Origin of the sequence: Parahoeflea halophila, assembly GCF_900220985.1 — a bacterium.
Classification (GTDB): Bacteria; Pseudomonadota; Alphaproteobacteria; order Rhizobiales; family Rhizobiaceae; genus Hoeflea; species Hoeflea halophila.
Genome location: NZ_OCPC01000001.1, coordinates 170,827 through 282,493, shown reverse-complemented (window position 1 = coordinate 282,493; position 111,667 = coordinate 170,827). Strand labels below are relative to the sequence as shown.

Here is a 111,667-nt window from a genome sequence, read left to right as displayed (position 1 = left end):
GCGCCCATACGGCTCTGGCAGCCGTGATCGTGGTGGGAAGCGTTGTCCACGCGATCCTGATCGAGGGGACGATGGAGATTGCGTCAAAAATTGTGCTCTGCGCGCTGGTTGTGGCTGCCACCGTGGTGGTGATCGCCAGGCTGCGGATCTGGGCGGCGCGGGCGCGCTGACTTCCGCATCCCGCTTCAATCAGCGTGGGGTCAAAGCCTGACCGTGGTGGCGACGCCTTGCCCGCACCAGAGGCATCATATCAGGCCCGCTCTTCCCAGATCTTGATTAGCTCGACGATCGTCTCCACCGATTTCTCCATGTCCTGGACACTGATCCATTCCAGCGGCGAGTGGTAGGAGTGTCCGCCGGTATAGATGTTGGGGCAGGGCAGGCCCATGAAGGACAGGCGCGAGCCGTCGGTGCCCCCGCGGATGGCGTTGGTGACCGGTTCGAGACCGACGCGGCGCACGGCTTCGGTGAGGTTGGCCATGGTTTCCGGGTGGCGGTCGAGGACCTCCTTCATGTTGCGGTATTGCTCGGTGACGGTGAACGTCATGCTCGAGCCGGGATAGGCCGTCATGACCTCCTCGGCGAGGGATCTGAGCAGGGCTTCCTTCTCGGTCAGGCCCTCATTGACGAAATCGCGGATGATGAAGGTCAGTTTGGCCGCGTCCATCGAGCCGCTGATATCGGTGGGATGAATAAAGCCGGTGCGGCCGTCGGTGGTTTCGGGCGCGAGGTCTTTCGGCAACCGGGCTATGATGTCGGCGGCGATCTTGATGGCGTTTTCCATCACCCCCTTGGAGGTGCCCGGGTGCTGGGCAACGCCAACGATCTCGATCTCGACACCGTCGGCGGAGAAGGTCTCGTCGTCGACCTCGCCGATGGTGCTGCCATCGAGCGTATAGCCGAATTGAGCGCCGAGCTTGGCGATATCGACCTTGTCCGCGCCGCGGCCGATTTCCTCGTCGGTGGTGAACAGGATCCGGATGGCGCCGTGGCTGATCTCGGGATTGGCGATCAGCGTGGCTACGGCTGTCATGATCTCGGCAATGCCGGCCTTGTCGTCGGCGCCGAGCAGCGTGGTGCCGTCGGTGGTGACGATGTCGTGGCCGATCTGGTTGTTCAGCTCGGGGTGTTCGGACACCTTGATGACGCGGCTGGTATCGCCGGCAAGCCGGATGTCACCGCCCTTGTAGTCGCGCACGACATTCGGTTTGACGCCGGTGCCGGTGAAATCGGGCGCCGTGTCCATATGCGCACAGAAGCAGATGACCGGAACGTCCTTACGGGTGTTGGCGGGCAATGTCGCGTAGATGTTGCCGTGCTCATCCATGTGGGCATCCTCAAGGCCCAACACCAGCAACTCCTCGACCAGAACACGGCCCAGATCCTTCTGTTTTTCGGTCGAGGGCTGGGTGCGGCTCTCGGGGTCGGACTGGGTGTCGATGACAACATAGCGAAGCAGGCGGTCTAGGACGGTGTCGGTCATTGAAAGGATCCTCTGGCGGTGTGGTTCAGCTATAGCTGGCCAGGCGACCTACGGAAATATAAAAGGTTCCAAGCTGTAACGCGATCGCGTTCGCCGGAGCATTGGTTTGGAATGTTGAGATGTATGACTGGATAAAAGCGCTGCATGTGGTTTCCGTGCTGCTGTTTGCGGGCGGGCTGGTGGCGTTGCTGGTGGCCAGCATGGCGCTCGGCAAGCGGGACCCGGCGGCGGAGGATCAAAGCAACAAGCTGAGAGCGACGGTGCGCAAATGGGACATGTGGGTTTCGCAACCCGCATTAGCCGGGGTCTGGGTTTTCGGGTTGTGGGCGGGGTTGAGCGGCGGATGGTTCACTGAGCCCTGGCTGCAGGTCAAGCTTGTCTTCGTGCTGATCCTGTCGGGCCTGCATGGCAATCTGGCCGGCCGGCTGAGACGGCTGGACCTGACGGCGACGCAAACAAGAAGCATCGTTCCATCGTCGATCGTGACGGCAACCATTCTGGTTTCCTTCGCCATCATCGGTGTCATGGCCGTGGTGAAACCGTTTTGAAGCCGGGGTTTGCCGCCGGCGTTGACAGCCGGGCCGCGATGTACTAGAGACCCGGCCAGCGCGAGGGTTCATGCCCTCGCGTTTTCTTACGTGTCCCGTGGACGGTTTGTCACAATGCGTGCGTGAACCGTTCTGTCAGGTCTCCAAAACAGGGGCCAGAGGAGGGCGCGTTTCCTTCAACCGGTCTGGCAACAGACTGGTCCAACCTTTTGAAAGGAAATGCGATGAGCAAGCGCGAATCGTCCAAGTACAAACTCGATCGCCGCATGGGCGAAAACATCTGGGGCCGTCCGAAGTCCCCGGTCAACCGTCGCGAATATGGCCCCGGCCAGCACGGTCAGCGCCGCAAGAGCAAGCTTTCCGACTTCGGCGTGCAGCTGCGCGCCAAGCAGAAGCTGAAGGGCTACTACGGCGACATTTCGGAAAAGCAGTTCCGCAAGATCTACGACGAAGCCAACCGGATGAAGGGCGATACGCCTGAAAACCTGATCGGCCTGCTCGAGCAGCGTCTCGACGCCATCGTCTATCGCGCCAAGTTCGTGGCCACGATCTTTGCCGCACGTCAGTTCGTCAATCACGGCCACGTCACCGTCAACGGCAAGCGCGTCAATATCGGTTCCTACCGCTGCAAGCCGGGCGATGTTATTGAAGTCAGGGAAAAGTCGAAACAGCTCGCGATCGTCATGGAAGCGACGCAGCTGGCTGAACGCGACGTTCCCGAATATGTCGAAGCCGATCACAACAAGATGGCTGCGACCTTCGTGCGCATTCCCAACCTGTCCGACGTTCCTTACCCTGTGGTGATGGAACCGAACCTGGTTGTCGAATTCTATTCCCGCTGATCCCTTTCGGATCGCGCCAGTTCAAGGCCGCCCTTCGGGGCGGCTTTTTGTATTTTGAGCTATCAAAGCCGAGCTCGGGAGACCGCCGATGAGAGATCTGCAACAGGTTCTGAACGAGATTGCCGCCGAGGCTGCCGGCGACGAGGACCGCGGCGTGGTGGCGCAATACATCCCCGAACTCGCCAAGGTTGATGCGAAGCAGTTCGGTATTGCCGTGACCTTGCCGGACGGAACCGTGCTGTCCGCCGGTGATTCTGCCACCGGGTTTTCAATCCAAAGCGTTTCCAAGGTTTTTACCCTGGCGCTGGCCCTTGGCAAGCTCGGCGATTCGGTCTGGAGCCGAGTCGGGCGCGAACCGTCGGGCAACCCGTTCAACTCGATCGTCCAGCTGGAACAGGAAAAGGGCCGGCCGCGCAATCCGTTCATCAATGCGGGCGCCATTGCCGTGGTCGACCTGATCATGGCCGGACATCAACCGAAGGAAGCGATCGGCGAGATCATCCAGTTCTTCCGCCACCTGGCCGATGATGATTCGATTCTGATCGATGAACATGTGGCGCGCTCGGAAACAGCGCATGGCGACCGCAATGCGTCGCTGGCGCATTTCATGCGCTCTTTCGGCAATATCCACCACCCGGTCGATCACGTTCTCGGTGTCTATTTCCACCAGTGTGCGCTGGTGATGAATTGCCGGCAATTGTCACGGGCAGGGCTGTTCCTGGCGAGCCAGGGGCGTGACCCGGTGACCGGCGCGCAGGTGGTCTCCGAACAGCGGGCGCGCCGCATCAATGCCATCATGCTGACCTGCGGCCATTACGACGGATCCGGCGAGTTTGCCTTCCGTGTCGGCCTGCCGGGAAAGAGCGGTGTCGGCGGCGGTATCCTGGCGATTGCGCCGGGCAAAGCCTCGATTGCGGTCTGGTCTCCGGGGCTCGACAGGGTCGGCAATTCCAAACTCGGAACCGCGGCGCTTGAACAATTGGCCCGGCGGATGGATTGGACGGTGTTCGGGGCTTGACTGTTTCGGGCAAAGCCATCATCCCCGGTGCCATGAGTGATGTCATCGACAGAATGGAGACGACAGACCCCGCCGCCGGTGCGGGACCGTCGCTTTATGCAGACGCGCCATCGAGCGTATCGTTCAACAAGCTGCGCAAACGGCTGATCCGCAATGTGCGGCAGGCTATCGACGATTTTTCGATGATCCCGGCGGCGGATCCCGGCGGAAAGCGGCCGCGCTGGCTGGTGGCGCTCTCCGGCGGAAAGGATTCCTACGGGCTGCTGGCGCTTCTCATGGATCTGCAATGGCGCGGCATGCTGCCCGTCGATCTGATTGCCTGCAATCTCGATCAGGGCCAGCCGAATTTTCCGAAGCACATCCTGCCCGATTACCTGGCGGCGCATGGAGTGCCGCACCGCATTGAGTATCGCGACACCTATTCGGTGGTGACCGCCAAGGTGCCGGAAGGGGCTACCTATTGCGCGCTGTGTTCTCGTCTGCGACGCGGCAATCTCTACCGGATTGCGCGCGAAGAAGGCTGCGAGGCGCTGGTGCTCGGCCATCACCGCGACGACATTCTCGAGACGTTCTTCCTCAATTTCTTTCACGGCGGGCGGCTCGAGGCGATGCCGCCCAAGCTGCTGAACGATGATGGCGACGTCATGGTTCTCAGGCCGATGGCCTATTGCGCCGAGGAGGATCTCGCGCGCTTTGCCGAAGCGTTGGCGTTTCCGATCATCCCGTGCGATCTGTGCGGCTCGCAGGACGGGCTGCAACGCAATGCGATGAAGCTGATGATCGGGGATATCGAGCGGCGGATGCCCGGCCGCAAGGATTCGATGATCCGGGCCCTGTCCAACACGCGGCCATCACATTTGCTGGACAGATCGCTGTTCGACTTTGCAGGACTTACGACGCAGCCAGGGAAGGCAGATATATGAGCACTCTTACCGCGACCGACATGGACTGGCTGGCAGCGCTGCTTCTGGATGTGGGCGCCGCCGAGATCATGCCGCGGTTCCGCAATCTGGGCGATGGCGACGTGCAGCAGAAGACCTCCGCCGCGGACCTGGTTACCGAAGCCGATGTCAATGCCGAGCGGAAGATCACGGCCGCTTTGCTGGAGCGGTTTCCCAGCGCTCTCGTCATCGGCGAAGAGGCTGTTGCTGACGATCCGACGCTGCTCGACGGCTGGAGCAAGACCGACAGGCTCGCTTTCGTGGTCGATCCGATCGACGGAACCTTCAATTTTGCCTCTGGCGTCGCCTCCTTCGGCGTGATGCTGGCGGTGGTCAGCCGCGGCGAAACGATCGTCGGCATCATTCACGACCCGGTCGGCAAGGACTGGATCATGGCGCAGAAAGGCGCAGGCGCCATTTACCGACGGATGAATGGACGCGAGAGCGCGCTGAAGGTGGCCGAAGCGGCCGGCGCGGCGGACAAGATGATCGGATCGGCGTCGTGGCAGTACATGCCGGAGCCCGAGCGGACGCGGGTCGCGCGCAATCAGGCGCATTGCCTGGGGAGCGTCGCCTACCGGTGTGCTGCGCAGGAATACCGTCTGCTTGCGGGCGGCCACATCCACTTCGCGATGTATCACAAGCTGATGCCATGGGACCATCTGGCCGGCACGCTGATCACCGAGGAAGCTGGCGGCCATGTTCGCCGTTTCGACGGCAGCGTCTATCGTCCGGAGCATCTTGATGGCGGCGTGCTGTCGGCGACCGACCCGGACAGCTGGAATATGGTGCGCGAAGCCCTGTGGCGCGCCTGACCTCTTTGGGTCAGTTGGGCGTACCAATGCCGAACAGCCGGCCTTTTTCTGCAATCAGGACCATTATTAGCGATATCGCCGATACAATGGCATAGCCGGCCGCGAGCGGGAAAACCGTGCCGTCAAATGTTTGTCCGATCACCGCACCTACGACGCCGCCACCAACGGTCTGGGCAAAGCCCAGCGTGGATGAGGCGGTGCCGGCGATGGCGCCAAGCGGCTCCATGGCGATTGAATTGAAGTTCGATCCAACAAAGCCGAACAATGGCATCATGAGCATGGAAATACCGAAGAAAAGCCAGAACGGAATTGGCCCCATGGCGGTCAGGCCAGCCAGCACCAGGGCAAGGGTGAAATAGGCTATCAGTGCACCGTGAGACAGGCGGCGCTGGCCGAATCTTCCGACAAGCCGCGAATTGACGAAGGAGGATCCGGCCATGACGACGGCCACCGCGGCGAATGCCACCGGGAAATAGGTGCCCAGGCCATAGAGATCGACATAGATCGGCTGTGCGACGTTGAGAAAGGCGAACAGGGAACCGAAATAGAAGCTTGTAGCCAATGTGTAAAACAGCGCGATGCGATTGGTCAGCACGATTGCGAAGGCTTCGCGGATGCTCTTGGTGGTCAGCGGACGGCGGTTCTCGTTGTCGAGCGTTTCGGGCAGACGCAACATCGCCCAGAGCCCGACTGCCAGTGAGACCAGTGCCATGAAGACGAAGATGAGATGCCAGTCACCGCCCAGGATGATGACTTGACCAATCATCGGTGCAAACACCGGCACCACCATGAAGACCATCATCACCAGCGACATGGTGGCCGCCATGGCGCGACCCGAATGGGTGTCGCGCACAACCGAGATGGCGATAACACGTGTCGCAGCAGCGCCAACGCCCTGCAGGAAGCGAGCGATCAGAAGAAACTCAAAGCTTGGCGCAAGGGCACCCGAAATCGCACAGATTGCATAGAGCGCGATGCCGAAAAACAGCGGTGCACGTCGGCCGAAGCGGTCGGACACCGGGCCGAAAAACAGCTGCGCCCCGCCGAATCCGATAATGTAGGACAGCAGGATATACTGCACACTGTTGCCATCCGCGATGCCAAGGTCGCCCTGGATGTTGGGGAATGCCGGTAGCATGATATCGATTGCCAGGGCATTGAGCGCCATGAGCGAGGCGATTATAGCGATAAATTGCGCGCGGCCGAGACCCTTGACGGTCGCAGGGGGGGGCGCGACAGCAGCCGTGTTTACGTCCATTGAAATGAATTCCACCTAATCGAAACAGGATGCGCTTGCGCAGCCGTTTATTGCAATGCTCGATCCCAGTTGCGTCAATCGGGCAATCGTGCCGGAAATATCGGGAATACGGGACTCAAAAGGCGGGCCGTCGTAACCGGTGCCAGCATCGTACATAGACCCGGCACAGTTTTCGGGCAAGCCTGTGAATTACAGGGGAATGTATTGCATCAAATTGTGATCAGGTCAGCCGCCGGGTACTCGTCTGTCAGGCAATGGAGAGGTGAGGCGGACCGAGGAGCAGAATTCTTCCGGCGCGCAATCGGATGGTTTGGGACCTGCTGCGAAGCAGCTACATTCCGCGGTGATCAGGGGAGCTGCTGCTTTAGAGATGCAGGGTGTGCAGACAATATCGGTGAAAATTGGGGAGTGTAGATGCCAGACATCAAACCGCTTCGGCTTGCGCTTATCGGGCTCGGCATGGCGACCAAGCCACATCGGGAAGCATTGCGGGATCCCTCCTGTCCCGCCGGACTGGCTGGGGTCTACAACCGCACCCGCGCCAGGGCCGAGGACGTGGCCGGTCAGGAAGGCTGCCGGGTTTTTGACAGTCTTGAACAGATAGCAGGCGATTCAAGCGTCGACGGGGTGCTAGTTACGACGCCGCCGGACCAGCGGCTGGAAATCGTCGAGATGATGGCGCAAGCAGGCAAGCACATTTTGATGGAAAAGCCGGTCGAACGAACGCTTCCGGCGGCCGAAAACCTCGTCGCAATCTGCGAACGCCACAAGGTGCAGTTGGGGATCGTGCTGCAACACCGGTTCCGGGCTGGGGCGATGCGGTTGAAAGCCCTGGTTCAAGCCGGAGAGCTCGGAGATATCGCGCTGGTGCGCGTCGAAGTTCCGTGGTGGCGGGATCAGGCCTATTACGATCAGCCGGAGCGGGGCACCTACGCGCGAGACGGTGGCGGGGTGCTTATCAGTCAGGCAATCCACGTGCTGGACCTGATGCTGAGCCTGACGGGGCCTGCGAAGATGGTACAGGCGCTGACTGCCACGACGGCGGTGCACAGCATGGAAACGGAAAATTTCGCCACCGCAGGCATTCGCTTCGCATCCGGGGCCGTGGGCTCGATCGTGGCAACGACGGCAACCTATCCCGGCGGCACCGAGAGCATTGTGCTTGATGGCACGCTGGCAACAGCGACATTGCGCGGCGGGCGGCTCGATGTCGTCTGGCGCGACGGACGCACCGAGCAGACAGACGAACCCGCAGGCACCGGCGGCGGCGCCGACCCGATGGAGTTTCCCTGTGACTGGCACAGGGCCCTGATCGCTGATTTCGCGATGGCGATCCACGAGCAACGCGCCCCTCTGGTTACCGGCCGGGAAGCATTGAAGGTGCACTTGCTCATCGAGGCTATCTCCAGATCAGCGACGGCCGGAGCTGCGGTCGAAGTCGTGCCAGTTGCAACCGGTTAGACTCGAGGTTGCAGCAAGCCGCCGCTGTCCAGAGGCATCGACATTTCTTTCCTATTTACTGGCTTCTTCGCGGGCAGCGCGAACCGGGTCGATGACACGCCAGCCGAAATTGAGGAAGGGCTGCGCGGCTTCGGCGAGCTCGGTCAGATCATCGAGCAGGGCGGTGCCGTCAAGCCGGTCCTTCGTAAAGCGGCGCGACAGGGTCAGGTGTCTGAGTCTCAGCAGCTCTAGCAGGGCAGGGTCGGTGATGGCCTCAAACCCACGTGGGGTCCGCTTGAGGCTGTTTTCGAGATCAAAGGCGAAACCGAGCGCGAGCAAGGGCTCAAGGGTTGCGTCGAATTGCGGCTTGCGCGCAACGATGGCTTCACGGAAGGCACGCAGCTCGTCCGACTCCATCGAATAGAAGCCGACGGCGAGAAAGCACTCCTCTGGCGAGACATGGAAATAAAGCAGACCCTGGTCCTTCTTGGTGCCGGAACGGGTGATGACCGCGCTGACATGGGTATTGTAGGGGTGCTTTTCCTTTGCAAACCGGACGTCGCGGTTGATCCGGAAGGTTGAGGTCTTGCGATGGCAGGTAAGCGGGATCTTCCGCGAAGCCAGACGTGCGGCCAGATCGTCGATCAGCTGTCCGCGCGGCTCGTTGAGATGCTCTTCGAAGATGGCCTTGTTGTCGTGAAACCATTCGCGGTTCTGGTGAAAGCCGAGGGCCTTCAGGAAGGGCAGGGCCTTGTCACCAAAACCGTGATAGGCCCCGCTGCTCATTGTGCGGCGTCCTGTGCTCCGGTGTAGCCGGACAATTCGCCGTTGATGACATAGCTGAGGATGGCGACCACCTGATCCGGGGTCTTGGCGACGGCGAGGGCCGCGGCGTCGACTTCCTTGAGTGCGTGGGCGTGTTCGTCCTGGTGCAGGATGATCAGCGGCTTGCCGAGCGCTGCAGCGAATCCCGCGTCGAAGGCTGCATTCCACTGTTTGTATTTTTCGCCGAAGCGGACCACTACGATGTCAGCCTTCTCAATCAGCGTGCGGGTGCGGATGGCGTTGATCTGGGCGCCCTTGTGGTCATGCCAGAACTTGTTCGGTTCGGCACCAAGGATTGCAACGCCGACGTCGTCGGAGGCTTCGTGGTGGGTGACGGGCGCATTGAAGGCGACCGGCAATCCTGCCTGCGTCGCGCCTGCCTCGATCTGGTCGCGCCAGTCGGTGTGAATTTCGCCCGAGAGGTAGATGGTCCAGGTCATGCTCGCGTCTCCAGTCGTCGTGGTCTGGTCAGGTGTAGGGTAATGGATTTTCCAGGCAGCTGAAACGAAAAGAGGCGGAAAATCCGCCTCTTGCCGTGTCATGAAGAAAGAAAGCTCAGGCTGCCTTGACCGGAACGCCCGCGTCGGTCATGTGCTGCTGCAACTCGCTCGACTGGAACATCTCGCGGACGATGTCGCAGCCGCCGATGAACTCGCCCTTGACGTAGAGCTGCGGGATGGTCGGCCAGTTGGAATATTCCTTGATGCCGTTGCGCAAGGCATCGTCAGCCAGAACGTTGACGCCCTTGTAGGGCACGCCAAGGTAATCGAGGATCTGGACGACCTGGCCCGAGAAACCGCATTGCGGAAACTGCGGGGTGCCCTTCATGAACAGCACCACGTCGTTGTTCTTCACTTCGTTGTCGATGAAATCATTGATGCCGGACATCGTTGGATCCTTTCAGAGCGCGTGGCCACGATATTTGTTACCCCTCAGATAACGCGGGCGGCATGACAAGACAAGAAGGCGCGCTCTATAAGTGATCGGATGAGGATGCGTCGCGCCGGTTATTCTGTCCTGTTCTTGCTGGCCGCGGCCGGTATGTGGGCGGCTTGGAGCATGGTGTCTCCGCCGCCAGCCCGTGTTCCTCCCGCAACTCAGAAGCCGGAAGAACCCGGGAGCATGAAGATGACCAAGAAACCCGAAATCTGTGAGGAAATAGTGTTCGAGGGTTCGCGCGCGGTGCTGTGCACGGCCGACCCGGGTGATCACGACATCAGGCTCATCTATCGCGGTCCCGATGGCGAGGTGCTTGGCAGTGTCTCCAAGGCGGTCACGGCACTGGCGGCGGCCGGACGGACACCGGTACTGGCGATGAATGCCGGCATGTATCATGCAGACATGACGCCGGTCGGACTTTATGTCGAGGACAGCACCGAACTTGCGCCCCTGAACACGGAAGAGGGATTCGGCAATTTCTTTCTCAAACCCAACGGCGTGTTCTTTGTCGGTGCGAACGGAACTGCCGGAGTGATGGAGACGGAAGCCTACCGGGCGGCGGGGATGGTGCCCGAATTCGCTACACAGTCCGGGCCGATGCTGCTGATCGAAGGGGAGGTCCATCCCCGGTTCCTGCCGGACGGGACATCGAGATATATCCGCAACGGCGTCGGCGTGCGCGCTGATGGCAGCATCGTGCTGGCAATCACCCGCGACGAGGTCAGTCTGGGCTCTTTCGCACGCCTGTTCCGCGACATCGCAGAGTGCGAGAACGCGCTGTTCTTCGACGGCGCGGTCTCGAGCCTTGCCTGGGGCACACATATGGAAATCGATGCGGGTGAACCGGCAGGGCCGGTTGTCGCGGTGTTCGACAGAATTGAGGACTGAAACCCGCGGAGGCTTTATGGCCTCCGCCAGACAGCCTTATTCCGGGACGCTGGTCTGCAGCGCCAATGCGTGCAGGACGCCGCCCATGTTGCCTTCCAGCGCGTTGTAGACCATCTGGTGCTGCTGCACCCGGCTCTTGCCGCGGAAGCTTTCGGAGACGACTTCGGCAGCATAATGATCGCCGTCGCCGGCAAGATCGCGGATGGTGACCTTGGCGTCAGGAATCCCGGTCTTGATGAGTTTCTCGATGTCGCCAGCATTCATTGGCATGGGGTAGGCTCCTGATTGGGTTATTCTGCGGCCAGCGCTTCGGGGACGTCCATGAAGGCAGGAAACCACGATTCATGGGTGGCGCGCAATGTGGATATGGGGAGCGACAACAGGCCTTCGATCTCAAGGCTGTCGCCGGACATTGTCCCGAGCTGACGGAAGGGGATGCCCGCGCCTTCTGCGCTGGCCATGATGTAGTTTGCCAGATCCGACGGGACCGTGATGACGTAGCGCGCCTGATCCTCGCCAAACAGCAGCCCATGGGCCGGGCCGTGGCAATTTGACAGGTCAAGCTGCATGCCGAGATCGGAGGCCATGACCATTTCAGCCAGCGTGGCAGCGAGGCCGCCGGATGAGATGTCGTGGCAGGAGGTCACCTGGCCGTTGCGGATTGCCGAGCGGACGAAATCGCCATTGCGGCGTTCTTCCATGAGGTCGACCGGCGGTGGTGCGCCTTCTGATCGGCCAAGGCAGTCGCGCATCCAGGCCGACTGGCCGAGATGGCTGCAATCGCCGCCGATCAGGATCACCGCGTCTCCGGCGCTGGCGCCGCCGACGCGGGCCATCTTGGACCAGTCTTCGATCAGGCCGACGCCGCCAATGGTCGGTGTCGGCAGAATGGCTTCTCCATTGGTCTCGTTGTAGAGCGAGACATTGCCCGAAACGATGGGGAAATCGAGCGCGGTGCAGGCTTCGCCGATGCCCTGGATGGCCATCACCAGCTGGCCCATGATCTCGGGCCGTTCGGGATTGCCGAAATTGAGATTGTCGGTCGAGGCCAGCGGTTCGGCGCCGGTGGCGGTAAGATTGCGCCAACACTCGGCAACTGCCTGCTTGCCACCCTCGTAGGGATTGGCCTCGACATAGCGCGGGGTCACGTCGGACGAGAAGGCCAGCGCCTTGGTGGCGTGGCCTTCGACCCGCACAACACCGGCATCGCCGCCGGGGATTTGCAGCGAATTGCCCTGTATCAGCGTGTCGTACTGCTCCCAGACCCAACGCCTGGATGCGTTGTTGGGCGAGCCGAGCAGGTCGAGAAGGGCCTGGCCATAATCTTCCGGCTCCTCGACATCGTTAATGTCGAGCGGCGAAAGGCCACCAAGATCGCGCCACTCGCGGTCATATTCGGGGGCTTCGTCACCGAGTTCCTTGATCGGCAGATTGGCGACTTCCTCACCCTGATGCAGGATGCGGAACCGGAGATCATCGGTGGTCTTGCCGACGACGGCGAAATCGAGGCCCCATTTGACAAAGATCGCCTTGGCAACTTCCTCCTTCGAAGGCTCGAGCACCATGAGCATGCGCTCCTGGCTTTCCGACAGCATCATCTCGTAGGCGCTCATGTTCTCTTCGCGCACCGGCACCTGGTCGAGATCGAGCTCGATGCCGAGATCGCCCTTGGCGCCCATTTCAACGGCCGAGCAGGTGAGGCCTGCCGCGCCCATGTCCTGAATGGCAATGACGGCACCGGTCTGCATCAGCTCGAGACAGGCCTCGAGCAGGCATTTTTCGGTGAAGGGGTCCCCGACCTGCACGGTGGGCCGTTTTTCCTCGATGGACTCGTCAAACTCGGCCGAGGCCATGGTGGCGCCGCCGACACCGTCGCGACCGGTCTTGGCCCCAAGATAGACCACAGGCAGACCGACGCCCTTGGCCTCGGACAGGAAGATCGCGTCGGTCCTGGCAATGCCGGCCGCAAAAGCGTTGACCAGGCAGTTGCCATTGTAGCGTGAATCGAACTCGACTTCGCCGCCGACCGTGGGCACACCGAAGGAATTTCCGTAGCCGCCGACACCGGCAACAACGCCGGAAACCAGGTGGCGGGTCTTCGGGTGATCAGGCTCACCGAATCTGAGCGCGTTCATGGCAGCGATCGGGCGGGCGCCCATGGTGAAGACATCGCGCAGGATGCCGCCAACGCCGGTCGCGGCACCCTGGTAGGGCTCGATATAGGAGGGATGGTTGTGGCTTTCCATCTTGAAGACCACACAGTCGCCGTCACCGATATCAACCACACCGGCATTCTCGCCGGGGCCCTGCAACACCCGCGGTCCGCTGGTCGGCAATGTGCGCAGCCATTTCTTCGATGACTTGTAGGAGCAATGCTCGTTCCACATCGCCGAGAAAATCCCCAGCTCGGTAAAGCTCGGTTCACGCCCGATCAGATCGAGTATGCGCTGGTACTCTTCGGGCTTGAGCCCGTGAGCCGCGATAAGATCTTCGGTGATGGGAATGATATTCGGGATGCTCATGGAGGTGGTCGCCCTTCCTGTCTGCGCCTGGTGCAGGCTATAGCGCAATGGCGGGTCCGTTGGCACCTTCAAATTGCGATTTCAGGTGAATAAACGCGCCTAACTGTGGACGGGTTCAATCCGTGGGCGCCGCCTTCACGGCGGCGATCAGCACCCGGTGGCGCCAGAAGCCCAGCGGGAAATGTCACCGTTGATGCGGCCGGCGAGCGGCGAGGTGGAGAGCGGGCCGTAGAACTGGGCTTTACCGGCGCTTGCGACAATGACCGCCTTGGGCAGCGATTGCGGCTTGCCGCGCGGAATGATCAGCAGCCGTGGCGTGCTGGTGGTATCGAGCTCGGGAACAATGCCGTATTCGGCAAAATCCTTGTCGCTGAGCCAGCAGGCATGGGCCTGGCTGTTGACCTTCTGCAGCGTCGCCACGGCCAAAGTGTTCGAACCCGTGCCTGCTGGCGGGCCCGAGGCTGGGGCGCAGGCGGACAAGGCCATAAAGGAGGCGATGACGAGCATCATGGGCAAGTGTTTCATCAGGCTCTCCGGGGCCGGCCATCGCAGATGTGGTTCGAGGCTTTCGCATAGCATGATTCCCGGTTGCGCAAGTGGCCAAACCGCCAGCATCCGGACAGACGGAAAGGGCGGATATGGTTGTGAGACAGTGGAGCAACTGCTAACAACCAAAGGAGAATTCCGGGGCACGAGCGGGAAGACAGAGTGAACAGACTTGATCATGTTCGGGTTTGCATTGTAGGGGCCGGCCCGACCGGTCTGACGACAATCAAGAATCTGGTAGCTGCAGGCGTCACCGACATCATCTGCCATGAGATGCAGGGTGAGACCGGGGGTATCTGGGCCTTCAGCGAGGATCCGGATCGAGCAAGTGTCTATGATAGCGCGCACACGATCAGCTCGAAGCGGTATTCGCAGTTTCCCGATTTTCCCATGCCCGATTGCTATCCGGATTATCCCTCCAACAGGCAGATTCTCGACTATATGCGCAGCTACGAGGCGCATTTCGGGCTGAGCCGGTATATCCGGCTGAACTCCAGGGTCAGCGGTGTGAAGCGGCGGTCCGATGGCGTCTGGGAAATCTCCTTAGAGACTGCGGACGGGACGTGCCTCCAGACCGCGAATTATCTGATCGTCTGTTCGGGTCACCACAGAGACCCCTCGGTACCGGATATCGCGGCCGATTTTACCGGCGAGCAATTGCATGCAGGGCGATACAAGAAGGCGGAGGGTTTCGCGGGTAAGAAGGTGCTGGTTGTCGGAGGCGGAAATTCGGCCTGTGATATCGCAGCGGCCGTCAGCCGGGTGACAGATGGCGTCGAGCTGAGCATCCGCAGCCCGCAAGTCATCGTGCCGAAGCTTTTTGGCGGCCGGCCGATAGACCGGCAGTTCGCCAAGCTGTCGAAGCCGTCATTGCGATGGGTGCGTGACCTTGGCCTCAGGTTCGGTGTCTCGCTGCTGGTAGGGCGCTACGCGGATTACGGGCTTCAACAGCCGCGGGGCCGCGTTCTGAGCCATCATCCAACCCTGAACACCGACATTCTCGACCGGATCCGCCATGGCAAGGTGACACCCCGACGGGGGATCAGCGGGATCGAGGGCAGGACGGTCAAGTTCGATGACGGCGCCAGTGCGGAATTCGATGTGATCATCTGGGCGACGGGCTACCGGCTCGGTGCGCCATTCCTTGAGGGCGTCTGCCCCGACTGGAGCGAGGCCGCGCAAGTTCCGCTCTATCTCAAGATGATGATGGCAGACCTGCCCAAGCTGTTTTTTGTCGGGCTGATCCAGCCGGTCGGTTGCATCTGGGTGCTCGCCGATTTGCAGGCGAAGCTCGCCGCGGCAGAGATTTCCGGCGCCTGGAAGCGGCCGGACAACATGGCGGCGCTTATCGAGCGGGACAACCGGCGTGACGCCCGGCGCTACAAAGCCAGCCCGCGGCATGCGGTTCAGGTTGAAGTGCATGAATATACAGAACAGCTCAAGGCAGCCCTGCGCGCCGGAAGAGTTCGAGCCGGTGCCGGTGCTGCAAGGCAATGATCAGCGGGCGGCGCGTATCACAGCGCGCAGAATTTCCGACTGGATTGCCTCATTGTGGGTGACGGTCCAGTGGTCGTCGCCTTCGCCCATAACATCCGTACGCGCGCGCATGTCGATGTTTTTGATGCGCCTTTTCGGCACGCCGGACCGGGGCTTGAGTTCGGCGCCGAGGCCGTTTTTGGAGAAATAGTAGTTCACGTAGCGCTTGACGTTGGTGGAAAGCGGACCGGCCCGGGTCGGGTCCACGGTAATGACAAGCTCTACCGGAATGTTGTCCCTGCGCAGGCTGTCGGCAACCTGCAGCGCAGCGTTTCCGCCAAAAGAATGGCCGACGATGACAATGGGTTTGCCCCTCCTGGATTGCTTGTACTGTCTGGCAATTCTCGCCCTGAGAGCAGACCCGCCGAGATGGCTGTAGACCTTGGCTTCGATCTTCCGCCGGGCGAGGCTTTGGGTCATGGTGTCAAAGCCGGTGGAGAAGATCCCCATGAAACCGCGTATGAAGTAGACTTGGGTGACAGGTTCAGCGGTGTTTTTTGCAGCAGCGTGAGCTGGTGCGGCTAAGGTCAGGGATAAAGCCAGCAGCAAGCCGGTGAGCAGGCAAAGGCCCCACCGGCGGTCTTGATGGGGTCTGGTATAGAGATCTTCGAACGCATTCATGGGCCGACTCCGCCTACCTGCATGGTCGACGGAATCTTTAGCACACCGGATCAGGCGTCAACAAGTCCGAGGGCGGATTCGAACAGGGCGCGGCCATCGGAGCCGCCATGGGCCGCTTCGATCAGGTTTTCCGGATGCGGCATCATGCCCAGCACATTGCCAGCCCTGTTGACGATGCCGGCGATGTTGTTGAGCGAGCCGTTCGGGTTGGTTTCGGCGGTGTAACGGAACGCAACCTGATTGTTGGCCTCGAGATCGGCCAGCGTGTCGGCATCGGTGAAATAGTTGCCGTCGTGATGGGCGACCGGGCAGCGCAGGATCTGGCCCTGGGTGTAGCCCCGGGTAAACACCGTAGATGCATTTGCAACTTCGAGCCGGACTTCGCGGCAGACAAATTTGAGTGAGGCATTGCGCATCAGCGCGCCTGGCAGCAGTCCCGCCTCGAGCAGGATCTGGAAGCCGTTGCAGACGCCGATGACGCGGGTGCCTTTTTCGGCCTTCTCGCGCACCGCCTGCATGACCGGCATGCGTGCGGCTATCGCACCGCAGCGTAAATAGTCGCCATAGGAAAAGCCGCCCGGGATGACGATCAGCTCGATATCATCGGGAATGGAGGTTTCCGTCTGCCAGATGGTGAGCGGGGCCTGACCCGAGACATGGGTCAATGCCGCGATCATGTCGCGGTCGCGGTTGAGCCCGGGGAGCAGAATGACGGCGGCTTTCATGACTCAGATCACCTCGACCGAAAAATCCTCGATCACCGTGTTGGCGAGGAGCTTCTCGCCCATGGCCTTGAGTTCGGCTTCGGCGACAGCGCGGTCCGAGGTTTCGAGAACCACGTCGAAGACCTTGCCCTGGCGGATGGAATTGACGCCGGAGAAACCGAGGCCGCCGAGCGCGTGCTCGATGGCCTTGCCCTGCGGGTCGAGGACGCCGTTTTTCAGCGTGACGGTGACGCGTGCCTTGATCATTTTATGAGCTCCCGACGCTTACTTGACCAGAACCGGCCCGGTGGGGCGGTTGGGTTCGTTCTCGTTCATGATGCCGAGGCGGCGGGCAACTTCCTGATAGGCTTCGACCAGGTTGCCGAGGTCGCGCCGGAACACGTCCTTGTCGAATTTCTCGCTGGTGTTGATATCCCACAGGCGGCAGGAATCGGGCGAGATCTCGTCGGCAACGACGATGCGCATCATGTCGCCCTCGAATAGGCGGCCGCATTCGATCTTGAAATCGACGAGCTGGATGCCGACACCCAGAAACAGACCGGACAGGAAGTCGTTGACGCGGATGGCGAGCGCCATGATGTCGTCGATTTCCTGCGGGCTGGCCCAGCCGAAAGCCGTCACATGCTCTTCCGAGACCATCGGGTCATCCAGCGCATCAGCCTTGTAGTAGAATTCGATGATGGAGCGGGGCAGGACGGTGCCTTCCTCGATACCGAGACGCTTTGCCAGCGACCCGGCGGCGATGTTCCGCACCACGACCTCGAGCGGAATGATTTCGACTTCCTTGATCAACTGCTCGCGCATGTTGACGCGTTTGATGAAGTGGGTCGGGATGCCGATCCGGTTGAGATGCGTGAAGATGTACTCGGAAATGCGGTTGTTGAGAACGCCCTTGCCGTCGACCACGTCATGCTTCTTCTTGTTGAACGCGGTGGCGTCATCCTTGAAGAACTGGATCAGCGTGCCTGGTTCAGGGCCTTCATACAGAATCTTGGCCTTGCCTTCGTAGATACGGCGGCGACGGGTCATGGAGCATCTCTGTCTAAATGTGCCGGCTGAAGCCGCGGCAACTCGGCTTGGGGATTTTGAGCCGTGCTTTAGCGGATTGTCCAGGCTTTCACAACGCTGTTGTCGGCAATGTCCCCCGAATTGCACGGTTGGAGACCGGTTTGCATTGCACTTTCGGCGGTCTTTTGTTTTATGGAGTGAACCCACATATAGGGTATAATCGATTCACGCCGGGAGCCAGCTCATGAGCGATATGAAAGACCGCGAAAACGCATTTGAGAACAAGTTTGCCCATGACGAGGAGCTGAAGTTCAAAGCCGAAGCCCGCCGCAACAAGATGCTCGGCCTGTGGGCTGCAGAATTGCTTGGCAAGACCGGTGAGGAAGCCGAAGCCTATGCCAAGGAGGTTGTCATGGCCGATATCGAGGAAGCTGGCGATCACGACGTGTTCCGCAAGGTGCGTGCCGATTTCGACAATGGTGGTGTCAACCAGTCCGACCATCAGCTGCGCCGCAAGATGCAGGAACTGCTGGTCGTTGCCGTCGAGCAGATTCAAGCTAGCTGATCCGGGCCAGCTGATCCGGGCCAACTGATCCGGGCAGACTGAAACAATCGATCCCGCCCTCGGCTTGCCGGGGGCGGTTTTTTGTTGGATTGAGGGTGCAGAGCGCCTTTGGCGGGCGATGCGTTGATTCGAGGGGGAAGGCCATGCAGTTGCGCGACAGACTGGATCAGGAAGAGATGCTGATGACGGCGTGGTCGACCTCGCCATCGGTGGAGATGGCGGCGGCACTGGCGCGCTGTGCTTTCGATACGGTGACCGTCGACATGCAGCATGGGGCGCACACCGAGACGACGGCATTTGCCGCGGCGCGGGCAATCATCACGGCGAGCAAACCTGCAATCCTGCGGGTTCCGGTTGGCCGCAATGATCTGGCCAGCCGGGCACTCGATATGGGATTCGAGGCGGTGATTGCGCCAATGATCAATTCGGTGCAGGACGCCAGGGCGTTTGCGGCCGCGATGAAATATCCGCCGATGGGTGAGCGCTCCTGGGGGCCGGTGAAGGCGCTACAGATGCATACGTCCTACACGCCTGAGAGCTATTTCCGCTCGGCTAACACCAGGACGGTGTCGCTGGCGATGATCGAGACAAGGGCGGCTTTCGCTGCGCTCGACGGCATTCTCGCAACCGACGGCATCGACGGTGTGTTTGTCGGGCCGTCGGACCTGTCGATCTCCTGGTCGGGCGGCGCTCATGTCGACCCGCACAATGAAGAGCTGCAGGGCGTGATCGCGGAAATAGCCCAGAAGGCCCGCAAGGCGGGAAAATTCGCCGCCATCTTTGCCGTCGATCCTGCCGACGTTCCGCGCTTTGGCAAGATGGGCTACCGCTTGGCGGCCCTGAACACCGACCCGGGGATCATCGCGGCCGGTGCTGCGGTGATGCTGGAAAAGGCGAAGGGTTAAAGCTTTTCGGCCCTCCGAGGAAAGATTATTGCGAGCATAGAATGCTCGCGGCTAATGCGGGATGCGCATGGGCCGGGTGCTCTGCGCTGCGGTTCAGGAACGGCCCTGAACAAAAATCCTCATTTCCGCGGAACTTTATGAATTGAGCGTTGTTGAACTCCCGTAATAAAGGAGACGGCAATGAACAGCATATTTTACACCATCGGGCTCGTGGTTGTTGTGCTCTTTGTGCTGGGCCTGCTGGCTTAAGAAGGAGAGACGCCAATGACAAGCTCCAAATCAGAGACGATGGCAAACGCCACCGACAACATTAAACAGAAAATTTCAGAAACCGGCGAAAAGCTGAAAAGCGAAGCCAGACACCAGAGCGATGAGGCAAAGTCGCGGGTGGCAGACGAGATGTCGAACGTTGCCAGCGCGCTCCATGGCGCGTCGGGCGAATTTGACACGGGCACCCTGCAGGCAAAGCTGCTCAATCAGATCGCCGACGGGATCTCGGGTGCCGCAGACACGGTCCGCAACAAAGACATGTCCGAAGTCGTGACAGACGTTCAGGGCTTTGCACGCAGTAACCCTGCGGTCTTCCTCGGCGGAGCAGCTCTTCTCGGCTTTGTTGCCAGCCGGTTCGCCAAGGCGTCTGAGTCCCGAGACCACGACCGCCAGCCATCCACGACGCCAAGCTATCCGGCGGCGACTACACCGGCTTCGCCGACCGCTACGGCGTCGAGCGCGCAGCCAGTTTCTGGCAGCGCCCCGACCTCAACACGCAGATCGGAGACAAAATAATGACCGAACACAGCACAATGTCGGGCGCCAAAGGGCTTTTCTCCGACGTCCTGACGCATGCCACCAATCTCATTCGCGGTGAAGTCGATCTTGCCCGCGCCGAGATTTCCGAAAATCTCAAAGCAGCGGCGACTGCGGTCGGCTTGATCGTCGGAGGTGTGGTTATTGCTCTCACCTCGCTTAACGTCCTTGCAGCCGCTTTGGTTGCCGCGCTGACAGACGCCGGCATGGCAAGCGGCTGGGCTGCCTTGCTCGTCGGGGTCGGTTTTGCGCTGATCGCTTTCGCGCTGACTTACAAGGGCCTGAACGATCTCAAACCTGCCAGCATTGCCCCCACGCGGGCAGGCCGCAACCTGCGGCGCGATGTCGATGCCGTGAAGGAGAGCTACCATGACAAATAATTCCAGAAACGTTCAGGAAATCGAACGCGACATCGAGCGCGAGCGCGCGCAACTTTCAAGGTCTCTTGACGCGCTTCAGAGCCAGTTCTCGCTCGAGGGCATCTTCCGGCAGGCTTCCGACCAGGTGTCCCGCCACGGCGGCGAATTTGGTAGCTCGATCAGCAGATCGGTGAAAAGCAATCCGATCGCCCTGGCCTTGACGGGTATTGGGCTCGCCTGGATGATCTATGGCGAAAACCGCAGGCATGACGAGGCCTCCTTGAGCAGCCGCACCACGTCGCGGCCACTGGACACCTCTCCGTTTGGCGAAGACCGGACGGCGGCTTACGGCAGGCACAGTACCGTCGGCGACTACGGCTCCGCCGGAGGGGCGAGCAACTCCGCGTCTTCAAGGCTCAGCGATGCGGCCGATACGGTTTCCGGCGCTGCGTCCGACGCCAAGCGGGCAGCTTCTGACCGGTGGGACCGGGCGCAATCCACAGCGTCCAATTACGCCGATAGCGCCTCGGCCTATGCCCGCCGGACCCGCGCTTCGGCTGAGGATTTGCGCCGGCGTCTATACGAAGGTACTGAAAATCTTTCCGAGTCTGCGCGGCAAAAGGTTGTCGCCGCCCGCGAGCGGGCCCAGCAGGCGCAGGAACGGGTCGAAGACGCAGCGCGGCGCGGCAAATCAGAGGCAGTTGATTTCTTCAACAGTCAGCCGCTTGTCGCAGGAGCTCTGGCACTTGCTGTCGGCGCCGCCATTGGCGCACTTGCACCGCGCACCAGGACCGAGGACGACGCGGCTGGCGCGCATTCGGACAGGCTCTTTGCAGAAGCAGAGCGGGTGTTCCGAGAGGAAGCCGAAAAGGCCGAGAAGGTGGTCAAGAAAGCAGCTACGGAGGCCAAGACCGTCGCTCGCGAAGAAAAGGCCAAGGCTGACAGCAAGGCCCCGGGAGACAAGACCGCGGCCGAGGCGGCTGTCAGCAAGGCGAAATCATCCGGGAAACGCGTTGCAAGTGCGGCAAAAGAGGAAGCCTCGAAGCAGAAGCTGGGGCAGCCCAAATCCGGCAGCAACTGACCGGGTTGCCCGGTGTGGCGCTCACCCGGCGCCAACAAACGATCAGTAACAAACGCCCGGACCGCGGTTCGGGCGTTTTTGTGTCATCATCGCGAACAGAACCTCAAAAGCTGGCCCGGGAAGCGATCAAGGTTTGAGGCGAGAGAGGAAGTTGGCGAAGACCATGATGCCTTCGGGCCACGGGCCATGGCCTGAGTCAGGATCGATATGACCTGCTTCGCCGGCGTCGATCAGCATCGATCCCCAGGCGTTGGCCATGTCGCCTGCGTGGTCGAAAGAACCGAAGGGATCATTGCGGCTCGCCACAACGATGGAGGGAAATTCCAGCGGCTGCTCAGGGTAGGGGCCGAAGGTCATGAGGTGCTTGGGGCGGATGTTCGGATTGTTGACTTCCGGTGGCGCGACAAAGAACGCTCCGGCAATCCTGTTTTCAAGCCGCGGCAGGGCCTGCAGCGCGGTGGCCACGCCAAGTGAATGGGCGATGACGACAACCGGTTTCTCAGCTTCGTTGACAGCTTCAGCGAAGCGCGCCGTCCAGTCTTCACGCACCGGTTTGGTCCAGGCGTCCTGTTCGACACGACGTGCGGTCGACAGCCGGGCCTGCCAACGGGTCTGCCAGTGCTCGGGGCCGGAATTCTTGTATCCGGGAACGATGAGAATATCGGATTCTGCTACTTTCATGATGCCGAGTTGGGCAAAGCGCTGATAAATGTCAACCGGGAGAAACGGTCCGAGGGCACGCTTGTAGCTCTATTTTGGTCTCGGCGTGCTGAATCTTGCCGACTGCGCCGGCGTGAGGCTCACGTGCCTGCCGCGGGCCGCGTCAGCGATCCGTCGCCGGGTAGGAACTGATCTGCGCCGGGGGCGTGATGACAAAAGGGGCGCCTCCGTTTTTCAAATGACCTTGGGTGAAAATCAGCAGGACGCCGAGCGAAATGACGACGCTTGCGGCGGCGATCCAAAGGGTGAAGCCGGTGTCGTGGGGATGATGTGGTTCGAGGCCGTTGTCGCGGCGGTCCTGACTGCCATTGCCGGCAAGGGGCGGATAATCCTGCATGGGGGTCTCCAATGATTACGGATGACCAGCAGATTGAGCGGCAACCACGGCAAGACGGGGGCAGCAGCAGGGCGAGACAGTGACACGCAATCACTTCACATGACCGCGTGTCATTTTTGTCTCAGTTGATGCTCTCAGCTCTCGCCGAAGACGCGGGCAAAGATCGTGTCGACATGCTTGGTGTGATAGCCGAGATCGAAACGATCCCTGATTTCGGTCTCGGCGAGATATTTGCGGACATCCTCGTCGGCGAGAAGCTCGGTGAGGAAGTCGACTTCCGAATCGCCCGAGGTCTGGTAGCTGTTCCACACCTTCATGGCGTTGCGCTGAACCAGCCGGTAGGCGTCCTCGCGCGAGGAACCGGCCTGGGTCAGCGCCAGCAGGATGCGTTGCGAATGCACCAGCCCGCCGAGACGGTCCATGTTGCCGATCATGCGCTCGGGATAGACCATCAGCTTGTCGATGACGCCCGTCAGCCGCGCCAGCGCGAAGTCCAGCGTGACGGTGGTGTCCGGGCCGATCATGCGCTCGACCGAGGAGTGCGAGATATCGCGCTCGTGCCACAGGGCAACGTTCTCCATGGCCGGGGTGACTGCCATGCGGACCAGACGCGACAGACCGGTAAGGTTCTCCGTCAGCACCGGGTTGCGCTTGTGCGGCATGGCCGACGAGCCCTTCTGACCCTTGGAAAAATACTCCTCGGCTTCCAGAACCTCGGTGCGCTGCAGGTGGCGGATCTCGGTGGCGACGCGCTCGATCGAAGAGGCGATGACACCGAGGGTGGCGAAATACATCGCGTGGCGGTCGCGCGGGATGACCTGGGTGGAGACCGGCTCGGCGGTCAGCCCCATGGCCTTGGCGACATGTTCTTCAACGCGCGGATCGATGTTGGCAAAGGTGCCGACCGCGCCTGAGATGGCGCAGGTGGCGATTTCTGCACGGGCATTGAGCAGGCGGGTGCGGCAGCGGTCGAACTCGGCATAGGCTTCAGCCATCTTCAGGCCGAAGGTCACCGGCTCGGCATGGATGCCGTGCGAGCGGCCGATGCAGACGGTGTCTTTGTGCTCGTAGGCGCGGCGCTTGATGGCGGCGAGAAGCGCATCCATGTCGGCGAGCAACAGATCGGTGGCCCTGACCAGCTGGACATTGAAGCAGGTGTCGAGCACGTCCGACGAGGTCATGCCCTGGTGCACGAAACGGGCGTCGGGACCGACGATCTCGGCCAGGTGAGTCAGGAAGGCGATGACGTCGTGCTTGGTTTCGCGCTCGATTTCGTCGATACGGTCGATGTCGAACGTGGCCTTGCCGCCCTTGTCCCAGATTGTCCGGGCTGCCTCCTTCGGGATAACGCCGAGGTCGGCCAGCGCATCGCATGCGTGTGCCTCGATCTCGAACCAGATGCGGAATTTTGATTCCGGCGACCAGACAGAGACCATTTCCGGGCGGGAGTAACGAGGTATCATGGCGAAATCCGTAGCAGGTTGGCGTTGCGGCGGGTCTAGACCATTTCCGTCCGGATTCAAACTTTGGATCGGAAGAGTCTAGTCAGTCCGGCTGCTTTTCCGCCCCTTTGTCGGTGAGTGCCGTGTGGCAAGCAGCCAGGACGCAGCGAAGAGGAAGACCACGCCCAAGGGCAGATAGAGCCGGATTCCCATGACTGCGAACTGGTAGAGCGCCGACGCGCTGGTGAAGATCAGCTGCACCAGCCAGATCCTGGTGAAGGCGTCTCCATGCCACTGGGCGTAGAAATTGCGGTAGATGATGGCGAACATCATGGCTGTGATCGCAATGGTAAAGATCGTCAGGCACAGGAAGGCCGCGGCGAAAGCTGCTTCGCGGGCGCGGCGAAAGGCAATGAAGCGGAAGGCGGCAAGGCAGGGCGGCCACGCGCAGGCAGCCCCCGCAAATACGAGCGCTGTCAGGCTCCAGTAGTGGCTGGTCAGGGCTGCGACGGAAAGCCAGAGCCAGGCCTGGGCCGAAATCGCCATGGCTACACCCCAGGCGATTGCGCCGTAGACAACGTCACGCCAGGCAGGCCGTGCGGCCCGCAGGCGGTCTCTGAGGTTGGAATTGTCGTTGGCGGGCTTCGGTTTCGGGCCCCTGTGCCGTCTGACCGGGGTTTTCATCGGCCGCGGGAATCATCGGTACGCGCCTGAGGAAACCCGGCAAGTGAAACGGCAGATTTGCAGGGCAGAGGCGTCATTGGGATCCCAGATTGGTTGGCAGCACCGCGTATCATTGCTGCGGCGTGCGGGCAACCGCGAGACGGCTCAAAGCCCGGCCGTGCTCCAGGCAGGCATCAAATCGCGATCGTCCGGCGTGGCCTCGTAGATGCCGCGGGCAATGGCGCGGCTCATGGTCGAGGCGGCAGCAGCGCACAGGTCGATGAATTCGTCGCTGGTCGGCTTCCGGCCCGAGGCCCCGGTGGCGAGTGCGAAAACCAAGTCTCCGTCAAACGGCGTGTGGCTGGGCCAGATCGCCCGGGCAAAGCCGGCATGGGCCGCAATCGCAAGGCGTTTTGCCTCGGCCTTGCTCAGTCTGGCATCGGTGGCGATAACGGCAATGGTGGTGTTGGAGCCGCCGCGGGACATGTCTCGGAACTTGATTTTCAGGTCGGTCGCGTCCGCGGGCATCGGCGACGGCATCCCGAGACCTCCGAATTCATCGCCGATCTCGAAGGGAGCAGCCCAGAAATGGCGCGTGTTGCCGATGGTGGCGGTACCCATCGGATTGGCGGCGACAAGGGCGCCGACGGTCAGGCCTTCCGCGACCAGCGCAGAGGCCGAGCCTAGGCCGCCCTTAAAGGTAGCGGTCAGCGCACCAGTTCCGGCGCCGGAGGTTCCAATGGCGAAATCCTCTGCGGCGGCTCTTGCTGCCTGGTAGCCCAGCTCGCGATAGGGTGGATAGCGTTCCCAATCCTTGTCTCCGCCATTGATCAGGTCAAACAGGATGGCCGACGGAATGATCGGGATGCGGTGCGGGCCGACCTCAAAACCCATGCCGCGGTCGCGTAGACAGGCCTGGGCGCCGCTGGCCGCATCCAGCCCGAAGGCGGAGCCGCCGGACAGCACCAGGCCGTTGACGGTCTCGACCGTGTTGTGGGGCTCGAGCAGATCGGTCTCGCGGGTGCCGGGTGCGCCGCCGAGAACCTGAACGGCTGCCGTGGCGGGCGGATCGCAGACAATGGCGGTAACGCCGGAATTCAGCTCCGCGTCGCTGGCATTGCCGACGGTGAGGCCCGCGACGTCGGTGATCAGGTTGCGCGGGCCAGCCTTCATGGCAGTCCCGATCATTGGCCGTCTCCGCCGATTCGGGCTGCGCCCTCGATGCTCAGCCGTTTGAATTCGCCATCCCGCAGGATGGCAAGCACGAAACCAGGTTCCCGTCGTTCGCCGTTCTCATCGAAAGTCACCGGTCCGAGGGCGGTTGAAAACGTGGTACTTCGCAAAGCTTCATCGAGACTGGTCTCGCTGTATTCCATGCGCGTGGCGATGGTGCCGAGAATTTCGGCTGCGGCATAGGCGGGTATTCGCAGCCCTTCGGCAATCAGGCCGTTGTCTTTCAGGATCCTGCTGGCTGCTTCGGCCTCCGGTCCCGGCGTGGCGCCAGCTGCCAGCACGGCCAGGGTGCCGTCGGGTAGCGGGAGCTCGCCTTGTGGGGCGTGCAACAGATCGCCGCCCATGAATTTGAGTGCGACGCCCTGGCGTTCGGCTTCCATGGCAATGACAGCGAGGTCGGAGCGTTCGCCGCCGACAAAGACGCGGGCGACGCCGGCGGATTTGAGCCTGCGGATCAGGCTCGGCTGGGTCGCTTGGCCGGGCCGGTAATTGTCGACGAAAGTGGGTTTCAGCCCGCGCTCCTCGAGCTTGATGCGGATGGCCTCGACCAGTTCGCGTCCGGAGATCGCGCCATCCTCGATGAGCGCGAACGGCTTGTCCGCCCACAGCCGGAGGATGGCTTCGGAGGCAATATCGGCTTCGGAACCCGCGCGCGGGGCGAGCCGGAAGAACTTCCAGCCCAGGCGCGCTGCTTCTTCGCCGATGATGTCGGCGCGGACGGTGAGGGTGATGACCGGGATGTTTTCGTCAGACAGCAGCGGCAAGGCAGCGGCCAGACTTTCTGTGCACAGGAACCCCACCACCACATTGGCGCCGGCCTCGATCATCGCGGCGGCGGCGTCGGCGCCGGCCTGTTCGGAGCAACCGTCCTCGCCCTCGACAATGTCATCAAACACCCCGGGATTGGCATTGTCCCAGACCGAAAAAGCCTCTCGAACGTGATCGCCGAGCGGTTTGAACTGGCCTGATTGGGGAATGACGAGGCCGACATGGAAGGGTTCCGCCAGCGCTGGAACAGCGGCAGACAACAAAGCCACGAGCAGGGACAGGCGCAAACAGGGAAGCCGGATCAACATGGCCGGTATTTAGCCCGGCGAACCCGTGTAATCAAAGCAAAATCCGTTGCTTGGGTCCGAACTGGCGCTGGTGCGGGATAAAAAGTCGTGCCCGGCGGGTTTCAAAACTGCGTTGAGACTTTATGTATGGACGACAGGAAGACGACCGGGACGCGGTCCCAGAACCGAGGCGCAGGCGTGTTGAAACGGCAGACAATCGATACCAGAGATTATCGCGATGCGATGGCGCGTTATGCCGGGCATGTGCAAATCGCCACGACCCTGCACGAAGGTGAGCGGCGGGGCGTGACGGTGACGGCGGCTTGCTCGGTGTCGGACAACCCCGGCACACTGCTGGTGTGTCTCAACCATTCGAACCCGCTCAACAGGATCTTTATCGAATCGGGTGTCTTCGCACTCAACACGCTGCTCGCCGATCATGAGCACCTGGCAAACGCATTTTCCGGCCGCGATCACCTGAGCGTCGAAGACCGGTTTGCACTGGGTGAGTGGGACACGATCACCACCGGCGTGCCGACACTGGTGGGGGCTGCGGCTGTCTTTGACTGTCGCTTGGTCGATGCCAAGAACGTTGCCACCCATACCGTGCTGATCGGTGAAGTGACCGGTCTAAGAACCGGACCTGCCGGTCCTGCGCTTCTGTATCTGGACCGCGGGTACCATTCCGTCTAGCCTCGGTTTGAGGGAGACCCTTCCAAAACCCCGACCCCGGAGCCACGATGTCAGTCATCCCAGATCTGCCAAACTCGATTGACGAGACGCTGGCGCTGCTTTCGGGCGAGGATTATGTCGCCAACCGCGCCTTGGCAACCGTGCTGTTCTTGAGCCTGCGCATGAAGCGGCCCCTGTTCCTCGAGGGCGAGGCCGGGGTCGGCAAGACCGAGATTGCCAAGGTGTTATCGAAGGCGCTGGACCGGCCGCTGATCCGGCTGCAGTGCTATGAGGGGCTCGATGTTTCCTCGGCGGTCTATGAATGGAATTACCCGGCGCAGATGCTGGAGATCCGGCTTGCGGAGGCCACCGGCGAGGATGACCGCGGCGCCATCGAGCAGTCGATCTTTTCCGAGAAGCATCTCATCCGCCGCCCGGTGCTGCAGGCGCTTCAAAGTTCAGGCGGCCGGGCACCGGTGTTCCTGATCGACGAGCTCGACCGGACCGATGAGGCGTTTGAGGCGTTCCTGCTCGAGATTCTCTCCGATTACCAGGTTACGATCCCCGAACTCGGCACGATCAAGGCAGACGAGCCGCCGATTGTGATCATCACCACCAACCGCACCCGCGAGATCCACGACGCGCTGAAACGGCGCTGCCTGTATCACTGGGTCGATTATCCCGCAGCCGATGTGGAACTGGAGATCGTGCGGCTGAAGGTTCCGGGCTGCCAGCAGGAACTGTCGCGGCAGGTGGTGGCCTATGTCCAGAAGCTCAGAAAGATGGATCTGTTCAAGAGCCCCGGCGTGGCCGAGACCATTGACTGGGCAACCGCACTGACCGAGCTCGACAAGCTGGCGCTCGACCCGGAGACCGTATCGGACACGATCGGCACATTGCTCAAGTATCAGGATGACATTGCCCGCATCGAAAGCAGCGCCGGCCGGGAGCTGCTGACCGAGGTGAAGGCCGAGCTGACACAATCGCTGTGATGGCAGACGCCGCACACACCTCTGGTTTTAGCGGAGGCGACGGCCGTATCCCGGACAACGTGGTCTATTTTGCCAGGGTCCTGCGCAAGGCCGGGCTCAAGGTTGGGCCCGCGGCAGTGCGTGATGCGGTCGACGCGGTCCAGATCGCCGGCATCGGCAGCCGCGAGGAATTTTACTGGGTGCTGCATTCGGTGTTCGTCAAGCGGCGCGAGGATCACGAGGTCTTTGACCAGGCGTTCAAGCTGTTCTGGCGCAGCCGTGACCTGGTCGAAAAGATGATCGCCATGTTCTCGCCGGTGGCAATGGAGAACAGGCAGCGCGAGAAACTGCAGGCCGGAGAGACCCGTGTCAGCCAGGCGCTGTTCGAAGGCCACGAGAAGCAGCGGCCGCCAGAAGACAAGCCGATGATCGACATCGATGCGCGGGAGACGACTTCCGGCCACGAGGTATTGAGGCAGCAGGATTTCGCTCAGATGACAGCGGTCGAACTGGCCGAGGCCAAGCGTGCCATCGGCGAGCTGTCGTTGCCCTTCGACCTGGTCGAGACCAGGCGCTTCAAACCGTCTGCGGTGCCGATACGGATTGACCCGCGTGCGACCATGCGGGCTGCGATGCGCACCGGCGGCGATCTGATCCTGCCACGATTCCGCAAGCGCCGCAAAGTGCATCCGCCGCTGGTGATCATCGCCGATATTTCCGGATCGATGAGCCAGTACACCCGGATCTTCCTGCATTTCATGCATGCGCTGAGCGAGCGCCGGCGCGGGGTTCACACGTTCCTGTTCGGCACACGGCTGACCAACATTACACGGCAGATGCGCAACAAGGATCCCGACGAGGCGGTGGACCAGTGCACCGGTACGGTCAAGGATTGGTCGGGCGGAACCCGGATCGGCGAGGCGCTGCGGCTGTTCAACCGGCAATGGTCGCGCCGGGTGCTGGGGCAGGGCGCCGTGGTGATCCTGATCACCGACGGGCTGGAGCGCGAGTCGATCGAGGAACTCGACACCGAGATGGACCGTCTGCACCGGTCGTGCCGGCGGCTGATCTGGATGAACCCGCTGCTGCGATTTGACGGCTTCGAGGCGCGCGCCCGCGGAGTGCGTACGATGCTCGACCATGTTGACGAATTCCGGCCGGTCCACAACATCGACGCGATGGCCGATCTCGTCGCCGCACTGGGCGAGAGGAATGCGTCGGCAGCCGATCCGCGTCGCTATCTCTGACGCCCCTTGTCATAAACTGCCGGCAGGGGCCATATTCGTCTAACAAGGATGGAGGCTGGCATGACACCGGGAAGCATTGTTGGGGATGGCGACGATCAGCTCGATCCGCTGACGGTTGCCGAGCGCTGGATGCTCTCCGGCCGCGAGGTTGCGGTGGCCACCGTCGTCGAAACCTGGGGCTCCGCGCCGCGGCCGGTCGGCAGCCATCTGGTGATCGATGAAGAGGGCAATTTCAGCGGGTCGGTCTCAGGCGGCTGCGTCGAGGGCGCGGTGATTTCCGAGGCCGCCGACGTGATTGCCAGCGGCGAGCCGAAAATGCTGGAATTCGGCGTGGCCGATGAAACTGCCTGGCGGGTCGGGCTGTCCTGTGGCGGCAAGATCCAGGTCTATCTCGAGCGGGTCGGCTGATGGACCCGCACCTGCTCAGAAAGCTCAACGAAGCCCGGCGCGAGCGGCAGGCGGTGATCATGCTGACCGATCTTTCTGAAGGCCGCAACCGGCTGGTGAAGAAGGGCGATCCGGTTTCGGGAGAGCTTGGCGAGGCCGTGACGAAGGCGTTCCGGTCCGGCAAATCAGGCGCGATGGAAGCCGAAGGGCAGCGCTTCTTCATCAATGTCCATCTACCGGCGCCGCGGATGGTTATCATCGGCGCGGTCCACATCTCGCAGGCGCTGGCACCGATGGCGACGATGGCGGGTTTTGACGTGCGGGTGGTTGATCCGCGCACCGCCTTTGCCACGCCGGAACGGTTTGAAAACGTCGAGCTGATTGCCGACTGGCCGGAGGATGCGTTGAAAGATCGGCCGATTGATGCCTTCACGGCGCTGGTGGCGGTGACGCATGATCCGAAGATCGATGACTGGCCTTTGATAACGGCGTTGAAGGCGGAGGCGTTCTATGTCGGCGCGCTGGGTTCGCGGAAAACCCATGCAAGACGGGTGGAACGGCTCACGCAGGCTGGTCTCAGCGAGGCCGACATCGGCCGGATCGACGCACCGATCGGCGCTGATATCGGCGCACAGAGCCCGCAGGAAATCGCCGTTGCGATCCTGGCGCAGGTGATTGCGGCGCTGCGCAAGTCGGCTCAACCAACCTCCAGTCAGCCGCCGAAAGAGTGACAAATGTACTTTGGTCCTGTGCCGTTGTCTGAGGCCGAGGGGGCGGTGCTGGCGCATTCGCTTTCGCTTGGCGCGGTGCGGCTGAAAAAGGGCCATGTACTCAGTGCAGAGGACCTCACGCGTCTTGGTGCTCAGGGCGCCGATGAAGTGATCGTGGCCCGGCTCGACGAGGGTGACGTCGGCGAGGATGCGGCCGCAGAAGCGCTGGCCGGGGCATTTGCCGGCTCCAGTATCCGTGCTGCCAATGCGTCCACCGGGCGGGTCAACCTGCACGCCGAGGAGGCCGGGTTGTTCCGTGCCGACAGATCCCTGGTCAATGCGTTCAATGCGATCGACCCGGCAATCACATTTGCCTGCCTTGACGATTACAGCGCAGTGCAGGCAGGCGAGATGGTGGCGACGATCAAGATCATTCCGCTGGCGGTCTCCGGCGCCTCGCTGGCACGTGCCATCAGTGCAATCGCGGTCAACGGCCTTGCACAGGTGCGGGCATTCCGCCCGGCGAGGGTGGGGCTGATCGCGACGCGTCTGCCGACACTCAAATCCAAGGTGATGGAAAAGACCCGCCAATTGCTGGCGTCCCGGCTGGCGCTGAGCGGCTCCGAGCTCGTGGAAGAAATCCGCGCTGCGCATGACGCAGCGGCGGTCGCGGGCGAGATCGGGCGGATGGCAAAGCTCCACCAGATGATCATCGTCTTCGGTGCGTCCGCGGTCACCGATTCCGAGGATGTGATCCCGGCAGCCATACGGCAGGCAGGCGGCCATGTTGAGCGGGTCGGGATGCCTGTCGATCCCGGCAATCTGCTGGTGCTGGGCTGGCTGGGAGAGGTGCCAATCATCGGTGCGCCGGGCTGTGCCCGCAGTCCCAAGGAAAACGGCTTCGACTGGGTGCTGGCCCGAATACTTGCCGGTGAGCCGCCATCCTCGGTGGACATTTCGGGAATGGGCGTGGGCGGGCTGCTCAAGGAGATCCCGACGCGGCCGCAGCCCCGGCAGCCGGTCGTGAAACGAGGCCGCAGACCGGGAACTGATGTTGCCGTTGTTCTGCTTGCTGCCGGACGCGCGAGCCGGATGGGGGTGGCGGCGGGACACAAGCTGCTGGCAGCGTTCGATGGCGAGACGCTGATCCGCAAGATGGCGGGCACGGCCCTGGCTTCGCACGCGGGCCGGACGGTGGTGGTAACCGGGCACCGCAGCGCCGACATTGCCAAGAGCCTTGCCGGGCTTGCGGTGGAGATGGTGCACAATGGTGAATTTGCCACCGGCATGGCGTCATCGCTGCGCCACGGGCTGGGCGCGCTTGGTGCCGACGTATCGGGCGCACTGGTGCTCCTGGGCGACATGCCGGCGCTGAAACCTGCCCATCTCGACCGCTTGATCGAGACCTTCGCTGCGCATGGGGGAACTGCAATCATCCGCGCCTGTGACGGGGACCGGCGCGGAAATCCGGTGATCCTGCCGAGATCCGCCTTTGCCGACGCCATGACGCTTACGGGTGATGTCGGTGCCCGGGCACTGATCGAAAGCGGCACCTGGCCCGTGATTGATGTCGAAATCGGACCTGCCGCACGGCTCGACGTTGATACGCCAGCTGCGGTGCGCGAAGCGGGCGGCGTGACAGAGACGCCTGCACCGGACTGATGGCCCGCTGTTAGAGCAATTCCAGCGAAAGTGGGAACCGGTTTCGGGTCCGGAATTGCAGCAAAACAACAAGAAAGAGCATTTACGGTGACTCTGTCTCCGCCGGAAATGCTCTAGCCTGTCACGCGCGGTCCGGTTGCCCGGATGCGGGCTGCGGACCGGCAGCGATCCGAGCAGTATCTGACCTCATCCCAGACGCGAGCCCATTTGCGCCGCCAGCTGAAGGGACGGTTGCAACAGGCGCATGACTTTTGCGGCAGGTCGGATTTTTTGACCGGTTTCGACATTATGCCGATATGGTGCGGGACCGCTTGACGGCAAGATGGGTGAGCACAGAACCGGTAGACGTTCAGGCCGCTTAGTAAGGCTGCAGGGCAAGGGGGAATGCAATGGACAATGACGCAATCCGAGACATGTTTGTCAGCCTCGGCGATGTGACGATCAAGCGCATGTTTGGCGGCAAGGGCATCTATCATGAGGGCAGGATCCTGGCGCTGGAGGTCAGCGGGGACATTCTGCTCAAGGCAGATGCGCAGACGGCGCCGGCGTTTGCCGAAGCCGGCGCCAGCCAGTGGACTTATGACGGCAAGGCCAAGCCGGTGGCGATGCCCTACTGGTCGATACCCGATGCAGCGCTTGATGATCCGGATGAGCTGGCCAGATGGGTGGCGCTGGCGTGGGATGCGGCGTTGCGCGCCAGGAAGTGACAAACCACGCCGTGACCGAGCTTGCCCCAGGCCATCGCGGATGCGCCCGGTGCGGGCCAGGCGCATCATGCGCGTTATTGCGGCTGCGCTCCGGGCTGAGCACCCACGCCGTGGCGAAACACCACGAAGGCGAACAGCGCCATCGAGACCAGCGCAAGCACCGAGCCGATCTTGGCAAGGGTTTCGCCCGATCCGGAGATCGCAAGGGCTATGCCGGGCACCAGCACCAGAACCGCAGCGGTTGTGAGCAGGTAGTGGATCCCGGCCAGTCTGGATCCGGCAGCCGTGGGACTGAGCGCGTAGAAGGTGCCAAAGACCGCCATCGCCACGAAGCCGATCAGGTTGAGGTGACCATGGGCCGGTGCCAGGGTGTGATCGCTGGTGGCGGACATCTGGATGCCCCAGATCATGCCAATCAGGGCGAAGATGGCCCCGGTAACGAAAAAGCGGGTTGCGATGTGTTTCATGGGTCTACTCCTTAAAGGGTGTTACAATCACAAGGGTGGTCCGGTGAAGTCCATCTGATACCGGGCTGCGGCTTCGGCGATTACGGGCATGTCCTGAGGAATCCGGAACTGTCCGGCGGCCATTTCTGCGAAGAAGCCTTCGAAGCCTCCGGGCGTCAGGATGACGAGATGACGCGAGGGGGAGTCGCTGACGACCTGGAAGGTGTGTTCCTTGCCGCGGGGAATAAACATGGTTTCGCCGGGCCCTCGGGAGAGCTCCTTGCCCTCCAGCCAGAACAGGATATCTCCCGACAGGATGACGAAGGTCTCATCGGCGCCGTGGTGGACATGGCGCGGCGGTCCGGTTTTCGACGGAGAGACCGAATCCACCACTGAAATTGCGCCGCCGCTATCGGCGGTCTTGAGGATGGTCCTGTAGTGGACGCCGAGCCACTCAACGGCATCAGCACCAAGTATGTTCATGGTCATCGTTTCCTCCTTGCGTGCAGCGAAGGGTACGAAGGCGCATTCGATTGAATGAACGTTAGATGAGGTGTATCTATTCGTACAATCGTATTTTTATATACTGGATATTTGTCAGATGGATTTGCCAGCTTTTGATCTGAATTTGCTGCGGGTGCTTGATGCTTTGCTGCGTGAAGGATCAACGGTGAAGGCCGGAGCGCGGATCGGCTTGTCGCAACCCGCGGTATCCGCCGCCCTGGGGCGTTTGCGCAGCGGTCTCGGGGACGAATTGTTCTTTCGCTCCGGACAGGGTCTCGAACCCACCGATTATGCCAAATCCCTCGAGTTGCCGTTGCGTGAAATCTTCAGCGATATCGAGGAAGTTCTGGCCAAGCCAAAATCCTTCGATCCGGAAACGGCCAAAGTGAATTTCAAGATTTCCGGGAGCGATTATTTCGCCGAAATGCTGATGCCGCGGCTGGCGGATCGCGTGTCCAAGCAGGCGCCAGGTGTGCGGGTGCAGCTGGTCGACCTTGTGGCAGATATCAATGTGGACTCGGTTGAGCAAAACGAAGTGGATCTGGCACTTGCTCCGGCCCTGCCGCTGCCAGGCTGGGCTGTAAAGCAAACCATGTTCCGGTCGAAATATTCGCTGATCGCGAGGAAGGGAAACCCGCGTTTCGCCCATGCCGGATTGAAGCCAGGCGATGTGGTGCCGATCGATCTGTATTGCGATCTTGGGCACGTGCTGTTTTCGCCCGAAGGCAAGCTTTCTGCGGCCGGTGACGTGGCGCTTGCACAGGTTGGCCGGAAGCGCCGGGTGGTGATGACGATGCCGGTGTTTTCCGGTGTCTACGGTGCAGTAAGTGAATCCGACCTGATCGCGCTGTTGCCGCATCAGCTGGCCAGACATGTGGCCGGCAAATTCGGGTTGGAGCTCTATGTGCCGCCAATGGCGGTCGATCTGGTGGAAATCATCATGATCTGGCACCGGCGCTCGACGGCGTCACCGGGCCACCGCTGGCTGCGGAACATGATTGCCGACATTCTCAAGCCGCTCGACGACAGTTGAAGAGAGCCGGTCATCTGCCGTGCGGACAAGATAAAACGCCGCCGGCCGGGTTGGCCAGCGGCGTGAATGTCGCGGATTCCTGTCCGGGTGGATCAGTACTTGCCGCCGATCATCATGAAGGCTGGAATGTCATCGCCAAAGCCAACGGGCGTTGGTTCGCGATCATCATTGTCGCGGCCGCCACGGCGGTTGCGATTGCGGTTGCGGTCCTCGTTGGCGTTGGCCGGCTGCGGTGTGCGCTGCTGCGCGGCTGAACCTGCCGGCTTTTCCTGGCGAGGCTCTTGCTTGACTGCTGCTTGGATGACCTTTTCCTCTTTTTTCGGTTCGGACACTGTTTCCGCTTCGGCGGCTTTGGCGGGCTTTTCGTCCTGTGCCCGCTTCTCGCCGCGACCGGAGCGGCGTGCCGACGACTTGCTTTCACCGCGACGGCCGCGTGCGGGCTTGTCATCGGCCGGATCGGCGGACTGGATGGCGTCCTGACCGTCGAGCCATTCGATCTCACGATCGATCAGCTTGGTGATCGCGTCGACATATTTGGCATCGCGGCGCGAGACCAGGGTGAAGGCGGCGCCTTCGCGTCCGGCACGGCCGGTGCGGCCGATCCGGTGCACGTAGTCTTCGGCGTGAATCGGAACGTCGAAATTGAAGACGTGGCTGACGGCCGGAATATCAAGGCCGCGAGCTGCGACATCGGAGGCTACGAGCAACGAGATCTCGTTGTCCTTGAAACCCTGCAGCATGTTGGTGCGCGAGCGCTGGTCCATGTCGCCATGCAGGGCGCCGACCGAGAAGCCATGCTTTTGCAGCGATTTGTAGAGATCGGCGACATCTTTCTTGCGGTTGCAGAAAATGATCGCGTTCTTCAGTTCGCTCTGGGCGCGGATCAAATCACGCAGGCGTTCGCGCTTTTCGTAGTCCTTGCTGCCGCAGGCGACGAGGCGCTGTTCCACCGTTGCGGCGGTGGATGAGGGCGGCGCCACTTCGACGCGGGCCGGGTTCTGCAGGAACTTGTCGGCAAGCTTCTGGATCTCGGGCGGCATGGTGGCCGAGAAAAACAGGGTCTGGCGGGTGAACGGAATGAATTTGACGATGCGCTCGATGTCAGGAATGAAGCCCATGTCGAGCATCCGGTCGGCCTCGTCGATCACCAGCAGCTCGACACCGGTCATCAACAGCTTGCCGCGTTCGGTGTGGTCGAGCAGGCGGCCCGGCGTTGCAATGAGGACGTCGGCACCGCGTTCAAGCTTGCGGTCCTGTTCCTCAAAGGAGACGCCGCCGATCAGCAGCACGATGTTGAGGCGGTGGTTCTTGCCGTATTTTTCGAAGTTCTCGTGAACCTGCGCTGCGAGTTCGCGCGTCGGCTCAAGGATAAGGGTTCGTGGCATGCGCGCCCGGGCGCGGCCGCGTTCCAGCATCGTCAGCATCGGCAAAACGAAGGATGCGGTCTTGCCGGTCCCGGTCTGGGCGATGCCGAGAATGTCACGCCGTTCGAGAGCTGGAGGGATCGCACCAGCCTGAATCGGGGTTGGCGTCGTGTAGCCGGCATCAGTTACGGCGGACAGTACTTTTTGGCTTAAGCCAAGATCAGCGAAAGTGGTCAATTGGGAGCGTTTTCCGTTTCGGAGTGTGCGGCAATGCGCGGGAGCGAGCTTTACGCACGGTCCCTTGCGGTTTCGAATAGTCGTTGCAGTGCATTAAGTCAAGGAAAAGGCCGCAACTGCGCTGTGTTGACCCATTTTGGCACACGTGCTGCCGGTCGAATATTCAAGTCGTCCGGCACGGAAAAAGTCGATCGGCATCTTCACCCCGCCTTATGCAGGATAGGGGTGGTCCAAAACACTCCGGGTTTCGTGAAAGGCGACGTCGGGGGCTCAACACCTCACAATGAGCAATTACATGAAACTGACCAAGACTGTCGCAGCAGCCGTCATCGCTTTCGGTCTCGTCGGCGGCGCAGCCAATGCCGCGTCACATTCGGGCGCGAAGGATATCGTCGACACCGCCGTGGAAGCCGACGGCTTTGACACGCTGGTCGCCGCAGTGCAGGCAGCGGGACTGGTCGAAACGCTCAAGGGTGAGGGGCCATTCACCGTGTTCGCGCCGACCGATGAGGCGTTTGCCGCTCTGGGCATGACCGTGGATGAGCTCCTGAAGCCGGAAAACAAGGACAAGCTGGTGGCGGTGCTGACCTATCACGTTGTCGCCGGCAAGGTGATGTCGTCCGACCTCGTTGACGATTCGACGCCGGCGACCGTTCAGGGGTCGATGGTGACGATCGACCTCGACAAGGTCCGATGGTCAATGATGCCAATGTTGTGAGCGCGGACATCGATACCTCGAACGGTGTCATTCACGTCATCGACAAGGTGCTGGTACCAAAAGGCGTGCTGTAAGCGACCTGTAAGCAACGACCTTCAGTGACTGCAAAGGGCCGCGAATGCGGCCCTTTTTGTGTCATCAAGCTGATGAGCGGATTATCACTCTCAGTTGGAAACCAGAAGCGGCTTGAGTTTCTTGGCGGCCTTGAGAAAGCGCATCGGATCGACAGCGTTGCCGTCGCGGCGCACTTCGTAATGCAGGTGTGGCCCCGTGGAGCGGCCGGTGGATCCGGATTTGCCGATGCGCGTGCCCGCCGACAGGTGGTCGCCTTCACGCACCTCGACAGTAGACAGATGGGCGTAGCGGGTGGTGATGCCGTTGCCATGGTCGATCTCGACCATCTTTCCGTAGCCGCCATTGCGTCCGGCATGAACGACGATACCCGAACCGGTGGCGAAGATCGGTGTTCCGGTCGGCGTGCGGAAATCGATGCCGCCGTGGAACGCAAGCCGGCCGAGAAACGGGTCGCGGCGATTGCCATAGCGCGAGGTGATTTCGCGACCCGGCGCGGGAATGCCGATCGGCAATTTACGGGCGTGGCGGCGAACGGTGTCGAGCCTGCCGAGCGCCTGGTCGAGATCGTCGAGCGTGGCTTCGAAGGCATTCGGATCATTGGGGCGTACAAAAGGCCCGCCGACCGCACTGTCGGCGATTGCCGGCCTAGGCAGGCCTGCAGACTTGATTATCTCGTCGATCTCCGAGGCCGTCTCGAAGGCGTTGATTGCCAGGCCCTGCATCTTCTCTATCTGCTCGCGTTCGATGGATTTGAGCGAGAGAGTAACGCTGGAAAATATGCGGTCGGCGCGTTCTCCCACGGATTCCCGCTGCGTCGAGTTTGAGTCTGCACCATAAGCAAGTGGATTGATGCGCGCGGCCGTTGGTTCGGTGACCAGGGTTGGGCTGGAGGCGAGTGCGGCAAGGCGCGCTGTCTTCGCAGTCACGGCCAGCGCAGGCTCAGCCGGCAAGGCCGCCTGTTTCTTGGGATTGCTGACGGGAATCGGGACGTGGTCTGGCGAGACTCCAACGCGATCGAGCAACGGGCCGATCTTGCCGTGGCGGTTGCTCAGCGCATTCTGGCGGGCAATCAGTTCGGCAACCTTTTCTTCCATCAGCTGCTGATCGAGCAACTGGCGGCTGGTGACCCGGTCAACCTGTGACCTGAGGGCTGCAATCCGGTCCTCATAGGCATGCTGCATACGCGCCTGACGCGCCATCGATGCGCCGATCAGATCATCGCGCAGAACCAGGTAGGAGGTGGCACCGAGATAGCCGATGGCCATCACGCCCAGGACAGACATCACCAGCCCGGCCACCCAGGGACGAACGGTTATATGCCGAATGCTTTCGCCGCTGGCGAAAATAATGGTGTGAGAGTGTTTGGGTTTCTTGCCAAAAACGCGGCTGTCCTGTCTCTGCGACACGCGGTAATCCTGTCCAAAACGGTTTGCCGTTGCTTGTTCAGGGGCGATTACACCCTGTTAAGGTTAACAAAGCTTTGAACTGGCGGCGCCCGATGCCCATTGCGTGACTTCAGGACATGTTCTGGCTGGACAGGGCGCGATAGAATGTAGGCGTCAATCCGGCGGCAGCACGGGCGAGATCGTTGAACGGAGGTTTGAGGCCGCCGCGAAAATTGGCGCGCACAAGCAGCTGGAAGGTTTTGGCCGGGTCCTTGCCTTCGCGCGCGCAGATAAAACGGAACCACTTGGCGCCGATTGCCACATGCTTCTTCTCGTCTTCGTAGATGATCTCGAGCACGTCTGCAGTGTCGTGATCACCGACCTCGCGCATCTTGGCGAGCAGGGAGGGGGTGACGTCCAGGCCACGGGCCTCGAGAATCAGGGGGACAACGGCCAGACGCGCCGTCAGGTCATTACGGGTGTCGTGTGCTGCCTGCCATAACCCGTCATGGGCCGGCATGTCGCCATAGTCGGCGTCGAGCGCCTGCAGCCGCTGCCGCACCAGCTTGAAGTGCTTGGCCTCCTCGAAGGCCACCTGCATCCAGCCGTCAAAGAAACTCTGCGGCATCGGGCTCGCCGCAAAGCGGGCGACGATGTCGAGCGCGAGGTCGACCGCATTGAGCTCGATATGGGCGATGGCGTGCAACAGGGCGATGCGGCCCCGGCGCGAATTGAGCGAGCGGCGGACCACTTGCGTCGGAGCGACAAGGTCCGGCTTTGCCGGTCGCCCGGGCCGCAGCGGGGGCAGCGTATCCAGCGGCGAGCGCAGGGACAGCCGCCGGGAGTGCCAGCGGTTTGCCACATCCTGCGCAAGGGCGGTCTTTTCCAACAGGTCACCGGCACGCACGGCACGCGCTGCACCGTCGCGCAAGGAAAGTATTCTCTCAGAGTTGGTGGGCAATGGACTTCCAGACCTTGTTGTTCATACGGCGGATCAGAGCGACTGGACAGCCTCGAGCACGGCGTGGGCGTGGCCCTTTACCTTGACCTTGCGCCAGACCCTGGCAATCTTTCCGGCGCCGTCGATCAGAAATGTGGAGCGCTCCACGCCCATATAGCTGCGGCCATACATGCTTTTTTCTTTCCAGACGCCGTAGGCTTGGAGAACCGACTTGTCTTCATCGGAAGCGAGGATGACACCGAGATCGTGCTTGGCGATGAACTTGTCATGGGCCTTGACCGGGTCGGGCGATACGCCGATGACAACGGCGCCGGCATTCGCGAATTCGTCCGACAGGGCAGTGAAGTCGAGTGCTTCTGTAGTGCAGCCGCTGGTGTCGTCCTTCGGATAGAAATACAACACCACCGTTTTACCAGCCAGATCGGCCAATGACACGTTTCCGCCGCCATCTCGTGGCAGGTTCATCTTTGGTGCCTGAGCGCCTTCAACAATTTCGTTCACCATGGATCCCTTTCGCAGGCTCATTCGCGTTTTGACAGGTGACCCTGTCATCGGGCGATATATAAACACTCATCTGAGCGTCCAGAAGAATCACCGCCAAAACAGAAAGATATCATCCCAACGCCCATGCCGGATCAGCCGATAGACAAGGTTCTGTTCAAAAGACGCGACATTATCGGGTTGCACGAATATCCGTCGGCAAATTTTGAGGATGCTATTCTGGTGCGCGGGCACCATCCACGACACTGGAGTGTGAGCTCTCTCCGGTGGATCGGCGGGGTCTTGCTGCTCGTGCTGCTGCTTTTCGCCGGCCTCGTGGGTGCCCTGGAGACCGGGACGTTCGACGGCTTCATCCGTGACCGCGCGCAATTGGCGCTGGCGCAGGCAGTCGGACCAGGCAGCCGGGCCGAACTGAGTTCGGCGGGAGTTCGTCTGACAAGCCGTGGACAGCTGGCGCTGCTGGCCGGGGACGTGGTGGTCGAGCGGCTTGATGGCTCAACGCCTGCAACCCGGGCCGCGCGCACGCTGATTTCGCTCGATCCGCTGCCGCTGCTGGCGGGAAGACTGTCGATATCATCGGTCGAGATTGGAGGGGTGGACCTGGTCGCACCGCAGGGCGATGGCTTCAACCTGACAGATCTCGCCGGATTTCGCGTTGACGGCACCGATGCGATGATCGAGCAGTTGTTTACGGTCCTGAACAAGGTTGCGGTCCAGGTTGATGCCGTGGAGGCCAAATCATTTCGGTTCTCCGACATCCGCATTGCCGGGGTCGGCGAGCCGGTGGTGATCGAGAATGGTCTGGTGCGCCGGGACGATGCGATGCGATACCATGTTGAGGCCGAGATTGTGCGAAATGGCCGCAAGATCGACTTCACCGGAACCGCAAGCGCAAGGGCGAACGAGACCGGTCTTTCAAAGATTACCGGCGAGATCGGCGGTTTGGCGGTCGATTTTCTGACGGAAGGGCCGAGCGACCGGCAGAACGGCGTCACGGCGCCGTTGCAGATCACCTTCACGGCCGGGCGCGCCACGGAAAAACGAAGCCCGGCCCTGTCGATCAGGGTCGCCGCCATTGACGGCATCATGACGATGGGCGGTGTTCAGGCAGATGTGCGCGATGCGCGGGTCAATCTCGTCTACATGCCCAAGATGCACAAGATCGAGATCACGCCCTCGATAATCCGGATCGGCGAAACCGTTCTGCCCTTCACCGGCGGCCTGATCGATGCCGACCGGCTTGCCGCTGAAACCGGCGAGGGGGTCGCTTTTGATTTTGTCATCGACAAGGGGCTTGCAGCACCGGGCGATTCCGACGAGGCGCCGATCCCGTTTGCCGGCAAGGCCTTTGGTTGGTTTGACGCAGCCAACCGGAAACTCGTGGCTGACGAGCTGACCGTCGCCTCGGCGCAGGGTGCCATGTTCGGCTCCGCGTCTTGGCGGTTCGTGGAAGGGATTTCACCCGAGATCAACCTGGTTGCGCAGGCGGAGCGGATGTCGACGGCCGCAGTGAAACAGCTCTGGCCTTATTGGGTTGGAAAACGGGCGCGGCAATGGGTACTCGAGAACCTTTACGGCGGAACCGTGCGCAATGCCCGCATCCAGCTGGCGGCACCGGCCGGCCACTACAAGCCCAATGAGGATGTCTTCTTCACGGAAGACCAGCTGCAGATCGATTTCGACATCGAGCGCGCGCGAATGAATGTTGCCGGAGAAATCCCGCCGTTGCGCGATACAGTCGGACACATGCAACTCAGAGGCTCGAGGATCGGTTTCCACATCGCTTCGGCGACAGCGTTTTTCCCGACCGGGCGAACCGTCGATGTGAGCGATGCGGAGTTTCTGATCCCGCGCGCCAACGAACGCCCGCTGATGGCAGAATTGTCGATGTCGGTACGGGGCCAGGCCGATGCTGTTGCGGAGCTGATCAGCTATCATCCGATCGATGCGCTCGACAAGATCGGGCTTCAGCCCTCGGAGCTGAGCGGCGAGATCTCATCGACGGTGACGGCACGGTTCGGGCTGATCAACGATCAATCGCCTCCGCCGCCGGACTGGAACGTCAATCTCGACATGAAAGGCGTTGATATTGCAAAGCCGGTGGAGGGCCGGGCGCTGGCCGGCATGGACGGCAATCTGCAGGTGACCCCGCAACGGGCGGTGCTGAAGGTCGATGCGCTGGTCGACGGTGCGCCGATGACGCTCGACATCATCCAGCCGGTGGACACCAAGGCAGAGGTGGTTCCCCAGCGCATCCTGTCGGGAACGCTCAGTCCCGAGGACCGGGAAAAGATCGCGCCGGGCAGCGGCGCTCTGTTCTCCGGCCCCATCGGTTTCACACTCGAGGTTGATACAGAGGACAGCGCGCGGCAGATCATCAGTCTCGATTTGACTGCAGCAGAGCTGACAGTGCCGGGCATCGGCTGGGTCAAGGGCGAGGGCATTGCCGCAAAGCTCGACTTCGTGATGGAGACCGACGGCGACATCGCCAGGCTCACGGATCTGAAACTGTCGGGAGAGGGGTTCTCCGCCTCGGGCGAGGTGACGCTGAACGGGGGGCAGCTTGAACGCGCCAGGTTCGGCCGCATCGCGCTGTCATCGCGCGATGACTACCAGGCCGATATCACCCGGAAGGGAAAGGGCTACCAGGTCAAGGTCGACGGCAAATCGGTCGATCTGCGCCCGGTCATCGCGCTGGCAAAATCTGCCGGCAAGAGGGCGTCGGGGGAGAGTAGCGCTTCAGTGCGGGTCGAAGTCTCTGGCAGTGTCGATGCGATGTATGGTTATTCGGACGAGCGACTGTCATCGGGCAGTGTGAGCTACAAGGGCCAGGGCGACCGGATCGATCTGCTTGACTTCAAGGCCGTCACCGAAAGCGGGCAGGCTGTGGTGATGGCGATCTCCGGCGGCGCGGCGGGGGAGACCATAGAGGTCACCAGCGGCGATGCCGGTGCCTTTGCGCGCTTTGCCGGCATCTATTCGCGCATTCGCGGCGGTTTGCTCAATGTCCGGCTCAAGCGTCAGGACGGTCCGTTCCGGCGCGGCTCGGTTGATATACGCAATTTTGTGGTGGTGGGCGAGCCGCGCCTTGGATCGCTGGTGTCCACGCCGAGCCCGAGTGATGGCCGCAGCCTGAGGGATGCAGTGAAGACAGATATCGATGTTTCCGAGGCCAGGTTCGAGGTCGCCAGTGCGCGTCTGGTGGCCGGTAATGGAGAGCTTCATGTCAGCGAAGGCGTCGTTCGCGGCCCGCAAATCGGCGCATCGTTTCAGGGGCAGATCTATGACTCCAAGGATCAGATCGACCTGACCGGGACCTTCATGCCGGCCTATGGAGTCAACCGGCTGTTCAGCGAGTTGCCCATCATCGGCGTGCTTCTGGGCAACGGGCGCGACCGGGGCTTAATCGGCATCACCTTCCGGCTGACCGGCAAGACCGCTTCGCCGCAGCTGAACGTCAACCCGTTGTCGGTCATCGCGCCCGGAGTGTTCCGGTCAATCTTCGAATTCCGGCCGTAAGAGACCGCCCGCCCCCAGGGATGAGGCGGTCTTGTCGTCCCGGACCGGGATACAGGTTCTCACTGCGGTCGCACCAGAACGTGCTTCTTCTTGCCCAGCGACAGCTTGATGACGCCGTCATCATTGAGATAACCCGCATCGACCAGCGTCTTGTCGTCGGTGACAGGGACGTCGTTGAGCTTGATCGCGCCGCCCTTGACGTGACGGCGGGCTTCCCCGTTGGAGCTTGCCAGTCCGGCCTGAACGAAAAGGGCCAGCAGTCCGATGCCGGCATCAAGATCAGAGGCCGACACCGAAATCGTCGGCAAATCGGTGGCTGTCTGCCCTTCTTCGAAAGTCTTGCGGGCGGTTTCCGAAGCCTGTTCGGCTGCTGCCCGGCCGTGCAGCATGGCCGTCACCTCGGTTGCCAGGATCTTTTTGGCTTCGTTGATCTCTGCCCCGCCCAGTGCCTCAAGCCTGGCGATCTCATCAAGCGGCATGGTGGTGTAGAGCTTGAGGAAGCGGCCGACATCGGCGTCCTCGCTGTTGCGCCAATACTGCCAGAAATCATAGGCGCCGAGCATGTCCGCATTGAGCCAGACTGCGCCATTGGCCGACTTGCCCATCTTGGCGCCGGATGAGGTGGTCAGCAGCGGCGAGGTCAAGGCGTAGAGTTGCGGACAGTCCATCCGGTGACCGAGGTCGATGCCGTTGATGATGTTGCCCCACTGGTCAGATCCGCCCATCTGCAGGCGGCAGCCGTAGCGCTTGTTGAGCTCGACGAAGTCATAGGCCTGCAGGATCATGTAATTGAATTCAAGGAACGAAAGCGATTGCTCGCGGTCGAGCCGGGTCTTGACCGAATCGAATGCCAGCATTCGGTTAACCGAAAAATGCCGGCCGACATCGCGCAGGAATTCGACGTAGTTGATGCCCATCAGCCAGTCGGCATTGTTGGCCATCACCGCATCCTGCGGACCGTCGCCGAAATCAAGGTAATTGGAGAACACCGACTTGATGCCGGCGATGTTCTCGTCGATCAGTTCGGGAGTGAGAAGCTTGCGGGCCTCATCCTTGAACGATGGATCGCCGACCATGCCGGTACCGCCGCCCATCAGCGCAATCGGACGATGACCGGTCTTCTGCATCCAGTGCAGCATCATGATCTGGATCAGGCCGCCTGCGTGCAAGCTCGGTGCGGTCGGATCGAAGCCGATATAGGCAGTGACGATCTCGTTGCGGAACAAGTCATCAAGACCTGTTTCGTCGGAGGACTGGTGAATGAACCCGCGTTCGGAAAGAATGCGCAGGAAATCGGACTTGAAGGCTGACATGTCACTGACCTTGAACTCATGACGGAAATACCGCAAACAAATACGGGTGCCTCGTCAAAGCGGGCACCCTGCGGGGGCTTTACCATCAGCGCGCTGAGCATTCAACCAGAGCCGTTTGCGGCCGCGGCAATGGCTGCAAATGCAACGGCTTCACAGACAGGCCAGGCAGGGCTCGCTGAATTTGCGGGCACCTCCGAAGGCTGACTTCAACCGGGACGATGACTATGAACAAGACGGTTCAAATCAAACGGGCCATCGGGCTGATGAGCGGCACGTCGATGGACGGCATCGATCTGGCGATGCTGGAAACCGATGGCGACATTATCGTCAGGCGCGGGGCGTCGTCGTTTGCCGCCTATGACGCGGCGTTCCGCAAACGCCTTGAGGCGGCGCTTGAGACAGCCAGGAGCATCAGGGCACGCGGCGAGCGGCCCGGCGATCTGGCGGAGTTGGAAACCGAGCTCACTGACCGTCACGCGGAAGCCGTTGAGGAATTTCTCGCCAGGGAAGGCCTGTCCACACCCGATGTCGACGTGATCGGCTTTCATGGCCAGACCGTGCTGCATCGTCCGCTGGAGGCGCTGACCGTCCAGCTGGGTGATGGCGAGCGGCTTGCAGCCCGGCTTGGAATCGATGTGGTCCATGATCTGCGCGCCCGTGACATGACGCTGGGCGGGCAGGGGGCGCCACTGGTGCCGGCCTATCACCGCGCGCTTGCGGCAGGACTGGGTGACGAGTGGGCGGAAGAGATGCCGGTGGTCTTCGTCAATATCGGCGGCATCTCCAACATTACCTATATCGGTTGCGATGGTGAGCTGAGGGCCTTCGACAGCGGCCCTGGCAATACGCTGATTGATCAGTGGGTGCAGCGACATGCCGGCATTCCCTATGATTCAGCCGGCGCGATCGCATCGGAGGGGCGGGTGCTCTCAGGGCTTGCCAACCGCTACCTTTCTTCACCGTTCTTCACCGCCAAACACCGGGTGTCGCTTGACCGCAATGATTTCACCTTGCCGGACGACTCCGAAGCCGGGCTTGAGGATGGCGCACGGACGCTGGCATTTGTCACCGCTGCCGCCATTGCCAAGGCGCAGGCGCATCTTGCGGAAAAGCCGAAGCTATGGATCCTGACCGGCGGCGGGCGTCACAACCGGATGATCGTCGAGGATCTGACGGTTGCCACGCGGCACACGGGCAGGGTGATTCTCGCCGAAGAAGCCGGGCTGAATGGCGATTCGATGGAAGCTGAGGCCTGGGCCTGGCTGGCGGTGCGCTCGGTTGCAGGCCTGCCGCTGACCTATCCCGGGACCACCGGCGTCAGCGAGCCGGCGACCGGCGGCGTTCTGGCGCGCGCACAGAAACGCGCAGCAGGTTGAACGAGGTTTGCCGTGCCGGGGTGTTGCTGACCATGGCCGGCCCCGCAAAAGTGGATTGATCCAGAGCATGCTGTGCTGGTCGGTTGCCGGGTTTGCCGTCCAGACTGATGGCGGCTGCTTGCTGTAAAGCCGGTCAAACTGCGCGATGGCGAGAGTGCCCGTGATGCTGCCTTGCACAGGAGAGCTGTCCAGCGTGTCAGCTTCTCAGCAAAACCGGCGCTGACCACAGCCGCCCGCAGGCAACGGTGCCTGCAACACGTACAGTCAAAGAATTCCAGGTGCGTCAGGGGAACAATGGTGGGCGATGAGAGACTCGAATTTTCATTTCTCTCATCGTTACTCTCTTTAAAGTATTGATTTAATTATCATTGTAATACATTCAGTTTATGCAATTTGTGACATTGTGACGAGCGATTTTTTGTGACGTTTTTGGATTCAGGCATTTTTCGTAGTGCAGGGACTCCAACTGATATCTTTAGTTGTGTCGGCGTCACCAAACACGCTTATCGAAGATTAAGAATCAGTTAGTGTTGCAATAACGAGGGACGGGTGGGCTCATGAGCAACGAAGAAGAACTACAGGAAGAAGAGGGTGACACATCGCTATCGCCATCTCTGGCGGATGCGCAATCACTCGTTGATGCCCGAGTGCCTGAAGCACTTCGTTCCCGCTATGATTTTTTCAGTTACAAAAACGCAGTAGTTATTTTAGCTGAAACTCATCCCACGGAATGGGCAGAACTTCTCGACGCACTAGATAAATTCTCTATTACCAAGGAAATGATCACCGAAGGGGGTGGAAACGAATCGCGCATCCCCAAGGCGATAAGCGCTTGTTTGAGGCCTTTTAACTGGCATGAGACGGTTATCAGGGGCGACTTGCACGTTAAGCTTATTTGGCGAGAGGTAGTTCGCATAACAAAGTCTGGAAAACCGGTAACAGCTGAGCGTGATAGCACACTGGTGCGGGAAGGATTTCTTGACGGTCATAAAATTGACTACGTGAAGAACAAGGTTGCCTTCGATCTGGAGTGGAATAGCAAAGACCAGACGTTTGACCGAGACCTATATGCCTTCAATGCATTCTATCAAGCTGGTGCGATTGACGCTGCTGTTTTGCTAACACGCAGCGCCGAGCTCAATGAAGTTTTTAGTGATCTCGGTATTGCGGGGAAATATGGTGCCAGCACAACATGGATGGGTAAGCTGCTCTACCGTCTCAATGCTGGGCGAAATGGCGGCTGCCCGGTGCTAGCGATTGGTATCAGGCCCGGTTGTGTGGCTGATTGGCCATAGCCGAGCCTGTCCTTACTCGGCAGCTACAGCGCGCGAATGGTTGCTATAGGTGTCCCAAGTTGGGTGATATTCATCGTCAGCCTGATTTCCCCACACAGTCCACTTTGGCCGTGTCCCCCTTGCAAACATTTCAAGGTATGGACCGGGCGAGCACGCTTCGATCAGGTCATATTGCTCATCGGGCTTGCGAGAATGCTCCCGCTTCCGAGTAGCCAAATAGTTGACTTGTGTCCGGCCAGGATCAAGAGTTCTAGCGTTTTTGCCGCGCACGCCAAAGAGTATGATCTCCGTGACATTGCGGAAATAGAAGCCAACGCCACGGCCGTCCGATCCACCGTCCTTACGAATCTTGTGCCAGATGAGATTTGTCTTGTAGTTGAAACCCCAGCTCTTCATTACCTCCAAGCCTTCCGGCAGCAAGGCGTTTGGAACCCAGAGATACAGATGTGCGGTAGTGTCAGCTACATCTGCTACCGGTAGCTCCTGAATTTCCGGAAGAGACATTGTGCCGTAACGGCTCAAGCGGCGATGCTCTGGCGCAACCTTGCCTGTTCGATTCACGAACTGCCAAGGTGGGTCAGCAAGAATGGTCTTGAACTTTTTCCCCTTGGCGGTCTGGATCAGTTCTGAAGCGGGATTGGTCATAAGAATCTCTCGTTGATCGTTGAGGCATAGCACAGTGAGCCGTGAAAAAAAGTGTCGGTGGAATCTTCCCGCCGATCTGCGTCGGCGGGAAGTTCGTTATCGCTCGGTTTGGAGCGGTTCGCACCCGGTCGAGTTGGTAACGTTTTTTGTTATGCTACGCCCCGGATTGATTCTTCGTCTGCTTCGGTCATGTCCTCGAAATCGGGTTCCGGTGCAGGGCTGTCGCCGGGCTCGACGAAATCAACACTGTCATCTGCCAAGGGTTGGAGCCCCACGGGTCGAAAACGCGGATTTTTCTCCGCCTCGTATGCAGCGCGATCCCATGCTTCCCAAGTTGCACCGTCAACGGTTTCATCGGGCTCCGGTGGAATGATGATGTGATGCTGTTTTAGGGAGCGGAATGCGGCGCGAACTTTCCGAAGCGCGGAGATGTAAGCCCCCATGTCCATAATCATGTTATCCAGCCTCGTTTCCGGCCCTTCGAATTCGCTGAAATCATCGAGGATCTGATCCAAAAAGTCTTCAAGGGTTTCATATCCACCGGCGCTACTGAGTAGGGTGTCGGGTTCATACTCATTTACGATGTTGCCGAAGGCGTCATAGTCCTTGAGTGTCATGTTCAGGAAGTGTTGGAACATTTCCTTTTCGGTCCAGACTGCGCCATCAGCGGGGGTGGTGGTATAGTTGGTGTTCATGTAAGATATTCTCCTTGTGTGATGGCAGGAAAGCGCCTGCCTCGCTATTGCTGCCGGTTCGTCTGAAGTTTGGACGCCGAAGCCGAACCGGCAGAATTCTTCATTCCTGTTTTGCGCGGAAAGTCGCCATCGTATGTCGGGTCGGCCTGCGCAGTTGTGACTGGATTGCTTTCAAGTGTTCAATCTCAGCAAAAGAGGCCTTCAGCGCTTCCACGTCGCCGCGAGGTAGATTGGCGCTGCGGACTTCTGCGTCATTTATCGCTGTTTCGATCTCTTCCAACTTGTAGGCGTTGATGAGAGCCGCGAGTTCGGTTGCTGCATCAATGAACACGTTGGCCAGACCTTCGGCACGTTGCATCGCGGTTAGCGGTTCGTCGCGTTCAAACTCGCTTCGAAACTCTTGCTTTGCCTCGTTAAGTTCACTGCCCAAAACGTCGACACCAAACGCGTCAAGGTTCTCGTAGAATTCCAGAGAGCGATTACCGACAAACTCTTCGAAGGACGTGATTGCGTAATCGGGTAATTTGGATGCTTCCAAAAGCCCCTCGCGCATTTTCTCCTTTTGCCGTTGCCGGTGTTCTCGCGCTCGTTGTGCTACTGACTTCGCCATAAGCTTAAGTTCCGTTGCCGTTGTGTTGCATTCAGAAAGTAACGCAACGGGAAGAAATATGCAAGTCATGAAGCCAAAATAATTTCGCTTTCATCCTCGCCGGAGAAAATCTCGATAGGCCAGATGCTCAGGTCGCCAAGGGCTTCGATGAGTTCGCTGCGAAGGCAAACCGGCGCGGCGGGATCAAAGGCGCGGGCTATGCTCTCAAGGCGATCAAGGGCAGCGTGATAGGCATCGGTGTGAAAATAGATGTTGGTGGCTGGCATGCGGTGCTCCATCGGGTTGATTTGCACCACGATAAGCCGCCGAAGAATCTCACGTCAACAATAAATATTCAATTAAAACAATAAGTAAGCGCTTACTGTGAAGCTGTCGATTCACGCGGTTCAAGCTGTTGCTTGAGCACTTCAGCGCGCCGGAAAGTGTAGATTTCCTTCGCCGTGCTCCGAAGGTTGTTGGTCGCGAAATACCAATCACCGGAAATAGGACGGGAAAGGATCGCAAAGCGTCCTTTGTGCGGGCGAACGGTGAATGAGTGCTTTGCCGCGTAGTTTGCCCATACAATGCTTGCGGGCTTGAGGTGGGCTTGATGCTGTCGAACCTGCTTCCACTCGCCAGCGGCCAATCTGAGGGCTTTGCGCACGGCTGAGTAATCGGTGTCCTCAAGCCCGGCAATCTCGCCGTGAAGGTGAAGGCGCTGCCGATGGCCTTCGGTGATCTCGAAGGCAAACCAGAAGTCGACTTTCCGGCCAAGGGCTTCGAAGAGACGCCGTGCGATGCGGGCCGAAATCCACTTCGCTGCCTTCGACTCTTTGCGAACCTGGGCTTCCACTTCCGGCGAGAGATTGAGCGTGAACGCGGTTGCCGGTCCGAAGCTCGCCACGGCGTAATGAAGCTGCTCAAGGCGTGCAACGTCGCTCAGGTCGCGCCAAGGGGCGGGTGTGGTGTGCTGGGGAAGGAAAGGCGTGTCAGCGCCGTAGTGGCTCCAGAACCGTTTCGTGCGGGCCTGTTCCTTGTCGGTGAGCGGTTCCGTTGCGGCGGGTGTGTCGGTTGCTGCTGCTTGTTCGTTGGTCGTGGTGTTGTGAGCCTGATGTGCTGGGGTAGGGGTAGGGGGAGAGGACCTAACAACGTCGGTAACTGAAGTCCTCGCACCGGTGCCCGTATCGCCGGAACGCTCGACGCCTTGGAAACGCTGGCGAAAACGAGCATCCCGATAGGGTGATTTCACGCGTCCAAGGTTTACCTTTTTGTCATCACGTCCAGCTCGCCGGGGCGACGATGTAGGAAATATTTCCTGATTTTCTTGGTGCATTCCGGTGGCGGAATGGCTATAATTTGAAGTGCCCACGTAAATGCCTTTGGATGGGTGCAATTGAAAAACGGACCGGCCTCCTGTTTGCAGCGGCAGCCGGTCCGTTTTTGCTATTATAGCGGTTAAGCGGCGGTCTTTCGCAAAAGCCGTGCAATTTCTTTGGCGACCAGTGGTGCGACAATGACCGAAGCACCTGTATCCGTGTTCTCGATCTTCACCGAGGTTCCGACACGATGGAGCTTGATGTCTGCATCGACATTAAACTCGGCGGCTTCTCGATTTGCTGGTTTCGCGAACTCTTCGAAAGAATTAGCGACCGATCTTGATGTGGGTTTGCTCCAATTGAATACCCCCATCGGACCAGCGAAATGGACGTTCCCGTTTTCAAGGGGCACTGTCTCAAATGGTGGAAGGCCGATGGTTTCGATCAAGCCCGTGCGATCAAGTTCTGCGCTTATGAGCTCGCCGACACATTCGGCGATGGTCTGGTCTCGCCGCTTGGCAAGCTCCCTGATTTGGGCGTGGCGTTCGGCAGGAATACGGATGACTTCGGTTGGCATTTCAACTCCATTGATTGACTAGTTACTTAGTGTAGATGAGTCGGTCCTCGACTTCAAGGAAAATAATCCTCTCATGCTCATCGGCGGCTTAGGGTGTTTCCGGGACGCATTTGCTGCCGTAGTTCGTCGACAACCAGTCCGCGCATGGTGCCCTCCATCTCGCGCCTCATGCGCTTGGCGAGATCTTCGTTCTGTTCGGGCGTGCCCGCCGATCCGTTGACAGTGATCGGGGCGTTGATGGAAATCGCCTGATCACCGCTCGCGCTACCATTGGCGCTCGCGAGGTCGGGCCGGGCGAGGGCCGGAACATTGCCGACAAGCCCGCCGGTTGCGAAGCTGGCGACGTGACCGCTGTTGATCGCCTCAAGTAGCGCCCGGTTCTTGGCGGTGGCCTTGGCGTTCACGACGAACTCACCGTTTGAAAGCCGGGCCGGGATGCTGTCGCTGGTCCCGCTACCGGGACCGCGAACAGGTCCGCCATCCGCGAAGCCAAGCAAAGCACCGAACAGTGAGCCGAAGCCCTTCTTGCCGCCGCCACCTGCCGATGGCATTTCCATCTTGCTGCCGCCGCCAAACAATCCGGCAAGCGGACCTTCGCCAAGGATAGCGGCTTGAAGGGTTGCCCGGATCAAAGTTTGGAGAAGCTGCTTGAGTGCCTGTTCGGCGGTCATGGTGCCGGTGAGAAGTCCGCTCAGCGCATCTACGGCTTGCTCACCGAAGAACTGAGACACCTTGCCAGCCTGTTCCTGCGACGCGGCATATAGCTCAACGCTAGCGTCCGCTCTCGCCATCCCCTGCGCCAACTGTGCGATTTCCTGTCGCTGCTGCGCCGTCAGGGAGATACCTTCACGTTGGGCTTGTGCGAGCATCTGCTGTTCATAGCGGAACGCCTGCGCCTGCTGGGCAGACATACCAAGAGCCTGCTGTTCGGTCCGTTGTGCCGCCGTATGGTCGCGAGCGCCGGAGATGATCTGTCTGTATGCGTCTGATTGCGATTTCGCTGCCGAGGTCAGGCGCTCGATTTCAGCGGCAACCTGACCACTTCGCGCATTCGAATCCTCAATGTGCCAATTCTCATTGCTGAGCGGGAAGGACAGGCCGAAGCGATTGGCGTTGGCGTGAACCCATTCCCGAGCCCGGTCGTTTCCATAACCAAGATCGGCTGCGTTGCCCTTGTTGTGTTGCGAGTTGCCAGGAGGGGCCACCCACTTGCGAGCGGCTTCCGGTGAGCCGTATTTCTTCAATGCAGCAAGCCAAAGCTGCTGTTGCCTTTCGATCGATCGGAAGCCCGAATTGATTGTCACCATGCCCCTGAGATCGTCGGGCATGGACGCAATCATTTTCGCCAGCTTCTCGCGGAACTCACCGGCCATGCCGTTGATGCTGTCCGCACCGCGTCCTTTGGCGAGGAGGGTCGATAGGTAGTTCGCCGGGTCGTCGGTAGCGGACCGGATCGAAAGAGACGCGAGCGCTTGACCGCGCATTTCATTGGCAAGGGCCACCTCCCGCTGCCCTTGAGCTTTGGCAAGCGCTATCCGGTAGGTTTCATCAATGCGGGCCTTGGCATCCAGGTCGCGCAAGTTCGCCGCCAGCTCAGGGATTTCATTCTTCAGCGCTCGAATCGCGTCGGCATAATTTTTTATGCCCGAAACCGATTTACTGGCAGTGCTGCCGGTGCCAGATAGAGCGTCATTGAGATCTCTGACCGGCGATGTTGCGCCCTTGGCGTCCTTGCCGGTCTTGTAGATGAAATTCTCATCGTAGCCGGTGCGCCGGTCGAGAATGTCGCGAAGCTTCAAGGCCTCTTCGGTGAGTTGCCGAAGCTGGTTTGCCCACAAACCGCGTTGCCGGTCATTGGTCGCACCGGCAAGATTCTCCTGAACCTCTTGGCGCTGTGCATAGACTTCGGCGAGGCGGCGCTGAATGTTGCGGTCTGTCTGTTCTTCGACCTTATTGAGGCGGTCGAGCCAATCGCTCATGGCGCTAACCACTTCGACGATTGCGCCCTTCAGAGCCGTTCCGACTGTCTGGGCAATTTTCGAGAACTTCCGGTCAATCTCATCGGCGCGGCGAATGATGTCCTCATCGAGGACAAGGCCAAGGTCGTTCGCTTCCTTGATGGTCTGGCGAATGCCTTCCGCGCCCTGATCGATCAGGGCGACGAACCGCTCGCCGCCCGTGCCGCCGAAGATTTCATCGGCGATGCGGATCTGCGCGGCCTTGTCCAGTTGCTCAAGCCTGCCGATGATTTCGACCAGCAAAGCCGAAGGGTCAGCAAGCTTCCGCTTCAGCTCTTGTGCCGAAAAGCCAAGCCGCTGGAATGCATCGGCGGCGCTGCCCTTGCCGGTGGTGATGAATTCGTCGGCGCGAAGGCTGAGTTCCTTCATGCCATCGACAAGTGCATCAACCTCAATCCGGTTCTGTTCCGCGACGAACTTGAGTTCCTGAAACGCCTTGCTGCTGAGACCGGCACGCTTAGCTTCGCTGCCGATGTTCGCAACGCCTTTCGCGACGTCGCCGACGCGGGAAATGATCTGATCAAGCCCGCCGATAGCTAACCCGCCGACGACGCCACCGATCAAGCCTTTGCCGAACGCCGAAAGTGACTTAGAAGCGCCGTTCATAGCCTTCTCAATGCCTGTTCCGGCCTTCTCGGCTTCCTTTCGCATCGAACGGAAGTTCTTACCGGTCTTGCCGTGCGCACGCTCCAGGTCGCGCTCATACTTGTTCACGCGAGCTTCAAGGGTGACTAAGAGGCGTTGGCCGTCATCCATTTTCACAAATCCTTATGCGGCTTCGGCTTCATCCTGAAGCCGGTCATATTCGTCGGGGTCGAGGTCGAAAATCGAGGGCTGATTGTCGTTCGCAGCCGCCCGGAAGACGGCGAGCGCGGACGCAACAGCGCCGTCGATATGATTGGAATGGCGCGTGCCCTTGTGCATTGTCGTCAGGGCGCCCGCATTGGTGGCGCGCTTGACGACTACGCTATCGAAGTGCTGGCGAAGGATCGGGTGCGCGCCGTGGCGAACGCGCTTGCCGTTGACGACGCGCTCAAGGTCGCAAATCGGACCGTGCATGTTCACCGGAGTTTGCCGAACCTGAAGCACGTTAACGCCGTGATCCATGAGCTTGCCCATAACCGGCCCGGCAAGCGAGGGATCGAAAACAACTTCTCGAACGTCATAGGTGCCGCAAATATCAATGATCTTGTCAGCAATGGCGTCCGGCTCGATTACCGGGCCGTCAATGACGTTCAAAAGGCCATCGTCGCGCCAGCGGGTGTAAGGGACTTGCTCAAGTCGCGCCTTTTCCTCAATGCCGTCGCCGGGCAGGAAGAACCAAGGGTGAAGCGAGATACGCCCGTCATCGTGCCGCCATGCGGCGACAATGGCGGTGAGGTCGCCAGACCGGGACAGATCAACGCCAATCCAGCAAGGCAGGGCTTCAAGATCGGCAAGATCAAAGTTCGCGTCTTGGCCAGCATCCCATACCTGCATGTCAAAGAGGGGATCGCGGGAAGCGGCTTGCCAGATATTCAGATGGAATTGCTGGAAAGCGAAGCGTTCGGCGGGCCGGTGTTCGGCTTCATTCGCTATGGTGCGCAAGCCGCCAAGGTCAGGGAAACCGTGCGCAAGGCCGGGATTGATCTTGTGCCAAATTTCTTCCGAACGCCAATCATCACCGGACTCAGCTTGAAAAATGATCGGCAGAAAGGACGGGTCAGCAATCTCGCCGGTAGCGACTTTGTGTGCATAGTCGAAGAGTTCGAAGCCGATGTTCTCCTGTCCTCGCCCGGCGGTGGTCGCGATGATCATCAACGTGTCGGGAACCTTCGCCATCCCCGACTTGAGCGCTTCCCAAAGATCACGCCCTTTCCAAGCGTGAATCTCATCGACCAGCACGAAAGAAGGAGTCTTGCCGTGTTGCGCCGCGCCGTCGCTCGATACGGCGAGCAATTCGGCCTTGTTCGAACGACTGATGATCTTCTTCGCTGAATTGTGCGCGTCATAGATGCGTGTCGCCGCCACAAGGCGATGGTCTTCGCGAACGATATTGGCCGCTTCTTTGAAGCCAATACCCGCTTGTTCGCGATCAGATGCGGCAAAGATTGCCTGTCCAGCGGGCCGGGCTTCCGGACCAATGGTGTGCAAGAGCGCCCATGCGGCGGCGATGCTGGTCTTCCTGTTGCCGCGCGGAAGCATGAGAAACACGGTGCGCACGGCTCGCGAGCCGTCCGGGTTGCGTGGTCCGTAAATCCGGCGCGTCATACGTTCCTGAAAATCGAAGAGCTGAAAGCGCCCTTTCGGGGCCGGGCTCGCCGGGTGTTTCAGGGCTTGGATGAAATCGACGGCTTCCTGTCCATACCCAAAAGGGTCAGGAATCGGCGAGCCGTCATAAATCCAGTCAGGGAATGCGCTCTTAGCCATGTCGGCGGTTCTTGCCGATGGTCAGCGGGTTATCGTCTTCATCGTCGTCATTCGCGGTGCTGCCGATGCGAGCGCGCGATACAGGCGACAAGCCATATTCAGACGCGAGCTGCCGAGCCGTCTGCATTGTCTTGTCCTGAAGGCGGCAAAGCTTTGGATCGATTTCACCGGATGCGCGAAGCACGTCTTCGATTTCACGAACAAGGCCGCGAGCCCGGCAATAGTCTTCAACGCCGCCGAGGTCGGCGCTGGTGATGATGCCGCGAGCGATAAGGCTGGGCATGATCCGCTTCCATTCGGCACGGGCGAAAGTCGAAAGATTCTTCGGTGCTGCCGGTGCCTTCTTCAACGGATTGCTGTCGCGTTCGATGGACGGCTTTACACCGCGAAGATGCGTCATGAGGTTGTCGCCGCTCGAAGTTCGAGCGCGCGCCGTCTGCCGACTTCGATCACTTCTTTAAGGTCATATATCTTCCCGTCACAGATCACGCGGTCGGCGGTCGTCACGTCGTGCAGATATCGAACGCGGAAGATCACGTTGCCGCTTTCGGCCTTGCCAAACCCGGTTAGAAACTCATCCGCTGATTGGGTGACGACTTCTGCGCGAACAGTGGCGATGGCAAGCCAATCCGTAACAACTGCACCGGTCTCATAAACGGTTTCTGTTTTCCGCTCGACTGAGATCGTGCGATCAAGCTTTCCGGCGCGCATTAGATGCTCCACCGCAAGACAGCTTCCACGGTTATGATCCCGTGCGCAAAGGACTTCTCCGGATCAGGGTCACGCATCCACCGAACAGACGGCAAGCCGAACTCGTCAATCGAAAAGCCGTCACCTTCCGGTGTCACCTTCAGTGTGTTGCAAATGGCGAAGCCGATGGCTTTGGCGGTGTCGCTGCCGTCTTCAATTGCCCAAATGTGGAGATCGACGAAGACACGGGCCATGTATTGCGAACCGGACGCATTGCCGAGAAAGATCGTTTGGCCGTCGCTCATGATGATCGTCGGCAGCTTGTCTGGTCGTGTTCCGCCACTGCGGATTTGGTCCAAAGCGACAAGCGCGGTGATTTCCGATGTGGTGAGCGCCGAACGAATGGCAGTCTGAAGCGCAAGGGTTGGTTCGATCATGACTTGTTCCAAGCCTCTTTCACGGCCTTCTTGGTAACGCGGTTGATACGGTTCTGAAGGCGCTTCCTAAGCAGACGAAAGGCAGGCCAAAAGAACGGCTGGGCTTCCGCTTTGGCCGTTCCAAATTCGACAAGGTGCGCATAACGGACATCGGTGTTTCCGGCGGTGACGATCACTTCGGTTTCACCGGCAACACGTGAGCCGCCGGGCTGGGAGTAGGGCGGTGTGGAATGGCCCGGTGGCGTCACTTCGATGCTGTCGATAAGCGCACCAGTGTCGCGGGATGTTTCCGCCAGGGCTTTTTGTGCCAGCGCAAGTTCGTTCGCGGACTTTAAAAGTGCCGGTGTGATTGCAGCACGCGGCGCTTTCCGTGCGCGTTCGATTGCCGCCAGTGTAGATGCGAGCCCGCCGTCCTTATTCGACATTTTCGCCAAACCAGTTTTCACGGTAGGAATTGGCGATGCTGGTCACGCCATAGGGCGCGATCTGCATGGCGACACCGAAGCCAACGGCTTCGCGCTGCTCATAATAGAAGGCGACAAGCTTCAGGACGGCGAGCTTCAAATCGTCGGGCAGGGGATCGATCACCGAAAGGGCTTTGCCGATGTAGTTGCCAAGCCAAGTCTCAGCCGCTCCGGTGTAGAGCGAAATCAGATCATCGTCGGCGGTGCCGTCGATATTCAGGTGTGCTTTCGCGAGCGAAAGCGAGACGATACTCATGCGTCTTCGGCCTTTTCAGAAAAAGTTATATTCGGGCTCTCTTGTGAAGTGCTCCCCCCGCCGGTCCCCTGAAACGCGAGCAAGTTGAAGCCCACCCCCGCCCGCCGCAATTTTGGCGTCGGCGTTCCGATTGCTTCTTCGATGCTCCATCCCGCTGCAATCCGTGCGCGAATAGTCTCACGCGGAATGCCGGTTAGATCGGTGATCTCCGAGATAAGATATCGCTTGCCATTAAATTCAATCAGCTTTGGGGCCATTATTCTGTTGTCCTTGTGGTCGGGTCTCTTGACGGATTCTGCAGCTTCAGCAACATTCGGTCTGTAATGTGCATTTGGGGGTAAGGCTTTGTTTCTTAATCCGATATTTCTTGCCGGTGTTGTGGTGTTCGTGAGCGGTTGGTTTTGGCTGCTAGGTGGTTCTCAGTTCGGTGTGGGGGTTGGAACTGACTTCATAAACATTCATGGAAAGCTTCTTGCGATGGCGACAATCATGAGTGGAGTCGGGCTGTCTTTGGCTGGATTGATCATCGGCGGTTTTGAGGGGCTTCGTGATCCCGCTCTTGCTCGCGATGCGGGCTTTGACGACTTGGATCCGGAAGAGGTTGGGCAAAACTCAGTGCCGATTGCGATACGGCATGCGATGATGGATCGTTCGAACGAAAGTTGATCCGACCGCGCTCCTGTCGTTGCTTGACGCTGTTGTGGCAGGGCGCGCAGAGCGGTTGCCAATTGTTCCTGTTCCAGAACAAGGCGCGGTCGCCGCGATGCGGAATGATGTGATCGACGGTCGTTGCCGGGTTGGCGCACATACGACAATCACGGTTATTAAGCAGGTATTCAGCGCGGGCCTTTCGCCATTCATGATCGTATCCGCGTCCGGCAGCGGTCGGGCGCGTGGCGTCATGCCGGGCATTGCGGGCGCGTTTGGCCTTCAATTGGCAAGCGCATAGCTCGTCATGCGGAACAATCTGGTTACAGGCGCATATCCGGGGCGGCTTCATCGTTTCGCCCTCGCGATGCTCGCCTTGAGGGCTTGAAATCTTTCCCGATCAAATTCCGGGTCGATGCCATCCGAGCTAAGGCGCTGAGCGAGGTCATGGGGCGCTTGATGGCTGTTGCTGGACTGATCGTCGGCGCTGCCGTGGATGGCCTTCAGACGAGCAATATGGGCGCTGTAAGCTGATGCGATTTCGTTCGGGGTCGCTTCCCATGCCGCTTGTGGCGTCCAGCCAAGCCAACCAGTGGCGGCGTTGAAAAGCTCGCGATGGGCTTGTGACCAACTGATCGACTTGCCAGATGTTGGCTTCGCATCCGAGTCAGTTTCGGGCCGGAACATGTCGAGCAAATTTGCGACTGGAATTAGCGTTTCGGCGAAGAACAGGAATAACGACTGTTCCGGGAAGGGTGCTACATACTGAGCACCTGACTTCGCGGTGCGAATGATGTCCGAGATGATCGTGAAGTTCTGTTCGGCTAGCGCCCGATAGAGCGCTGGGAAGCCGAACTTCTCTTCAAGAGTGACAGCGGCCCGCAATGAAGGGCGAAGCGTTACGGTGTTGCCACCGTGCACAAACGTCACCTGTTCATATGCGGGCCGCTGCGAAGTCATGGCTTAGGCGGCGACCTTCAGCTTGATGAAGCGGTCGGGATGCGTCACGTCCGCACCGACGCGCTTGCGGGCATGGAAACGAACCTGGCCCTTGCCGGCGAGGGAAAACGGGTCGCGAAGGGTCGAAAGGCCGATGCGGTCAATGATCCGGTATCCGGACATGTCGCCGAACAGGATCGGCGTCTTGCCTGCGCCGATGCTGTCCATGTCGGGCATTTCAACAATCGGGCGGCCAAGCAGGGTCGATGCGCCGCCTGCGCTGATCGGATCAAGCACAAGGTAACGGCCCGTGCTGTCCTTCCACTGGCGAATGGTGCCGAGGGTTGCCCGGTTCATCAGCCAAACGCCATTGTTCGCGTGAGTGGTAGCGATGCCGTGATACATGGCAATCAGAACGTCCGCCGGGTCAGTCGTCGGGAAGGTGGCGGCAACACCGGTTTTGAGTTCCGGAATGCCGGAAGCGGTCATGATGCCCTTCGGCTGGCCGGTGCCGGTTCCCTTGATGAAGGCAACCCCTTCGGTCTTGCCGAAGCTTTCAGCGTAGTCGGCGATGAGTTCGCCTTCGAGGCCATAGGCATTGTCTTCGAGAAGCTGATTGGAAACGTCCGTAAAGGTCGCCAGCTCATGCGGCGTCAAAGTCACCTGCTCGAACGTCATTCCGCTTTCGGTGCGGTCGTCGGTTTCACCTACCCACGTTGCGGCGGTGCCGGTGACGCGGCGCGGATACTTGATTTCCGGTGCGGAAATGCTGACCACGCGGGCATACTGGCGAATTGGCGAGAACTCGCTCAAGAGCTTGATGAGTTCATTGCCGAACTCTTCAGGTGCGAGGAAACCGCCGTTCGCATCGGTCGCGACGGTCAAAGCTTTGACTTCATCCGGCGCGATGCGTTCGACGCCACGGCGAAGATACGAGACGAAAGCCTTGCGCTCGCTGTTGTCGTTTGCCGGGGCCGGATGGTTGTTGTTTGCGGCGGTCGGGCGATTGAGCTTCGCCTTGACCGTGTTCATGTCGTTGCGAAGCGCCTTAATTTCGGCAAGGGCTTCTTCGCTGACAACCGGATCGGTATTAGCTTCCGGTGTATTCTCGATTTCGTTTTCCATGAGTTTTTCCTTGTTCGCTGCCGTGCCATCTTCGGCCTTGATAGAAGTGATTTGCGCACCCGGATGGCACGGGACGGCGACCACGCTGATTTCGTGAAGATCAAGGGCGGTAATTGTCCGCCCGCGTTGGCGGGGTTTGCTAGCCTTGGTGACAAAGCCGATAGAAAGGCCGGTGACGGCTTTGGAGCGGATCATCGCGCGGACTTCGCGGGCGCGCTCGACATCATCGACAAGCAGGCGACCTTTGACGGACAAGCCTTCGGTGCTTTCGGCTATTTGATCCCAAACACCGATCACTTGCCCCTGATCGTGAGCGAACAACATCGGCAGGCTTTCCAGCGCCGGGAACGCGCCTTTCTCGATAATGTCGCCGACGCGGTCGGCGCTTCCGAAAGGCCATGCAATGCCGGTGATGGTTCCGGCGTCGTCAACGCTGAGCGACCCTTTGATTTCGAGGTGTTCGCTCATGCGGCCACCTGTCGAATTTCGCCCTGGGCGATCTCTGCCGTGTCGTCGGCGGCCTCGCCGGTTCCAAAGAAGAGGGCGCTGATAACGCCATCGGCGATTGCGAAGACTTCGGTCAGCGGACGCCCGACGCCGTAGACGGCGACAAGTTGGGATGCATCGGCAGGCGAGGTGCCGCCGCCGATAAGGCCGATGCGAAGAATCTCAAGAATGTCGGCAAGGGAGTAGGTCGAAACGCGGAAGCGCTCGAACAGCCCGCCGATGCCGATGCTGGTTTTGCGCTCAAGCTCTTCGATGAGGTCGCGCGTTGGGAAGGCGAAGGTTTTTTCACCGTCGCCGAAAAAGGCTTTGTATTTGGTCATGCAGCTTCCTTGACCGGCTCACTCATGGAGGGGCGGGTAGGTGTCGAGGTCGTGTAGGGGTTTGCCAGTTCATCGCCGCCCGGAAGCGGCGGCATGTTCTCGCGAGCGCGGATCTCATTCGGCGTGTAGACGCGGGCGGCGATCAGCTTCGCGTAGATCTCAGCACGGCCCGCCGCGTCGGCGCGCTCAAGGTCAGCCGTGACGAATTCGAAATAATGGCTGTCCTGTTCGTCTTCGGTAAGAAGCACGGTCGTGAAGGCGTCTGCCCATCGGTCAAGCCAAGGTCGAAGGCAAAGCTGAAGAAAGCTTGCGCCCATCTGTTCAGCATTGCCCCACGTCGCGCGATCAAGCTCGAAAAGCAGGTGCGGCGGGACGCCGAAAATGCGGGCGATATCGTTGATCTGGAAAACGCGGTTCTCAAGAAACTGCGCATCGGTCGAGGTCATGACCGGCTGTTCGTATTTCCAACCTGCATCAAGAATGAGCGGATCGCCGGAAGCCCCTCGCTGCCATTCGCGGAAGGACTTCCGAATAGCCGAAACGGCTTTCGTGCCAGCTTCGCCGCCTTGCGGTTTTTCATTGGCGACGATGCCGGTCGGACGCGCGCCGGAACCGAAGAACTGTGCGCCGTGACGCTCCAGAATTGCTGCAAGACCGAGCGCTTCTTTCCCGAACGAGATCGGCGACTTTCCGAGAAAGGATGAAATATGAAGGATGTCCGTGTGTGGGTAATCGCGGGTGCCGGTCTCTTCCGAGACGCGATAGACAGGCGCGCCGGTTATGGCGTGCTCAAGAACCGTGACCTTGCCCGGCTTCAGCCGGTGAAGTTCGAACGGGCGACCGTCATCATATCGAATGACCTTGGCGAAGCCGTTGCCATGAATGAGAGCGTCGGCAGTCAGTTCGATGCGTAGCGCGCCCGCGCTGGTCCATTCATTCGCCCGCTTGTGCACAATCCGGTAGGCGGTGTGGTCCTTCGCGGTGTCTTTGCCGTCTTCGGTTTCCCGGTAGAGTTTGCAGGGAAGCGATCCAATGGTTTCCGAGATCAGGCGCAACGCCTGAAGAACAGCCGGAACATTGAGAGCAGTGTTACCGCTCATGTTTACGCCCGAGTGTGTCGGTGTGACACCAAACAGCTCGAAAGCTTCGGCGTTATTAAGTGAATAGGCTTTCTGTTCTGCCGAAAGGCCAAGTGCCTTTCTGAAACTCGAAACGATACCGGCAGAACTCATACAGCTTTCCTCAATTCAACTTGAGGAAAATTGTCTCACACCTTGAATCTGTTGTGAATCCTAAAAATGAATTAATTCCTATTTAGCAGGAAAATAATCACATTAGACTGGTATCGGCTCAATCCGGCGCATCGCATCTGCCAAGCCGGGCAGCATCACGTCGCTTCGGCCATAGAGGTCTTGCGACTTCCCGGTTGCTCGCCCGGTCATGTAGTTGCGAGCGTCTTCAGGGATGTTATCGCGGCGGCACAAGTCTTCAAACAAGTGCCGCCAACCGTGGTTTGGAGAAAGCTGCGGTCGCTTCTGACATGGGATGATGCCGCGAACCCAAGTGCTCATTCTCGGCTGGACGTTGATTTCGTCCTTTGTCTCACCTTTGAACAATCGACCTGAAGCTGATTTCTCTACGAACGAGATGAAGCCTTCATTGATCAGGGCAGGGTGAACAGGAATGCGCCGCTCGCTTGACGCTGTCTTAAGCGATCTGCGTCCTGCCGTGGTTACGTTCCAGAACCATTGATCACCGATCTGGAAGAAGTCTTCCTTGCAAAGTTGGCCAGCTTCATTCACCCGCATGCCGGAGTAGGCGCAAAGCCATGGCAACCAGCGGAAGAGAGGCTTCGTTTCCTTTCGGGCCGCAGAAAGGATGACGGCGGCTTCAGCCAAGGTGAATGCGCGCAAGTGGGAGGGCGTGCTGTTGAAATCCGGCATCTTCATTCCCGTCAGCGGATTGCCCGCTGGTAGGAATTTTTCCGGATCGTTTTGGCGTCCCCAGTTCAAGATCGTGCAGATCGACTGGACCTTTGCCTTAATGGTTCGGTTCGAGAGTTTGCCCGCGTCCTGCAAGGCTTCCATCCAGTTCTTGGCATCAATGAGCTTGACCGTTGCCGCCAGATTTGACTTGCGGAATTTGGCGAACTCATCAGCCGTGTCGCGATACTTCTTTGCGGTCTTGTCAGGCAGCGGCTTTGCGTTGTTGCCACGCGCCCGCCGCTTCACTTCTGCATTGATGATGTCGGCAAAAGTCGTCGGATCGATGTCGTCATCAATCGGCGGGGTATCGGACAGATCGGGATGGGTTGGTTTGCCGGTGAAGTCACCTTCATTGCGCTCATCTTGGCGCGCCATGGCTTCATAACCGGATACGCAAAGTGCCTGGGCAATCCGACGCCATTCCGGTGAGCCCTTCTCGGCATCGGTATGACCTGCCAAGCGCGCCCGTTCCACGCGCGCGCCAACAAGCTGCTCAAGCTGGTCGTCGCTGAGCTTACCGGCGAACCCCTCGCGGAGAAGCTGGGCATGCTCAAGATCAACCTCGAAAGCAGCATAGCGATGATCGTGCGCGCGTATCTCGGCATCGAAATCGATTTGGCTTTGGTAGTCGCGTGTTGCGATCTGCTGAGCGGTCAGAGGGTGGGTGAGGGGCTTCGACTGCTCGCCGGTGGCGAGCTCGTGCTTGTGGCGCGCAATACCGATCTGCCGTTGGATTGATGCGACGGCTGTTGCGTGCTTCCTCAGCGCCTCGCGTTTGTCGCCGCCAAGCTGGATTTCGAACTCGCGCTTTCCGTCCATATATGGCCGCAAGTGTTCCGGCACGACGACTCGGGCCGAATATCGACCGTTGCGCTCTTTCCAATGCTGGGGTTTACCCGCCATCCTGAAACCCAATTTTGTGACGTGTTTTGTGACATCACTTTGGGACAAAGCCGTTGAAAGTCAACGGGTTTCAATGATTTCAAGGGGATAAAATGGTGGGCGATGAGAGACTCGAACTCCCGACATCTTCGGTGTAAACGAAGCGCTCTACCAACTGAGCTAATCGCCCCCAGTTCGGTGGCTCGTGCTTTAGGGTGTTCGTAAAAATTTCGCAAGCCAAAAACAGCGGAAATCGACATCAAGTTCTCCCAATCGGCGCGCCGTCATATTTACTCCGGGGTTTGCGACTGGCATTTTCAAGAAGATTGTATTTTGTCGAATTTCCTTCGCAATCGCCGCTTGACACTCCGGTGCGAACCCCGTAATTCACCGCTCACGGAACGGCGGTCACACACTGTTCCGCCGAAAAATGCGCGGGTGTAGCTCAGTTGGTTAGAGTGCCGGCCTGTCACGCCGGAGGTCGCGGGTTCGAGCCCCGTCACTCGCGCCATTTCTCTTCAAGAGAAATGGACACATTTTTGAAAAGGCCCGGCTTTGCCGGGCTTTTTTCGTTCTCGGTCCCGAAGCAATCAAAAACTGGCTCTATTGGCTGCTCACGCCAGAGGGGTTCAGGGTGGTTCGGGATGGTCCGGGGCGGTGCGGCATGGTGGCGGACGTGATGCCGGTGCAATCCTGCCAGGGCGTCTTTTCGGGAACGTGGGAGCAGTGTCAGCGTGAGTGCCCGGGTATGGCCGGATTTGGCGGCCTGCAGCCGATAAATCGTGCTGTGTCCGAATCACGAAAGCCTTGCCGCCGCGGCCGGCATGGGCATTGAACACGTGGCAAAACCTTGTGGAAAGGCTCACTTGCGAGGATGCCGTCCGAGACCATGGAAACCTGCCTGACAACCGGCCGCGCACGCCCCGAGCGCTGAACAAATTTTTGCTGGTCCCGGTGATTCTCCCGGGAAAGACAGAACGTACCAACGCGTCGTTGAAAACCGGATTATGTCGCTTGCATCAGCCGTGCGACAAAACATTGAGTGGCGAAAGCCTACAGTATCTGATCAAATGCTCCCTGTGCTCTTGCGCCGCTTGGCGGGCTGCGCTAACCACGCCGCGTTGCAACATGATCAGCCGCACGGGTGAGGGGCCGGCTCCAGACCTTAAGGTAGGGTAGGGGCTTCGACTGTGACGGATACAGGAACGGACGTCATGACGGAACTTCTGGGCGCTTATGTGCCGATTGCTATTTTTATGGGTCTGGCTTTGGTGATAGGTCTGGCTTTGCTGATCGCTCCATTCGCGGTCGCCTACAAGAATCCCGATCCGGAAAAACTGTCGGCCTATGAGTGCGGCTTCAACGCCTTCGATGATGCGCGCATGAAGTTCGATGTGCGGTTCTATCTGGTTTCGATCCTGTTCATCATCTTTGATCTCGAGGTTGCATTCCTGTTTCCATGGGCGGTGTCGTTCGGCGATATCGGCTGGATGGGTTTCTGGTCGATGATGGTGTTTCTCGGCGTTCTGACGGTCGGGTTTGTCTATGAATGGAAGAAGGGAGCCCTGGAATGGGAGTGAGCAACGCACCGTTGGTGGCCCCTGCGCCCAAAGGAATTATCGATCCCAATACCGGCAAGCCGATCGGCAGCGACGATCCGTTTTTCGGCGAGATCAATGACGAGCTGGCCGACAAGGGATTCCTGGTTACCTCCACGGACGAGCTGATCACCTGGGCGCGCACCGGTTCGCTGATGTGGATGCAGTTCGGTCTCGCCTGCTGCGCGGTCGAGGGTCTGATGCAGGCGTCCGGCCCGCGCTACGACCTCGAGCGCTTCGGCATTGCGCCGCGCGCGTCACCGCGCCAGTCGGATGTGATGATCGTTGCCGGCACGCTGACCAACAAGATGGCGCCGGCGCTGCGCAAGGTCTATGACCAGATGCCCGAACCGCGCTACGTGATCTCGATGGGATCCTGCGCCAACGGCGGCGGCTACTATCATTATTCCTACTCCGTGGTGCGCGGTTGCGACCGCGTCGTGCCGGTCGACATCTACGTGCCGGGCTGCCCTCCAACCGCCGAAGCGCTGCTGTACGGCCTGCTTCTTCTGCAGAAGAAGATCCGCCGTACCGGTACGATCGAGCGCTAAGGAGCCAATGTCATGAGCCAAGCCCTGATTGAGCTTTCGGACTACCTGACCGAGGTCAAGGCGGACCTGATCGAGCGCGCCGAGATCGCCTTTGGCGACCTGACGATCTACACGCAGGCCGACAAGATCGTCGAACTGATGACCTTCCTGCGCGATGATGCGCAGTGCAAGTTCGTCAGCTTCATCGATTGCTGCGGTGTCGACTGGCCGGGCCGGGCGGACCGCTTCGAAGTGGTCTATCACCTGCTGTCGCCGCATCAGAATTTCCGCATCCGTGTCAGCCTGAGCACCGACGAGGATACGCCGGTTCCGTCCGTCACCGGGGTCTTTCCGGGCGCCGACTGGTTCGAGCGCGAAGCCTATGACCTCTACGGGATCCTGTTTTCGGGCCACCCGGACCTGCGCCGGCTTTTGACCGATTACGGTTTTGAAGGTCACCCGCTGCGCAAGGATTTTCCGCTGACAGGGTTCGTGGAAGTCCGTTACGACGACGAGGCCAAGCGTGTGATCTACGAGCCGGTCGAGCTCAGGCAGGAATTCCGCGATTTTGATTTTCTCTCCCCCTGGGAAGGCACCGACTACGTGCTTCCGGGCGACGAAAAAGCCAAGGGATGAGGACGCAAGACCATGGCAGAACATAACGTCCGCAATTTCACGATCAATTTTGGTCCCGAGCACCCCTCGGCCCATGGCGTTCTGCGCCTGGTGCTGGAGCTGGATGGCGAAATCGTCGAGCGCGTCGACCCGCATGTCGGGCTTTTGCACCGCGGCACCGAAAAGCTGATCGAAACCAAGACCTATCTCCAGGCCCTGCCTTATTTCGACCGCCTCGACTATGTGGCGCCGATGAACCAGGAGCATGCCTATGCCCTGGCCGTGGAACGGCTGCTTAGCATGGAAATTCCGATCCGTGGCCAGCTGATCCGGGTTCTGTACAGCGAGATTGGCCGTATTCTGGGCCACATCATGAACATCACTACCCACGCGCTCGATGTGGGCGCCATGACCCCGGTGGTCTGGGGCCTGGAAGAGCGCGAAAAGCTGATGGTGTTTTACGAGCGTGCCTGCGGCGCGCGCATGCACGCAGCCTATTTCCGCCCCGGTGGCGTGCATCAGGATCTGCCGCATGAGCTGGTCGAGGACATTGCCAAGTGGTGCGAGCCGTTCCTGACCATCTGCGATGATATCGAGGGGCTTCTCACCGACAACCGCATCTTCAAGCAGCGCAATGTCGGCATCGGCACTGTCAGCCTGGAAGATGCCTGGGCGTGGGGCTTCTCGGGCGTGATGGTGCGCGGTTCGGGCGCTGCCTGGGACTTGCGCCGCTCGCAGCCCTACGAGTGCTATTCGGAGATCGATTTCGACATTCCGATCGGCAAGAACGGCGACTGCTATGACCGTTATCTGATCCGCATGCAGGAAATGCGCGAATCGGTGAAGATCATGCGCCATTGCATCAACCGTCTTCTGGGTGACGCGAAGGTGGGGCCTGTCTCCTCGACCGATGGCAAGGCGGTGCCGCCCAAGCGTGGCGAAATGAAGCGCTCGATGGAAGCACTGATCCATCACTTCAAGCTCTATACCGAAGGCTACCGGGTGCCCGAAGGCGCGGTTTATGCCGCCGTCGAGGCGCCCAAGGGCGAGTTCGGCGTCTATCTGGTCTCGGACGGTTCCAACAAGCCGTACCGCTGCAAGATCCGGGCTCCGGGCTTTGCACATCTGCAGGCCATGGATTTCCTCACGCGTGGCCACCAGCTGGCCGACGTGTCAGCCGTGCTCGGCTCGCTCGACATCGTGTTCGGAGAGGTCGACCGGTGATGTGCATGGCAATAACATCCGCAGCCGCCGGCACAGTTGTGGCCACGCCCAATGTGCCCGGCAGTGACTTGAAATAGGCCGGAAATAAGACAAAAGAGTTCATCATGTCCGTTCGTCGACTTGCCGAAGAAAATGTCCAGCCAGCCGATTTCGCCTTCAACCGCGAATTCAGTGCGCAGGCGAAGGTTTGGATCAAGAAATATCCGAAGGACCGGGCGCAGTCGGCCGTCATCCCGCTGCTGATGCTGGCGCAGGAGCAGGACGGTTGGGTAACCAAGCGGGCGATCGAGGTTGTCGCCGACATGCTGGGAATGCCCTATATCCGGGCGCTGGAAGTGGCGACCTTCTACACCCAGTTCCAGCTCAAGCCGGTGGGGTCGCGGGCACATGTTCAGGTTTGCGGAACCACGCCGTGCATGTTGCGCGGCTCCGAAGAGCTGATGGAGGTCTGCCGCAACAAGATCCATCCGGAGCCATTTCATCTCAACGAGAGCGGGACGCTGTCGTGGGAAGAAGTCGAATGCCAGGGCGCCTGCGTGAACGCTCCGATGGTGATGATCTTCAAGGATTCCTACGAGGATCTCTCCCCCGAGCGTCTGGCCTACATCATCGACCGGTTCGAGGCAGGCCGTCCGGAGGACGTGACCCCGGGCCCGCAGGTCAACCGGACTTTTTCCGCCCCGGAAAGCGGGCTCACCAGCCTCACCGAGGAAATCAAGCCGGCAAAAAAGAATGGTGCCAAGGCATCGGGTGCTGCGGGCAAGTCGCCTTCCGCCACCAAGGCCGCGCGGCCCAAGTCACCGTCGACCGAGACTTCGACCAAGTCTCCCGCTGCAGCCAAGGCCAATGTGAAGGCGGACGCCAAGACTGCCGAGACCGCGACGGAAGCGCCGAAGATGAGCCGCGCCCGCAAGTCTTCTGCGACAGCAGATTCAGAGACAGCAGACGACAGCAATCCTGTCCGGAACCGCAAGGCTGCAGCTCCGCGCAAGGCGCCTGACCCATCGAAATCGGCCAACGCGACCGCTTCGCTGGCTTCGACCGCGAAATCAGTCTCCCCGGCGAAACGGCCGGCCGAACCGGTCACCGAAGGCAATCCCACCATGTCGGTTGCCGCGACCGCCAAGGGAAAGTCCGCCAAGCCAGCCACGGCACCCTCGCTCGATGACAAGAGCCGTCCCGCCGGAATTTCCAGACCGGCGGAGCCCGACGATCTTAAAATGATCTCGGGTGTCGGGCCGAAGATAGAGGGTATTCTGCATTCGCTCGGCATCTACACGTTCGCGCAGGTTGCGTCGTGGAAGAAGGCCGAGCGGGAATGGGTCGACGGGTATCTCAAGTTCAAGGGCCGTATCGAGCGTGAAGACTGGCTCAAGCAGGCCAAGGCGCTGGCCAAGGGCGGCGAGGCCGAGTACATCAAAGTCTTCGGCAAGAAGCCGCGATAGAGGTGAATGATGTTAGCTGACAAAGACCGGATTTTCACCAATATCTATGGCGTCTACGACAAGTCGCTGAAGGGTGCGATGGCGCGCGGCCACTGGGACGGCACCAAGCAAATCCTGGAAAAGGGCCGTGACTGGATCATCGACGAGATGAAGGCGTCGGGCCTGCGCGGCCGCGGCGGGGCAGGGTTCCCGACCGGACTGAAATGGTCGTTCATGCCGAAGGAAAGCGACGGCCGTCCGCATTACCTCGTCATCAATGCTGACGAATCCGAGCCGGGCACCTGCAAGGACCGCGACATCATGCGCCACGATCCGCACACGCTGATCGAGGGCTGCGTGATTGCCGGTTTCGCCATGGGCGCGCACGCGACCTATATCTATGTCCGCGGAGAATACATGCGTGAACGCGAGGCACTGCAGGCGGCGATCGACGAGTGCTATGAGGCCGGGCTCATCGGCAAGAACAACAAGCTCGGCTACGACATGGACATCTATGTCCATCACGGGGCAGGTGCCTATATCTGCGGCGAGGAAACAGCGCTGCTCGAGAGCCTTGAAGGCAAGAAGGGCCAGCCACGGCTGAAGCCGCCATTCCCTGCCAATATGGGTCTCTATGGCTGTCCGACGACGGTCAACAACGTCGAGTCGGTTGCTGTTGCGCCCACGATCCTGCGCCGCGGCGGCGCCTGGTTCGCCGGAATCGGCCGGCCCAACAACACCGGCACCAAGCTGTTCTGCGTGTCAGGACACGTCAACACGCCATGCACGGTGGAAGAGGCGATGTCGATCCCGTTCCGCGAACTGATCGACACCCATTGCGGTGGTATCCGCGGCGGCTGGGACAACCTGCTGGCCGTGATCCCGGGCGGTTCCTCGGTGCCCTGCGTACCGGGTGCCGACATGATCGACACGCCGATGGATTTCGACAGTCTGCGGGATCTCAAATCGGGTCTCGGCACCGCAGCCGTTATCGTGATGGACAAGTCGACCGATATCGTCAAGGCGATCTGGCGGCTGTCGGCGTTCTACAAGCATGAAAGCTGCGGTCAGTGCACGCCGTGCCGCGAAGGCACCGGCTGGATGATGCGGGTCATGGACCGCATGGTCAAAGGCAATGCGCAGAAGCGCGAGATCGACATGCTGTTCGACGTCACCAAGCAGATCGAAGGCCACACCATCTGCGCGCTTGGCGATGCGGCGGCCTGGCCGATTCAGGGCCTGATCCGGCATTTCCGTCCCGAGATGGAAGCGCGGATCGATCAGTATACACGCAATGCCGTTCAAAGCCGCAATGTGCGGCTGGAAGCGGCGGAATAAGAGACCCGTAACATCGGGTCCGGAAGACAGGAAACGTCACAAGGGACAAGAACCAACAGACGTCTAAGGAGAGACTGATGTCGATGTTTTCTTTTCCCACCGAGATGAACATGAACGAGATGATGAAACCGATGAATGCCATGGCAGATTTGACCAGAACGGAAGGCTTGGAAGTCTCCCCGTTGATGGTCTATCCGTTGGGTGCGGCGGCTGCGGCCACCGCGGTCGGTTTCGGCATGGCCGGGCAGATGGCCGGCATGATGATGGGGGCCATGCAGGGCGCCATGCAAAGCCAGGCTTCCCTGCTGGGCCAGCATCCCGACCTGAGCTGGATGATGCCGGTTCTGGCCGAGGACCTGGCGCCTGAAGAGCCGGAAGCTGCGGTTGAGGATGAGAAACCTGCAGGCGCGGAACAGTCTGCAGACATTGTCAATTTGAAGCCCGCGGCGGCGAAATCCAAGGTAAAGCCTGCTTCGGCCAAAGCGAAAACGTCGCCTGCCAAGACAAAGGCCGGTGCACCGGAGGCGAAAAGGGCAACCGAGGCCGCCGTCGAGAAGCTGAAGACGGACGCGGATGTGGCAGCAGCGGCAAGCACCGAGACGTCTGCGGTCGCCAATGCGCCGGCTGAGACTGCCAAACCGGTGTTGGCGCCGGAAGACTTCCGCCGCCCGGCTGAAATCGAAATGCCGGAGATGCCGGATGATCTCAAGCTGATTTCCGGTGTCGGGCCGAAGCTCGAACAGGTGCTCAACGGGCTCGGGGTCTGGACGTTCACGCAGATTGCGGCATGGAAGCCGGAAGAGGCCGCATGGGTCGACGATTATCTGCAGTTTGGCGGCAGGGTCGAGCGGGACCAATGGATTTCGCAAGCCGCTGCGCTTGCCAAGGGCGGGGCAACCGCCGACTAGGAATGCCAAAGCCGGGCGGTCTTCTCGCCCGGCCGAACACAATCAGGTCCCGGTAAGGGATGTACGCGGTCGTTTCGATCGTTCGCAAAGGTAGGACTGCTTGCATGGCCAAGATCAAGGTTGATGGAAACGAGATCGAAGTGCCGGATCACTACACGCTGTTGCAGGCGTGTGAGGAGGCCGGTGCGGAAGTGCCACGGTTCTGTTTCCACGAACGGCTCTCGATCGCCGGCAATTGCCGGATGTGCCTGGTTGAGGTGAAAGGCGGGCCGCCCAAGCCCGCTGCCTCCTGCGCCATGGGCGTGCGTGACCTGCGCCCCGGCCCGAACGGGGAATCGCCGGAGGTGTTCACCAATACGCCGATGGTCAAGAAGGCGCGCGAGGGGGTGATGGAGTTCCTGCTCATCAACCATCCGCTGGACTGCCCGATCTGCGACCAGGGCGGCGAATGCGACCTGCAGGACCAGGCCATGGCCTTCGGCATGGACAATTCCCGCTACGCGGAAAACAAGCGGGCTGTTGAAGACAAGTATATCGGCCCGCTGGTCAAGACGATCATGAACCGCTGCATTCACTGCACGCGCTGCGTTCGCTTTACCACCGAAGTGGCGGGCATCTCCGAGCTTGGCCTGATCGGCCGCGGCGAGGATGCGGAAATCACCACCTATCTCGAACATGCGATGAGCTCGGAGCTGCAGGGCAACGTCATTGACCTGTGCCCGGTCGGTGCGCTGACCTCGCGACCCTATGCTTTCCAGGCGCGTCCGTGGGAGCTCAACAAGACCGAATCCGTCGACGTGATGGATGCCGTCGGCTCGGCGATCCGGGTCGACACCCGCGGCCGCGAAGTCATGCGTGTGATGCCGCGCATCAATGAAGCTATCAACGAAGAGTGGATTTCCGACAAGACCCGCTTCATCTGGGACGGGTTGCGCACGCAGCGCCTCGACCGCCCCTATGTGCGCCGCAACGGCCGGCTTGAGGCAGCGTCTTGGGGTGATGCGTTCAGTGCGATTGCTGCGGCGGTGTCAGCGGCAGCACCGGAAAAGATCGGAGCCATTGCCGGCGATCTGGCGACCGTCGAGGAAATGTACGCGCTCAAGACGCTGATTGGGTCGCTGGGGTCCACCAATATTGATTGCCGCCAGGATGGCGCAGCACTTGATCCGTCGCTCGGCCGGGCAAGCTACATCTTCAACCCGACCATCGATGGCATCGAAGACGCGGACGCGATCCTCATCATCGGGTCCAACCCGCGCCGCGAGGCTGCAATCCTCAATGCCCGCATCCGCAAGCGCTGGCGGATGGGTGATCTGCCCATCGCGCTGATCGGCGAGCAGGCAGACCTGCGGTACGACCACGAATATCTTGGTGCCGGTCCGGAAACGCTGAAGGATCTGGTCGACGGCAACAACAAGTTCCTGTCCAAGCTCAAGCGCGCCAAGAAGCCGATGATCATCGTCGGACAGGGTGCGTTGTCTCGCAGCGATGGCGCCGGTGTGCTGGCCAATGCGGCCAGGCTTGCCGAAGCGGTCGGTGCGGTGAAGGGCGACTGGAACGGGTTTGCCGTGCTGCACACGGCGGCTGCGCGTGTCGGCGGACTGGATCTCGGCTTCGTGCCGGGCGAAGGCGGCCTAGATGCGGCGTCGATGCTGAACGGCACGGACGTGCTGTTCCTGCTCGGTGCGGACGAACTGGACTTTACCAAGAAGACCGCCGGCTTCACCGTCTACATCGGCACCCATGGCGACAATGGCGCACATCATGCCGACGTCATCCTGCCGGCTGCCGCCTATACCGAGAAATCGGGCACTTATGTGAACACCGAGGGCCGGGTGCAGATGGGCAACCGCGCCGCGTTCGCCCCGGGTGAAGCCAAGGAAGACTGGGCGATCCTGCGAGCGCTGTCGGACGTGCTGGGCAAGCGGCTTCCCTATGATTCGCTGGCAGGTCTGAGATCTGCGCTTTATGCCGAATATCCGCATTTCGCTGAAATCGACATGATTTCCACCGGTGAAGGCGGTGCAATTGCGGCAATTGCGAAGAAACCCGGCCGGATGAACAAATCGGCGTTTGCGTCTCAGGTCAAAGACTTCTATTTGACCAATCCGATCGCACGCGCTTCGGCGGTAATGGCTGAATGCTCGGCCTTGGCGAAGACTGCCAAGGCAGTGGCGGCGGAATAGGGGCGGAAACATCATGGACGGTTTCATCTCAAACTATGTCTGGCCCGCGGCCATCATGATCGGGCAGTCGCTGCTGGTTCTGGTGGCGCTGCTGCTGTTCATCGCTTATGTGCTTTATGCCGACCGCAAGGTCTGGGCGGCGGTTCAGCTTCGCCGTGGCCCGAACGTGGTCGGTCCGTGGGGTCTGCTCCAGTCGTTCGCCGATCTGTTGAAGTTTGTCCTCAAGGAACCGGTGATTCCGTCAGGCGCCAACAAGGGCGTGTTCCTGCTCGCACCGCTGGTGGCGGTGACCCTGGCACTGGCAACCTGGGCCGTGATCCCGTTCAACGCCGGTTGGGTGATCGCCGACATCAATGTGGGCATCCTTTTCGTGTTCGCGATCGCCTCGCTGGAAGTCTACGGCGTGATCATGGGCGGGTGGGCTTCGAACTCGAAATACCCGTTTCTGGGCGCGCTCCGCTCTGCGGCGCAGATGGTCTCCTACGAAGTCTCGATGGGTTTCGTCATCGTTGCGGTGCTGCTTTGCGTCGGTTCGCTCAACCTGACTGATATCGTTCTGGCCCAGACCAACGGCATCGGTACACGGATCGGTCTGCCAAACTCCATGCTCGACTGGCACTGGCTGGCGCTGTTCCCGCTGTTCATCATCTTCTTCATCTCGGCGCTGGCCGAAACCAACCGGCCGCCTTTCGACCTGCCGGAAGCTGAATCCGAACTGGTTGCGGGCTTCATGGTCGAATATGGCTCGACGCCTTACATGATGTTCATGCTCGGGGAGTATGCGGCCATCGTGCTGATGTGCGCGCTGTCGACCATCCTGTTTCTGGGCGGCTGGCTGCCACCGCTGGACGTGTGGTTCCTCAATTGGGTGCCGGGAATTGTCTGGTTCGTGCTCAAGGTCTGCATGATGTTCTTCATGTTCTCGATCGTGAAGGCGTTCGTGCCGCGCTATCGCTACGATCAGCTGATGCGGCTGGGCTGGAAGGTGTTCCTGCCGCTGTCGCTGGTGCTGCTGGTGATCGTTGCCTTCGTGCTCAAGCTGACAGGAACCGCACCGTGATCACACTCATCAATTCCCCATTCCGGCCGGTTGTGCCGGGCAAGAGCGGAGACTGACCATGGCCTTGGCTCAAGCCGCAAAATCGCTGTTCCTGAAGGAGTTTGTCGGCGCTTTCGTGCTGTCGATGCGCTATTTCTTCAAACCGAAGGCGACCGTGAACTATCCGAACGAAAAGGGGCCGGTGAGCCCGCGTTTCCGGGGTGAACATGCGCTCAGGCGCTATCCGAACGGCGAGGAACGCTGCATCGCGTGCAAGCTGTGCGAAGCGATCTGCCCGGCGCAGGCAATCACCATCGAAGCCGGTCCACGGCGCAATGACGGCACCCGCCGCACCGTTCGCTACGACATCGACATGGTGAAGTGCATCTATTGCGGCTTCTGCCAGGAAGCCTGTCCGGTCGATGCAATCGTCGAAGGACCGAATTTCGAATTCGCGACGGAAACGCGCGAAGAACTCTATTACGACAAGGACCGGCTGCTCGCCAATGGCGATCGCTGGGAACGGGAAATCGCTCGCAATATCGCGATGGATTCACCGTACCGATAAGACACCGGGACGGCGCATCATTCGGGCGCGTCGTCTTGAATTCACATGCGGGGGCAGGGGACGGCCTGGGCCAAACCAGGCTCTCTCCGGGACAGGGGCAAGACGGTCGCTGTCACTCGCGGGAAAGACGAAAAGGCGCCGATCATGGGTCTTCAGGCTCTGTTTTTCTATTTGTTTGCCTTCGTGGCAGTCGCATCTGCTTTCATGGTGATCGCGGCGCGCAATCCGGTGCATTCCGTGTTGTTCCTCATTCTCACCTTCTTCAACGCGGCAGGCCTGTTCCTGCTCACCGGCGCTGAATTCCTGGCGATGATCCTGCTGGTGGTCTATGTCGGCGCCGTGGCAGTGTTGTTCCTGTTCGTGGTGATGATGCTGGACGTGGATTTCGCCGAAATGAAGTCCGGAGCGCTGGAATATGCCCCGGTTGGCGCGCTCGTCGGCATCATTCTGGCGGCTGAGCTGATCATCGTGCTGGCAGGCAATGCCTTCAATCCGGCAGCGGCGGGCAGCGGCGCCAATCCGATCCCGGCACCGAGCGAGCGGACCAATACGCAGGCGCTGGGCGATGTGCTCTACACGGATTACATCTTCTACTTCCAGATCGCAGGCATGGTGCTCCTGGTGGCCATGATCGGCGCCATCGTGCTGACGCTGAGACATCGTGAACACATCAAGCGGCAAGACATCACCGAGCAGGTCGCCCGGACAAAGGAGACCGCCATCGAGGTGGTCAAGGTCAAGCCCGGCCAGGGCATCTGAACGCGGGGACGTGAAGGAATAATCGCATGGAAATCGGACTCTCCCATTACCTGACTGTCAGCGCGATCCTGTTTACGCTGGGCATTTTCGGGATTTTCCTGAACCGCAAGAACGTGATCGTCATCCTGATGTCGGTCGAGCTCATCCTGCTGGCGGTCAATCTGAACATGATCGCCTTCTCGATGCACCTCAATGACATCGTCGGTCAGGTGTTTGCGCTGCTGATCCTGACAGTCGCCGCGGCGGAAGCCGCAATCGGGCTTGCCATTCTCGTCGTCTTCTACCGAAACCGCGGCTCCATTGCCGTGGAAGACGTCAACATGATGAAGGGCTGAGAGAGCCATGTACCACGCTATCGTCTTTCTTCCTCTTATCGGCGCGCTGATCGCAGGTTTCGGTGGCCGTGCCATCGGCGCCAAGGCGTCGGAATATGTCACGACGCTGTTCCTGATCGTGGCCGCGCTTTTGTCCTGGGTGGCGTTCTTGGCCGTTGCCATGGGCGATGGCGAGATGATCCGTGTGCCGATCATGCGCTGGATCGATTCCGGCTCGCTCAATGTCGAATGGGCGCTTCGCATCGACACGCTGACTGCGGTGATGCTGGTGGTGGTCAACACCGTATCCTGCCTGGTGCACGTCTATTCGATCGGCTACATGCACCACGATCCGCATCGTCCGCGGTTTTTCGCCTACCTTTCGTTCTTCACCTTCGCCATGCTGATGCTGGTGACCTCGGACAATCTGCTGCAGATGTTCTTCGGCTGGGAAGGCGTGGGCGTGGCCTCCTATCTGCTGATCGGTTTCTGGTACAAGAAGCCTTCGGCCAATGCGGCGGCGATGAAAGCCTTTATCGTCAACCGTGTTGGTGACTTCGGCTTCCTGCTCGGCATATTCGGCCTGTTCGTGCTGTTCGGCTCGGCCTCGTTCGATGCGATCTTTGCCGGGGTGGCCGATTATCTTCCGTCCGAAGGCGCAGAACCTGGTGACGCCGTGATCACGCTGTTCGGCATGCATCTCGACAAGGCCAATGCGCTGACCGGCGTCTGTCTGCTCTTGTTCATGGGCGCGATGGGCAAATCGGCGCAGTTCCTGCTGCACACCTGGCTTCCCGACGCGATGGAAGGCCCGACGCCCGTTTCGGCGCTGATCCATGCCGCGACCATGGTCACCGCCGGCGTGTTCCTGGTTGCCCGCATGTCGCCGGTGTTCGAATATGCGCCGGATGCGCTGACCGTCGTGACCTGGATTGGCGCGATCACGGCTTTCTTCGCCGCGACCGTCGGGCTGGTGCAGAACGATATCAAGCGCGTCATCGCCTATTCGACCTGCTCGCAGCTCGGCTACATGTTCGTGGCGCTCGGCATTGGCGCCTATGGCGGCGCGATCTTCCACCTGTTCACACACGCCTTCTTCAAGGCGCTGCTGTTCCTCGGTGCCGGTTCGGTGATCCATGCCGTTTCCGACGAGCAGGACATGCGCCGCATGGGCGGCCTGCGCAAGAAGATCCCGATGACCTACTGGATGATGATCATCGGCACGATTGCGCTGACCGGCGTCGGCATTCCTGGTACCTTGATCGGCACGGCCGGGTTCTTCTCCAAGGACATCATCATCGAATCGGCTTTCGTGGCCCAGAATTCGGCTGCTGGCGTTGCCTTCGGCCTGCTGGTGATCGCGGCGCTGTTCACGAGTTTCTATTCCTGGCGGCTTATCTTCATGACTTTCCACGGAAAGCCACGGGCATCGGCAGACGTCATGCACCACGCCCATGAATCGCCGCCGGTGATGCTCGTGCCGTTGTTCATCCTTGCAGTCGGCGCGCTGCTTGCGGGCGTGGTGTTCAAGGAGTTCTTCTTCGGACATGATTACGACGCCTTCTGGAAGGGTGCGCTGTTCACCCTGCCGGGCAACACCATAGTCGAGGAGTTCCACTACGTGCCGCTGTGGGTAAAGCTGAGCCCGTTCGTGGCGATGCTTATCGGCCTGGTTTCGGCCTGGTACTTCTACATCCGCTCGCCGGAGACACCGAAGCGCCTGGCCGAGGATCACCAGATGCTCTACCAGTTCCTGCTCAACAAATGGTACTTCGACGAGCTGTACGACTTCATCTTTGTCCGTCCTGCGAAATGGCTCGGCTCCGTCCTGTGGAAACAGGGTGACGTGCGCGTCATCGACGGCTTCGGCCCCAACGGCATCGCCGCGCGCGTCCAGGATGTCACCGGCCGGATCACCCGGCTGCAGACCGGATTTCTTTACCACTACGCCTTCGTGATGCTGATCGGAATTGCAGCGCTTGTCACATGGATGATGCTCGGGAGTGCGTTCTGATGACCGATTGGCCACTACTGTCAGTTGTCACCTTCATACCTCTGATCTGCGTGCTGTTCTTGCTGCCAATCAAGGACGACACCGAGATCGGACGGCGCAACATCCGCCAGGTGGCGCTGTTGGGGACGACGGCAACCTTCGTGATGTCGCTGTTGATCTGGGCGAGTTTCGATGTCCGCGATCCAGGCTTCCAGATGGTGGAAACCATCGAGCTCCCCGGTTCGATGTTCTCCTACGCCATGGGCGTGGACGGCATTTGGATGCTGTTCGTCATCCTCACCACCTTCCTGATGCCGCTGTGCATCCTTGCAAGCTGGAACTCGATCGAGACCCGCGTGCGGGAATACATGATCGCCTTCCTGGTGCTGGAAACCATGATGATCGGCGTGTTCTGCGCGCTCGACATCGTGCTGTTTTACGTCTTCTTCGAAGCCGGCCTGATCCCGATGTTCATCATCATCGGCGTCTGGGGGGGCAAGCGCCGCGTCTATGCGAGCTTCAAGTTCTTCCTCTACACGCTTGCCGGCTCGGTCTTGATGCTGCTGGCAATCATGGCGATGTACTGGGATGCGGGCACGACCGACATAAGAACACTGCTGGCGCATAATTTCCCGGCTGAGATGCAGACCTGGTTATGGCTGGCGTTCTTTGCCTCCTTCGCCGTCAAGATGCCGATGTGGCCGGTTCACACCTGGCTTCCCGACGCCCACGTCGAAGCGCCGACCGCGGGCTCGGTGATCCTGGCGGGCATTCTGTTGAAGCTCGGTGGCTACGGCTTCCTGCGCTTCTCGCTGCCGATGTTTCCGATCGCCTCCGCCGACTTCGCGCCGTTTATCTTCGTGCTGTCGGTCGTTGCCATCGTCTACACCTCGCTGGTGGCGCTGGTGCAGGAGGACATCAAGAAGCTGATCGCCTACTCATCGGTGGCGCATATGGGCTTTGTCACCATGGGTATCTTCGCCGCCAACGAGCAGGGCGTCCAGGGCGCCATCTTCCAGATGCTCAGCCACGGTCTGGTGTCGGGCGCCTTGTTCCTGTGCGTGGGCGTTGTCTATGACCGGTTGCATACCCGCGAAATCGCGGCCTATGGCGGGCTTGTCAACAACATGCCGAAATATGCGGTGGCGTTCATGATCTTCACCATGGCCAATGTCGGCCTTCCCGGCACCTCGGGCTTTGTCGGTGAATTCCTGACGCTGATGGGCGTGTTCCGGGTGAACACCTGGGTGGCGCTGTTTGCCACTACCGGCGTGATCCTGTCGGCGGGCTATGCGCTGTGGCTTTACCGCCGCGTCGTCTTCGGCGCGCTGGAGAAGGAAAGCCTCAAGGCCATGCTCGACCTGTCGGGCCGCGAGAAGGCGACCCTTTATCCGCTGATCGCGCTGACAATCCTCTTTGGTGTCTATCCGGCGCCGATCTTTGATGTGACGGCAGCTTCGGTTGACGCACTGATCAACAACTACACGGCTTCGCTGCAGGCAGCGCGCGATCTCGCGCTGTCAGTTAACTGAGCTACGGAGACTGCGGGACCATGACGCCAGAAATTCTCTCAATCAGCCTTCAGCTGTCCGTGCCCGAGCTCATGCTGGCCGTGGGCGCGATGGTGCTCCTGATGATCGGTGTGTTCTCCGGCGAGAAGTCGGTGACGCTGGTCAACGGCCTGGCGGTCGCATTGCTGATCATGGCCGGCCTGGTGCTGGTGCTGGTGACCGGCAATGGCGAGGCCTTTAACGGTGCGTTCCTGTCCGACCCGTTCGCGCGTTTCATGAAGGTGCTGGCGCTGATCGGGGCGATTACCGCCATGGTGATGACCGTCGGTCACGCAAAAGCGGAGCGGATCGACAAGTTCGAGCTGCCGGTGCTGTTCGTTCTGGCGACACTCGGCATGATGCTGATGATTTCGGCCAACGATCTGGTTGCGCTCTACATGGGTCTCGAGCTGCAGTCGCTGGCGCTTTACGTGGTAGCCGCGATCAACCGCGACAGCCAGCGCTCGACGGAAGCGGGCCTGAAATACTTCGTGCTTGGCGCGCTGTCGTCGGGAATGCTGCTGTATGGCGCATCGCTGGTCTATGGCTACACCGGCCATACCGGCTTTGACGAGATTGCCGCTGCTATTGCCGGCGGCGAACGGTCGCTTGGCCTGATCTTCGGCCTTGTCTTCCTGCTTGCCGGTATTGCCTTCAAGATTTCCGCCGTTCCGTTCCACATGTGGACGCCGGACGTGTATGAGGGCGCGCCGACACCGGTCACTGCCTTCTTTGCCGCAGCCCCCAAGGTGGCCGCCATGGCACTGTTCGTCCGCATCGTCATCGTGGCGTTCGAGCCGGTGACGCTTGATTGGCAGCAGATCGTCGTCTTCATCGCGATCGGCTCGATGGGACTTGGCGCCTTCGCCGCGATCGGCCAGAAGAACATCAAGCGTCTGATGGCCTATTCGTCGATCGCGCATATGGGCTTCGCGCTGGTCGGTCTTGCCGCCGGCAGCCAGGCCGGTGTGCGCGGCGTGATCCTCTACATGCTGATCTACATGGTCATGACGCTGGGCACATTCGCCTGCATTCTCGCCATGCGGCGCAAGGAAGACGGCAATGTCGAACAGATCGACGATCTTGCCGGACTGTCCTCGACCAATCCGTTCATGGCGCTGATGCTGACCATCCTGATGTTCTCGCTTGCAGGCATTCCGCCGCTGGCAGGTTTCTTCGGCAAGTACTTCGTCTTTGTCGCGGCAATCGAAGCCAAACTCTATGCGCTGGCCATCATCGGGGTACTCGCCTCTGTCGTCGGTGCCTATTATTACCTGCGGATTGTCAAGATCATGTGGTTTGACGAGCCCGATGGTTCGTTCGCGCCGGTGGCAGGCGAGCTGAAGCTGGTGTTCGGAATTTCTGGCCTGTTCGTGCTGTTCTACGTGGTTGTCGGCAACCCGCTGGGTCTGGCCGCCGACGTGGCGGCGAAGACGTTCTTCTAAGATGGCGCGGCCCGCCATATGAGAGGTCCGGAATTCCGGCACATCGCGTTGGGGGATGTGGCATCCACCAACGCGGAATGCATGGAGCGGGCACGTTCGGGTGATCCCGGCAGATTGTGGGTAACCGCCACGCGGCAGACCGGCGGTCGCGGTCGCAGGGGACGGACCTGGGTATCAGAACCGGGCAATCTTTATTCGTCACTCCTGCTCATCAACCCGGGGCCGTCGAAGGCGCTTGCGAGCCTTCCCCTTGCTGTCACTGTTGCGGTTTTCGATGCGGTGGCTGCGGTCCTGCCGCAACGGCCACGTGGCCTGCTCAAGATCAAGTGGCCAAATGACCTGCTTATCGACGGCCGCAAGACCTCCGGAATCCTGATCGAAGCGGAACAGCTGGCAGATGGGCAAAGAGCGGTGGTAATCGGCTGCGGCGTCAATGTCGCGCACCGTCCGGATACCGGGCTTTACCCTTCGACGTGCCTTGCGGATCAGGGCAGTGCCGTCACACCACAGGAGCTGTTTGCGCGGCTGGCTGTTTCGATGGACAGAGCGCTGAAGGACTGGGACGAGGGCCGCGGTCTTTCCCGGGTGCGCCAGGCCTGGATCGAGCGCGCCGACGGGATCGGCAGGCCGGTGACAGTGAATTTGCCAGACCGGCAAATCCATGGTCTGTTTGACGGAATAGACGACGAAGGCAGGCTGATGCTTGCAATGCCTGACGGCGAGACACAGATGATCGCTTCAGGCGACGTGTTCTTTGCCTGAAAACGCATGGCTTTCACCTTGATCCCGATGCGGCCCCAGATGAAAACCATGCACATTCTCATGTGTGCTGCGACCTTGAACGGCAAACCCGGCTTTTGGCGCGGCTGCGAAATGATCAGACAGGATAGTTGATGACCAAGAAAGACCAGGATCTCGTATTCGTGCCACTCGGCGGTGTCGGCGAAATCGGGATGAATCTTGCGCTTTACGGCTACGGTTCGCCCAAGCAGCGTGAATGGATCATGGTCGATTGCGGCGTCACGTTTCCCGGACCGGAGCTGCCGGGGGTCGACCTGATTTTGCCCGATATCGATTTCGTCAAGAGCCTGGGGAAACAGCTCAAGGCGATCATCATCACGCACGCGCATGAGGATCATTACGGCGGCCTGGCGCAGATCTGGCCGCGGTTGAACGTGCCAGTTTACGCATCGGCCTTCACGGCCGGGATGCTGGAGGCCAAGCGGGCCTATGAGCGGACCCGGGCGGAAGTGCCGGTTACCCTGTTCAAGGCGGGCGAACGGTTTACCGCCGGGCCGTTCGAGATTGAACCGGTGGCCGTCAATCACTCGATACCCGAGCCGTTCTCGCTCGCTATCCGGACACCGCTTGGCAATCTCATCCATACCGGTGACTGGAAGATCGATGCCACGCCGTCGCTTGGACCGCTGACCGACGAGCATCGGTTCCGGCAACTGGGCGAGGAGGGAATCCTGGCGATGATGTGCGATTCCACCAACGCCATGCGCGATGGGGTCTCACCGTCGGAAAAGGAAATCAGCGCCGGGCTGCGCGAGGTCATCGAGCAGGCCGAAGGCCGGGTGGCCATCACCACCTTTTCGTCCAATGTCGGCCGCATTCGCTCGATTGCGGAGGCTGCGCGTGATGCGGGCAGGGAGGTTCTTCTTCTCGGAAGCTCGATCAAGCGGGTGGTCAATGTGGCCAGAGACCTCGGCATGATGGAGGGTATTCCGGAGTTCCTGGCCGAAGACGAGTATGGCTATATCCCCCGCGACAAGGTGGTGGTGATCCTTACCGGCAGCCAGGGCGAGCCAAGGGCGGCGCTTGCCAAGCTGTCGCGCGACGAGATGCGCAATGTCGCCCTGGCGTCGGGTGACACGGTGGTGTTTTCCTCGCGCGCCATTCCGGGCAATGAAAAGGGCATCATCGACATCAAGAACGGCCTCATCGAGCAGGGCATCAAGATCATCACAGACAGCGAGGCGCTGGTGCATGTTTCGGGACACCCGCGGCGGTCGGAGCTGGTGCAGATGTATGAATGGGTCAAACCGCAGATCCTTGTGCCGGTGCACGGCGAGGCAGCCCATCTCACCGCGCAGGCGGAGCTGGCGCAGGCCTCCGGAATCTCAATGACGCCACGCGTGCGCAATGGCGACATCCTGCGGCTGGCGCCGGGCGCGCCGGAAGTGATCGGCGAAGCTCATCACGGCCGTATTTTCAAGGATGGCCAGCTGATTGGCGATTACGACGAGATGGGGATCTCTGAACGCCGCAAGCTGTCCTTTGCCGGTCATGTGGCGGTCAATGTGGTGCTGGATCAGCGCTTTGAATTCCAGCGCGATCCGGTGGTCTCGGCAATCGGCCTGCCGGCCTTCGATGTTGAGGGCGACGACATGGAAGATATTCTCTATGATTCGGTGCTGGGCGCGGTGGAGAGCATTCCGCGCGGCCGCCGCAAGGACATCGACGGGGTGCGCGAGGCAATTCGCCGCTCTGTTCGTGCTGCGGCAAACGAGGTATGGGGGAAGAAACCTGTGGTGACGGTGTTCGTCACCAAGGTGTAAGAGGACGATCATGCTTGGACGGCTGAACCATGTAGCAATTGCAGTGCCTGATCTTGCGGCTGCAAGCGCGCAGTATCGAACCATACTGGGCGCCGAAGTGAACGAACCGCAGGTTTTGCCGGAGCATGGGGTAACGGTTGTCTTCATCAATCTGCCCAACACCAAGATCGAATTGCTCGAGCCGCTTGATGAGGCCTCGCCGATCACTGCGTTTCTTGCCATGAACCCATCGGGCGGCATGCATCATCTCTGCTACGAGGTCGAGGACATCTTGGCAGCGCGGGACCGCCTCAAAGCCGAAGGCGCACGGGTGCTGGGCGATGGCGAACCAAAGATCGGGGCGCACAACAAGCCGGTGCTGTTTCTGCATCCCAAGGATTTCAACGGCACCTTGATCGAACTCGAGCAGGTCTAGGAGCGCGTCCATGGGGTTTGGAACAGGGTTTGCGATCTATTTCATCATCTGGTGGGTGGTGCTGTTTACGGTGCTGCCGTTCTCGGCCCGCAGTCAGGCCGATGCCGGGGACGTGACTTTGGGCACGACACACAGCGCGCCGGCGAATTTTCGGTTTTCCCCGATCTTCTGGCGGACGACACTGATATCAGGCGCGGTGTTTGCCGCCTATTTTCTCGTGACTGTGGTCGGCGGGTATTCGCTTGACGACCTGGTCGCGCTTTCGCCCGACTTCAAGCCTGCCGCCGACTGATCCGACATGCTCCATGGAACTTTGCGCTTTGACCTCCGTTGGTCATTGCATAGCAATTTCCGATGGAGGCTTGAATGTCCAAGACACAGACGCAATCCGATCGCCTGACCGAAACCGACCTGGCCCAGGACAAGATGGGCGACAACGCGCTCCAGGGCAACGACCAGCGCAACGTGCGCAACCAGCGCCACGCGGTTCCCGATGTCAAGCAGACGCCGGATGACGGCGTGATCGAAAGCCTCGAAAAGATGGACAAGGACGAGCGCGCCGAAAGAGAACTCGGCAAGGGCAATCGCAGCTCCGACTGATCGACAGAACAGTCTGAAAACGGCTCCGGCACCAGGTGATGGTCGCCGGGGCCGTTTGCATATGCGCAGAGCAAGAAACTGCTGGCATGTGTTCAAAAAAAAACAAGGCTCGGAGCCTTGTTGTTCAGGTGTCGCGTGATCTTTTTCCCGGTTGCCCGGGGGCTGCGAGCAAAGCGCGCCTGAGATCCTATCCTCCCAAGACTTTGACCGCGAATTGGGCAACTCCCAATGAGACTTGCCTCTTTAGTGGGCTTTGTTTAGCCCAATGCGGACCGCTTGTCACGCGTTTTGTGACTGGGCTGTTTGCTACGAAAGGATTAGTGCCTCAAGCAAGTGGCGCGGCCGCTACGTCTTTGGTGTACGGGTTTTCTTTGCCGAGCGAAGCGGATAAGAACGCATGAGTCCTGACCGTCGTCGGGACAATCCTCTTTTTGCCCGAATCGGCCGTCAAGGCTGTAGTCAAACCGGATCATCCAATGCGTCTGTCCAAATACTTTCTGCCCATCCTCAAGGAAAATCCCAAGGATGCGGAAATCGTCTCCCACCGCCTGATGGCGCGTGCCGGAATGATCAAGCAGCAGTCTGCCGGCATCTATTCCTGGCTGCCGCTTGGCAAGCGCGTGCTCGACAAGGTTTGCAACATTGTCCGTGAAGAGCAGAACCGGGCAGGGGCGATTGAAATCCTGATGCCGACGGTGCAGCCGTCCGACCTGTGGAGAGAGAGCGGCCGCTACGATGATTACGGCCAGGAGATGCTGCGCATCAATGACCGCAACGACCGCGAGATGCTGTATGGGCCGACCAACGAGGAGATGGTCACCGACATCTTCCGCTCCTACGTCAAATCCTACAAGGACCTGCCGCTCAATCTCTACCATATCCAGTGGAAGTTCCGCGACGAACGCCGGCCCCGCTTCGGCGTCATGCGCGGCCGCGAGTTCCTGATGAAGGACGCCTATTCCTTCGATCTCGATTATGAATCTTCTGCTGCCGCCTATAACCGGATGTTCGTGTCTTACCTGCGCACGTTTGAACGCTGCGGGTTGAAATCGATTCCGATGCGTGCCGACACCGGTCCGATCGGTGGCAGCCTGAGCCATGAATTCATCGTGCTGGCTGACACCGGCGAAAGCCAGGTGTTCTGTCACCGCGATTTCGAGGCGTTCGAGGTGCCTGGTGCGGACATGAATTACGACGATGACGCTGCGGTTGCAGCGGTGGTCAAGAAATGGACGACGCCCTTTGCCGCCACCGATGAAATCATGGAAAAGGAAGCGTGGGCGCGCGAGGCCTGGGATGGGCTGGGCGAGGAAGCCCGCGTGTCCGCCCGCGGCATCGAGGTCGGCCATATCTTCCATTTCGGCACGAAATATTCCGAGCCGATGAATGCATTCGTCCAGGGCGCTGACGGCAAACAGCATTTTGTCTCGATGGGGTCTTACGGCATTGGTCCGTCGCGCCTGCTCGGCGCCATCATCGAGGCTTCGCATGACGAGAACGGTATTATCTGGCCGCAGAGCGTGGCGCCCTTCGATGTCGGCCTGATCAACATGAAGCCCGGCGATGCGGCCTGTGACGCGGCCTGTGAGAAGCTCGAAACCGCTCTTGAGAATGCCGGACTGGAAGTGCTTTACGACGACACGGATGAACGCGCCGGGGCGAAGTTCGCCAAGGCCGATCTGATCGGCCTGCCGATCCAGGTGATCGCAGGACCACGTGCGGTGGCCGATGGCAATGTGGAAATCAAGGTGCGGGCGACCGGCGAGCGCGAGACGCTTTCCATTGAAGCGGCGATCAACCGCCTCGCGCAAGCCCGGTAGGTCAAGCATGGTCCAAAGGATAGATCCATGACCGATGCGGACACGATTGATGTTTCTGCGCCGCCCAGCGCCCGGCCATTTTCGGCCTTTGAGCGGATGGTTGCGTGGCGATATCTGCGCTCGCGCAGAAAGGAAGCCTTCATCTCGGTGATTGCTGGTTTTTCCTTTATCGGGATTATGCTGGGCGTTGCCACGCTGATCATCGTGATGGCGGTGATGAACGGGTTCCGCGGCGAGCTGATCACCCGCATTCTGGGCATCAACGGACATATGATCGTCCAGCCGATCGATCGCCCGCTTGACGATTATGCAGCGCTGACTGACCGGCTCAAGGCGGTCGACGGGGTGCTGAATGCGATTCCGATGGTCGAAGGCCAGACGTTGGCTTCCGGCGTCGGGGGGGCAGGGACCGGCGCGCTGGTCCGGGGTATACGCACCGAGGATCTGGAGTCGATGAAGATCGTGTCCGACAATATCCGCTCTGGTGACCTGGTTGGCTTTACTGCCGGGGAAGGCGTGCTGGTCGGCTCGCGGATGGCGCAGTCGCTCGGACTCGGCGCCGGCGACATGATCACCCTGGTGGCGCCTGAAGGTGACGTGACACCGTTTGGCGTTAATCCACGGGTCAAGGCCTATCCGGTGTCCGGGATATTCGAGATCGGCATGTCGGAGTATGATGCCTCGATCATCTATATGCCACTCGAAGAAGCGCAGCTCTATTTCAATTCGGAAGGCATGGTTCAGTCGATCGAGCTGTTCATCGAGCAGCCGGAGGAAATCGACGCGATGCGGCCGTTGATGGAGGCTGCGGCAGAGCGGCAGATTTTCATCAGCGACTGGCGGCAGCGCAACCAGACCTTCTTTTCGGCACTGCAGGTCGAGCGCAACGTGATGTTCATGATCCTGACACTGATCATCCTGGTGGCCGCCCTCAACATCATTTCCGGGCTGATCATGCTGGTCAAGGACAAGGGCAGGGACATCGCCATTCTGCGCACCATGGGCGCGACCTCGGGATCTGTGATGCGGATCTTCTTCATGACCGGTGCTGCAATCGGTGTCACAGGCACCATCGCCGGCTTTCTGCTGGGAGTCGTGGTGTGCCTGAACGTCGAGAGCATCCGTCAGTTCTTCTCCTGGCTGTCGGGAACCACGCTGTTCAATCCGGAACTCTATTTCCTCAGCCAGCTTCCGGCGGACATGGATTCGGGTGAGACGATTGTCGTGCTGGTGGTGGCTTTGGCGCTGTCATTCATCGCTACCCTGATACCATCGTGGCGGGCCTCCAAACTCGATCCCGTACAGGCGCTGCGCTATGAGTGATGCGATGGGCAATGCGGTCACGCCGGCACTGCAGCTGGTCAATGTCAGCCGTCATTTCATTCAGGGCGACAACCAGATATCGATTCTGGACGAAGCAAATTTCAGCCTGTGGCCCGGGGAGACCGTGGCACTGGTGGCGCCATCAGGCAGCGGCAAGTCCACACTTCTGCATCTTGCAGGCCTGCTCGAGCATCCCGACGAAGGCGATGTCCTGGTCGACGGCGAATCCTGTGGTAACCTGCCGGACGACCGCCGCACGGCGATCCGGCGCTCGGAGATCGGCTTCGTCTACCAGTTCCACCATCTGCTGCCGGAGTTCTCGGCGCTTGAAAACATCATGATGCCGCAGCTGATCTCAGGACTGCCAATGCCAGAAGCTAAGGAGCGGGCCGAGCAGCTGCTCGACTACATGCGCATTGGGCATCGCGCTGACCACCGGCCCGCCGAACTTTCCGGCGGTGAGCAGCAGCGCGTGGCGATTGCGCGCGCGGTCGCCAACGCACCGCTGGTGTTGCTGGCGGACGAGCCGACAGGCAATCTCGACCCGGAGACGGCGGGTTATGTGTTCGAAGCACTCGACGCGCTGGTGCGGCAATCGGGTCTCTCCGCAGTCATTGCCACTCACAACCACGAGCTGGCGAGCCTGATGAACCGCAGGGTGACACTCGCGGACAGCAAGGTGGTCGAACTCTCTTGACGAGACCGGACAGCTTTTGTCGTTTGAGAAAAATCTTTGTCTGATGGAACCATGTGGCGCTGCACGAGTTGGGCAGTGAAAGGTGGAAACATGACAAAACCAAACTACGAGCTTCAAAATCGCGACGATGGCTGGGTCTATGTGATCGACGGCCGGCGCTCTCCATTCTATTCGACGCGCGAAGCGGCCATCAAGGCCGCGGAGGGCGAATCCGTGCCGCGGACATTTGACGAAGAGCTTGATGACGAGCTGGACGACGGCCTCGAGGATACATTCCCGGCCAGCGACCCGGTCTCCGTAACCAGAAGAGACCACACCGGCGGACCAGACAGAACCAAATGAGGCAAACTGAAGCGGGTCATCTTCCCTGATGGGGACTGACTCGTATTTGGGAACGTGCCGCTGCCGCGCTGCGCAAAAAAGGCATGGTGGATCTCTCCGCCATGCCTCTCTCGCGTGTTTGATGCAGAAGTCTCTAGCGCAGGCGTTTGGCTGCGGTGTCGGGCACGAGCTCGCCGGCGAGGCGGCGGTCAAGATAGTCCTCGCATTCGGTCATCAGCTCGTCAGTCTTGCCGGTGAAGAAGTGGTTGGCACCTGGAATCGTCTTCTGGGTGATCAGGATCCCCTTCTGAAGCTTGAGCTTTTCAACCAGGCCGTTGACGTCCTTTTCCGGTGCCACCTTGTCGGCATCGCCGTGAATAATGAGGCCGGAGGACGGGCAGGGCGCCAGGAACGAGAAGTCATAGGTGTTCGGCTGCGGCGCGATCGAGAAGAAGCCCTCGATCTCCGGCCGCCGCATCAAGAGTTGCATGCCGATCCAGGCGCCGAAGGAATAGCCGGCAACCCAGCAGCTCTTCGAATCGGGGTGCAGGCTCTGCACCCAGTCGAGCGCGCCGGCAGCATCGGAGAGTTCTCCGGCGCCATGGTCAAATTCACCCTGGCTGCGGCCGATCGAACGAAAATTGAAACGCAGAGTCGTAAACCCGCGCTGCTGGAACATATAGAACAGCTGATAGACGATCGGGTTGTTCATGGTGCCGCCGAACTGCGGGTGTGGATGCAGGATGATGGCAATCGGTGCGCTTTTTTCCTTGCCCGGCTGGTAGCGGCCTTCGAGACGACCGGCTGGTCCGTTGAAAATAACTTCAGGCATTGATACTCCATGCATAAGCTGGGTTCGCGCAGCCTGCCGACAGGTCTGTAAGTGCCGGCGGGCTGGTGGATATCGCGTCCGACACTTGACTGAGGCGGGGCGGCTCCCTAGAACCTAGTTTAGAATCGTTCGAAACTGCAGCGTGATCGCTGAAAGTTTGTGTGTCTTACGGCATCGGACACGGAAAATTCAAGAAAAATGCGTTCGCCATCACGGCAGACGGGATCCGCAGGCAACGAAACAATGGCTACTGGGCGTCTTTATTTCGATTACAACGCGACTGCACCGCTTCTTGCGGATGCACGGTCGGCGATGGTCGATGCGATGGCGCTCATTGGAAACCCGTCTTCGGTTCATGCGGAAGGCCGCAAGGCACGCGCCGTGGTGAGCGGCGCGCGTGACGCCGTGGCGCGGCTGTGCGGCGTTCCCGCGGCACAGATCGTGTTCTGCTCGAGCGCCACGGAAGCTGCCAACCATGTGCTGACGCCGGAATTCCGCATGGGCCGGTCGCCGGTCCGCGTCTCGCGGCTGTTTGTATCGGCGGTTGAGCATCCCGCCATGCTTGAGGGCGGACGGTTTGCACCGGAGCAGGTCACCGTTCTGCCCGTCGACGACAATGGCCGGCTTGATCTGGCGGCGCTTTCCGAGGCGCTGGCTACACATGACCCGGAGAGCGGCCAAGCCATGCTCGGGTTGCAGCTGGCGAACAACGAAACCGGCGTAATTCAGCCGGTCCGTGAGGCAGCAGAAATCGTCAAGGCCCGCCATGGCCTTGTGGTCGTGGACGCAGTCCAGGCTGCTGGCCGCCTGCCGCTTTTTCTTGAAGCGCTGGGCGCGGATTTCATGATCCTGTCGGGTCACAAGCTCGGAGGACCAAAGGGAATCGGCGCGCTGGTCAGTGCCGGCGAGATCCTGATGCCCGCGCCCTTGCTGCGTGGCGGTGGCCAGGAAAAGGGCCATCGCGGCGGCACTGAAAACCTGGTCTGCATTGCAGGCTTCGGGGCGGCAGCGGAAATGGCGCGGGGAGCTCTGGCCGGTATCGAGCGCGTCGCGGCGCTTCGTGACCATCTGGAAGCCCGGCTCAGAGAGCTTGCGCCCGATGTCATCATCCACGGCGCATCGGTCGACAGGCTTGCCAATACCTGCTTCTTCTCGCTCCCCGGCCTGAAGGCCGAAACGGCGCAGATCGCCTTCGACATGGAAGGTGTGGCAGTGTCGGCAGGAGCTGCCTGTTCGTCGGGAAAGATCGGCACCAGCCACGTGCTTTCAGCGATGGGCGCTGATGCAGATCTGGGGGCGATCCGGGTCAGCCTGGGCCATGATCACACGGAAGATGATGTTGAGCGGTTCCTGAAGGCCTTCACCGCGATTAATACCCGGCGGATGGCGCGCAAGAGGGCACCGGTTGCCGCCTGATGTGAGTGAAAAAATTCAATTCGCGAGCCAGGAAATTTCGCGAGTGACATAGCAGGGACAGCTGTCCCACCCTACATAGTGGTGAGCCATGATCGGCACATCACACGACGTTAACAAGCCACCGGCCTTGACCCGGCGAGATTGGAGAGCGCCATGCCTGCAGTGCAGGAAACCATTGATCAGGTGCGTCAGATTGACGTGGATCAGTACAAATACGGTTTCGAAACCGTCATCGAAAGCGATACCGCGCCAAAGGGCCTGACCGAAGACACCATCCGGATGATCTCGGCCAAGAAAGAAGAGCCCGAATGGATGCTGGAATGGCGGCTTGACGCGTTCAAGCGCTGGCAGACGCTGGAAGAGCCCACCTGGGCGCGTGTCGATTATCCGAAGATCGATTTCCAGGACATTCACTACTACTCGGCGCCCAAGGGCATCACAGGTCCGAAGTCGATCGACGATGTCGATCCGGAACTGCTGCGGGTGTACGAGAAGCTCGGCATTCCACTACGCGAGCAGGAAATTCTGGCTGGCGTGCAGCAGTCGAAGATTGCTGTCGATGCGGTGTTCGATTCGGTGTCGGTCGTGACGACCTTCAAGGAGGAGCTGTCCAAGGCCGGCGTTATCTTCATGTCGATTTCTGAAGCCATGCGCGAGCATCCGGAGCTGGTCAAAAAGTATCTCGGGACCGTGGTCCCGGTGACGGACAACTACTATGCGACGCTCAACGCGGCTGTCTTCACCGATGGATCCTTCGTCTATGTGCCCAAGGGTGTTCGCTGCCCGATGGAGCTGTCGACCTATTTCCGCATCAATGAGAAGAACACCGGCCAGTTCGAGCGCACGCTGATCATTGCCGAGGAAGGGGCCTATGTCTCCTACCTCGAAGGCTGCACCGCGCCCCAGCGCGACGAAAACCAGCTGCATGCGGCCGTGGTGGAACTGATCGCGCTCGATGATGCGGAGATAAAGTACTCGACGGTGCAGAACTGGTACCCGGGCGACAAGGACGGCAAGGGCGGAATCTACAACTTCGTCACCAAGCGTGGCGACTGCCGCGGCAAGAACTCAAAGATTTCCTGGACCCAGGTCGAGACCGGGTCCGCGATCACCTGGAAGTACCCGTCCTGTATCCTGCGTGGCGACAATTCGCGCGGCGAGTTCTACTCGATCGCGGTGTCGAACGGCTATCAGCAGATCGATTCCGGCACCAAGATGATCCATCTGGGCAAGAACACCTCGAGCCGGATCATTTCGAAGGGGATTTCCGCGGGTCATTCGTCCAACACCTATCGCGGCCAGGTTTCGGCTCACCGCAAGGCATCGAATGCGCGCAACTTCACCCAGTGCGACAGCCTGCTGATCGGCGATCAGTGCGGTGCGCACACGGTGCCCTATATCGAGGCGAAGAACTCGACGGCACAGTTCGAGCATGAGGCGACAACTTCGAAGATTTCCGAGGACCAGCTGTTTTACTGCCTGGCCCGCGGCATTCCCGAGGAAGAAGCCATCGCGCTGATCGTCAACGGCTTCGTCAAGGAAGTGATCCAGGAATTGCCGATGGAATTTGCGGTCGAAGCGCAGAAGCTGATCGGCATCTCGCTGGAAGGCAGCGTCGGTTAAGCACAAGGGGTGGCGGCCGGGTACATGCCCGGCGCTCCTCAGGACAGGAGCATGGCCGATGGGCATCGATGCAACAGCTGTCGCCTGGTACGCCGTCATCTGTGGTGTTCTGTCGGCGCTGGCGCCAAGTTTCGGCGGCAGGCTGGTGCGGGTGATGATCGGTGCAGTGGTCGGGATTGTCGCCGCTACGGTGCTGCCGGTGATCCGAGGAATGGCAGGGCTGTGAAACAGTCAGCCCGACCGGAGTGAGACCGGTCCAGAGACAATTTGAATTCGAGTTGGGAAACTACGACATGTTGGAAATCAAGAACCTACACGCCCGCATCGCCGAAGACGGTACGGAAATCATTCGCGGCCTTAATCTGACGGTCAAGGCCGGCGAAGTGGCAGCCATCATGGGGCCGAACGGCTCCGGCAAATCGACCCTGTCCTACATCCTGGCGGGCCGCGACGATTACGAGGTCACCGAGGGTGATATCCTGTACAATGGCGAGAGCATTCTTGAGCTCGATCCTTCCGAACGCGCCGCCAAGGGTATTTTCCTGGCATTCCAGTACCCGGTCGAAATCCCCGGTGTCGCCACCATGCAGTTCCTCAAGGTGGCAATGAACGAGCAGCGCAAGGCGCGCGGCGAGGAAGAGCTGAAAACGCCGGAATTCATCAAGCTGGTCAAGGAAGCTGCTGCCACACTGCAGATCAATCCGGACATGCTCAAGCGCCCGCTCAATGTCGGGTTCTCGGGCGGCGAGAAGAAGCGTGCCGAGATCCTGCAGATGAAGCTGCTCGGGCCGCAGCTTTGCGTGCTTGACGAGACCGACTCCGGCCTCGACATCGATGCGCTGAAGATCGTGTCCGATGGCGTCAATGCGCTGCGGTCGCCCGATCGGGCCGTGGTTGTCATTACCCACTACCAGCGCCTGCTCGAGCACATTGTGCCCGACTCCGTGCACGTGCTCTACAACGGCCGAGTGATCAAGTCCGGCGACAAGGACCTGGCGCTCGATCTGGAAGCCAATGGTTACGCCGGAATCATCGAAGCCGCCGCTTGAGGTGACGCCGAACGGACGGGCGAGAAGCTCAGGAGAGACAGGCATGAACATACAGACAAAGCCGCCACACACCGCCGCAGAGAAGGCGATACTGGACAGTTTCGCCGAAGTCATGGGGCAACTGCCCGGTGACGCGCCGGTAACTGCTGCCCGCGACAAGCTGGTCAGTGCGATCAGCAATGACGGGCTTCCCACACGCCGCCTTGAAAGCTGGCACTACACCGACCTGCGCAACCTTCTGCGCGATGTGCCCGGTCAGGCCAGCGGCGCTGCGCAGCAGGTCGATCCGCTTGTCCGCGGCAGCCTGGTGCTGCCCCTGGTGCAGGGCCAGAGCGCCGATATCAGTGTGCCAGATGGCCTCGAGCTCAGCTCGTATATGGAGCTTCTGGCGTCCGGCGAGGCTGCCAGCCGTCTGGTCGCACGCGGGGCCGACGATCTGATCGGCCGTCTCAACGGTGCCTTCGTGATGGACGGCTACAGCTTTTCGGTTGCTGCCGACCAGGCGATCGAGGAGATCATCGAGATCCAGTCGACCCAGTCCGGCGGGCAGGTTCACAATCGCTTTGCAGCCGGATTCGGCGCCAAGGCCACCGCAACCGTCGTCGACCGGCATCTGGGCGACAAGGGTCAGAGCGGGCTGTCGAGCGCGGTGACCACGCTCGATCTCGCCGATGGTGCGGATGTGACCTGGATCATCCTGCAGGGGTGCGGAGAGGCTGATCAGCGGCTGGCGCAGCTCAATGCCCGGCTCGGCGCGGATGCCAAGCTGAAGCTTTTCGTCATCAATGCCGGCGGCAAGCTGGTGCGGCAGGAACTGCATGTGGAAGCCGCAGGCGAGGGCGCACATCTCGATCTGCGCTGCGTCAACCTGCTGGCCGGTGACAGCCACACCGACGTGACGCTGACGCTGGGCCACAACGTGCCCAACACGACGTCTTCGGAGATCGTCCGCAACGTGGTGCTGAACCGTGCCCGCGGCGTCTTCCAGGGTCAGATCCGGGTGGCGCAGGTGGCACAGAAGACCGATGCGCAGATGGCCTGCAACACGCTTCTTTTGTCTGATGACGGCGAGTTTTCGGCCAAGCCGGAACTGGAGATCTTTGCCGATGACGTGATTTGCGCCCATGGTGCGACAGTGATCGACATCGACCACAATCACCTGTTCTACCTGATGGCGCGCGGCATCTCCGAGAAGACGGCACGCGGACTTCTGGTCAACGGTTTTGTCGATGAACTGATTGACGAACTGGAAAACGAGGACCTGGTCGAGGCGCTGGAAACGCTTATCGAACAGTGGCTTGCCGACCATGGCTGATACTCTGATTCAGGCTTATGACGTTGACGCCGTGCGCAAGGATTTCCCGATCCTGTCGCGAACGGTTCACGGCAAGCCGCTGGTCTATCTCGACAACGGTGCCTCGGCCCAGAAGCCGCAGGCGGTGATCGACGCGGTCACTCACGCCTATTCGAACGAATACGCCAATGTACACCGGGGCTTGCATTTCCTCTCCAATGCAGCCACGGATGCCTACGAGAACGCCCGCGAAATCGTGAAGCGGTTTCTCAACGCGCCATCGGTCGACAATGTGGTGTTTACCAAATCGACCACCGAAGCGATCAACACGGTTGCCTATGGTTACGGCATGCCGCGTATCGAGGATGGCGACGAGATCGTCATCACCATCATGGAGCATCACTCCAATATCGTGCCGTGGCATTTCCTGCGCGAACGCCAAGGCGCGAAGATCGTCTGGGTCGGCGTCGACGATGAGGGCAATTTCGATCTTGACGATTTTCGCAAGGCGCTGACCGACCGGACGAAGCTGGTTGCCGTCACCCACATGTCGAATGTGCTCGGCACGGTGGTCGATGTGAAGGAAGTCTGCCGCATCGCCCATGAGCGCGGCGTCAAGGTGCTGATCGATGGCAGCCAATCGGCCGTGCACATGCCGGTGGATGTGCAGGAGATTGATTGTGACTGGTACGTTATGACCGGCCACAAGCTCTACGGCCCGTCGGGAATCGGCGTGCTTTACGGCAAGACGGACGCGCTCAAGGCGATGCAACCCTTCATGGGCGGCGGAGAGATGATCGTCGATGTCAGCGAAGACGATGTCACCTACAACGATCCGCCGCACCGGTTTGAGGCAGGAACGCCGCCGATCGTCCAGGCCATCGGTCTGGGCGCTGCGCTCGAATACATCGAAAAGCTCGGTCGTGACCGGATTGCAGCACACGAGGCGGATCTGACAGCTTACGCGCTGGAAAAGCTCTCGGCGGTCAACGCGCTTCGGCTGATTGGCACGGCCCGCGGCAAGGGGGCGATCTTCGCCTTCGAGATCGAGGGCGTTCATGCGCATGATATCTCGATGCTGATCGACCGCTCCGGCGTGGCGGTACGGGCGGGCACCCATTGTGCGCAACCGCTGCTCAAGCGCTTTGGCGCGACCTCGACTTGCCGTGCCTCAATGGGCCTTTACAATACCCGTGTGGAAATCGATGTGCTTGTCGAAGCCCTCGACAAGGCGCGGGCGTTTTTTTCCTGAAGGAGCAAAGCCGATGAGCGACGCATCCGAAAACAAGACCGTGACCGAAACCGGCACGGAAACCTCCGTGGCCGAATCGGCGATCCCGCGCGAGGAACTGGCGCGGCTGAGCGACGACATCATCTCGGCGCTGAAGACCGTCTACGACCCCGAAATCCCGGCCGACATCTACGAGCTCGGGCTGATCTACAAGATCGACATCGAGGATGACCGCATGGTCAAGATCGAGATGACGCTGACAGCGCCCGGCTGCCCGGTGGCCGGCGAAATGCCGGGCTGGGTGGAGAACGCTGTCAACACGGTTGAAGGCATCTCCGGGGTCGACGTTTCGATGACATTCGATCCGCCCTGGACACCGGACCGGATGAGCGAAGAGGCGCAGGTGGCGGTCGGCTGGTACTGATTTGCCACCCGGGTGGCAATTCAGCCGACTTGTTAACCTGATAAACCCACACTACATTCAGCATATGAAGCAGCGGGCCTTGAATCCGTGTTGCCGAAGGAGACTGAAATGGGCTTTGACGTAATGACCTTGACCCCGGCTGCTGCCGAGCGGGTCAATGCGATCCTGAAGACATCGGACAATGCCGAGGGCATCCGCGTCAGCATCAAGAAGGGTGGCTGCGCCGGGATGGAGTATGCCATCGATCTGGCGACCGAAGTGAACGAGAAGGACGACCGGATCGAGCGCGACGGGGCCACCGTGTTCGTGGCGCCGGAAGCCGTGCTCTACCTGCTCGGCACCGAGATGGATTACGAAGTGACCAAGCTGCGCTCGGGCTTCGTGTTCAACAACCCGAATCAGACGTCTGCCTGCGGCTGTGGAGAATCGGTGGAGCTCAAGCCCGCTGATCTGGCAAGGCTGGCTGCAGAAGGCAACGCAGTGGTGCGCACCGACTGAGTTGAACACTTGATTCAAGCTGTTGCGAATGTGATTCCTGAAATACCCGCAAGTCCCTGACTTTGCGGGTATTTCTTTGCCTGGGGGCAGGTTCCTGTTGCGGGTTTCAACTGGTCTAGGTGAACGTGGCTCGCATATTGTCGAGTGCCAGGCCGGTGACACGCGTCGACCATGTCTCGCCCGGTTTGATCGGGAATGCCCGTGTCACGGTACCGGTAGTGATGATTTCGCCGGCGCCGACGGGGTCCGCATCGGGGTCTTTCGCGATTACCTCGATGGCGTGCCGCAGAGCCGTCAAGGGGCTGCCAAGAACATTGCTACTTTGGCCGATGTCGATGGTCTCGCCATCGCGCGCGAGCTCGATCTGGAAGCTCTGCAATGCTTCCAGCAGCCGCGTGGGGTCTTCGTCCTTCAGGTATCGGCGGGGTCCGCACAGATAGGCGCCATGCAGGCCAAAGGCTGCCACCGTGTCGGCTGCTTCGAATTTCCAGTCCTTGTAGAGCGAATCGACGATCTCGAAGCCGTGCGCGTACCAGGCAATCGAGGCGAGCAGGTCTTCCTCGCTTGTTCCGGCCAAGGGGGGTCGCGCAAAACAGAAGGCAATTTCCGGTTCGATCCGCGGCTCGCAAAACGGCGCAAGAGAGAAGCAGGTTTCTTTCGGCGCCACGTCCCGAAAGGTTGTGTCATACATGTATCCCCAGATCGGGGCATGCACGTTGTATTCGTCCCAGATGGTGCGATTGGTGAAACCGATCTTGCGCCCGATAACGCGCTCGCCGGCTTTCGTGCGCAGATCCCTGATCCGACGGTTGATCCTGTAGGCCGCATCCATCGTCAGGTCTCCCGAATTGCCACGGGCGATCTGCCGCCGGTCGCGACGAGCGTTCAGGATTTCCAGAGCGCGACTTTCTTCAGTGAGGTCGGACATCGGTTCAGCTCCTCATCTTCTCGCCCATCGGATCGAAGGGCGCTTCCAGCGCGATCCTTGCCGGACGGCGGATCCCGAGGATTTCAATCTCGAACATGCCTTCTTCACCAATGGTCGCCAGCGCTGCGGGGATATAGCCCTGGGCCATCGAATTGCCGATCGTATGGGCGTAGCCGCCGGAGGTGATCCAGCCGACGACGCGCCAGTCGCCATCGCGCAGAGTGCCGCCCTCGGGCTTTGGGATTTCCTTGCCGTCGGCATCGAAACGCGGCGCGCCGTAGCCGTGCGGCGCTTCGACCGTGCCGTAGTCGCTGTCACCGACCCTGGCCCAGACCGGCTCGTCGCCCATCACGTCGGCGTCGAGCGCATCGACCAGGAACGAGGCCCGCATCAGTTTCGGACCCTCGGCGTGTTCTTTCGCTGCCGCCTCGCGGCCGATGAAATCATTCTTCGAAAGTTTGATGAAGCGATCCATGCCGCCCTCGAACGGGCCGTAGATGGGCCTGAGTTCGCGGAACCAGGTCGGAAAATTCTTCTCGAGCCGCATCGAGAGCAGGGCGCGCATGCCGAAATCGGCGATGCCAAACTCTTCGCCCGCCGCCTTGATGGCGCGATAGACCGCCAGCTCATAGCAGGGCTCCATCCAGATCTCGTAGCCGAGGTCACCGGTATAGGTGACGCGGTTGACCATGCAGGGCGCGCCACCGACATCCATCTGGCGGAAATCCATGAAGCGGAAAGCCGCATTGGAGACGTCGTCGTCGGTGAGCTTTTGCAGCACGTCGCGGGCGCGGGGTCCGGCGATCGACAGGCCTACAAGGGTCAGATCGTACCGGTGGACACGGATCGGGCTGCCTTTGGGCAGGTGCTTTTCGAACCAGCGCATGTGGTAGCGCTGCGCTGCCGACGAGCCCCAGACCATGAAGTCTTCGTCGGCCACCTTGGCGATGGTGAAATCGCCGATCAGCTTGCCGAACTCGTTGAGCATCGGGGTCAGCACGATGCGCCCGGTCTTGGGCATGGTGTTGGTCATCAGTTGCGACAGCCAGACCTCGGCGCCGGTGCCGCTGACCCGGTACTTGGCGAAATTGGCGATCTCGGTGACGCCGACGCGCTCGCGCACCGCACGGACTTCGTTGCCGACATGTTCGAAATCGTTGGAGCGATGGAAGGACAGCACGTCATGCGCCTCGTCCGCTGAGGGTGCAAACCAGAGCGGCGTCTCCAGTCCCCAGCTGTCGCCCATCACCGCGTGGTTGTCGCGCAGCATCACATGGTAGAGCGGTGTGGTCTGCTGCGGCCGGGCGGCGGGCAGTTCCTCATTGGGAAAGCGGATCGAGAAGCGGCGGGAATAGTTCTCGCGCACCTTGGCGTTGGTGTAGCGCAGCGTCGCCCATTCGCCAAAGCGTGCTACGTCCATACCCCAGATGTCGGCGCCGGGATCGCCGTGAACCATCCAGTTCGACAGCGCCAGGCCGACGCCGCCGCCTTGAGAAAAGCCGGCCATCACCGCACAGGCGGTCCAGTAATTGGTCAGGCCCGGCACCGGGCCCACCAGCGGATTGCCATCCGGTGCAAAGGTGAAGGGGCCGTTGATGACCTGCTTGATGCCGGCATTTTCCATCGCCGGGAAATGCCGGAAGCCGACTTCCAGCGAGGGCGCAATGCGGTCGAGATCGGGCGCGAGCAGTTCATGGCCGAAATCCCACGGCGTATTGACCGGCGACCAGGGCTTGCAGGCCTTCTCATAGGTGCCGAGCAGGATGCCCGAGCGCTCCTGACGGGTGTAGATCTCGCCCTTGAAGTCAATGACGCCAATGAGTTCGCGGCCGGTCCTGGCGTTGAACTCGAGTACCTCTGGCATTTCCTCGGTCAGAAGATACATGTGCTCCATGGCAAGAAGCGGCAGTTCGAGGCCGACCATGCGGCCGACTTCGCGTGCCCAGAGACCGCCGGCATTGACGACGTGGTCTGCCTTCACAGTGCCTTGCTCGGTGACGACGTTCCAGGTGCCGTCGGCCTCCTGGGTCAGTTCGATGACGCGGTTGCGCAGAACGATCTCGGCCCCGAGTTTCTTCGCCGCCTTGGCATAGGCGTGGGTGGTGCCCGACGGATCGAGATGGCCTTCGACCGGATCCCACAGCGCGCCGACGAAATTGCTCTCGTCCATCAGCGGAAACATGGCCTTGGCTTCGGACGGGGTGATCAGCTCGGTTTCCATGCCGAGATAACGGCCCTTGGCATGGACCAGGCGCAGAAAATCCATCCGCTCGGGTGTGTCTGCCATCATCACGCCGCCGGTCAGGTGCAGGCTGCAGGACTGGCCGGAGAGTTTCTCCAGTTCGTCATAGAGGCTGACTGTGTAGGCTTGCAGCTTGGCGACGTTGGGGTCGCCGTTGAGCGTGTGGAAGCCGCCGGCCGCATGCCAGGACGACCCCGAAGTCAGTTCCGATCGCTCGATCAGCATGACATCGGTCCATCCCGCCTTCGCCAGGTGGTAAAGGACGGAGCAGCCGACAACACCGCCGCCAATAACCACGGCCCTGACATGTGATCTCATCTGCACTCCCCCCCCCCAGCTCGATCATGGCGGCAGATTGCGAAATCGGTCCTTGTCACACAAGCAGTAATTGCGGCCCCACGCGAGAAAGCAGGGGAGGCCGGGTTGTCGATATGCAATCAGACCATAGTTTTTCAACAACCCCCTTATTCTCGAACCGGTTTATGGGGTAGTAACGTTCAGGGCGCATTCACCAATCGCCTGTAGACTGGGATGAGATGACACACGTGCGGGACATACACTCCGAAGCGCGCGGCCACACTTGGCTGCGAAGCCTTTCGGCTGCGCTGTGCCTGGGAGTGGCCTCCGTGGCGATCACGGGGCCGGCAGGCGCAATCGAGATTTTCGGGTTCAAGCTGTTTGAAAGCGAAGAAACCGACCCTGTCGTCGTTGCCGATCCCTTGTCCTACTTGGTTACGCTCGAAGTTGCAGGCGCGGACCCCGATGGCGAATTGCGCGGGGAGCTTGAAGCCGCCTCGCAGCTGGTTCAGAGCGCGGACAGTCCGGTCGCAGGCTCTATCGGCCTGATCCAGCGCGCCAACGGCGATTTCGAACAGCTGGTCGGAGCACTTTACGAAAACGCCCGCTATGCCGGCGAAGTTCGCATTCTGCTCGACGGGCGACGACTTGCGGATCTGCCGCCCGATGCCGACCTGCGCCGCGATGGCCCCGTGCCGGTCCGTATCCTGGTGGAGCCCGGAAAACAGTTCCGCTTCGGCGATGTCAGCATTCGCGATGTGAATGGCCAGACTTATGCGGCAGCAGAACAGGGGCTGATCAGCGGCCAGCTGGCCAAGTCAACCATCATTCTCGACGCCGAGCAGGCTCTGGTTCTCGAGCTTGAGAAGGATGGTCACCCGTTTGCCCAGGTGGCAGGCCGCGACGTGGTCGCCGATCATGCCCGCGGGGTGCTCGACGTTGCGCTGACCCTTGAAGCCGGGCCGGTCGCGTCCTTTGGCCAGACAGCGGTCGAAGGCGCTGAAAGCGTCAACTCCGCCTTCATCGCGCGGATGGCCGGCGTCAGGCAGGGCGAGCAATATACCCCCGAGGAACTGGCCGCGGCCGCGAAACGCCTGCGCTCGCTTGAAGTGTTCTCGAGCGTGACGGTACGTGGCGGTGAGAGGCTGGCCGCAGATGGCACGGTTCCGGTTCAGGTCACAGTTGCCGAACGCAAGCATCGCTATCTCGGAGCAGGCGCAACCTATTCCTCCACCGATGGCGGCGGACTGGAGGCCTACTGGGGACATCGCAACCTTTTCGGCCGGGCTGAAAAACTCCGCATTGAGGGATCTGTCAGCAGACTCGGCACCACCGGACAAGCCAAGGACATGACCTGGCGCGGAGCCATGCTGTTTGAAAAGCCGGGCGTGCTTGGTCCGGCCTCGAAATTCACGTCGAAGCTCGAGATCGAGCAGGAGAACCCGGACGCCTATCGCCGCTTCTCGGTCGAGGGCGCAGCCGGAGTGTCCTATGAACTGACGCCGGAGCAGACAGTTTCTGCCGGCGTCAATGTCGAGTATGCGAAGCTGACCGACAGTTTCAACGTCGATCTAAAAACCATTACCGTGGCGCTGCCGCTCGAATATGTCCGCGATACCCGCGACAGCAAGCTTAATCCGACCAGCGGAACCCGTCTGGCATTGCTGGTCGAGCCGACCCACGAAATCAATGCCGGGGCCACTTTCGTCAAGTTGCGCGCCGAGGCCTCCGCCTACAGGGCGCTAGATGCGGACAAGCGCTTTGTTGTCGCAGGCCGGGTTGCCGCCGGCTCGATCTTTGGCGCCGATCTGGCGTCGATCCCGGCAAACCGCCGCTTCTATGCGGGTGGCGGCGGGTCCGTCCGCGGTTACGGTTATCAGGACATCGGTCCTGTCAATGCGGCAGGGCAGCCGACAGGCGGACTTTCGTTGCTGGAAGCGTCAGGCGAAGTCCGCGTTCAGGTGACCGAGAACGTCGGCATCGTTCCATTCGTCGATGCGGGTCTGGTGAGTGCCAGCCAGAGCTTTTCCGGCAGCCAGTTCAAGCTCGGCACAGGTGTCGGCCTGCGTTATGGCACCCCTTTCGGCCCACTTCGCATCGATGTCGCGGTGCCGCTGAACAAGGGGCCGCTCGATCCCGATTATGGAATCTATGCCGGGATAGGTCAGGCATTCTGACATGACAGACAGGCAAAGTTCAAAACCCCGTCCGGGTGCGCTCTGGCGTGCGGCGCGCTGGCTGGCCATTGGGCTGCTGGTGTTTCTGGCCGGTATCGTGCTGGTATTCACCACCACTCCGGGCGGCTGGCTGATCGCGCTGACGCTGAACCGGCTCGGCTCCGGCCCGGCGCAGAGCGTCGATATCGACCGCATCGACGGCCTGTTGTCAGGCTCCACACGGATCGGACACATCATGCTCAGCGACGCCGAAGGCGAGCCGTGGCTGCTGCTGAAGGGGATCCGGATCGACTGGACACCGCTGACCCTGCTCAGGTCCGGGCTGGCGATCGACGATCTGACCATCGAGACGGTGGAACTGGCGAAACTGCCCGAAGGTGAGGAGAGCGAAGAAGAAAGCACTCCGTTCCAGCTGCCGGTGGCCTTCGACATCAAGCGTTTTACCGCACCCGATATTCTGCTTGGAGAACCGGTGGCCGGACGACTGGCCAGGTTTGAAGCCAGGGGCAGTGCGCAGGTGGACGGGACCATGTCGACGGCGCTTGCGGATCTGGTGGTCAAGCGGACCGACGGTGTCGGCGGCGAGTTGGTAGTGGACGCGGATTACCTTGAAGCCGAGGACCGGTTCAATGTGTCCGCAAAGCTGTCGGAGCCTGCAGGCGGGGTCATGGCGCATCTGCTCAACCTCCCGCCGGAAGATGCGATCAGCCTGTCGGCAACGTCACAGGGGTCCCTGGCCGACTGGCGCCTGAATGCGGCTGGCACGATCAATGGCGAGATCATCGCCGAAGCAAGCCTGCAAATGGTGGCCGGCGAGGCGGGGAATGCGGTGTCGCTCCAGGCGAACGGCATGTTTGACCGGTTCCTGCCGCCTTCAATCGGGCAGCTTGTGGCGGGGCGGAGCGATATCGTGCTCGAAGGCCTGATCGAACCAGAGCAAAACGGGGCGGTCATCGATGTTTTCACCTTGTCATCGTCTGAGTTGACGGCAGAGGGCCGCGGCCGGGTCGCGCGCGAAGGAAATGTGGATCTGACTGCTTCCGTTACGCCGCAGCCAAATGCGGGAATGCTCGAATTTGGCACCGGCGCATCGCCCACCCGGGTTGCCGTGCCTGCAGTCACTGTCCGGGTGACTGGAAATGCGGATGAGGCGGCAATTCGGCTAGAGGCTTCCACACCAGAGGTCTATGGCGCCGAATTCAGCGCGGATGCCCTGTCGGCGGTGCTGGATTTCGACCGGTTTTCGCTGGCGGACCGCAGTGGCACCGGGACCATCGCTGTCCGCGCAAATGCCATTGGCTCGAGCAATGACATTGTCGCCCGCGCCATGGCTGGCGGCGTCTCCGTGAATGGTGGCGTTGCGGTTGATCAGGGAGAGGTGATTACCAGCGATCGCATCGGGATTGAATCCGGTGTGGCGTCGGTGGAGGCGGAGGCCTTGTCGGTGAACATGTCGGGGGCGCTTGCCGCCAGCCTGTCGGGACAGATGCGCAATCTGGTGCTTTCGGAGCAGGCAGCCGGGATATTGGGGCCGGAGACGCGTTTTACGGCAGATGTTGCGCGGGATGAGGGCGGTGCGCTGACGGTGCAGAATTTCGAGCTTGCCTCGGAGTTCGCCGAGGCATCGGGCGGAGTGGCGCTCGGGGCGGACGGCGAGATAGAAGGCGATGTTGCAGCCGAGTTGTCACGGCTCGCCGGCGCCGGCGCGGATGTGTCCGGTGGTCTATCGCTGACGGCAAGTGTGTCAGGCACAGTTTCGGCACCGGCCTTCGAGGCGAGCCTGACTGGCCGCCAACTCAAACTCCAGGGCCGCGACCTCTCCGATCTGGTGCTTGCTGCCAAGGGTGTAGCCGATCCTGCCGCTCCGCAGGCGGACATCACGCTTTCCGGAGCTCTGGAAGGCCGCCCGGTCAATGGCAGCCTGCTGGTATCCCAAACCGGCGGCGTGGTGCGGATCGATCCGCTGCGGCTGCAGGTCGCGGACAACCTGATCTCCGGTGCGCTGGTGCTCGATGACGGCTACCGGCCGACCGGAAAAATCGAACTCGACCTGAAAGATATCGGCTCGCTGTCGGCACTGGCGCTTCAGGATATCAAGGGCAGTGCCGGCGGAAGCATCAGTTTCAAAGTGCGCGGCAGCGAATCGGTCGCCGATATCCAGCTGGGTGTTCCCGAGCTTTCAGGAGAAGCCTTCATCCTTCGTAACGCCCGGTTAGCCGGCACCGTCGAAGATGTGATGGGCACGCCGAAACCTACCGGTACATTGGAGGTGAGGGAAGTCAGTGCCGGCGGAACCGATGTTTCCAACCTTGTGGCCGGTTTTTCCCAGGATGGAGGCTGGACCACTGTCGAGGCCAAGGCCCAGGCGGCAGACTTGCCGATTTCCCTCGCGGCCCGGGTGCGACCCGGTGAGACGGAGACCGAGCTGGAAATCGAGACCGCAAACACAGTCTGGAAAGGCCTTGCCATCAATCTGAGCGAACCGGCGCGTGTCGTTGTCCGTGAAGGAACTGCCGAGATCGAACGGCTGGTGATCTCGCCGGGCGGTGGCCGGGTGTCGATCACCGGGACGGCCGGACAGGCGCTGGACCTCGATATCGCGCTTGCGGGCCTGCCGCTGACATCGGTCAATGCCGTGGCGCCGGGCGCAGGGCTGTCGGGTGCTCTGTCGGGTACGGTGAGCGTCGCGGGGACGGCATCGGCACCGGTGGTGCGTTACAATCTTGATGCCAGCGACGTGCGTGCGGCTGCGGCGTCTGCCGTGGCCGATGTGCCCCTTGCGATCAACGCAAGTGGCGAATTTCAATCCGACAGGGTCACATTTGATGCCAGGGGCAGTGGCAGCGGGTTGTCGTTTACCGCGAGTGGCGGATTGGACACCACCGGCACGCAGGCCATCTCCGCGCGGATCAGTGGCAGCATTCCGTTCTCGCTGCTGTCGGGTGCCATCGCCAAGCAGGGCGTGGCGCTGACGGGTGCGGCGCAGGCAGATATCGCAATCGACGGAAGTGTCGGCGCGCCGCAAATTTCGGGAACAATCACCACGTCGGACAGCCGCCTGGTGGACGGACGCACCGGGATCGCGATCGACAATCTGTCGGCCGAAATCGGACTTGCGCCGGACCAGGCGTCGATCCGCTCGCTGTCTGGCGAGTTGTCGTCCGGCGGAACGATCAGCGGATCGGGCACAGTGGGGCTTGATGCCGGTGCCAATTACCCGGCAGATCTTGCGCTCAAGGTCTCGCGTGGACGTTATGCCGACGGACAGATGGTGGCGACCCGCTTTGATGCCGACCTGACTTTGACGGGCCCGCTGACCCAGTTGCCCAAGCTGGGCGGCACGGTCATGCTCGACGAGACCACAATCACGGTTCCCGACACGCTGCCGAGCTCGATTTCCCGGCTCGATGTGACGCACCGGAACGCGCCCGCTGATATTCAGTCCCAGGCCGCGCGGCTTTCAGGCGACGAGGGCAGCGGGGCATCGACCGGTATCGCGCTTGATGTCCGCGTCCAGGCTAGCCGCATCTTCATCCGTGGCCGGGGCATGGATGTGGAACTGGGCGGTTCGCTGCGCCTGACGGGCAGCACCGGTGCGCCGGTGGCGGCTGGCGGTTTCGACCTGGTGCGCGGGCGGTTGAGCGTGTTGGGCCAGCGGCTTGATTTTACCCGTGGCCGGCTTGGCTTTGCCGGTTCGGTGGTGCCGATCCTCGATCTGGCAGCATCAAGCCAGTCGGGCAGCACCACGGTGACGGTGCTGATCACCGGGCCTGCAAACGCGCCGGAATTCAGTTTCACCTCGAGCCCGGAACTGCCGGAAGACGAAGTGCTGGCGCAGCTGGTGTTCGGCCGCTCCTTGAGCAGCCTCTCTCCCTTGCAGATTGCGCAGCTGGCTGAAGCCGCCGGGCAGCTGACCGGAGCCGTCAAGGGCGGTGGGCTTGTCGAACAGTTGCGCCGTGCGACCGGCGTCGACGACATTGACCTGCGCACCGACGAAGAGACCGGTGATACCTCGCTGGGTGTCGGCAAATATCTCAATGACCGGACCTATTTCGGGATCGAGAGCGGATCCTCTGCAGGTTCCGGCAAGGCCCGCATCGACCTCGATATCGGCAGTGGCATCAAGCTGCGCGGCGAAGCCAGTTCGGGCGGAGAAACCAAGGGCGGCATTTTTTTCGAGCGTGAATACTAATGCATGTCGCGTTTAAGTGGATTCATTTGAACGATAACGTACATGCATCATTTCAAGGTGTTACAGCGACCTTTGCGCATCCGATTGGATGCGCGGCGCTGTAGAGCGGTTCGGCTCACGCCTAATTGACCCGTGGATCCCTGTCCGACGGGTGCCGCGGTGGAAGAGGCAATTGAAAAGCGGGTCGGGATGACCCATCTCTGACCCAAGACGAGTCCAGCCTTCCAGCCAGGAGTTCCGGCATGACCAAGACCTATTCCAAGTCCGAGGATGCAATTGCAAAGCTGACGCCCGAACAGTTTCGCGTCACCCAGCAGAATGGTACCGAGCGTCCGTTCACCGGCGAGTACAATGACAACAAGGCAGCCGGAATCTATGTTGACATCGTCTCGGGTGAGCCGCTGTTTGCCTCGTCTGACAAGTTCGAAAGCGGTTGCGGCTGGCCGAGCTTCACCAAGCCGATCGAGCCGGCGCATGTGACCGAGCTTCGTGATACCTCGCACGGCATGATCAGAACCGAAGTGCGCTCCCGGGACGGCGACAGCCATCTGGGCCACGTGTTCCCGGACGGTCCACAAGACCGTGGGGGCTTGCGCTATTGCATCAATTCCGCGTCATTGCGGTTCATTGCCAAGGCCGACATGATGGATGAGGGCTATGGTGACTATCTTGACCAGGTGGAGGATATCTAGATGAGTGAACGTGCAGTACTTGCCGGCGGATGCTTCTGGGGAATGCAGGACCTCATCCGCAAGATGCCCGGGGTTGAAGACACCCGCGTCGGTTACACCGGCGGCGACGTGAAGAACGCCACCTATCGCAATCACGGCACCCATGCCGAAGGCATCGAGATAATTTTCGATCCGAACCGGATCAGCTACCGCGAGCTGCTGGAGTTCTTTTTCCAGATTCATGATCCGTCGACGCCCAACCGGCAGGGCAATGACGTAGGCATGTCCTACCGTTCGGCGATCTATTACACCGACGACCAGCAGCGGCAGACCGCGCTCGACACCATTGCCGATGTCGATGCCTCCGGGCTGTGGCCGGGCAAGGTCGTGACCGAAGTCGAGCCGGTGGGTGATTTCTGGGAAGCCGAACCGGAGCACCAGGATTATCTCGAGCGCATTCCGAATGGCTATACCTGCCATTTCCCGCGCCCTGACTGGGTGCTGCCCAAGCGCGACGCGGCCGAGTAGGCAGGTCCAAAGGGCCCGGATTTCAGAGCGACCGGCAGTTGCCGGTCGCTTGCATCCAGGCACGGCGTTTTGACGAGGGTCAACCATGAGCACCGCAGGATTCCGGTTTGACAACACCTATGCTCGCGAGCTCGAAGGCTTCTACGTGCCTTGGAAGGGGGCAGAAGTTCCCGCGCCGCGGATGATCCGCTTCAACCGGCCGCTTGCGCTTGAGCTGGGACTGGATGCCGAGGCGTTGGACAGCGATGCGGGCGCCGCGATCTTTGCCGGACACACTGCTCCCGAGGGAGCGGCACAGCTTGCGATGGCCTATGCGGGGCACCAGTTCGGCGGATTTTCGCCGCAGCTTGGCGATGGCCGGGCGCTGTTGCTGGGCGAAATCATCGACACGAATGGAAAGCGCCGCGACATCCATCTCAAGGGCTCCGGCCGGACCCCGTTTTCGCGCGGCGGCGACGGCAAGGCGGTGCTCGGGCCGGTGCTGCGCGAATATGTGATCGGCGAGGCGATGCATGCGCTTGGCGTGCCGACAACGCGGGCACTGGCTGCGGTGACGACCGGTGAGCAGGTGATGCGGCAGGACGGTCCGGAGCCGGGCGCGGTACTGGCCCGTGTGGCCGCAAGCCATCTGCGGGTCGGCACCTTCCAGTTCTTTGCCGCCCGCGGTGAAACAGAACGGCTGCGGCAACTCGCGGACTATGCCATTGCCCGGCATTACCCGGAACTTATGGACGAGCCGGACCGCTATCTCGGCCTGCTTGAGGCCGTGCGGGACCGTCAGGCGGCGCTGATTGCGCAGTGGATGCAGGTCGGTTTCGTGCATGGGGTGATGAACACCGACAACATGACGATTTCCGGCGAGACGATTGATTACGGGCCATGCGCCTTCATTGATGGCTATGACCCGGCGACCGTGTTCAGCTCCATCGACCAGCATGGCCGCTATGCCTATGGCAACCAGCCAAAGATTGCGCAGTGGAACCTGGCGCGGCTGGCCGAAACGCTGCTCGACCTGATCAATCCCGATGACAGCGACGACGCGGTGCGCCAGGCGAGCGATGTGATCAACGAATTTCCGCTCGCCTATGAGCGCGCCTGGCTGTCGGGCATGCGGGCAAAGCTTGGGCTGACAAGGGAGGAAGACGGCGACCTGGAGCTTGCCACTGGGCTGCTCTCGGTGCTCGAAACCCAGAATGCCGATTTCACCCGGTTCTTCCGCAGCCTGTCCTCTGCCCAGTCTGGGGATGCGGCGTCGACACGGGCGCTGTTCGACAATCCCGCAGGGTTTGATGTCTGGCTGCCGCTGTGGCGGGCGCGGCTGGAACGTGACCAGGGCACCGCCGAGGCGCGGGCGCTGGCCATGAACCGGCTCAACCCGGTCTATGTGCCGCGAAACCACATGGTCGAAGCCGCTCTCGCGTCTGCAACCAAGGGCGATCTGGGGCCCTTCGAGCGGCTGCTCACGGTTCTTGAGGACCCCTACACGGAACGGCCTGGCCTCGAGGTGTTTGCGCTTGGTGCGCCGTCGGATTTCGGCCCCTACACCACCTATTGCGGCACCTGAGGGCAAGGCGCCCGTGCATCTCCGATGGCAAAACCCTGCGCAGCGAGGCATAGTGGTGCCAGCGGAAACGTGGCTGGACGGGTGTGATGAACCAGGACATGCATTTCGATCTGGTGATCCTCGGCATCCTCGGGGCCTTCATTCTCTATTCGCTGCTCACCCGCGTTGTCGACCGTTCGGTGCTGACCCTGCCGATCATCTTCATGTGCCTGGGCTATGCGCTGGCGGAGCCGTTGCGCAATGCGGCGCCGCCCGAGGTTCTCGATGAAGGAAAGAGGCTGCTGGCGGAAATCACGCTGGTGCTGGTGCTGTTTTCCGACGCGTCGCATGTGCAATTCAAGCAACTCAGGCAGAGCTGGAAACTGCCTGCCCGGATGCTGATCATCGGCCTGCCGCTGTCGATCGGGCTCGGCACGCTGGTTACTGTTCTGATCAGCCCTGAGGGCGGGGTTGCCATGGCGCTGCTGACCGCCGCGGTGCTGACGCCGACTGACGCAGCCCTGGGGCAGGGGGTGGTCACCAGCGCCAATGTGCCCGAGAAGCTCAGCGAGACCATCAATGTGGAAAGCGGGCTCAATGACGGGCTGGTGCTGCCCTTCGTGCTTTTGGGCGCGATCCTTGCCTCTGCCGGAATGGCAGGAACCAGCACGGAGGGGCTGGCGCTGTCCGCCCTTGTCCAGATCGTGCTTGGCCCCGTGGCAGGGATTGTCACCGGCTGGGTGGTGGCGCGGCTGATGGATGTGGCGCAGGCGCGGCGCTTCAT

At 60.5% G+C, this 111,667-nt stretch carries 112 protein-coding genes, 2 tRNA genes and 2 pseudogenes (2 of these 116 running past the window's edge); 66 read left to right on the top strand and 50 right to left on the bottom strand.

Annotated features, from left to right (window positions below; genetic code table 11):
- On the top strand, window positions 1–170 hold the end of the coding sequence (locus tag CRO46_RS01400; protein ID WP_097106389.1) for a ferric reductase-like transmembrane domain-containing protein. Its footprint begins 385 nt before the window's first position; the window shows 170 of its 555 coding nt (coding positions 386–555); its start codon lies beyond the left edge, outside the window; it ends in the stop codon at window positions 168–170.
- A gap of 80 nt (window positions 171–250) precedes the next feature.
- Here CRO46_RS01400 and pepT read toward each other — a convergent pair whose 3' ends face one another.
- Window positions 251–1,483, bottom strand: coding sequence for a peptidase T (pepT, locus tag CRO46_RS01395; RefSeq protein ID WP_097104306.1), 1,233 nt, complete (start codon window positions 1,481–1,483; stop codon window positions 251–253).
- A gap of 119 nt (window positions 1,484–1,602) precedes the next feature.
- On the opposite strand from pepT, the gene CRO46_RS01390 reads away from it, so the two are divergent.
- The 5 genes from CRO46_RS01390 to CRO46_RS01370 all read left to right on the top strand — a co-directional run bounded on the left by CRO46_RS01390 (window position 1,603) and on the right by CRO46_RS01370 (window position 5,647).
- Window positions 1,603–2,031: a CopD family protein gene (locus tag CRO46_RS01390; RefSeq protein ID WP_097104304.1), complete on the top strand. Its 429-nt coding sequence runs from the start codon at window positions 1,603–1,605 to the stop codon at window positions 2,029–2,031.
- A gap of 224 nt (window positions 2,032–2,255) precedes the next feature.
- Window positions 2,256–2,873 carry a 30S ribosomal protein S4 gene (rpsD, locus tag CRO46_RS01385; protein ID WP_097104303.1) on the top strand — a complete coding sequence of 206 codons (618 nt, stop codon included), beginning with the start codon at window positions 2,256–2,258 and terminating at the stop codon, window positions 2,871–2,873.
- A gap of 88 nt (window positions 2,874–2,961) precedes the next feature.
- Complete coding sequence (locus CRO46_RS01380) at window positions 2,962–3,891, top strand: glutaminase (protein ID WP_097104301.1); 930 nt, start codon at window positions 2,962–2,964, stop codon at window positions 3,889–3,891.
- Between the two features lie 32 nt (window positions 3,892–3,923).
- Window positions 3,924–4,814 (top strand): tRNA 2-thiocytidine(32) synthetase TtcA, encoded by an 891-nt coding sequence (gene ttcA / locus CRO46_RS01375; RefSeq protein ID WP_097106387.1) that lies wholly within the window; start codon window positions 3,924–3,926, stop codon window positions 4,812–4,814.
- Window positions 4,811–5,647, top strand: a complete 837-nt coding sequence (locus CRO46_RS01370) for an inositol monophosphatase family protein (RefSeq protein WP_097104299.1) — start codon at window positions 4,811–4,813, stop codon at window positions 5,645–5,647. Before ttcA ends, CRO46_RS01370 begins: the two co-directional genes overlap by 4 nt.
- Window positions 5,648–5,657: 10 nt before the next feature.
- Here the strand turns inward: CRO46_RS01370 and CRO46_RS01365 are convergent, their stop codons facing one another.
- Entirely contained in the window at window positions 5,658–6,905 is a 1,248-nt protein-coding gene (locus CRO46_RS01365; protein WP_097104297.1) for a multidrug effflux MFS transporter, read from the bottom strand.
- Between the two features lie 414 nt (window positions 6,906–7,319).
- Here CRO46_RS01365 and CRO46_RS01360 point away from each other — a divergent pair, with 414 nt between their 5' ends.
- A complete protein-coding gene (locus CRO46_RS01360) occupies window positions 7,320–8,366 on the top strand; it encodes a Gfo/Idh/MocA family protein (protein WP_097104295.1) in 1,047 nt (348 codons plus the stop codon).
- 51 nt (window positions 8,367–8,417) lie between these two features.
- On the opposite strand, the gene CRO46_RS01355 is transcribed toward CRO46_RS01360, so the two are convergent.
- The 3 genes from CRO46_RS01355 to grxD form a co-directional block, all read right to left on the bottom strand.
- The gene (locus CRO46_RS01355) at window positions 8,418–9,131 is read right to left on the bottom strand and encodes a TIGR02453 family protein (protein ID WP_097104294.1); all 714 of its coding nucleotides are present in this window, start codon (window positions 9,129–9,131) and stop codon (window positions 8,418–8,420) included.
- Entirely contained in the window at window positions 9,128–9,610 is a 483-nt protein-coding gene (locus CRO46_RS01350) for a YtoQ family protein (RefSeq protein WP_097104292.1), read from the bottom strand. Before CRO46_RS01350 ends, CRO46_RS01355 begins: the two co-directional genes overlap by 4 nt.
- Window positions 9,611–9,725: 115 nt before the next feature.
- Window positions 9,726–10,058 carry a Grx4 family monothiol glutaredoxin gene (gene grxD, locus CRO46_RS01345; protein WP_097104291.1) on the bottom strand — a complete coding sequence of 111 codons (333 nt, stop codon included), beginning with the start codon at window positions 10,056–10,058 and terminating at the stop codon, window positions 9,726–9,728.
- Window positions 10,059–10,298: 240 nt separating this feature from the next.
- Between grxD and CRO46_RS01340 the strand changes: the two genes are divergently transcribed.
- Window positions 10,299–10,997, top strand: a complete 699-nt coding sequence (locus CRO46_RS01340) for a phosphodiester glycosidase family protein (protein WP_179758910.1) — start codon at window positions 10,299–10,301, stop codon at window positions 10,995–10,997.
- A 36-nt stretch (window positions 10,998–11,033) separates the two neighbouring features.
- On the opposite strand, the gene CRO46_RS01335 is transcribed toward CRO46_RS01340, so the two are convergent.
- The 3 genes from CRO46_RS01335 to CRO46_RS01325 form a co-directional block, all read right to left on the bottom strand.
- Complete coding sequence (locus CRO46_RS01335) at window positions 11,034–11,267, bottom strand: BolA/IbaG family iron-sulfur metabolism protein (RefSeq protein WP_097104287.1); 234 nt, start codon at window positions 11,265–11,267, stop codon at window positions 11,034–11,036.
- A gap of 20 nt (window positions 11,268–11,287) precedes the next feature.
- Window positions 11,288–13,519 (bottom strand): phosphoribosylformylglycinamidine synthase subunit PurL, encoded by a 2,232-nt coding sequence (gene purL, locus CRO46_RS01330; RefSeq protein WP_097104285.1) that lies wholly within the window; start codon window positions 13,517–13,519, stop codon window positions 11,288–11,290.
- A gap of 147 nt (window positions 13,520–13,666) precedes the next feature.
- Entirely contained in the window at window positions 13,667–14,044 is a 378-nt protein-coding gene (locus tag CRO46_RS01325) for a hypothetical protein (RefSeq protein ID WP_097104284.1), read from the bottom strand.
- Window positions 14,045–14,227: 183 nt separating this feature from the next.
- On the opposite strand from CRO46_RS01325, the gene CRO46_RS01320 reads away from it, so the two are divergent.
- Window positions 14,228–15,562 carry a flavin-containing monooxygenase gene (locus tag CRO46_RS01320; RefSeq protein ID WP_179758909.1) on the top strand — a complete coding sequence of 445 codons (1,335 nt, stop codon included), beginning with the start codon at window positions 14,228–14,230 and terminating at the stop codon, window positions 15,560–15,562.
- Here CRO46_RS01320 and CRO46_RS01315 read toward each other — a convergent pair whose 3' ends face one another.
- From CRO46_RS01315 to purC, 4 genes are read right to left on the bottom strand one after another with little or no spacing between them, the layout of a single operon-like run.
- Window positions 15,563–16,222 carry an alpha/beta fold hydrolase gene (locus CRO46_RS01315; RefSeq protein WP_097104279.1) on the bottom strand — a complete coding sequence of 220 codons (660 nt, stop codon included), beginning with the start codon at window positions 16,220–16,222 and terminating at the stop codon, window positions 15,563–15,565.
- Between the two features lie 50 nt (window positions 16,223–16,272).
- On the bottom strand, window positions 16,273–16,947 hold the full coding sequence (purQ, locus tag CRO46_RS01310; protein WP_097104277.1) for a phosphoribosylformylglycinamidine synthase subunit PurQ: 675 nt from the start codon (window positions 16,945–16,947) through the stop codon (window positions 16,273–16,275).
- 3 nt (window positions 16,948–16,950) lie between these two features.
- Entirely contained in the window at window positions 16,951–17,193 is a 243-nt protein-coding gene (purS, locus tag CRO46_RS01305; RefSeq protein ID WP_097104274.1) for a phosphoribosylformylglycinamidine synthase subunit PurS, read from the bottom strand.
- 18 nt (window positions 17,194–17,211) lie between these two features.
- The gene (gene purC, locus CRO46_RS01300; RefSeq protein WP_097104271.1) at window positions 17,212–17,976 is read right to left on the bottom strand and encodes a phosphoribosylaminoimidazolesuccinocarboxamide synthase; all 765 of its coding nucleotides are present in this window, start codon (window positions 17,974–17,976) and stop codon (window positions 17,212–17,214) included.
- A gap of 223 nt (window positions 17,977–18,199) precedes the next feature.
- Between purC and CRO46_RS01295 the strand changes: the two genes are divergently transcribed.
- From CRO46_RS01295 to CRO46_RS01275, 5 genes are all read left to right on the top strand, one after another.
- The gene (locus CRO46_RS01295; protein ID WP_097104268.1) at window positions 18,200–18,520 is read left to right on the top strand and encodes a DUF1476 domain-containing protein; all 321 of its coding nucleotides are present in this window, start codon (window positions 18,200–18,202) and stop codon (window positions 18,518–18,520) included.
- Between the two features lie 143 nt (window positions 18,521–18,663).
- Window positions 18,664–19,425 carry an HpcH/HpaI aldolase family protein gene (locus CRO46_RS01290; protein WP_097104267.1) on the top strand — a complete coding sequence of 254 codons (762 nt, stop codon included), beginning with the start codon at window positions 18,664–18,666 and terminating at the stop codon, window positions 19,423–19,425.
- Window positions 19,426–19,689: 264 nt separating this feature from the next.
- Window positions 19,690–20,211, top strand: a complete 522-nt coding sequence (locus tag CRO46_RS01285) for a hypothetical protein (RefSeq protein WP_097104265.1) — start codon at window positions 19,690–19,692, stop codon at window positions 20,209–20,211.
- Window positions 20,211–20,612, top strand: coding sequence for a phage holin family protein (locus CRO46_RS01280; RefSeq protein WP_179758908.1), 402 nt, complete (start codon window positions 20,211–20,213; stop codon window positions 20,610–20,612). Before CRO46_RS01285 ends, CRO46_RS01280 begins: the two co-directional genes overlap by 1 nt.
- Window positions 20,602–21,672, top strand: a complete 1,071-nt coding sequence (locus CRO46_RS01275) for a DUF3618 domain-containing protein (protein ID WP_097104261.1) — start codon at window positions 20,602–20,604, stop codon at window positions 21,670–21,672. Before CRO46_RS01280 ends, CRO46_RS01275 begins: the two co-directional genes overlap by 11 nt.
- A gap of 126 nt (window positions 21,673–21,798) precedes the next feature.
- On the opposite strand, the gene CRO46_RS01270 is transcribed toward CRO46_RS01275, so the two are convergent.
- From CRO46_RS01270 to CRO46_RS01245, 6 genes are all read right to left on the bottom strand, one after another.
- Entirely contained in the window at window positions 21,799–22,353 is a 555-nt protein-coding gene (locus CRO46_RS01270) for an RBBP9/YdeN family alpha/beta hydrolase (protein WP_097104259.1), read from the bottom strand.
- Between the two features lie 142 nt (window positions 22,354–22,495).
- Window positions 22,496–22,729, bottom strand: a complete 234-nt coding sequence (locus CRO46_RS01265) for a hypothetical protein (protein WP_097104257.1) — start codon at window positions 22,727–22,729, stop codon at window positions 22,496–22,498.
- A gap of 134 nt (window positions 22,730–22,863) precedes the next feature.
- A complete protein-coding gene (gene purB / locus CRO46_RS01260; RefSeq protein ID WP_097104255.1) occupies window positions 22,864–24,192 on the bottom strand; it encodes an adenylosuccinate lyase in 1,329 nt (442 codons plus the stop codon).
- A gap of 78 nt (window positions 24,193–24,270) precedes the next feature.
- A complete protein-coding gene (locus CRO46_RS01255; protein ID WP_244577739.1) occupies window positions 24,271–24,855 on the bottom strand; it encodes a hypothetical protein in 585 nt (194 codons plus the stop codon).
- 144 nt (window positions 24,856–24,999) lie between these two features.
- The gene (locus tag CRO46_RS01250; RefSeq protein WP_097106384.1) at window positions 25,000–26,007 is read right to left on the bottom strand and encodes a P1 family peptidase; all 1,008 of its coding nucleotides are present in this window, start codon (window positions 26,005–26,007) and stop codon (window positions 25,000–25,002) included.
- A gap of 11 nt (window positions 26,008–26,018) precedes the next feature.
- Entirely contained in the window at window positions 26,019–27,143 is a 1,125-nt protein-coding gene (locus tag CRO46_RS01245; protein WP_097104253.1) for an ABC transporter substrate-binding protein, read from the bottom strand.
- A gap of 177 nt (window positions 27,144–27,320) precedes the next feature.
- Here CRO46_RS01245 and CRO46_RS01240 point away from each other — a divergent pair, with 177 nt between their 5' ends.
- Genes CRO46_RS01240 through CRO46_RS01215 form a run of 6 tightly spaced genes read left to right on the top strand, consistent with a single transcriptional unit; the run spans window position 27,321 to window position 32,771 of the window.
- Window positions 27,321–27,815: a flavin reductase gene (locus CRO46_RS01240; protein ID WP_342170712.1), complete on the top strand. Its 495-nt coding sequence runs from the start codon at window positions 27,321–27,323 to the stop codon at window positions 27,813–27,815.
- Window positions 27,816–27,862: 47 nt separating this feature from the next.
- Complete coding sequence (locus CRO46_RS01235) at window positions 27,863–28,786, top strand: AAA family ATPase (protein WP_097104251.1); 924 nt, start codon at window positions 27,863–27,865, stop codon at window positions 28,784–28,786.
- A complete protein-coding gene (locus CRO46_RS01230; protein ID WP_097104247.1) occupies window positions 28,786–30,012 on the top strand; it encodes a vWA domain-containing protein in 1,227 nt (408 codons plus the stop codon). The genes CRO46_RS01235 and CRO46_RS01230 overlap by 1 nt, the downstream gene beginning before the upstream one ends.
- Window positions 30,013–30,072: 60 nt before the next feature.
- Window positions 30,073–30,420, top strand: a complete 348-nt coding sequence (locus CRO46_RS01225) for an XdhC family protein (protein ID WP_097104244.1) — start codon at window positions 30,073–30,075, stop codon at window positions 30,418–30,420.
- On the top strand, window positions 30,420–31,130 hold the full coding sequence (locus CRO46_RS01220) for an XdhC family protein (RefSeq protein WP_097104242.1): 711 nt from the start codon (window positions 30,420–30,422) through the stop codon (window positions 31,128–31,130). Before CRO46_RS01225 ends, CRO46_RS01220 begins: the two co-directional genes overlap by 1 nt.
- Window positions 31,131–31,133: 3 nt before the next feature.
- Window positions 31,134–32,771 carry an NTP transferase domain-containing protein gene (locus tag CRO46_RS01215; protein ID WP_097104240.1) on the top strand — a complete coding sequence of 546 codons (1,638 nt, stop codon included), beginning with the start codon at window positions 31,134–31,136 and terminating at the stop codon, window positions 32,769–32,771.
- 113 nt (window positions 32,772–32,884) lie between these two features.
- Here CRO46_RS01215 and CRO46_RS01210 read toward each other — a convergent pair whose 3' ends face one another.
- Complete coding sequence (locus CRO46_RS01210; protein ID WP_097104239.1) at window positions 32,885–33,058, bottom strand: DUF2256 domain-containing protein; 174 nt, start codon at window positions 33,056–33,058, stop codon at window positions 32,885–32,887.
- 102 nt (window positions 33,059–33,160) lie between these two features.
- On the opposite strand from CRO46_RS01210, the gene CRO46_RS01205 reads away from it, so the two are divergent.
- The gene (locus tag CRO46_RS01205) at window positions 33,161–33,478 is read left to right on the top strand and encodes a TfoX/Sxy family protein (protein WP_097104237.1); all 318 of its coding nucleotides are present in this window, start codon (window positions 33,161–33,163) and stop codon (window positions 33,476–33,478) included.
- A gap of 74 nt (window positions 33,479–33,552) precedes the next feature.
- Here CRO46_RS01205 and CRO46_RS01200 read toward each other — a convergent pair whose 3' ends face one another.
- Entirely contained in the window at window positions 33,553–33,945 is a 393-nt protein-coding gene (locus CRO46_RS01200) for a hypothetical protein (RefSeq protein WP_097104235.1), read from the bottom strand.
- A gap of 27 nt (window positions 33,946–33,972) precedes the next feature.
- Window positions 33,973–34,413, bottom strand: a complete 441-nt coding sequence (locus tag CRO46_RS01195) for a cupin domain-containing protein (RefSeq protein ID WP_097104233.1) — start codon at window positions 34,411–34,413, stop codon at window positions 33,973–33,975.
- A 112-nt stretch (window positions 34,414–34,525) separates the two neighbouring features.
- On the opposite strand from CRO46_RS01195, the gene CRO46_RS01190 reads away from it, so the two are divergent.
- The gene (locus CRO46_RS01190) at window positions 34,526–35,461 is read left to right on the top strand and encodes a LysR family transcriptional regulator (protein ID WP_097104231.1); all 936 of its coding nucleotides are present in this window, start codon (window positions 34,526–34,528) and stop codon (window positions 35,459–35,461) included.
- Between the two features lie 92 nt (window positions 35,462–35,553).
- Here CRO46_RS01190 and CRO46_RS01185 read toward each other — a convergent pair whose 3' ends face one another.
- Window positions 35,554–37,062 (bottom strand): DEAD/DEAH box helicase, encoded by a 1,509-nt coding sequence (locus tag CRO46_RS01185; RefSeq protein ID WP_097104229.1) that lies wholly within the window; start codon window positions 37,060–37,062, stop codon window positions 35,554–35,556.
- 295 nt (window positions 37,063–37,357) lie between these two features.
- On the opposite strand from CRO46_RS01185, the pseudogene CRO46_RS01180 reads away from it, so the two are divergent.
- Window positions 37,358–37,854: pseudogene (locus tag CRO46_RS01180) on the top strand (fasciclin domain-containing protein).
- 90 nt (window positions 37,855–37,944) lie between these two features.
- Here CRO46_RS01180 and CRO46_RS01175 read toward each other — a convergent pair.
- The 3 genes from CRO46_RS01175 to CRO46_RS01165 form a co-directional block, all read right to left on the bottom strand.
- Window positions 37,945–39,261, bottom strand: coding sequence for a M23 family metallopeptidase (locus tag CRO46_RS01175; RefSeq protein WP_097104227.1), 1,317 nt, complete (start codon window positions 39,259–39,261; stop codon window positions 37,945–37,947).
- A 109-nt stretch (window positions 39,262–39,370) separates the two neighbouring features.
- Window positions 39,371–40,180: a ferritin-like domain-containing protein gene (locus CRO46_RS01170; protein WP_244577798.1), complete on the bottom strand. Its 810-nt coding sequence runs from the start codon at window positions 40,178–40,180 to the stop codon at window positions 39,371–39,373.
- A 54-nt stretch (window positions 40,181–40,234) separates the two neighbouring features.
- Entirely contained in the window at window positions 40,235–40,702 is a 468-nt protein-coding gene (locus CRO46_RS01165) for a peroxiredoxin (RefSeq protein ID WP_244577737.1), read from the bottom strand.
- 252 nt (window positions 40,703–40,954) lie between these two features.
- On the opposite strand from CRO46_RS01165, the gene CRO46_RS01160 reads away from it, so the two are divergent.
- Window positions 40,955–44,221, top strand: coding sequence for a YhdP family protein (locus CRO46_RS01160; RefSeq protein ID WP_179758906.1), 3,267 nt, complete (start codon window positions 40,955–40,957; stop codon window positions 44,219–44,221).
- Window positions 44,222–44,280: 59 nt separating this feature from the next.
- On the opposite strand, the gene tyrS is transcribed toward CRO46_RS01160, so the two are convergent.
- Window positions 44,281–45,534, bottom strand: coding sequence for a tyrosine--tRNA ligase (tyrS, locus tag CRO46_RS01155; protein WP_097104217.1), 1,254 nt, complete (start codon window positions 45,532–45,534; stop codon window positions 44,281–44,283).
- 224 nt (window positions 45,535–45,758) lie between these two features.
- Between tyrS and CRO46_RS01150 the strand changes: the two genes are divergently transcribed.
- A complete protein-coding gene (locus CRO46_RS01150) occupies window positions 45,759–46,910 on the top strand; it encodes an anhydro-N-acetylmuramic acid kinase (RefSeq protein ID WP_097104215.1) in 1,152 nt (383 codons plus the stop codon).
- A 557-nt stretch (window positions 46,911–47,467) separates the two neighbouring features.
- The gene (locus CRO46_RS01145; protein WP_097104213.1) at window positions 47,468–48,205 is read left to right on the top strand and encodes a BglII/BstYI family type II restriction endonuclease; all 738 of its coding nucleotides are present in this window, start codon (window positions 47,468–47,470) and stop codon (window positions 48,203–48,205) included.
- 12 nt (window positions 48,206–48,217) lie between these two features.
- Here CRO46_RS01145 and CRO46_RS01140 read toward each other — a convergent pair whose 3' ends face one another.
- From CRO46_RS01140 to CRO46_RS01070, 14 genes are all read right to left on the bottom strand, one after another.
- A complete protein-coding gene (locus tag CRO46_RS01140; protein WP_097106380.1) occupies window positions 48,218–48,850 on the bottom strand; it encodes an MT-A70 family methyltransferase in 633 nt (210 codons plus the stop codon).
- A gap of 149 nt (window positions 48,851–48,999) precedes the next feature.
- Entirely contained in the window at window positions 49,000–49,545 is a 546-nt protein-coding gene (locus tag CRO46_RS01135) for a P-loop NTPase family protein (RefSeq protein WP_097104210.1), read from the bottom strand.
- Window positions 49,546–49,645: 100 nt separating this feature from the next.
- The gene (locus CRO46_RS01130) at window positions 49,646–50,155 is read right to left on the bottom strand and encodes a hypothetical protein (protein WP_143438914.1); all 510 of its coding nucleotides are present in this window, start codon (window positions 50,153–50,155) and stop codon (window positions 49,646–49,648) included.
- Window positions 50,156–50,220: 65 nt separating this feature from the next.
- Window positions 50,221–50,421, bottom strand: a complete 201-nt coding sequence (locus CRO46_RS01125; RefSeq protein ID WP_097104205.1) for a hypothetical protein — start codon at window positions 50,419–50,421, stop codon at window positions 50,221–50,223.
- A gap of 92 nt (window positions 50,422–50,513) precedes the next feature.
- A complete protein-coding gene (locus CRO46_RS19800) occupies window positions 50,514–51,383 on the bottom strand; it encodes a hypothetical protein (RefSeq protein WP_143438913.1) in 870 nt (289 codons plus the stop codon).
- A 206-nt stretch (window positions 51,384–51,589) separates the two neighbouring features.
- Complete coding sequence (locus tag CRO46_RS19795) at window positions 51,590–52,027, bottom strand: hypothetical protein (RefSeq protein WP_143438912.1); 438 nt, start codon at window positions 52,025–52,027, stop codon at window positions 51,590–51,592.
- 77 nt (window positions 52,028–52,104) lie between these two features.
- Entirely contained in the window at window positions 52,105–54,801 is a 2,697-nt protein-coding gene (locus CRO46_RS01105) for a D-alanyl-D-alanine carboxypeptidase family protein (RefSeq protein ID WP_097104193.1), read from the bottom strand.
- 12 nt (window positions 54,802–54,813) lie between these two features.
- Window positions 54,814–56,454 carry a terminase large subunit gene (locus CRO46_RS01100; RefSeq protein WP_097104191.1) on the bottom strand — a complete coding sequence of 547 codons (1,641 nt, stop codon included), beginning with the start codon at window positions 56,452–56,454 and terminating at the stop codon, window positions 54,814–54,816.
- Window positions 56,447–56,854: a phage terminase small subunit P27 family gene (locus tag CRO46_RS01095; protein ID WP_097104188.1), complete on the bottom strand. Its 408-nt coding sequence runs from the start codon at window positions 56,852–56,854 to the stop codon at window positions 56,447–56,449. Before CRO46_RS01095 ends, CRO46_RS01100 begins: the two co-directional genes overlap by 8 nt.
- Entirely contained in the window at window positions 56,851–57,165 is a 315-nt protein-coding gene (locus CRO46_RS01090; RefSeq protein ID WP_097104185.1) for a phage head closure protein, read from the bottom strand. Before CRO46_RS01090 ends, CRO46_RS01095 begins: the two co-directional genes overlap by 4 nt.
- Window positions 57,165–57,581 (bottom strand): DUF3168 domain-containing protein, encoded by a 417-nt coding sequence (locus CRO46_RS01085; RefSeq protein WP_097104182.1) that lies wholly within the window; start codon window positions 57,579–57,581, stop codon window positions 57,165–57,167. Before CRO46_RS01085 ends, CRO46_RS01090 begins: the two co-directional genes overlap by 1 nt.
- Window positions 57,578–58,006, bottom strand: a complete 429-nt coding sequence (locus tag CRO46_RS01080) for an HK97-gp10 family putative phage morphogenesis protein (RefSeq protein WP_097104180.1) — start codon at window positions 58,004–58,006, stop codon at window positions 57,578–57,580. Before CRO46_RS01080 ends, CRO46_RS01085 begins: the two co-directional genes overlap by 4 nt.
- A complete protein-coding gene (locus CRO46_RS01075) occupies window positions 57,996–58,301 on the bottom strand; it encodes a head-tail connector protein (RefSeq protein ID WP_097104177.1) in 306 nt (101 codons plus the stop codon). Before CRO46_RS01075 ends, CRO46_RS01080 begins: the two co-directional genes overlap by 11 nt.
- On the bottom strand, window positions 58,298–58,558 hold the full coding sequence (locus tag CRO46_RS01070; RefSeq protein ID WP_097104175.1) for a hypothetical protein: 261 nt from the start codon (window positions 58,556–58,558) through the stop codon (window positions 58,298–58,300). The genes CRO46_RS01075 and CRO46_RS01070 overlap by 4 nt, the downstream gene beginning before the upstream one ends.
- An 88-nt stretch (window positions 58,559–58,646) precedes the next feature.
- On the opposite strand from CRO46_RS01070, the gene CRO46_RS20120 reads away from it, so the two are divergent.
- Window positions 58,647–58,967, top strand: coding sequence for a hypothetical protein (locus tag CRO46_RS20120; protein WP_244577814.1), 321 nt, complete (start codon window positions 58,647–58,649; stop codon window positions 58,965–58,967).
- Window positions 58,968–59,001: 34 nt separating this feature from the next.
- Here CRO46_RS20120 and CRO46_RS20290 read toward each other — a convergent pair.
- From CRO46_RS20290 to CRO46_RS01035, 7 genes and pseudogenes are all read right to left on the bottom strand, one after another.
- A pseudogene (locus CRO46_RS20290) lies at window positions 59,002–59,109 on the bottom strand (HNH endonuclease); the annotation flags it as partial.
- A 188-nt stretch (window positions 59,110–59,297) separates the two neighbouring features.
- Window positions 59,298–59,909: a hypothetical protein gene (locus CRO46_RS01060; protein ID WP_097104170.1), complete on the bottom strand. Its 612-nt coding sequence runs from the start codon at window positions 59,907–59,909 to the stop codon at window positions 59,298–59,300.
- A 3-nt stretch (window positions 59,910–59,912) separates the two neighbouring features.
- Window positions 59,913–61,481, bottom strand: a complete 1,569-nt coding sequence (locus CRO46_RS01055) for a phage major capsid protein (RefSeq protein ID WP_097104168.1) — start codon at window positions 61,479–61,481, stop codon at window positions 59,913–59,915.
- Window positions 61,478–61,840, bottom strand: coding sequence for a gene transfer agent family protein (locus CRO46_RS01050; protein ID WP_097104165.1), 363 nt, complete (start codon window positions 61,838–61,840; stop codon window positions 61,478–61,480). The genes CRO46_RS01055 and CRO46_RS01050 overlap by 4 nt, the downstream gene beginning before the upstream one ends.
- Window positions 61,837–63,072 (bottom strand): phage portal protein, encoded by a 1,236-nt coding sequence (locus tag CRO46_RS01045; RefSeq protein ID WP_097104162.1) that lies wholly within the window; start codon window positions 63,070–63,072, stop codon window positions 61,837–61,839. Before CRO46_RS01045 ends, CRO46_RS01050 begins: the two co-directional genes overlap by 4 nt.
- Window positions 63,073–63,174: 102 nt before the next feature.
- Window positions 63,175–64,728, bottom strand: a complete 1,554-nt coding sequence (locus tag CRO46_RS01040) for a site-specific integrase (protein ID WP_097104160.1) — start codon at window positions 64,726–64,728, stop codon at window positions 63,175–63,177.
- A gap of 93 nt (window positions 64,729–64,821) precedes the next feature.
- Window positions 64,822–64,897: transfer RNA gene (locus CRO46_RS01035), tRNA-Val, on the bottom strand.
- A gap of 244 nt (window positions 64,898–65,141) precedes the next feature.
- On the opposite strand from CRO46_RS01035, the gene CRO46_RS01030 reads away from it, so the two are divergent.
- The 25 genes from CRO46_RS01030 (at window position 65,142) to CRO46_RS00910 (ending at window position 89,959) form a co-directional block, all read left to right on the top strand.
- Window positions 65,142–65,218 (top strand) — tRNA-Asp (locus tag CRO46_RS01030).
- Between the two features lie 703 nt (window positions 65,219–65,921).
- Window positions 65,922–66,287 carry an NADH-quinone oxidoreductase subunit A gene (locus tag CRO46_RS01025; RefSeq protein ID WP_097104157.1) on the top strand — a complete coding sequence of 122 codons (366 nt, stop codon included), beginning with the start codon at window positions 65,922–65,924 and terminating at the stop codon, window positions 66,285–66,287.
- The gene (locus CRO46_RS01020; protein WP_179758905.1) at window positions 66,278–66,856 is read left to right on the top strand and encodes a NuoB/complex I 20 kDa subunit family protein; all 579 of its coding nucleotides are present in this window, start codon (window positions 66,278–66,280) and stop codon (window positions 66,854–66,856) included. Before CRO46_RS01025 ends, CRO46_RS01020 begins: the two co-directional genes overlap by 10 nt.
- A gap of 12 nt (window positions 66,857–66,868) precedes the next feature.
- Complete coding sequence (locus CRO46_RS01015; RefSeq protein WP_097104153.1) at window positions 66,869–67,471, top strand: NADH-quinone oxidoreductase subunit C; 603 nt, start codon at window positions 66,869–66,871, stop codon at window positions 67,469–67,471.
- 12 nt (window positions 67,472–67,483) lie between these two features.
- Window positions 67,484–68,674, top strand: a complete 1,191-nt coding sequence (locus CRO46_RS01010; protein ID WP_097104151.1) for an NADH-quinone oxidoreductase subunit D — start codon at window positions 67,484–67,486, stop codon at window positions 68,672–68,674.
- 104 nt (window positions 68,675–68,778) lie between these two features.
- Window positions 68,779–70,119 (top strand): NADH-quinone oxidoreductase subunit E, encoded by a 1,341-nt coding sequence (locus tag CRO46_RS01005; protein WP_097104148.1) that lies wholly within the window; start codon window positions 68,779–68,781, stop codon window positions 70,117–70,119.
- 9 nt (window positions 70,120–70,128) lie between these two features.
- On the top strand, window positions 70,129–71,436 hold the full coding sequence (nuoF, locus tag CRO46_RS01000; protein ID WP_097106378.1) for an NADH-quinone oxidoreductase subunit NuoF: 1,308 nt from the start codon (window positions 70,129–70,131) through the stop codon (window positions 71,434–71,436).
- A 77-nt stretch (window positions 71,437–71,513) separates the two neighbouring features.
- Window positions 71,514–72,344 (top strand): NADH-quinone oxidoreductase subunit E, encoded by an 831-nt coding sequence (locus tag CRO46_RS00995; protein WP_244577736.1) that lies wholly within the window; start codon window positions 71,514–71,516, stop codon window positions 72,342–72,344.
- A 104-nt stretch (window positions 72,345–72,448) separates the two neighbouring features.
- Window positions 72,449–74,530: an NADH-quinone oxidoreductase subunit NuoG gene (gene nuoG, locus CRO46_RS00990; RefSeq protein WP_097104146.1), complete on the top strand. Its 2,082-nt coding sequence runs from the start codon at window positions 72,449–72,451 to the stop codon at window positions 74,528–74,530.
- A 13-nt stretch (window positions 74,531–74,543) separates the two neighbouring features.
- A complete protein-coding gene (gene nuoH, locus CRO46_RS00985; RefSeq protein WP_097104143.1) occupies window positions 74,544–75,590 on the top strand; it encodes an NADH-quinone oxidoreductase subunit NuoH in 1,047 nt (348 codons plus the stop codon).
- Window positions 75,591–75,648: 58 nt separating this feature from the next.
- Window positions 75,649–76,137, top strand: coding sequence for an NADH-quinone oxidoreductase subunit NuoI (gene nuoI, locus CRO46_RS00980; protein ID WP_097104139.1), 489 nt, complete (start codon window positions 75,649–75,651; stop codon window positions 76,135–76,137).
- 144 nt (window positions 76,138–76,281) lie between these two features.
- Window positions 76,282–76,896: an NADH-quinone oxidoreductase subunit J gene (locus tag CRO46_RS00975; RefSeq protein ID WP_097104135.1), complete on the top strand. Its 615-nt coding sequence runs from the start codon at window positions 76,282–76,284 to the stop codon at window positions 76,894–76,896.
- A gap of 26 nt (window positions 76,897–76,922) precedes the next feature.
- Window positions 76,923–77,231, top strand: a complete 309-nt coding sequence (gene nuoK / locus CRO46_RS00970) for an NADH-quinone oxidoreductase subunit NuoK (protein ID WP_097104133.1) — start codon at window positions 76,923–76,925, stop codon at window positions 77,229–77,231.
- A 7-nt stretch (window positions 77,232–77,238) separates the two neighbouring features.
- On the top strand, window positions 77,239–79,224 hold the full coding sequence (nuoL, locus tag CRO46_RS00965) for an NADH-quinone oxidoreductase subunit L (RefSeq protein WP_097104131.1): 1,986 nt from the start codon (window positions 77,239–77,241) through the stop codon (window positions 79,222–79,224).
- On the top strand, window positions 79,224–80,735 hold the full coding sequence (locus CRO46_RS00960; RefSeq protein ID WP_097104129.1) for an NADH-quinone oxidoreductase subunit M: 1,512 nt from the start codon (window positions 79,224–79,226) through the stop codon (window positions 80,733–80,735). The genes nuoL and CRO46_RS00960 overlap by 1 nt, the downstream gene beginning before the upstream one ends.
- Before the next feature lie 20 nt (window positions 80,736–80,755).
- Window positions 80,756–82,198: an NADH-quinone oxidoreductase subunit NuoN gene (gene nuoN / locus CRO46_RS00955; RefSeq protein ID WP_097104126.1), complete on the top strand. Its 1,443-nt coding sequence runs from the start codon at window positions 80,756–80,758 to the stop codon at window positions 82,196–82,198.
- Window positions 82,199–82,216: 18 nt separating this feature from the next.
- Window positions 82,217–82,960, top strand: coding sequence for a biotin--[acetyl-CoA-carboxylase] ligase (locus tag CRO46_RS00950; RefSeq protein ID WP_097104124.1), 744 nt, complete (start codon window positions 82,217–82,219; stop codon window positions 82,958–82,960).
- Window positions 82,961–83,091: 131 nt separating this feature from the next.
- Window positions 83,092–84,762 (top strand): ribonuclease J, encoded by a 1,671-nt coding sequence (locus tag CRO46_RS00945; RefSeq protein WP_097104121.1) that lies wholly within the window; start codon window positions 83,092–83,094, stop codon window positions 84,760–84,762.
- A gap of 10 nt (window positions 84,763–84,772) precedes the next feature.
- Complete coding sequence (mce, locus tag CRO46_RS00940; protein ID WP_097104118.1) at window positions 84,773–85,177, top strand: methylmalonyl-CoA epimerase; 405 nt, start codon at window positions 84,773–84,775, stop codon at window positions 85,175–85,177.
- A gap of 10 nt (window positions 85,178–85,187) precedes the next feature.
- Window positions 85,188–85,469, top strand: coding sequence for a DUF1467 family protein (locus CRO46_RS00935; RefSeq protein WP_097104116.1), 282 nt, complete (start codon window positions 85,188–85,190; stop codon window positions 85,467–85,469).
- 74 nt (window positions 85,470–85,543) lie between these two features.
- Window positions 85,544–85,777 (top strand): hypothetical protein, encoded by a 234-nt coding sequence (locus CRO46_RS00930; protein ID WP_097104113.1) that lies wholly within the window; start codon window positions 85,544–85,546, stop codon window positions 85,775–85,777.
- Window positions 85,778–86,253: 476 nt separating this feature from the next.
- Window positions 86,254–87,597 (top strand): proline--tRNA ligase, encoded by a 1,344-nt coding sequence (gene proS / locus CRO46_RS00925; RefSeq protein WP_097106375.1) that lies wholly within the window; start codon window positions 86,254–86,256, stop codon window positions 87,595–87,597.
- A gap of 27 nt (window positions 87,598–87,624) precedes the next feature.
- A complete protein-coding gene (locus CRO46_RS00920; protein WP_097104110.1) occupies window positions 87,625–88,920 on the top strand; it encodes a lipoprotein-releasing ABC transporter permease subunit in 1,296 nt (431 codons plus the stop codon).
- Window positions 88,913–89,617 (top strand): ABC transporter ATP-binding protein, encoded by a 705-nt coding sequence (locus CRO46_RS00915; RefSeq protein WP_179758904.1) that lies wholly within the window; start codon window positions 88,913–88,915, stop codon window positions 89,615–89,617. The genes CRO46_RS00920 and CRO46_RS00915 overlap by 8 nt, the downstream gene beginning before the upstream one ends.
- A gap of 90 nt (window positions 89,618–89,707) precedes the next feature.
- Entirely contained in the window at window positions 89,708–89,959 is a 252-nt protein-coding gene (locus CRO46_RS00910) for a hypothetical protein (RefSeq protein WP_097104106.1), read from the top strand.
- Window positions 89,960–90,092: 133 nt separating this feature from the next.
- On the opposite strand, the gene CRO46_RS00905 is transcribed toward CRO46_RS00910, so the two are convergent.
- Window positions 90,093–90,770, bottom strand: coding sequence for an alpha/beta hydrolase (locus CRO46_RS00905; protein WP_097104104.1), 678 nt, complete (start codon window positions 90,768–90,770; stop codon window positions 90,093–90,095).
- 243 nt (window positions 90,771–91,013) lie between these two features.
- Here CRO46_RS00905 and CRO46_RS00900 point away from each other — a divergent pair, with 243 nt between their 5' ends.
- The 8 genes from CRO46_RS00900 (at window position 91,014) to sufA (ending at window position 98,305) form a co-directional block, all read left to right on the top strand.
- The gene (locus tag CRO46_RS00900; protein ID WP_097106373.1) at window positions 91,014–92,186 is read left to right on the top strand and encodes a cysteine desulfurase family protein; all 1,173 of its coding nucleotides are present in this window, start codon (window positions 91,014–91,016) and stop codon (window positions 92,184–92,186) included.
- 153 nt (window positions 92,187–92,339) lie between these two features.
- Window positions 92,340–93,809 (top strand): Fe-S cluster assembly protein SufB, encoded by a 1,470-nt coding sequence (gene sufB / locus CRO46_RS00895; protein WP_097104101.1) that lies wholly within the window; start codon window positions 92,340–92,342, stop codon window positions 93,807–93,809.
- A gap of 58 nt (window positions 93,810–93,867) precedes the next feature.
- Window positions 93,868–94,035 carry a hypothetical protein gene (locus tag CRO46_RS19900; protein WP_179758903.1) on the top strand — a complete coding sequence of 56 codons (168 nt, stop codon included), beginning with the start codon at window positions 93,868–93,870 and terminating at the stop codon, window positions 94,033–94,035.
- Between the two features lie 67 nt (window positions 94,036–94,102).
- Entirely contained in the window at window positions 94,103–94,858 is a 756-nt protein-coding gene (gene sufC, locus CRO46_RS00890; RefSeq protein WP_097104099.1) for a Fe-S cluster assembly ATPase SufC, read from the top strand.
- 43 nt (window positions 94,859–94,901) lie between these two features.
- Window positions 94,902–96,173, top strand: a complete 1,272-nt coding sequence (gene sufD / locus CRO46_RS00885; protein ID WP_097104097.1) for a Fe-S cluster assembly protein SufD — start codon at window positions 94,902–94,904, stop codon at window positions 96,171–96,173.
- Window positions 96,166–97,404 carry a cysteine desulfurase gene (locus tag CRO46_RS00880; protein ID WP_097104095.1) on the top strand — a complete coding sequence of 413 codons (1,239 nt, stop codon included), beginning with the start codon at window positions 96,166–96,168 and terminating at the stop codon, window positions 97,402–97,404. Before sufD ends, CRO46_RS00880 begins: the two co-directional genes overlap by 8 nt.
- A 13-nt stretch (window positions 97,405–97,417) precedes the next feature.
- Window positions 97,418–97,807 carry an SUF system Fe-S cluster assembly protein gene (locus CRO46_RS00875; RefSeq protein WP_244577735.1) on the top strand — a complete coding sequence of 130 codons (390 nt, stop codon included), beginning with the start codon at window positions 97,418–97,420 and terminating at the stop codon, window positions 97,805–97,807.
- 108 nt (window positions 97,808–97,915) lie between these two features.
- On the top strand, window positions 97,916–98,305 hold the full coding sequence (gene sufA, locus CRO46_RS00870) for a Fe-S cluster assembly scaffold SufA (RefSeq protein ID WP_097104093.1): 390 nt from the start codon (window positions 97,916–97,918) through the stop codon (window positions 98,303–98,305).
- Between the two features lie 115 nt (window positions 98,306–98,420).
- On the opposite strand, the gene CRO46_RS00865 is transcribed toward sufA, so the two are convergent.
- Window positions 98,421–99,233: a 2-keto-4-pentenoate hydratase gene (locus tag CRO46_RS00865; RefSeq protein ID WP_097104090.1), complete on the bottom strand. Its 813-nt coding sequence runs from the start codon at window positions 99,231–99,233 to the stop codon at window positions 98,421–98,423.
- Between the two features lie 4 nt (window positions 99,234–99,237).
- Window positions 99,238–101,793, bottom strand: a complete 2,556-nt coding sequence (locus CRO46_RS00860; protein WP_097104087.1) for a GcvT family protein — start codon at window positions 101,791–101,793, stop codon at window positions 99,238–99,240.
- A gap of 308 nt (window positions 101,794–102,101) precedes the next feature.
- Here CRO46_RS00860 and CRO46_RS00855 point away from each other — a divergent pair, with 308 nt between their 5' ends.
- From CRO46_RS00855 to CRO46_RS00830, 6 genes are all read left to right on the top strand, one after another.
- On the top strand, window positions 102,102–103,949 hold the full coding sequence (locus CRO46_RS00855) for an autotransporter assembly complex protein TamA (RefSeq protein ID WP_244577734.1): 1,848 nt from the start codon (window positions 102,102–102,104) through the stop codon (window positions 103,947–103,949).
- A gap of 1 nt (window position 103,950) precedes the next feature.
- On the top strand, window positions 103,951–108,141 hold the full coding sequence (locus CRO46_RS00850) for a translocation/assembly module TamB domain-containing protein (protein WP_097104082.1): 4,191 nt from the start codon (window positions 103,951–103,953) through the stop codon (window positions 108,139–108,141).
- A gap of 242 nt (window positions 108,142–108,383) precedes the next feature.
- Window positions 108,384–108,833 (top strand): peptide-methionine (R)-S-oxide reductase MsrB, encoded by a 450-nt coding sequence (gene msrB, locus CRO46_RS00845; protein ID WP_097104079.1) that lies wholly within the window; start codon window positions 108,384–108,386, stop codon window positions 108,831–108,833.
- The gene (gene msrA / locus CRO46_RS00840) at window positions 108,834–109,340 is read left to right on the top strand and encodes a peptide-methionine (S)-S-oxide reductase MsrA (protein ID WP_097104078.1); all 507 of its coding nucleotides are present in this window, start codon (window positions 108,834–108,836) and stop codon (window positions 109,338–109,340) included.
- A gap of 85 nt (window positions 109,341–109,425) precedes the next feature.
- Window positions 109,426–110,904: a protein adenylyltransferase SelO gene (locus tag CRO46_RS00835; protein ID WP_097104076.1), complete on the top strand. Its 1,479-nt coding sequence runs from the start codon at window positions 109,426–109,428 to the stop codon at window positions 110,902–110,904.
- 86 nt (window positions 110,905–110,990) lie between these two features.
- Window positions 110,991–111,667 carry the 5' portion of a cation:proton antiporter gene (locus CRO46_RS00830; RefSeq protein WP_179758902.1) on the top strand. 535 nt of this gene lie beyond the right edge of the window, so 677 of the gene's 1,212 nt are visible here — the first part of the coding sequence; the start codon lies at window positions 110,991–110,993; the stop codon falls past the right edge of the window.

What these genes read in the sequence shown, in the direction of transcription:
- pepT (WP_097104306.1), bottom strand. Translation starts at nt 1,483, where the DNA reads ATGACCGACACCGTCCTAGACCGCCTGCTTCGCTATGTTGTCATCGAC.
- CRO46_RS01390 (WP_097104304.1), top strand. Translation starts at nt 1,603, where the DNA reads ATGTATGACTGGATAAAAGCGCTGCATGTGGTTTCCGTGCTGCTGTTT.
- rpsD (WP_097104303.1), top strand. Translation starts at nt 2,256, where the DNA reads ATGAGCAAGCGCGAATCGTCCAAGTACAAACTCGATCGCCGCATGGGC.
- CRO46_RS01380 (WP_097104301.1), top strand. Translation starts at nt 2,962, where the DNA reads ATGAGAGATCTGCAACAGGTTCTGAACGAGATTGCCGCCGAGGCTGCC.
- ttcA (WP_097106387.1), top strand. Translation starts at nt 3,924, where the DNA reads ATGAGTGATGTCATCGACAGAATGGAGACGACAGACCCCGCCGCCGGT.
- CRO46_RS01370 (WP_097104299.1), top strand. Translation starts at nt 4,811, where the DNA reads ATGAGCACTCTTACCGCGACCGACATGGACTGGCTGGCAGCGCTGCTT.
- CRO46_RS01365 (WP_097104297.1), bottom strand. Translation starts at nt 6,905, where the DNA reads ATGGACGTAAACACGGCTGCTGTCGCGCCCCCCCCTGCGACCGTCAAG.
- CRO46_RS01360 (WP_097104295.1), top strand. Translation starts at nt 7,320, where the DNA reads ATGCCAGACATCAAACCGCTTCGGCTTGCGCTTATCGGGCTCGGCATG.
- CRO46_RS01355 (WP_097104294.1), bottom strand. Translation starts at nt 9,131, where the DNA reads ATGAGCAGCGGGGCCTATCACGGTTTTGGTGACAAGGCCCTGCCCTTC.
- CRO46_RS01350 (WP_097104292.1), bottom strand. Translation starts at nt 9,610, where the DNA reads ATGACCTGGACCATCTACCTCTCGGGCGAAATTCACACCGACTGGCGC.
- grxD (WP_097104291.1), bottom strand. Translation starts at nt 10,058, where the DNA reads ATGTCCGGCATCAATGATTTCATCGACAACGAAGTGAAGAACAACGAC.
- CRO46_RS01340 (WP_179758910.1), top strand. Translation starts at nt 10,299, where the DNA reads ATGACCAAGAAACCCGAAATCTGTGAGGAAATAGTGTTCGAGGGTTCG.
- CRO46_RS01335 (WP_097104287.1), bottom strand. Translation starts at nt 11,267, where the DNA reads ATGCCAATGAATGCTGGCGACATCGAGAAACTCATCAAGACCGGGATT.
- purL (WP_097104285.1), bottom strand. Translation starts at nt 13,519, where the DNA reads ATGAGCATCCCGAATATCATTCCCATCACCGAAGATCTTATCGCGGCT.
- CRO46_RS01325 (WP_097104284.1), bottom strand. Translation starts at nt 14,044, where the DNA reads ATGAAACACTTGCCCATGATGCTCGTCATCGCCTCCTTTATGGCCTTG.
- CRO46_RS01315 (WP_097104279.1), bottom strand. Translation starts at nt 16,222, where the DNA reads ATGAATGCGTTCGAAGATCTCTATACCAGACCCCATCAAGACCGCCGG.
- purQ (WP_097104277.1), bottom strand. Translation starts at nt 16,947, where the DNA reads ATGAAAGCCGCCGTCATTCTGCTCCCCGGGCTCAACCGCGACCGCGAC.
- purS (WP_097104274.1), bottom strand. Translation starts at nt 17,193, where the DNA reads ATGATCAAGGCACGCGTCACCGTCACGCTGAAAAACGGCGTCCTCGAC.
- purC (WP_097104271.1), bottom strand. Translation starts at nt 17,976, where the DNA reads ATGACCCGTCGCCGCCGTATCTACGAAGGCAAGGCCAAGATTCTGTAT.
- CRO46_RS01295 (WP_097104268.1), top strand. Translation starts at nt 18,200, where the DNA reads ATGAGCGATATGAAAGACCGCGAAAACGCATTTGAGAACAAGTTTGCC.
- CRO46_RS01290 (WP_097104267.1), top strand. Translation starts at nt 18,664, where the DNA reads ATGCAGTTGCGCGACAGACTGGATCAGGAAGAGATGCTGATGACGGCG.
- CRO46_RS01285 (WP_097104265.1), top strand. Translation starts at nt 19,690, where the DNA reads ATGACAAGCTCCAAATCAGAGACGATGGCAAACGCCACCGACAACATT.
- CRO46_RS01280 (WP_179758908.1), top strand. Translation starts at nt 20,211, where the DNA reads ATGACCGAACACAGCACAATGTCGGGCGCCAAAGGGCTTTTCTCCGAC.
- CRO46_RS01275 (WP_097104261.1), top strand. Translation starts at nt 20,602, where the DNA reads ATGACAAATAATTCCAGAAACGTTCAGGAAATCGAACGCGACATCGAG.
- CRO46_RS01270 (WP_097104259.1), bottom strand. Translation starts at nt 22,353, where the DNA reads ATGAAAGTAGCAGAATCCGATATTCTCATCGTTCCCGGATACAAGAAT.
- CRO46_RS01265 (WP_097104257.1), bottom strand. Translation starts at nt 22,729, where the DNA reads ATGCAGGATTATCCGCCCCTTGCCGGCAATGGCAGTCAGGACCGCCGC.
- purB (WP_097104255.1), bottom strand. Translation starts at nt 24,192, where the DNA reads ATGATACCTCGTTACTCCCGCCCGGAAATGGTCTCTGTCTGGTCGCCG.
- CRO46_RS01255 (WP_244577739.1), bottom strand. Translation starts at nt 24,855, where the DNA reads ATGAAAACCCCGGTCAGACGGCACAGGGGCCCGAAACCGAAGCCCGCC.
- CRO46_RS01250 (WP_097106384.1), bottom strand. Translation starts at nt 26,007, where the DNA reads ATGAAGGCTGGCCCGCGCAACCTGATCACCGACGTCGCGGGCCTCACC.
- CRO46_RS01245 (WP_097104253.1), bottom strand. Translation starts at nt 27,143, where the DNA reads ATGTTGATCCGGCTTCCCTGTTTGCGCCTGTCCCTGCTCGTGGCTTTG.
- CRO46_RS01235 (WP_097104251.1), top strand. Translation starts at nt 27,863, where the DNA reads ATGTCAGTCATCCCAGATCTGCCAAACTCGATTGACGAGACGCTGGCG.
- CRO46_RS01230 (WP_097104247.1), top strand. Translation starts at nt 28,786, where the DNA reads ATGGCAGACGCCGCACACACCTCTGGTTTTAGCGGAGGCGACGGCCGT.
- CRO46_RS01225 (WP_097104244.1), top strand. Translation starts at nt 30,073, where the DNA reads ATGACACCGGGAAGCATTGTTGGGGATGGCGACGATCAGCTCGATCCG.
- CRO46_RS01220 (WP_097104242.1), top strand. Translation starts at nt 30,420, where the DNA reads ATGGACCCGCACCTGCTCAGAAAGCTCAACGAAGCCCGGCGCGAGCGG.
- CRO46_RS01215 (WP_097104240.1), top strand. Translation starts at nt 31,134, where the DNA reads ATGTACTTTGGTCCTGTGCCGTTGTCTGAGGCCGAGGGGGCGGTGCTG.
- CRO46_RS01210 (WP_097104239.1), bottom strand. Translation starts at nt 33,058, where the DNA reads ATGTCGAAACCGGTCAAAAAATCCGACCTGCCGCAAAAGTCATGCGCC.
- CRO46_RS01205 (WP_097104237.1), top strand. Translation starts at nt 33,161, where the DNA reads ATGGACAATGACGCAATCCGAGACATGTTTGTCAGCCTCGGCGATGTG.
- CRO46_RS01200 (WP_097104235.1), bottom strand. Translation starts at nt 33,945, where the DNA reads ATGAAACACATCGCAACCCGCTTTTTCGTTACCGGGGCCATCTTCGCC.
- CRO46_RS01195 (WP_097104233.1), bottom strand. Translation starts at nt 34,413, where the DNA reads ATGACCATGAACATACTTGGTGCTGATGCCGTTGAGTGGCTCGGCGTC.
- CRO46_RS01190 (WP_097104231.1), top strand. Translation starts at nt 34,526, where the DNA reads ATGGATTTGCCAGCTTTTGATCTGAATTTGCTGCGGGTGCTTGATGCT.
- tyrS (WP_097104217.1), bottom strand. Translation starts at nt 45,534, where the DNA reads ATGTCAGCCTTCAAGTCCGATTTCCTGCGCATTCTTTCCGAACGCGGG.
- CRO46_RS01150 (WP_097104215.1), top strand. Translation starts at nt 45,759, where the DNA reads ATGAACAAGACGGTTCAAATCAAACGGGCCATCGGGCTGATGAGCGGC.
- CRO46_RS01145 (WP_097104213.1), top strand. Translation starts at nt 47,468, where the DNA reads ATGAGCAACGAAGAAGAACTACAGGAAGAAGAGGGTGACACATCGCTA.
- CRO46_RS01140 (WP_097106380.1), bottom strand. Translation starts at nt 48,850, where the DNA reads ATGACCAATCCCGCTTCAGAACTGATCCAGACCGCCAAGGGGAAAAAG.
- CRO46_RS01135 (WP_097104210.1), bottom strand. Translation starts at nt 49,545, where the DNA reads ATGAACACCAACTATACCACCACCCCCGCTGATGGCGCAGTCTGGACC.
- CRO46_RS01130 (WP_143438914.1), bottom strand. Translation starts at nt 50,155, where the DNA reads ATGGCGAAGTCAGTAGCACAACGAGCGCGAGAACACCGGCAACGGCAA.
- CRO46_RS01125 (WP_097104205.1), bottom strand. Translation starts at nt 50,421, where the DNA reads ATGCCAGCCACCAACATCTATTTTCACACCGATGCCTATCACGCTGCC.
- CRO46_RS19795 (WP_143438912.1), bottom strand. Translation starts at nt 52,027, where the DNA reads ATGCCAACCGAAGTCATCCGTATTCCTGCCGAACGCCACGCCCAAATC.
- CRO46_RS01105 (WP_097104193.1), bottom strand. Translation starts at nt 54,801, where the DNA reads ATGGATGACGGCCAACGCCTCTTAGTCACCCTTGAAGCTCGCGTGAAC.
- CRO46_RS01100 (WP_097104191.1), bottom strand. Translation starts at nt 56,454, where the DNA reads ATGGCTAAGAGCGCATTCCCTGACTGGATTTATGACGGCTCGCCGATT.
- CRO46_RS01095 (WP_097104188.1), bottom strand. Translation starts at nt 56,854, where the DNA reads ATGACGCATCTTCGCGGTGTAAAGCCGTCCATCGAACGCGACAGCAAT.
- CRO46_RS01090 (WP_097104185.1), bottom strand. Translation starts at nt 57,165, where the DNA reads ATGCGCGCCGGAAAGCTTGATCGCACGATCTCAGTCGAGCGGAAAACA.
- CRO46_RS01085 (WP_097104182.1), bottom strand. Translation starts at nt 57,581, where the DNA reads ATGATCGAACCAACCCTTGCGCTTCAGACTGCCATTCGTTCGGCGCTC.
- CRO46_RS01080 (WP_097104180.1), bottom strand. Translation starts at nt 58,006, where the DNA reads ATGTCGAATAAGGACGGCGGGCTCGCATCTACACTGGCGGCAATCGAA.
- CRO46_RS01075 (WP_097104177.1), bottom strand. Translation starts at nt 58,301, where the DNA reads ATGAGTATCGTCTCGCTTTCGCTCGCGAAAGCACACCTGAATATCGAC.
- CRO46_RS01070 (WP_097104175.1), bottom strand. Translation starts at nt 58,558, where the DNA reads ATGGCCCCAAAGCTGATTGAATTTAATGGCAAGCGATATCTTATCTCG.
- CRO46_RS01060 (WP_097104170.1), bottom strand. Translation starts at nt 59,909, where the DNA reads ATGACTTCGCAGCGGCCCGCATATGAACAGGTGACGTTTGTGCACGGT.
- CRO46_RS01055 (WP_097104168.1), bottom strand. Translation starts at nt 61,481, where the DNA reads ATGAGCGAACACCTCGAAATCAAAGGGTCGCTCAGCGTTGACGACGCC.
- CRO46_RS01050 (WP_097104165.1), bottom strand. Translation starts at nt 61,840, where the DNA reads ATGACCAAATACAAAGCCTTTTTCGGCGACGGTGAAAAAACCTTCGCC.
- CRO46_RS01045 (WP_097104162.1), bottom strand. Translation starts at nt 63,072, where the DNA reads ATGAGTTCTGCCGGTATCGTTTCGAGTTTCAGAAAGGCACTTGGCCTT.
- CRO46_RS01040 (WP_097104160.1), bottom strand. Translation starts at nt 64,728, where the DNA reads ATGGCGGGTAAACCCCAGCATTGGAAAGAGCGCAACGGTCGATATTCG.
- CRO46_RS01025 (WP_097104157.1), top strand. Translation starts at nt 65,922, where the DNA reads ATGACGGAACTTCTGGGCGCTTATGTGCCGATTGCTATTTTTATGGGT.
- CRO46_RS01020 (WP_179758905.1), top strand. Translation starts at nt 66,278, where the DNA reads ATGGGAGTGAGCAACGCACCGTTGGTGGCCCCTGCGCCCAAAGGAATT.
- CRO46_RS01015 (WP_097104153.1), top strand. Translation starts at nt 66,869, where the DNA reads ATGAGCCAAGCCCTGATTGAGCTTTCGGACTACCTGACCGAGGTCAAG.
- CRO46_RS01010 (WP_097104151.1), top strand. Translation starts at nt 67,484, where the DNA reads ATGGCAGAACATAACGTCCGCAATTTCACGATCAATTTTGGTCCCGAG.
- CRO46_RS01005 (WP_097104148.1), top strand. Translation starts at nt 68,779, where the DNA reads ATGTCCGTTCGTCGACTTGCCGAAGAAAATGTCCAGCCAGCCGATTTC.
- nuoF (WP_097106378.1), top strand. Translation starts at nt 70,129, where the DNA reads ATGTTAGCTGACAAAGACCGGATTTTCACCAATATCTATGGCGTCTAC.
- CRO46_RS00995 (WP_244577736.1), top strand. Translation starts at nt 71,514, where the DNA reads ATGTCGATGTTTTCTTTTCCCACCGAGATGAACATGAACGAGATGATG.
- nuoG (WP_097104146.1), top strand. Translation starts at nt 72,449, where the DNA reads ATGGCCAAGATCAAGGTTGATGGAAACGAGATCGAAGTGCCGGATCAC.
- nuoH (WP_097104143.1), top strand. Translation starts at nt 74,544, where the DNA reads ATGGACGGTTTCATCTCAAACTATGTCTGGCCCGCGGCCATCATGATC.
- nuoI (WP_097104139.1), top strand. Translation starts at nt 75,649, where the DNA reads ATGGCCTTGGCTCAAGCCGCAAAATCGCTGTTCCTGAAGGAGTTTGTC.
- CRO46_RS00975 (WP_097104135.1), top strand. Translation starts at nt 76,282, where the DNA reads ATGGGTCTTCAGGCTCTGTTTTTCTATTTGTTTGCCTTCGTGGCAGTC.
- nuoK (WP_097104133.1), top strand. Translation starts at nt 76,923, where the DNA reads ATGGAAATCGGACTCTCCCATTACCTGACTGTCAGCGCGATCCTGTTT.
- nuoL (WP_097104131.1), top strand. Translation starts at nt 77,239, where the DNA reads ATGTACCACGCTATCGTCTTTCTTCCTCTTATCGGCGCGCTGATCGCA.
- CRO46_RS00960 (WP_097104129.1), top strand. Translation starts at nt 79,224, where the DNA reads ATGACCGATTGGCCACTACTGTCAGTTGTCACCTTCATACCTCTGATC.
- nuoN (WP_097104126.1), top strand. Translation starts at nt 80,756, where the DNA reads ATGACGCCAGAAATTCTCTCAATCAGCCTTCAGCTGTCCGTGCCCGAG.
- CRO46_RS00950 (WP_097104124.1), top strand. Translation starts at nt 82,217, where the DNA reads ATGAGAGGTCCGGAATTCCGGCACATCGCGTTGGGGGATGTGGCATCC.
- CRO46_RS00945 (WP_097104121.1), top strand. Translation starts at nt 83,092, where the DNA reads ATGACCAAGAAAGACCAGGATCTCGTATTCGTGCCACTCGGCGGTGTC.
- mce (WP_097104118.1), top strand. Translation starts at nt 84,773, where the DNA reads ATGCTTGGACGGCTGAACCATGTAGCAATTGCAGTGCCTGATCTTGCG.
- CRO46_RS00935 (WP_097104116.1), top strand. Translation starts at nt 85,188, where the DNA reads ATGGGGTTTGGAACAGGGTTTGCGATCTATTTCATCATCTGGTGGGTG.
- CRO46_RS00930 (WP_097104113.1), top strand. Translation starts at nt 85,544, where the DNA reads ATGTCCAAGACACAGACGCAATCCGATCGCCTGACCGAAACCGACCTG.
- proS (WP_097106375.1), top strand. Translation starts at nt 86,254, where the DNA reads ATGCGTCTGTCCAAATACTTTCTGCCCATCCTCAAGGAAAATCCCAAG.
- CRO46_RS00920 (WP_097104110.1), top strand. Translation starts at nt 87,625, where the DNA reads ATGACCGATGCGGACACGATTGATGTTTCTGCGCCGCCCAGCGCCCGG.
- CRO46_RS00915 (WP_179758904.1), top strand. Translation starts at nt 88,913, where the DNA reads ATGAGTGATGCGATGGGCAATGCGGTCACGCCGGCACTGCAGCTGGTC.
- CRO46_RS00910 (WP_097104106.1), top strand. Translation starts at nt 89,708, where the DNA reads ATGACAAAACCAAACTACGAGCTTCAAAATCGCGACGATGGCTGGGTC.
- CRO46_RS00905 (WP_097104104.1), bottom strand. Translation starts at nt 90,770, where the DNA reads ATGCCTGAAGTTATTTTCAACGGACCAGCCGGTCGTCTCGAAGGCCGC.
- CRO46_RS00900 (WP_097106373.1), top strand. Translation starts at nt 91,014, where the DNA reads ATGGCTACTGGGCGTCTTTATTTCGATTACAACGCGACTGCACCGCTT.
- sufB (WP_097104101.1), top strand. Translation starts at nt 92,340, where the DNA reads ATGCCTGCAGTGCAGGAAACCATTGATCAGGTGCGTCAGATTGACGTG.
- CRO46_RS19900 (WP_179758903.1), top strand. Translation starts at nt 93,868, where the DNA reads ATGGGCATCGATGCAACAGCTGTCGCCTGGTACGCCGTCATCTGTGGT.
- sufC (WP_097104099.1), top strand. Translation starts at nt 94,103, where the DNA reads ATGTTGGAAATCAAGAACCTACACGCCCGCATCGCCGAAGACGGTACG.
- sufD (WP_097104097.1), top strand. Translation starts at nt 94,902, where the DNA reads ATGAACATACAGACAAAGCCGCCACACACCGCCGCAGAGAAGGCGATA.
- CRO46_RS00880 (WP_097104095.1), top strand. Translation starts at nt 96,166, where the DNA reads ATGGCTGATACTCTGATTCAGGCTTATGACGTTGACGCCGTGCGCAAG.
- CRO46_RS00875 (WP_244577735.1), top strand. Translation starts at nt 97,418, where the DNA reads ATGAGCGACGCATCCGAAAACAAGACCGTGACCGAAACCGGCACGGAA.
- sufA (WP_097104093.1), top strand. Translation starts at nt 97,916, where the DNA reads ATGGGCTTTGACGTAATGACCTTGACCCCGGCTGCTGCCGAGCGGGTC.
- CRO46_RS00865 (WP_097104090.1), bottom strand. Translation starts at nt 99,233, where the DNA reads ATGTCCGACCTCACTGAAGAAAGTCGCGCTCTGGAAATCCTGAACGCT.
- CRO46_RS00860 (WP_097104087.1), bottom strand. Translation starts at nt 101,793, where the DNA reads ATGAGATCACATGTCAGGGCCGTGGTTATTGGCGGCGGTGTTGTCGGC.
- CRO46_RS00850 (WP_097104082.1), top strand. Translation starts at nt 103,951, where the DNA reads ATGACAGACAGGCAAAGTTCAAAACCCCGTCCGGGTGCGCTCTGGCGT.
- msrB (WP_097104079.1), top strand. Translation starts at nt 108,384, where the DNA reads ATGACCAAGACCTATTCCAAGTCCGAGGATGCAATTGCAAAGCTGACG.
- msrA (WP_097104078.1), top strand. Translation starts at nt 108,834, where the DNA reads ATGAGTGAACGTGCAGTACTTGCCGGCGGATGCTTCTGGGGAATGCAG.
- CRO46_RS00835 (WP_097104076.1), top strand. Translation starts at nt 109,426, where the DNA reads ATGAGCACCGCAGGATTCCGGTTTGACAACACCTATGCTCGCGAGCTC.